Origin of the sequence: Achromobacter sp. MYb9, assembly GCF_002975275.1 — a bacterium.
GTDB lineage: Bacteria > Pseudomonadota > Gammaproteobacteria > Burkholderiales > Burkholderiaceae_B > Achromobacter.
Genome location: NZ_PCOQ01000001.1, coordinates 284,138 through 396,757 on the forward strand (window position 1 = coordinate 284,138; position 112,620 = coordinate 396,757).

At 65.0% G+C, this 112,620-nt stretch carries 107 protein-coding genes (2 of these 107 only partly in view); 46 read left to right on the top strand and 61 right to left on the bottom strand.

Annotated features, from left to right (window positions below):
* The 7 genes from CQ050_RS01300 to CQ050_RS01330 all read left to right on the top strand — a co-directional run.
* Nucleotides 1-133, top strand: partial view of an RDD family protein gene (locus CQ050_RS01300; protein ID WP_105555047.1) — the 3' portion only. 383 nt of this gene lie to the left of the window's left edge; only the last 133 of its 516 coding nucleotides appear in the window; its start codon lies beyond the left edge, outside the window; its stop codon occupies nt 131-133.
* A gap of 132 nt (nt 134-265) precedes the next feature.
* Nucleotides 266-1,174, top strand: coding sequence for a DUF2167 domain-containing protein (locus tag CQ050_RS01305; protein WP_105555048.1), 909 nt, complete (start codon nt 266-268; stop codon nt 1,172-1,174).
* 104 nt (nt 1,175-1,278) lie between these two features.
* Entirely contained in the window at nt 1,279-2,151 is an 873-nt protein-coding gene (locus CQ050_RS01310; RefSeq protein ID WP_105555049.1) for a UDP-2,3-diacylglucosamine diphosphatase, read from the top strand.
* 129 nt (nt 2,152-2,280) lie between these two features.
* Entirely contained in the window at nt 2,281-4,026 is a 1,746-nt protein-coding gene (locus CQ050_RS01315; protein ID WP_105555050.1) for an acyl-CoA synthetase, read from the top strand.
* Nucleotides 4,027-4,030: 4 nt separating this feature from the next.
* Entirely contained in the window at nt 4,031-4,552 is a 522-nt protein-coding gene (locus CQ050_RS01320; RefSeq protein WP_105555051.1) for a gamma carbonic anhydrase family protein, read from the top strand.
* Between the two features lie 73 nt (nt 4,553-4,625).
* Nucleotides 4,626-5,555 (top strand): Hsp33 family molecular chaperone HslO, encoded by a 930-nt coding sequence (gene hslO / locus CQ050_RS01325; RefSeq protein ID WP_105555052.1) that lies wholly within the window; start codon nt 4,626-4,628, stop codon nt 5,553-5,555.
* Nucleotides 5,556-5,644: 89 nt separating this feature from the next.
* On the top strand, nt 5,645-6,385 hold the full coding sequence (locus tag CQ050_RS01330) for a TadE/TadG family type IV pilus assembly protein (protein WP_105555053.1): 741 nt from the start codon (nt 5,645-5,647) through the stop codon (nt 6,383-6,385).
* 8 nt (nt 6,386-6,393) lie between these two features.
* On the opposite strand, the gene ftsB is transcribed toward CQ050_RS01330, so the two are convergent.
* From ftsB to CQ050_RS01355, 4 genes are all read right to left on the bottom strand, one after another.
* Nucleotides 6,394-6,837: a cell division protein FtsB gene (gene ftsB, locus CQ050_RS01335; RefSeq protein WP_105555054.1), complete on the bottom strand. Its 444-nt coding sequence runs from the start codon at nt 6,835-6,837 to the stop codon at nt 6,394-6,396.
* Nucleotides 6,838-6,908: 71 nt separating this feature from the next.
* A complete protein-coding gene (gene eno / locus CQ050_RS01340) occupies nt 6,909-8,195 on the bottom strand; it encodes a phosphopyruvate hydratase (protein WP_006218107.1) in 1,287 nt (428 codons plus the stop codon).
* 4 nt (nt 8,196-8,199) lie between these two features.
* Nucleotides 8,200-8,484 (bottom strand): DUF1330 domain-containing protein, encoded by a 285-nt coding sequence (locus CQ050_RS01345; protein WP_006223888.1) that lies wholly within the window; start codon nt 8,482-8,484, stop codon nt 8,200-8,202.
* 202 nt (nt 8,485-8,686) lie between these two features.
* Nucleotides 8,687-10,339 (bottom strand): CTP synthase, encoded by a 1,653-nt coding sequence (locus CQ050_RS01355; RefSeq protein ID WP_105555055.1) that lies wholly within the window; start codon nt 10,337-10,339, stop codon nt 8,687-8,689.
* 221 nt (nt 10,340-10,560) lie between these two features.
* Here CQ050_RS01355 and CQ050_RS01360 point away from each other — a divergent pair, with 221 nt between their 5' ends.
* Nucleotides 10,561-11,562, top strand: a complete 1,002-nt coding sequence (locus CQ050_RS01360; RefSeq protein WP_105555056.1) for a hypothetical protein — start codon at nt 10,561-10,563, stop codon at nt 11,560-11,562.
* Nucleotides 11,563-11,636: 74 nt separating this feature from the next.
* On the opposite strand, the gene CQ050_RS01365 is transcribed toward CQ050_RS01360, so the two are convergent.
* The 9 genes from CQ050_RS01365 to CQ050_RS01405 form a co-directional block, all read right to left on the bottom strand.
* On the bottom strand, nt 11,637-13,427 hold the full coding sequence (locus CQ050_RS01365; RefSeq protein ID WP_105555057.1) for an aminopeptidase P family protein: 1,791 nt from the start codon (nt 13,425-13,427) through the stop codon (nt 11,637-11,639).
* A gap of 14 nt (nt 13,428-13,441) precedes the next feature.
* Entirely contained in the window at nt 13,442-14,266 is an 825-nt protein-coding gene (locus CQ050_RS01370) for a M55 family metallopeptidase (RefSeq protein ID WP_105555058.1), read from the bottom strand.
* A 20-nt stretch (nt 14,267-14,286) separates the two neighbouring features.
* Nucleotides 14,287-15,381 (bottom strand): P1 family peptidase, encoded by a 1,095-nt coding sequence (locus tag CQ050_RS01375; protein WP_105555059.1) that lies wholly within the window; start codon nt 15,379-15,381, stop codon nt 14,287-14,289.
* A gap of 110 nt (nt 15,382-15,491) precedes the next feature.
* Nucleotides 15,492-16,391: a glutathione ABC transporter permease GsiD gene (gene gsiD / locus CQ050_RS01380; protein ID WP_105555060.1), complete on the bottom strand. Its 900-nt coding sequence runs from the start codon at nt 16,389-16,391 to the stop codon at nt 15,492-15,494.
* Between the two features lie 7 nt (nt 16,392-16,398).
* The gene (gene gsiC / locus CQ050_RS01385; RefSeq protein WP_105555061.1) at nt 16,399-17,319 is read right to left on the bottom strand and encodes a glutathione ABC transporter permease GsiC; all 921 of its coding nucleotides are present in this window, start codon (nt 17,317-17,319) and stop codon (nt 16,399-16,401) included.
* An 89-nt stretch (nt 17,320-17,408) separates the two neighbouring features.
* Entirely contained in the window at nt 17,409-18,962 is a 1,554-nt protein-coding gene (gene gsiB / locus CQ050_RS01390; protein ID WP_105555062.1) for a glutathione ABC transporter substrate-binding protein GsiB, read from the bottom strand.
* A gap of 66 nt (nt 18,963-19,028) precedes the next feature.
* Nucleotides 19,029-20,915 (bottom strand): dipeptide ABC transporter ATP-binding protein, encoded by a 1,887-nt coding sequence (locus tag CQ050_RS01395; RefSeq protein ID WP_105555553.1) that lies wholly within the window; start codon nt 20,913-20,915, stop codon nt 19,029-19,031.
* Nucleotides 20,916-20,954: 39 nt separating this feature from the next.
* Nucleotides 20,955-21,935 carry an isoaspartyl peptidase/L-asparaginase family protein gene (locus CQ050_RS01400; RefSeq protein ID WP_105555063.1) on the bottom strand — a complete coding sequence of 327 codons (981 nt, stop codon included), beginning with the start codon at nt 21,933-21,935 and terminating at the stop codon, nt 20,955-20,957.
* On the bottom strand, nt 21,932-22,807 hold the full coding sequence (locus tag CQ050_RS01405) for a MurR/RpiR family transcriptional regulator (protein WP_105555064.1): 876 nt from the start codon (nt 22,805-22,807) through the stop codon (nt 21,932-21,934). Before CQ050_RS01405 ends, CQ050_RS01400 begins: the two co-directional genes overlap by 4 nt.
* A gap of 199 nt (nt 22,808-23,006) precedes the next feature.
* Between CQ050_RS01405 and CQ050_RS01410 the strand changes: the two genes are divergently transcribed.
* On the top strand, nt 23,007-23,465 hold the full coding sequence (locus CQ050_RS01410; RefSeq protein WP_105555065.1) for a GNAT family N-acetyltransferase: 459 nt from the start codon (nt 23,007-23,009) through the stop codon (nt 23,463-23,465).
* Between the two features lie 80 nt (nt 23,466-23,545).
* Here CQ050_RS01410 and CQ050_RS01415 read toward each other — a convergent pair whose 3' ends face one another.
* The 3 genes from CQ050_RS01415 to CQ050_RS01425 all read right to left on the bottom strand — a co-directional run bounded on the left by CQ050_RS01415 (nt 23,546) and on the right by CQ050_RS01425 (nt 25,647).
* On the bottom strand, nt 23,546-24,199 hold the full coding sequence (locus tag CQ050_RS01415) for a CoA transferase subunit B (protein ID WP_046802634.1): 654 nt from the start codon (nt 24,197-24,199) through the stop codon (nt 23,546-23,548).
* 12 nt (nt 24,200-24,211) lie between these two features.
* Nucleotides 24,212-24,910, bottom strand: a complete 699-nt coding sequence (locus tag CQ050_RS01420; protein ID WP_054423951.1) for a CoA transferase subunit A — start codon at nt 24,908-24,910, stop codon at nt 24,212-24,214.
* Between the two features lie 287 nt (nt 24,911-25,197).
* Nucleotides 25,198-25,647 (bottom strand): thioesterase family protein, encoded by a 450-nt coding sequence (locus tag CQ050_RS01425; protein ID WP_105555066.1) that lies wholly within the window; start codon nt 25,645-25,647, stop codon nt 25,198-25,200.
* 113 nt (nt 25,648-25,760) lie between these two features.
* Between CQ050_RS01425 and CQ050_RS01430 the strand changes: the two genes are divergently transcribed.
* From CQ050_RS01430 to CQ050_RS01455, 6 genes are all read left to right on the top strand, one after another.
* Nucleotides 25,761-27,407: an electron transfer flavoprotein-ubiquinone oxidoreductase gene (locus tag CQ050_RS01430; protein ID WP_199196707.1), complete on the top strand. Its 1,647-nt coding sequence runs from the start codon at nt 25,761-25,763 to the stop codon at nt 27,405-27,407.
* Nucleotides 27,408-27,474: 67 nt separating this feature from the next.
* Nucleotides 27,475-28,341, top strand: coding sequence for an NAD-dependent epimerase/dehydratase family protein (locus tag CQ050_RS01435; RefSeq protein ID WP_105555555.1), 867 nt, complete (start codon nt 27,475-27,477; stop codon nt 28,339-28,341).
* Nucleotides 28,342-28,412: 71 nt separating this feature from the next.
* Entirely contained in the window at nt 28,413-29,576 is a 1,164-nt protein-coding gene (locus tag CQ050_RS01440; RefSeq protein ID WP_199196708.1) for a cytochrome, read from the top strand.
* The gene (locus tag CQ050_RS01445; RefSeq protein WP_105555067.1) at nt 29,573-29,917 is read left to right on the top strand and encodes an antibiotic biosynthesis monooxygenase; all 345 of its coding nucleotides are present in this window, start codon (nt 29,573-29,575) and stop codon (nt 29,915-29,917) included. Before CQ050_RS01440 ends, CQ050_RS01445 begins: the two co-directional genes overlap by 4 nt.
* A 132-nt stretch (nt 29,918-30,049) precedes the next feature.
* A complete protein-coding gene (locus tag CQ050_RS01450; RefSeq protein ID WP_105555068.1) occupies nt 30,050-30,931 on the top strand; it encodes a GntR family transcriptional regulator in 882 nt (293 codons plus the stop codon).
* 138 nt (nt 30,932-31,069) lie between these two features.
* Nucleotides 31,070-32,395 carry an aspartate aminotransferase family protein gene (locus tag CQ050_RS01455; protein ID WP_105555069.1) on the top strand — a complete coding sequence of 442 codons (1,326 nt, stop codon included), beginning with the start codon at nt 31,070-31,072 and terminating at the stop codon, nt 32,393-32,395.
* 17 nt (nt 32,396-32,412) lie between these two features.
* On the opposite strand, the gene ltaE is transcribed toward CQ050_RS01455, so the two are convergent.
* The 6 genes from ltaE to CQ050_RS01485 all read right to left on the bottom strand — a co-directional run bounded on the left by ltaE (nt 32,413) and on the right by CQ050_RS01485 (nt 40,473).
* Nucleotides 32,413-33,423: a low-specificity L-threonine aldolase gene (gene ltaE, locus CQ050_RS01460; RefSeq protein WP_105555070.1), complete on the bottom strand. Its 1,011-nt coding sequence runs from the start codon at nt 33,421-33,423 to the stop codon at nt 32,413-32,415.
* A gap of 66 nt (nt 33,424-33,489) precedes the next feature.
* Nucleotides 33,490-34,377, bottom strand: coding sequence for a DMT family transporter (locus CQ050_RS01465; RefSeq protein WP_105555071.1), 888 nt, complete (start codon nt 34,375-34,377; stop codon nt 33,490-33,492).
* Between the two features lie 143 nt (nt 34,378-34,520).
* The gene (acs, locus tag CQ050_RS01470) at nt 34,521-36,500 is read right to left on the bottom strand and encodes an acetate--CoA ligase (RefSeq protein WP_105555072.1); all 1,980 of its coding nucleotides are present in this window, start codon (nt 36,498-36,500) and stop codon (nt 34,521-34,523) included.
* Nucleotides 36,501-36,839: 339 nt separating this feature from the next.
* On the bottom strand, nt 36,840-38,183 hold the full coding sequence (locus tag CQ050_RS01475; protein WP_105555073.1) for an MFS transporter: 1,344 nt from the start codon (nt 38,181-38,183) through the stop codon (nt 36,840-36,842).
* Nucleotides 38,180-38,587 carry a heme-binding protein gene (locus CQ050_RS01480; protein WP_105555074.1) on the bottom strand — a complete coding sequence of 136 codons (408 nt, stop codon included), beginning with the start codon at nt 38,585-38,587 and terminating at the stop codon, nt 38,180-38,182. Before CQ050_RS01480 ends, CQ050_RS01475 begins: the two co-directional genes overlap by 4 nt.
* Complete coding sequence (locus tag CQ050_RS01485) at nt 38,584-40,473, bottom strand: propionate--CoA ligase (RefSeq protein WP_105555075.1); 1,890 nt, start codon at nt 40,471-40,473, stop codon at nt 38,584-38,586. Before CQ050_RS01485 ends, CQ050_RS01480 begins: the two co-directional genes overlap by 4 nt.
* 285 nt (nt 40,474-40,758) lie before the next feature.
* Here CQ050_RS01485 and CQ050_RS01490 point away from each other — a divergent pair, with 285 nt between their 5' ends.
* Nucleotides 40,759-41,424, top strand: coding sequence for a C40 family peptidase (locus CQ050_RS01490; protein WP_199196709.1), 666 nt, complete (start codon nt 40,759-40,761; stop codon nt 41,422-41,424).
* Between the two features lie 181 nt (nt 41,425-41,605).
* Here CQ050_RS01490 and CQ050_RS01495 read toward each other — a convergent pair whose 3' ends face one another.
* From CQ050_RS01495 to CQ050_RS01510, 4 genes are all read right to left on the bottom strand, one after another.
* A complete protein-coding gene (locus CQ050_RS01495; RefSeq protein ID WP_035212827.1) occupies nt 41,606-41,929 on the bottom strand; it encodes a DUF2325 domain-containing protein in 324 nt (107 codons plus the stop codon).
* A gap of 248 nt (nt 41,930-42,177) precedes the next feature.
* Nucleotides 42,178-43,122 carry a CysB family HTH-type transcriptional regulator gene (locus CQ050_RS01500; protein WP_105555077.1) on the bottom strand — a complete coding sequence of 315 codons (945 nt, stop codon included), beginning with the start codon at nt 43,120-43,122 and terminating at the stop codon, nt 42,178-42,180.
* A gap of 95 nt (nt 43,123-43,217) precedes the next feature.
* Nucleotides 43,218-44,711 carry a CoA-acylating methylmalonate-semialdehyde dehydrogenase gene (locus tag CQ050_RS01505; RefSeq protein WP_105555078.1) on the bottom strand — a complete coding sequence of 498 codons (1,494 nt, stop codon included), beginning with the start codon at nt 44,709-44,711 and terminating at the stop codon, nt 43,218-43,220.
* 98 nt (nt 44,712-44,809) lie between these two features.
* Nucleotides 44,810-46,027: an ABC transporter substrate-binding protein gene (locus CQ050_RS01510; RefSeq protein WP_105555079.1), complete on the bottom strand. Its 1,218-nt coding sequence runs from the start codon at nt 46,025-46,027 to the stop codon at nt 44,810-44,812.
* Between the two features lie 215 nt (nt 46,028-46,242).
* On the opposite strand from CQ050_RS01510, the gene CQ050_RS01515 reads away from it, so the two are divergent.
* Nucleotides 46,243-47,163 (top strand): LysR family transcriptional regulator, encoded by a 921-nt coding sequence (locus tag CQ050_RS01515; protein ID WP_105555080.1) that lies wholly within the window; start codon nt 46,243-46,245, stop codon nt 47,161-47,163.
* A 45-nt stretch (nt 47,164-47,208) separates the two neighbouring features.
* Here CQ050_RS01515 and lptF read toward each other — a convergent pair whose 3' ends face one another.
* Nucleotides 47,209-48,318, bottom strand: coding sequence for an LPS export ABC transporter permease LptF (gene lptF / locus CQ050_RS01520; protein WP_105555081.1), 1,110 nt, complete (start codon nt 48,316-48,318; stop codon nt 47,209-47,211).
* 57 nt (nt 48,319-48,375) lie between these two features.
* Between lptF and CQ050_RS01525 the strand changes: the two genes are divergently transcribed.
* The 9 genes from CQ050_RS01525 to CQ050_RS01565 all read left to right on the top strand — a co-directional run bounded on the left by CQ050_RS01525 (nt 48,376) and on the right by CQ050_RS01565 (nt 57,122).
* The gene (locus CQ050_RS01525) at nt 48,376-49,887 is read left to right on the top strand and encodes a leucyl aminopeptidase (protein ID WP_105555082.1); all 1,512 of its coding nucleotides are present in this window, start codon (nt 48,376-48,378) and stop codon (nt 49,885-49,887) included.
* A 22-nt stretch (nt 49,888-49,909) separates the two neighbouring features.
* Nucleotides 49,910-50,377, top strand: coding sequence for a DNA polymerase III subunit chi (locus CQ050_RS01530; protein WP_105555083.1), 468 nt, complete (start codon nt 49,910-49,912; stop codon nt 50,375-50,377).
* 60 nt (nt 50,378-50,437) lie between these two features.
* Nucleotides 50,438-50,830, top strand: a complete 393-nt coding sequence (locus CQ050_RS01535; RefSeq protein WP_105555084.1) for a hypothetical protein — start codon at nt 50,438-50,440, stop codon at nt 50,828-50,830.
* A gap of 132 nt (nt 50,831-50,962) precedes the next feature.
* Nucleotides 50,963-51,673, top strand: a complete 711-nt coding sequence (locus CQ050_RS01540; RefSeq protein ID WP_105555085.1) for a Bax inhibitor-1/YccA family protein — start codon at nt 50,963-50,965, stop codon at nt 51,671-51,673.
* Nucleotides 51,674-51,747: 74 nt separating this feature from the next.
* Nucleotides 51,748-52,665, top strand: coding sequence for an aldo/keto reductase (locus CQ050_RS01545; protein WP_105555086.1), 918 nt, complete (start codon nt 51,748-51,750; stop codon nt 52,663-52,665).
* 4 nt (nt 52,666-52,669) lie between these two features.
* Nucleotides 52,670-53,959, top strand: coding sequence for an NTP/NDP exchange transporter (locus tag CQ050_RS01550; protein WP_105555087.1), 1,290 nt, complete (start codon nt 52,670-52,672; stop codon nt 53,957-53,959).
* A gap of 90 nt (nt 53,960-54,049) precedes the next feature.
* Nucleotides 54,050-55,006, top strand: coding sequence for a tripartite tricarboxylate transporter substrate binding protein (locus CQ050_RS01555; RefSeq protein WP_105555088.1), 957 nt, complete (start codon nt 54,050-54,052; stop codon nt 55,004-55,006).
* A gap of 31 nt (nt 55,007-55,037) precedes the next feature.
* Nucleotides 55,038-56,018: a succinylglutamate desuccinylase/aspartoacylase family protein gene (locus CQ050_RS01560; RefSeq protein ID WP_105555089.1), complete on the top strand. Its 981-nt coding sequence runs from the start codon at nt 55,038-55,040 to the stop codon at nt 56,016-56,018.
* Between the two features lie 3 nt (nt 56,019-56,021).
* Complete coding sequence (locus tag CQ050_RS01565) at nt 56,022-57,122, top strand: pyridoxal-phosphate dependent enzyme (RefSeq protein WP_105555090.1); 1,101 nt, start codon at nt 56,022-56,024, stop codon at nt 57,120-57,122.
* Between the two features lie 24 nt (nt 57,123-57,146).
* Here CQ050_RS01565 and CQ050_RS01570 read toward each other — a convergent pair whose 3' ends face one another.
* From CQ050_RS01570 to CQ050_RS01660, 19 genes are all read right to left on the bottom strand, one after another.
* Nucleotides 57,147-58,055, bottom strand: coding sequence for a LysR family transcriptional regulator (locus tag CQ050_RS01570; protein WP_105555091.1), 909 nt, complete (start codon nt 58,053-58,055; stop codon nt 57,147-57,149).
* Nucleotides 58,056-58,073: 18 nt separating this feature from the next.
* The gene (gene recO, locus CQ050_RS01575; protein ID WP_105555092.1) at nt 58,074-58,661 is read right to left on the bottom strand and encodes a DNA repair protein RecO; all 588 of its coding nucleotides are present in this window, start codon (nt 58,659-58,661) and stop codon (nt 58,074-58,076) included.
* Entirely contained in the window at nt 58,654-59,544 is an 891-nt protein-coding gene (era, locus tag CQ050_RS01580) for a GTPase Era (protein WP_105555093.1), read from the bottom strand. The genes recO and era overlap by 8 nt, the downstream gene beginning before the upstream one ends.
* Complete coding sequence (rnc, locus tag CQ050_RS01585; RefSeq protein WP_105555094.1) at nt 59,541-60,302, bottom strand: ribonuclease III; 762 nt, start codon at nt 60,300-60,302, stop codon at nt 59,541-59,543. Before rnc ends, era begins: the two co-directional genes overlap by 4 nt.
* 2 nt (nt 60,303-60,304) lie before the next feature.
* Entirely contained in the window at nt 60,305-61,189 is an 885-nt protein-coding gene (gene lepB / locus CQ050_RS01590) for a signal peptidase I (protein WP_105555095.1), read from the bottom strand.
* Nucleotides 61,190-61,212: 23 nt separating this feature from the next.
* Nucleotides 61,213-63,006, bottom strand: coding sequence for a translation elongation factor 4 (lepA, locus tag CQ050_RS01595; RefSeq protein ID WP_057284786.1), 1,794 nt, complete (start codon nt 63,004-63,006; stop codon nt 61,213-61,215).
* Nucleotides 63,007-63,236: 230 nt separating this feature from the next.
* Complete coding sequence (locus CQ050_RS01600; protein WP_105555096.1) at nt 63,237-64,718, bottom strand: DegQ family serine endoprotease; 1,482 nt, start codon at nt 64,716-64,718, stop codon at nt 63,237-63,239.
* A 41-nt stretch (nt 64,719-64,759) separates the two neighbouring features.
* The gene (locus tag CQ050_RS01605; protein WP_105555097.1) at nt 64,760-65,839 is read right to left on the bottom strand and encodes a MucB/RseB C-terminal domain-containing protein; all 1,080 of its coding nucleotides are present in this window, start codon (nt 65,837-65,839) and stop codon (nt 64,760-64,762) included.
* Nucleotides 65,839-66,345 carry a sigma-E factor negative regulatory protein gene (locus tag CQ050_RS01610; protein ID WP_105555098.1) on the bottom strand — a complete coding sequence of 169 codons (507 nt, stop codon included), beginning with the start codon at nt 66,343-66,345 and terminating at the stop codon, nt 65,839-65,841. Before CQ050_RS01610 ends, CQ050_RS01605 begins: the two co-directional genes overlap by 1 nt.
* Before the next feature lie 12 nt (nt 66,346-66,357).
* Nucleotides 66,358-66,957 (bottom strand): RNA polymerase sigma factor RpoE, encoded by a 600-nt coding sequence (gene rpoE, locus CQ050_RS01615; protein WP_006218045.1) that lies wholly within the window; start codon nt 66,955-66,957, stop codon nt 66,358-66,360.
* Nucleotides 66,954-67,448 carry a hypothetical protein gene (locus tag CQ050_RS01620; protein WP_105555099.1) on the bottom strand — a complete coding sequence of 165 codons (495 nt, stop codon included), beginning with the start codon at nt 67,446-67,448 and terminating at the stop codon, nt 66,954-66,956. The genes rpoE and CQ050_RS01620 overlap by 4 nt, the downstream gene beginning before the upstream one ends.
* A 1-nt stretch (nt 67,449) precedes the next feature.
* Nucleotides 67,450-68,679 (bottom strand): beta-ketoacyl-ACP synthase II, encoded by a 1,230-nt coding sequence (gene fabF, locus CQ050_RS01625; RefSeq protein WP_105555100.1) that lies wholly within the window; start codon nt 68,677-68,679, stop codon nt 67,450-67,452.
* A 184-nt stretch (nt 68,680-68,863) separates the two neighbouring features.
* The gene (gene acpP, locus CQ050_RS01630; RefSeq protein WP_003813816.1) at nt 68,864-69,103 is read right to left on the bottom strand and encodes an acyl carrier protein; all 240 of its coding nucleotides are present in this window, start codon (nt 69,101-69,103) and stop codon (nt 68,864-68,866) included.
* A 214-nt stretch (nt 69,104-69,317) separates the two neighbouring features.
* The gene (gene fabG / locus CQ050_RS01635) at nt 69,318-70,067 is read right to left on the bottom strand and encodes a 3-oxoacyl-ACP reductase FabG (RefSeq protein ID WP_105555101.1); all 750 of its coding nucleotides are present in this window, start codon (nt 70,065-70,067) and stop codon (nt 69,318-69,320) included.
* A 4-nt stretch (nt 70,068-70,071) separates the two neighbouring features.
* Nucleotides 70,072-71,007 carry an ACP S-malonyltransferase gene (gene fabD / locus CQ050_RS01640; RefSeq protein WP_105555102.1) on the bottom strand — a complete coding sequence of 312 codons (936 nt, stop codon included), beginning with the start codon at nt 71,005-71,007 and terminating at the stop codon, nt 70,072-70,074.
* Between the two features lie 92 nt (nt 71,008-71,099).
* On the bottom strand, nt 71,100-72,086 hold the full coding sequence (locus CQ050_RS01645) for a beta-ketoacyl-ACP synthase III (protein WP_105555103.1): 987 nt from the start codon (nt 72,084-72,086) through the stop codon (nt 71,100-71,102).
* Nucleotides 72,086-73,153 (bottom strand): phosphate acyltransferase PlsX, encoded by a 1,068-nt coding sequence (gene plsX / locus CQ050_RS01650; protein ID WP_105555104.1) that lies wholly within the window; start codon nt 73,151-73,153, stop codon nt 72,086-72,088. The genes CQ050_RS01645 and plsX overlap by 1 nt, the downstream gene beginning before the upstream one ends.
* A gap of 59 nt (nt 73,154-73,212) precedes the next feature.
* On the bottom strand, nt 73,213-73,395 hold the full coding sequence (gene rpmF, locus CQ050_RS01655) for a 50S ribosomal protein L32 (RefSeq protein ID WP_006218037.1): 183 nt from the start codon (nt 73,393-73,395) through the stop codon (nt 73,213-73,215).
* Between the two features lie 52 nt (nt 73,396-73,447).
* Nucleotides 73,448-74,044, bottom strand: coding sequence for a DUF177 domain-containing protein (locus tag CQ050_RS01660; RefSeq protein WP_105555105.1), 597 nt, complete (start codon nt 74,042-74,044; stop codon nt 73,448-73,450).
* 178 nt (nt 74,045-74,222) lie between these two features.
* Between CQ050_RS01660 and CQ050_RS01665 the strand changes: the two genes are divergently transcribed.
* Genes CQ050_RS01665 through CQ050_RS01675 form a run of 3 tightly spaced genes read left to right on the top strand, consistent with a single transcriptional unit; the run spans nt 74,223 to nt 76,323 of the window.
* Complete coding sequence (locus CQ050_RS01665) at nt 74,223-74,825, top strand: Maf-like protein (protein WP_105555106.1); 603 nt, start codon at nt 74,223-74,225, stop codon at nt 74,823-74,825.
* The gene (locus CQ050_RS01670) at nt 74,822-75,532 is read left to right on the top strand and encodes an SAM-dependent methyltransferase (protein WP_105555107.1); all 711 of its coding nucleotides are present in this window, start codon (nt 74,822-74,824) and stop codon (nt 75,530-75,532) included. The genes CQ050_RS01665 and CQ050_RS01670 overlap by 4 nt, the downstream gene beginning before the upstream one ends.
* Before the next feature lie 5 nt (nt 75,533-75,537).
* Nucleotides 75,538-76,323: an N-acetylmuramoyl-L-alanine amidase gene (locus CQ050_RS01675; RefSeq protein ID WP_105555108.1), complete on the top strand. Its 786-nt coding sequence runs from the start codon at nt 75,538-75,540 to the stop codon at nt 76,321-76,323.
* 78 nt (nt 76,324-76,401) lie between these two features.
* On the opposite strand, the gene msrQ is transcribed toward CQ050_RS01675, so the two are convergent.
* From msrQ to CQ050_RS01695, 4 genes are all read right to left on the bottom strand, one after another.
* The gene (gene msrQ / locus CQ050_RS01680; protein ID WP_105555109.1) at nt 76,402-77,052 is read right to left on the bottom strand and encodes a protein-methionine-sulfoxide reductase heme-binding subunit MsrQ; all 651 of its coding nucleotides are present in this window, start codon (nt 77,050-77,052) and stop codon (nt 76,402-76,404) included.
* Nucleotides 77,053-77,061: 9 nt separating this feature from the next.
* Nucleotides 77,062-78,024: a protein-methionine-sulfoxide reductase catalytic subunit MsrP gene (gene msrP, locus CQ050_RS01685; RefSeq protein ID WP_105555110.1), complete on the bottom strand. Its 963-nt coding sequence runs from the start codon at nt 78,022-78,024 to the stop codon at nt 77,062-77,064.
* Nucleotides 78,025-78,180: 156 nt separating this feature from the next.
* On the bottom strand, nt 78,181-78,846 hold the full coding sequence (locus tag CQ050_RS01690; RefSeq protein ID WP_105555111.1) for an HAD family hydrolase: 666 nt from the start codon (nt 78,844-78,846) through the stop codon (nt 78,181-78,183).
* 2 nt (nt 78,847-78,848) lie between these two features.
* Nucleotides 78,849-79,811 (bottom strand): RluA family pseudouridine synthase, encoded by a 963-nt coding sequence (locus tag CQ050_RS01695; RefSeq protein ID WP_199196710.1) that lies wholly within the window; start codon nt 79,809-79,811, stop codon nt 78,849-78,851.
* Nucleotides 79,812-80,336: 525 nt separating this feature from the next.
* Between CQ050_RS01695 and CQ050_RS01700 the strand changes: the two genes are divergently transcribed.
* Nucleotides 80,337-83,477 (top strand): Rne/Rng family ribonuclease, encoded by a 3,141-nt coding sequence (locus CQ050_RS01700; RefSeq protein ID WP_105555113.1) that lies wholly within the window; start codon nt 80,337-80,339, stop codon nt 83,475-83,477.
* 145 nt (nt 83,478-83,622) lie between these two features.
* Here CQ050_RS01700 and CQ050_RS01705 read toward each other — a convergent pair whose 3' ends face one another.
* The 5 genes from CQ050_RS01705 to argE all read right to left on the bottom strand — a co-directional run bounded on the left by CQ050_RS01705 (nt 83,623) and on the right by argE (nt 88,687).
* Complete coding sequence (locus tag CQ050_RS01705; RefSeq protein WP_105555114.1) at nt 83,623-84,171, bottom strand: acyloxyacyl hydrolase; 549 nt, start codon at nt 84,169-84,171, stop codon at nt 83,623-83,625.
* A gap of 258 nt (nt 84,172-84,429) precedes the next feature.
* Nucleotides 84,430-85,305 carry an acetyl-CoA carboxylase, carboxyltransferase subunit beta gene (gene accD / locus CQ050_RS01710; protein WP_105555115.1) on the bottom strand — a complete coding sequence of 292 codons (876 nt, stop codon included), beginning with the start codon at nt 85,303-85,305 and terminating at the stop codon, nt 84,430-84,432.
* 35 nt (nt 85,306-85,340) lie between these two features.
* On the bottom strand, nt 85,341-86,204 hold the full coding sequence (trpA, locus tag CQ050_RS01715) for a tryptophan synthase subunit alpha (RefSeq protein WP_105555116.1): 864 nt from the start codon (nt 86,202-86,204) through the stop codon (nt 85,341-85,343).
* A 3-nt stretch (nt 86,205-86,207) separates the two neighbouring features.
* A complete protein-coding gene (trpB, locus tag CQ050_RS01720; protein WP_105555557.1) occupies nt 86,208-87,407 on the bottom strand; it encodes a tryptophan synthase subunit beta in 1,200 nt (399 codons plus the stop codon).
* A gap of 128 nt (nt 87,408-87,535) precedes the next feature.
* On the bottom strand, nt 87,536-88,687 hold the full coding sequence (argE, locus tag CQ050_RS01725; protein ID WP_105555117.1) for an acetylornithine deacetylase: 1,152 nt from the start codon (nt 88,685-88,687) through the stop codon (nt 87,536-87,538).
* Nucleotides 88,688-88,820: 133 nt separating this feature from the next.
* Between argE and CQ050_RS01730 the strand changes: the two genes are divergently transcribed.
* Nucleotides 88,821-90,134 carry an MFS transporter gene (locus CQ050_RS01730; protein ID WP_105555118.1) on the top strand — a complete coding sequence of 438 codons (1,314 nt, stop codon included), beginning with the start codon at nt 88,821-88,823 and terminating at the stop codon, nt 90,132-90,134.
* A gap of 50 nt (nt 90,135-90,184) precedes the next feature.
* On the opposite strand, the gene CQ050_RS01735 is transcribed toward CQ050_RS01730, so the two are convergent.
* The gene (locus CQ050_RS01735; protein WP_105555119.1) at nt 90,185-92,479 is read right to left on the bottom strand and encodes a bifunctional (p)ppGpp synthetase/guanosine-3',5'-bis(diphosphate) 3'-pyrophosphohydrolase; all 2,295 of its coding nucleotides are present in this window, start codon (nt 92,477-92,479) and stop codon (nt 90,185-90,187) included.
* Nucleotides 92,480-92,585: 106 nt separating this feature from the next.
* Between CQ050_RS01735 and CQ050_RS01740 the strand changes: the two genes are divergently transcribed.
* Nucleotides 92,586-93,419 carry a zinc-dependent peptidase gene (locus CQ050_RS01740; protein WP_105555120.1) on the top strand — a complete coding sequence of 278 codons (834 nt, stop codon included), beginning with the start codon at nt 92,586-92,588 and terminating at the stop codon, nt 93,417-93,419.
* Nucleotides 93,416-93,925, top strand: coding sequence for a flavodoxin (locus CQ050_RS01745; RefSeq protein ID WP_105555121.1), 510 nt, complete (start codon nt 93,416-93,418; stop codon nt 93,923-93,925). The genes CQ050_RS01740 and CQ050_RS01745 overlap by 4 nt, the downstream gene beginning before the upstream one ends.
* Nucleotides 93,926-94,009: 84 nt before the next feature.
* Here CQ050_RS01745 and CQ050_RS01750 read toward each other — a convergent pair whose 3' ends face one another.
* Both CQ050_RS01750 and pncB read right to left on the bottom strand, forming a co-directional pair.
* A complete protein-coding gene (locus CQ050_RS01750) occupies nt 94,010-94,360 on the bottom strand; it encodes a RidA family protein (RefSeq protein WP_006223803.1) in 351 nt (116 codons plus the stop codon).
* A gap of 72 nt (nt 94,361-94,432) precedes the next feature.
* Complete coding sequence (pncB, locus tag CQ050_RS01755; protein WP_199196711.1) at nt 94,433-95,608, bottom strand: nicotinate phosphoribosyltransferase; 1,176 nt, start codon at nt 95,606-95,608, stop codon at nt 94,433-94,435.
* 156 nt (nt 95,609-95,764) lie between these two features.
* On the opposite strand from pncB, the gene fdxA reads away from it, so the two are divergent.
* The 13 genes from fdxA to CQ050_RS01820 all read left to right on the top strand — a co-directional run bounded on the left by fdxA (nt 95,765) and on the right by CQ050_RS01820 (nt 109,221).
* Complete coding sequence (fdxA, locus tag CQ050_RS01760; protein WP_006218015.1) at nt 95,765-96,088, top strand: ferredoxin FdxA; 324 nt, start codon at nt 95,765-95,767, stop codon at nt 96,086-96,088.
* A 49-nt stretch (nt 96,089-96,137) separates the two neighbouring features.
* Nucleotides 96,138-96,938, top strand: coding sequence for a ferredoxin--NADP reductase (locus CQ050_RS01765; protein ID WP_105555123.1), 801 nt, complete (start codon nt 96,138-96,140; stop codon nt 96,936-96,938).
* A 212-nt stretch (nt 96,939-97,150) separates the two neighbouring features.
* Complete coding sequence (locus CQ050_RS01770) at nt 97,151-98,377, top strand: polyhydroxyalkanoate depolymerase (RefSeq protein ID WP_105555124.1); 1,227 nt, start codon at nt 97,151-97,153, stop codon at nt 98,375-98,377.
* A gap of 194 nt (nt 98,378-98,571) precedes the next feature.
* Nucleotides 98,572-99,213 carry an electron transport complex subunit RsxB gene (rsxB, locus tag CQ050_RS01775; protein ID WP_105555125.1) on the top strand — a complete coding sequence of 214 codons (642 nt, stop codon included), beginning with the start codon at nt 98,572-98,574 and terminating at the stop codon, nt 99,211-99,213.
* Complete coding sequence (nth, locus tag CQ050_RS01780; RefSeq protein ID WP_105555126.1) at nt 99,210-99,845, top strand: endonuclease III; 636 nt, start codon at nt 99,210-99,212, stop codon at nt 99,843-99,845. Before rsxB ends, nth begins: the two co-directional genes overlap by 4 nt.
* Before the next feature lie 353 nt (nt 99,846-100,198).
* On the top strand, nt 100,199-100,972 hold the full coding sequence (locus CQ050_RS01785) for an ABC transporter ATP-binding protein (RefSeq protein WP_105555127.1): 774 nt from the start codon (nt 100,199-100,201) through the stop codon (nt 100,970-100,972).
* Nucleotides 100,969-101,679 carry an ABC transporter ATP-binding protein gene (locus tag CQ050_RS01790; RefSeq protein ID WP_006223796.1) on the top strand — a complete coding sequence of 237 codons (711 nt, stop codon included), beginning with the start codon at nt 100,969-100,971 and terminating at the stop codon, nt 101,677-101,679. Before CQ050_RS01785 ends, CQ050_RS01790 begins: the two co-directional genes overlap by 4 nt.
* Before the next feature lie 61 nt (nt 101,680-101,740).
* On the top strand, nt 101,741-102,955 hold the full coding sequence (locus CQ050_RS01795) for an ABC transporter substrate-binding protein (protein WP_105555128.1): 1,215 nt from the start codon (nt 101,741-101,743) through the stop codon (nt 102,953-102,955).
* Between the two features lie 101 nt (nt 102,956-103,056).
* A complete protein-coding gene (locus CQ050_RS01800) occupies nt 103,057-103,944 on the top strand; it encodes a branched-chain amino acid ABC transporter permease (protein WP_105555129.1) in 888 nt (295 codons plus the stop codon).
* Nucleotides 103,941-104,924, top strand: a complete 984-nt coding sequence (locus tag CQ050_RS01805; protein WP_105555130.1) for a branched-chain amino acid ABC transporter permease — start codon at nt 103,941-103,943, stop codon at nt 104,922-104,924. The genes CQ050_RS01800 and CQ050_RS01805 overlap by 4 nt, the downstream gene beginning before the upstream one ends.
* Nucleotides 104,925-105,035: 111 nt before the next feature.
* A complete protein-coding gene (locus CQ050_RS01810) occupies nt 105,036-106,061 on the top strand; it encodes an ABC transporter substrate-binding protein (RefSeq protein ID WP_105555558.1) in 1,026 nt (341 codons plus the stop codon).
* An 80-nt stretch (nt 106,062-106,141) separates the two neighbouring features.
* On the top strand, nt 106,142-106,987 hold the full coding sequence (locus tag CQ050_RS01815) for a branched-chain amino acid aminotransferase (RefSeq protein ID WP_105555131.1): 846 nt from the start codon (nt 106,142-106,144) through the stop codon (nt 106,985-106,987).
* Between the two features lie 80 nt (nt 106,988-107,067).
* The gene (locus CQ050_RS01820; RefSeq protein ID WP_105555132.1) at nt 107,068-109,221 is read left to right on the top strand and encodes a phosphocholine-specific phospholipase C; all 2,154 of its coding nucleotides are present in this window, start codon (nt 107,068-107,070) and stop codon (nt 109,219-109,221) included.
* Between the two features lie 85 nt (nt 109,222-109,306).
* Here CQ050_RS01820 and CQ050_RS01830 read toward each other — a convergent pair whose 3' ends face one another.
* The 3 genes in view from CQ050_RS01830 to CQ050_RS01840 are tightly spaced (at most 6 nt apart) and all read right to left on the bottom strand, a layout consistent with a single transcriptional unit that may run on beyond the window.
* The gene (locus CQ050_RS01830; RefSeq protein WP_105555133.1) at nt 109,307-110,068 is read right to left on the bottom strand and encodes an ABC transporter ATP-binding protein; all 762 of its coding nucleotides are present in this window, start codon (nt 110,066-110,068) and stop codon (nt 109,307-109,309) included.
* A complete protein-coding gene (locus tag CQ050_RS01835) occupies nt 110,065-111,903 on the bottom strand; it encodes an ATP-binding cassette domain-containing protein (RefSeq protein WP_105555134.1) in 1,839 nt (612 codons plus the stop codon). The genes CQ050_RS01830 and CQ050_RS01835 overlap by 4 nt, the downstream gene beginning before the upstream one ends.
* Nucleotides 111,904-111,909: 6 nt before the next feature.
* A protein-coding gene (locus tag CQ050_RS01840; protein ID WP_105555135.1) for a branched-chain amino acid ABC transporter permease crosses the window boundary here: on the bottom strand, nt 111,910-112,620 show its 3' portion. Its footprint extends 327 nt past the window's final position; 711 of the gene's 1,038 nt are visible here — the last part of the coding sequence; its start codon lies off the right edge, out of view; its stop codon occupies nt 111,910-111,912.

Genomic DNA, 112,620 nt, shown 5'->3' on the forward strand with positions numbered 1-112,620 from the left:
GGACATGTTCATCGTCGCCGCGCCCTTCACCATTTTCATCTGGTCCTGGTTCGACCCCGACGGGCAGTTCCTGCATGACCGCATCCTGGGCACGCGCCTGCGCAACGCGCCGCAGCGTCAGAAATCGCGCTGACGGTCCTTCGGCACACACAAACTATTACAAACAGCAAAAGCATGCGGCGAATTCATCGCGTGCTTTCAGAAAATTGAAAGTCGCTCGCAAAGACAATGAGGCCCCCTTAAACAGACGCCTTCCGGACCTTTCATGCGCGCTTTCCTTTCCCTTTTGTCGCTGGCCGCCGCCAGCGCGCTTTGCTTTCTGCCTGCCGGCGCCCTGGCCCAGAACGCGTCCGCCCAGCAAGAGATCGAATCGGCGACGAAAGCCGCCTTCGCCGCCGCCCAGCAAGGGCCGGCCGATGTGAAGCTGGGCGAGCAGGCGGTCGTGCGCCTGCCACAGAACATGTTCTTCGTTCCCCGCCTGCAGGCCGAGCGCCTGATGCAGGCCTACGGCAACGGCAAGGACCCCTCGCTGCTGGGCGTCGTGATGCCCAAGAGCGATGACGACGACTGGGTGGTCACCGTCAATTTCGACAAGGCGGGCTACATCAAGGACGACGACGCGCGGAACTGGGACGTCAGCGAATTGCTGGATAGCCTGCGCGAAGGCACCGAACAGTCCAACGAAGAACGCAAGAAACGCGGCTTCCCCGAACTGACCGTGGACGGCTGGGTCGAGGCCCCCAAGTACGACAGCAACACGCAACGGCTGGTCTGGTCGGTGGCCGCCAAGCACAAGGGCGCCGACGCTGGCGAAGACCCAACGGTGAACTACAACACCTATGCGCTGGGCCGCGACGGCTACATCACGCTGGACCTGATCACCCAGCAAAGCCTGGTGCCCAAGGACAAGAACGCCGTGCTGGCGTTGCTGGACAATCTGAACTACGTGGACGGCAAGCGCTACGCCGATTTCGATTCCTCGACCGACAAGGTCGCCGAATACGGGCTGGCCGCGCTGGTGGCCGGCGTGGCCGCGAAGAAGCTGGGGCTTTTCGCCGTCATCGCCGCGTTCCTGGCCAAGTTCGCCAAGGTCGGCATCCTGGCGGCCGCCGCGCTGGGCGGTGGGTTGTGGAAGCGCCTGCGAGGCAAAAAGGCCGACGCCCAGCAGCCTTGAGCATTCTCCCGTGACGGCGGCGCCACGCAAGACCGCCCCGCCGTCACAACAGCGTCACGGATTCTTCACACGCCCGTCATCGCCGGATGATCTGATCCTGAGGCATGACGACAGCCCACATGGAAGCGACCGTGAACGAAATCCGACCCGCGCACTGGCGTGCTCTCTGGATTTCCGATATTCACCTGGGCACTGCCGGGTGCAAGGCGGAATTCCTGCTCGATTTCCTGGACCACAACGATTCGGACACGCTGTATCTGGTGGGCGATATCGTGGACGGCTGGCAACTGCGCAAGCATTGGCATTGGCCGCGGGCGCACAACGACGTTATCCAGCGCATCCTGCGCAAAGCGCGCAACGGCACACGGGTGGTCTTCATCCCCGGCAACCATGACGAATTCGCGCGCGAGTTCGCCGGCTATGCGTTCGGCGACATCGAAATCCTGGACGAAGACGTGCACGTCACGGCCAAGGGCCTGCGCCTGCTGGTGCTGCACGGCGACCAGTTCGACGGCGTGATCCAGCACAGCCGCTGGCTGGCCCATCTTGGCGACGGCCTCTACCAGCTGGCGCTCTGGATCAACCACCATTTCAACCGGCTGCGGCACCGCCTGGGCCTGCATTACTGGTCCCTGTCGCAGTACTTGAAGCACAAGGTCAAGAACGCCGTCTCTTTCATTACGGATTTCGAGGAAGCGCTCGCAGGCGAAGCGCGCCGGCGCGGCCTGGACGGTGTCGTCTGCGGCCACATCCACAAGGCCGAGCTGCGCGACGTGGGCGGCATCCTGTACTGCAACGACGGCGATTGGGTCGAAAGCCTGTCTGCCCTGGCGGAAACGCACGACGGCCAACTCCAACTGCTGGACTGGGCCGCCATCCAGGCGGAAAGACAGGCGGAACCGGCCGTGCGCCCCCCGCGTTCGCTATCCCTGCCCGCTTTGCCCTCCGCACTGCGCCGCCAAAGCAAACACCCGTGATAACCCGTATGCGTCCCCATTACGCAACGGGGATATTGCAGTTCACGGCCCTCTAGGTCATGCTTGCATCTGAGGCAACGGGCGAGTTGGCCCGTTCACGCAGCTGCAACATGCTTACAACATAGGGCCATGAACGACCAATATCAGGCGCTCTACCAATCATTCCGCTGGCTGGTACCGACCCAGTTCAACATTGCGGATGCGTGCTGCCACCGCTGGGCATCCAGTAGTCCGGATGCGCGGCGCATTGCCATCTACTACGAAGATGAGTCCGGCAACCGCGAGGTCTGGACCTATGCCCGACTGGCCGAGGCCGTCAATCAACTGGCCAATGGCCTGGTGAAAATGGGCGTGGGCCGCGGTGATCGGGTCGGTGTCGTTTTGGGGCAACGCCCCGAAACCGTCGTCGCCCACATGGCCATCTACACGGTTGGCGGCGTCGTGCTGCCCCTGTCGGCCTTGTTCGGCCCCGAAGCCCTGGAAAGCCGCCTGCGCGACTCGGAAACCCGGGTCGCCATCGTGGACCACGCTTCCAGCGCCAATCTGCTTGCCGTCAGCGACAACTGCCCCAACCTGCAGCAAATCATCGGCATCGGCTTCGCCGACGAGCGTGTGCTGCCTTGGCGCAGCCTGCTGGCCCGCCAGCCCAGCGAATTCAAGGCCATCCCGACGCGGTCGTCCGACCCTGCCATCCTGCTCTACACGTCAGGCACCACCGGCGCGCCGAAGGGCGCTCTGCTGCCGCACAGCGTGCTGATCGGCAACCTGCCGGGCTTCGTGGCCTCGCAGGACTGGTTCCCGAAGCCTGCCGACGTGTTCTGGTCGCCGGCCGACTGGGCCTGGACGGGCGGCATGATGGATGCGCTGCTGCCCACGCTGTACTTCGGACACCCCATCGTGGGCACGCGTGGCCGCTTTTCCGCTGAACGCGCGTTCGAGCTCATGGAGCGCTATCAGGTCACCAACACCTTCCTCTTCCCCACGGCCCTGAAGATGATGATGAAGGCGGTGCCGGACCCCCGCAATCACTACCAGCTGGCCTTGCGCTCCATCATGAGCGCCGGCGAAAGCGTGGGCGAGACCGTCTTTGAATGGTGCCAGTCGGCGCTGGGCGTGACGCCCAACGAGATGTTCGGCCAGACCGAAATGAACTATGTGGTGGGCAACAGCCAGAAACGCTGGCCCGCCCGGCCGGGCAGCATGGGTCGCCCCTACCCCGGCCACCAGGTCGCGGTGCTGGACGATGACGGCAAGCCCGTCGCCGCTGGCGGAACCGGCGAAATCGCGGTCAACCGCCTGGACATCCACGGTTATCCCGACCCCGTGATGTTCCTGGGCTATTGGCGCAACGAAGCCGCCACCCAGGCCAAATACAAAGGCGACTGGTGCCTGACCGGCGATCTCGCCACCGTCGATGCCGACGGCTACCTCTGGTACGCCGGCCGCGCCGACGACGTGTTCAAGTCGTCGGGTTACCGGATCGGCCCGGGCGAAATCGAAAGCTGCCTGATCGGGCATCCCGCGGTGGCCAACGCCGCCGTGGTGCCCAAGCCGGACGCCGAGCGCGGCGCCCTGGTCAAGGCATATGTGGTGTTGACGCCCGAATTCGCCCACCGCGAGCGTGCCGACGTTATCGAGAACCTTCAGGAACACGTGCGCGAGCGCCTGGCGCCCTACGAGTACCCGAAAGAGATCGAATTCGTCGATGAACTGCCCATGACGACGACGGGCAAAATCCAGCGCCGCATCCTGCGCTTGCGCGAAGAAGAGCGCGCCCGGGCCGCCGCCCCGGTCCCCGCCGCCACGCCCCCAGCGGCAACCGCCGTTGACGCCGACGCGGCCCATGGCGCCCCCGAGAAGCAACCCGAGACCTGAAGCCATGCCGATTTACCAGCTTGACGATCTGATCCCCCGCATCGACCCCGCCGCTTACGTGGCCGACAGTGCCGACATCATCGGCAATGTCACCCTGGAGGCGGGCGTCAGCATCTGGTCGAACGTATCGATCCGCGGCGACAACGACGCCATCCTGATCCGCCACGGCACCAATATCCAGGAATCCAGCGTCCTGCACGTGGACAGCGGCTGTCCCATGACGATCGGTCCCAATGTGACGGTGGGCCACCAGGCCATGCTGCACGGATGCACCATCCACGAAGGCGCCCTGGTAGGCATGCAGGCGATCGTCCTGAACAATGCGGTCATCGGGCGCAATTGCCTGATCGGCGCGGGCGCGATCATCCCCGAAGATCGGGTCATTCCCGACAATTCCCTGGTGATCGGCATTGGCAAGATCGTGCGTGAACTCTCGGAAGACGAAATCGCCAATCTGCACAAAAACACCGCCCATTACGTGGCGCGGGGCCAACACTACAAGACCGCGCTGAAACGGCTTGCCTGACCCCCGTGGGGAACCGCCCAACCCCCTGCTGCCAGCAGGGGGAATCGGGCGCCTGATCGGCTAACATTCCGCTATGACCGATCAGCTTAAAAAATACCTTACCGAAGACCGCAGCGTCCGTATCCAGGCCGTGCGCCTGGACACGACCTGGAAGGCCGTTCAAGCCAACCACGATTACCCGCCCGCCATCACCCATCTGCTGGGCGAACTGGTGGCCGCGTCCACCCTGCTTGCCGCCAACATCAAGTTCGAAGGCTCGCTGGTGCTCCAGATCCAGGGCGATGGCCCCATCGCGCTGCTGGTGGTGGAATGCCGTTCCGACCTGAGCCTGCGCGCCACCGTCAAAGTGCGCGAAGGCCACGAGGTTCCCGCCGACGGCACGATGCAAAGCCTGCTGAACCCGGGCGGCAACGGCCGCTTCATCGTGGTGCTGGACCCGCAGCGCAAGCTGCCGGGCCAACAGGCCTACCAGGGCATCGTGCCGCTGGAAGGCGAAACCGTGGCCGAAGCCCTGCAACACTACATGAAGGCTTCCGAGCAACTGGACACCCGCCTGTGGCTGGCGGCCGACGCCGACCATGCCGCCGGCATGCTGATCCAGCGCCTGCCCTATCACGGCGGCTCGGATGCGCCGCTGCTGACCGAACAGGCCGCGGCGGAAACCTGGGACCGCACTAACGCGCTGGCCAGTACCCTCAAGCGCGATGAAGTGCTGGAAGCCGAGATCGACACGCTGATCCATCGCCTGTTCTGGGAAGACACCCTGCTGGCGTTCGATCCCGTGACGGTGCGCTGGCACTGCCCATGCACCCGCGAACGCGTGGCAAGCATGCTGCGTTCGCTGGGCGAAGAGGAAGTCAACAGCGTGCTGGCCGAGCGGGGCCAGGTGGACGTGTCCTGCGACTTCTGCGGCAAGCCCTACAAGTTCGACGCCGTTGACTGCGCCACCTTGTTCGCGCCCCACCAACCGCCGGCCGACGACGCCCCGCCGACCGTGCATTGATTCCCCGCCGGCCCGCGACAAGGGTCGGTTTCGTCCCTTCGGATAGTCCGTATCGACAGGCGGTCATGCCCGCGCCACACTGCGCAGCCATGACCGCCTTTTTCTTTGCCTGCCCTCGTCAACGGGGCGCCGCCGCCATCGAATTCGCCGTGGCCGGCGCGGTCGTGCTGATGCTGGGTCTGCTGGCGATCGACGCCGCCCGTTGGCAGGCGGTGCGGCAGATGGCGCACCTGGCGCTGATTGAAGCGGCCCGTGCCGGCGCGACCGCCCACGGCGACCCCGCCCGCATGCGGCAAGCCTTTCAACACGCGTTGCTGCCGTTGCACGCCGGCGCGGACGACGACGCCCGCAAGACCGGCGCGCGGCGCCGGCAGCAGCGTGCCCAGGGCGGGATCACGGCGCTTGCCGGACTGACGCCCTGGCGCATCGAAATCCTGCAGCCCGGCGCCCGCGCGTTCCGCGAACACGGCCGCGCCGGCCTGGCGGTCGCTGCGGCGCCAGGCATGCGCGCGATCGACAACGACTACCAAGACCTTCAACATGCGCGCAGGCCTCCGCGGCCGGGGGGCATGAGCATCTTCGAGGCCAACACACTGAAGCTGCGCTTGACCTACCTGCATCGCCCCTGGCTGCCGCCCTTGCGCGCGCTGCTCGCCGTCATGGGGCGCGACGACGCCAGCTACGCGGGCGTGGCCCGCGCAAACGGTTTGCTGCCGATCCAGGTAGAACTGGAAATGGAAATGCACTCGCACCCGGTCGATTGGGCGAACAAGACGCCCTGGCCGGTGGGAATGGTGGTGGGTGCGTGCCGCGACACTCGCTGCCGCTGAGGAATGCCTCAGTGCCGGGTCGTGGCGTTATTGGCGGAATTGGCGGGTTTGGGTGCGGCAGGAGCCGCCGCGCGGTTGGCGGGCGGTTTGGCGGCTGCCGGTGCGTTGGCGCGCGTGGCAGCGGCCGGCCGGGCTGCGGGGTCGGCCGTCAACGCGGCGCCGGCAGCGGGAGGTTGCGTGTTTTGCGGCAGGATGTGCACGAAGACCTCGCCCTCGCGCATCATGCCGAGTTCGCCGCGGGCGCGCTCTTCGACGGCGCCGGAGCCGCCTTCAAGATCCCGCACTTCGGCTTCCAGCGCGGCATTGCGCGCGCGCAGGCCTTCATTGGTCTCGCGCTGCTCCGCCACTTGGCGTTGCAGATCCCAGACCTTGAACCAGCCGCCCTTACCCAGCCACAGCGGGTATTGGATCAAGCCTACCAGCACGAACAGCACCAGGAACAACAGGCGCATACGCGAGAACCCTCAGAGCAGTCGTGGCGCGGATGCGGAAGCGGCGCCAGGCGCCGCCACCGCGCTTCCCATCAACGCAGGTTGTAGAAAGCTTCCAGGCCAGGATACGACGCCACTTCGGCCAGCTCTTCCTCAATGCGCAGGAGCTGGTTGTACTTGGCCATGCGATCCGAACGGGACAGCGAACCCGTCTTGATCTGCATCGCGTTGGTCGCCACGGCGATGTCGGCGATGGTGGAATCTTCGGTTTCACCCGAACGATGCGACACGACGGCGGTGTAGCCGGCGCGCTTGGCCATTTCGATGGCGGCGAAGGTCTCGGTCAGCGTGCCGATCTGGTTGATCTTGATCAGGATCGAGTTGGCGACGCCCTTCTGGATGCCTTCGCGCAGGATCTTGGTGTTGGTGACGAACAGGTCGTCGCCCACCAATTGCACCTTCTTGCCCAACTGGTCGGTCAACAGCTTCCAGCCGTCCCAATCGTTTTCGGCCATGCCGTCTTCGATGGAGATGATCGGGTACTTGTCGCACCACGTGGCCAGCAGGTTGGTGAATTCCTGCGAGGACAGCGAAATACCGCCTTCGCCGGCCAGCGTGTACTTGCCGTCGCGGTAGAACTCCGAACTGGCGCAATCCAGGCCCAGGGCGATCTGCGTGCCCGGCTCGTAGCCGGCTTCGGTGATGGCTTTCAGGATGAGCTGGATGGCGGCTTCATGGCTGGGCACGTTGGGGGCAAAACCGCCCTCGTCGCCGACGGCCGTGGACATGCCCTGGCCGTGGATCAGCTTCTTCAGCATGTGGAAGACTTCAGCGCCCCAACGCAGGGCTTCGCGGAAGCTGCCTGCGCCGACCGGCAGAATCATCAGTTCTTGCAGGTCGAGCGTGTTGTTGGCGTGCGCGCCGCCGTTGATGACGTTCATCATCGGCACGGGCATGCTCATGGGGCCGCTGCCGCCGAAATAGCGGTACAGCGACAGGCCGGACTCGTCGGCGGCGGCGCGGGCCACGGCCATGCTGGCGGCCAGGATCGCGTTGGCGCCCAGGCGTTCCTTGGACTCGGTGCCATCCAGCTCGATCAGCGTGCGATCGACGAAGGTCTGTTCCTGGGCGTCCAGGCCCATCAGGGCTTCGGAGATTTCCGTGTTCAGGTTTTCAACGGCGCGCAGCACGCCCTTGCCCAGATAACGGCTTTTGTCGCCGTCGCGCAGCTCGATGGCTTCGCGGGCGCCCGTGGAGGCGCCGGACGGCACGGCCGCGCGGCCCATGGCGCCGGACTCCAGCAGCACATCACATTCCACGGTGGGGTTGCCGCGCGAATCCAGAATTTCGCGGCCGATGATATCGACGATTGCACTCATGACTTTACATTCCCTGAACGATAAACATATTCATGACAGCCGCGCCCTCGCGGGCGTTGCGGGCACGGCGGTACTGCCAGGAGTCGTAGAAGGCCTGGGCGGCCGCCATGGAGGGAAACTCCATGACGACGGTGCGGCCCGGCTCACGGCCCTCAAGGTGCTTGGACTCTCCGCCTCGCACCAGGATCTTGGCATCGTACGCGCGCATGGCGAGCGTGGACAGACGCTTGTAGTCCTCGTATTGCGCGGGCTTGGTCACCGTGACGTCGGCGATGAGGTAAGCACTCATGGGGTTCCTTCAGGGCAGTTGCGTGGGTTGGTATCTGATTTCGGATACGACAACGCCGCCAGTGTGGCCCAAGCCGTCTGGCGACGCATATCCGATGCTAATTGGTTGTATCCGAAAGCAGCGCCGCCGTATAGCGCGGCACTGGGGGACGGGCCCGCGGCCCCGAGGATCCGCTTACGGAACTCGAGACCGCAGGCGCGCATTACGCCCCCTGGCCGCGGCGAGCCTTTTGCTCGATGGCGGCGCGGATATAGCTGGAGAACAACGGGTGGCCGTCGCGCGGCGTCGACGTGAACTCCGGGTGGAACTGGACGCCCACGAACCAGGGGTGGTCGGGCAATTCCATCATTTCCGGCAGGTTCTCGGTCGGCGTGCGGGCGCTGATCACCATGCCGGCCTCTTCCAGGCGCGGCACGTAGACGTTGTTGACCTCGTAGCGGTGACGGTGACGCTCGTTCACTTCGTCGCCGTAGATGGTCTGCGCGCGGGTGCCGGCCTTGATCGGCACGCGTTGCGCGCCCTTGCGCATGGTGCCGCCCAGGTCGGACGAGTTGTCGCGCTTTTCGACCTTGCCTTCGCGGTCCATCCATTCGGTGATCAGGGCCACCACGGGGTGCGGCGCCGACGGATCGAATTCCGTGCTGTTGGCGCCACCCAGACCGGCGACGTGGCGTGCGAACTCGATGACGGCCAGCTGCATGCCCAGGCAGATGCCCAGGTACGGCACGCCGTTTTCACGGGCGTAGCGGATGGCGGCGATCTTGCCCTCGGTGCCGCGCTTGCCGAAGCCGCCCGGAACCAGGATGGCGTCCAGGTGCTTCAGTTGGTCGGTGCCGCGGGTTTCGATGTCTTCCGAGTCGATGTACTCGATGTTGATCTTCGAGCGCGTGTGGATGCCGGCGTGGACCAGGGCTTCCGTCAGCGACTTGTACGATTCGGTCAGGTCGACGTACTTGCCGACCATGCCGATCGTCAGCTGGTGCTGCGGGTGCTCCAGGGCTTCGACCAGGTTGTCCCACATGGACAGATCAGCCGGCGGCGGGGTCAGGCCCAGCGCTTCGCAGACGATGTTGTCCACGCCCTGCTTGTGCAGCATGGCCGGAATCTTGTAGATGGAATCGGCATCCCAGACGGAAATGACGGCGTCCAGCGGCACGTTCGAGAACATCGAGATCTTGGCGCGCTCGTCGTCCGGGATGGGACGGTCGGCACGGCACAAGAGCGCGTTCGGATAGATGCCGATTTCGCGCAGCTTCTGCACCGAGTGCTGGGTGGGCTTGGTCTTCAGTTCGCCGGCGGAGGCGATGAAGGGCACCAGGGTCAGATGCACGAAGGCCGCGTTGTTGCGGCCCATGCGCAGGCTCATCTGGCGCGCGGCTTCCAGGAAAGGCAGGGACTCGATGTCGCCCACGGTGCCGCCGATTTCGACGATGGCGACGTCCGTGTTGCCGTTCCAGCCGGCTTCGGCGCCACGGGCGATGAAGTCCTGGATTTCGTTGGTGATGTGCGGAATCACCTGGACAGTCTTGCCCAGGTAGTCGCCACGACGCTCTTTGCGCAGCACCGATTCGTAGATCTGGCCCGTGGTGAAGTTATTCACCTTGTGCATGCGGGCGGAGATGAAGCGCTCGTAGTGGCCCAGGTCCAGATCGGTTTCGGCGCCGTCTTCCGTGACGAACACTTCACCGTGCTGGAAGGGGCTCATCGTGCCCGGATCGACGTTGATGTACGGGTCGAGCTTCAGCATGGTGACCTGCAAACCACGCGACTCGAGAATGGCGGCAAGCGACGCAGCGGCGATGCCCTTGCCCAGGGAAGACACCACTCCGCCGGTGACAAATACGTATTTGGTCATCGTAATGAGCACCCGGGACGAGCGGGCGCGTGCGGGAAATTTGGATTATAGCCGGGAGGCGGCGGTTATTTGGGTTTTCCCCTAGCGATGACGCGTAACATTTGGCAGCACTCGAAACGCGTTGACGGCAAGCGCGTTGCATGGCGCGGCGCAGCGTCATGCTATGTTCGATCCCTAATTTTTTGACTGCTGTTTTTTCTCAACACTTGCCGCCCTTGCCGATGATCGATTCCGTCCGGTCCCCCTCTTCCCTCGCCTGGCGTCTGGCGCTTACCGCCGTCTTCCTGCGCCTGGCCTACTCGGCCGTGGTCCAGGGATTCATGCTGTTCGGTTTACCCGACACCCGGCAAATGCGGGAACTGCATGCCCAACCCGAGTACCTGGCCCCGCTGCTGGCCCATATCGTCATGGGGGCGGTGATCGCGGGCTTGACGACCTGGGGCGCCATGCGCCGCTGGCTCGCGCGCCACGACACCATGGCGGTGGACGAACCCCGCAAGCTCTTCGGCACTTTCATCGCCCTGCTGCTGGTCTATACCCTGGCCGTGGCCGCCGGCATGGCCTTCCTGCACAACGTGCTGATGCAGTTCGTCATGACCCACCGCGGCACGCTGGAGGAATGGTCCGGCGTCGGCGTGATCGGCCAGTTCCTGACGCTGGGCATCGTCGTGCGCGTCGCGACTATCTTGCTGGAGATCATCGGCGTCTGCCTTGTCGTGCGCATTGCCACCTGGACCGTGCAGCCCGCCGGCCCCGCCGGTGGTCCGCCGTACGACCAGCGGCACGCGGCCTGGATCACCGGGCTGACCGTGCTGATCTGGCAACTGGGCGTCTCCATCACGTTGGGCGGCGTCCTGCAGATGCAGTCCCGCGATGCGGGCTGGACGGCCTTCACGCTGGGCTATCTGGCCCTGCCCGCGATAGTGCTGGCGATGTGCGTGCTGCTCTGCCTGAACCTGCTGCCGCGCGCGATCGGCGCGGCGCGGCTGGGCCGGGCGGTGGCCCACGGCACGCTGGCGTTCTGGCTGGCCCAGGCGCTGGGCGTCGGCCTGGGTTTCCTGGCCGTCCGGGCAATGAGCTGGGACCAACTCATTCGCGCCGCATCCTCCTCGGTGACGGCATGGGTGGCGCTGCTGGCCTACGGGTTGCTGCTGGCCCTGGCCTGCGTCATCGGCCGACAGGCGCTGTACCCGCGCGCGAAGACCGCTGCGCCGCAGGCCTGAGCCACGGGTCGCGACAAAGTAAAAGGCCGCGGGCATGACGCCCGCGGCCTTTTTTCATGCGCCTGCGTGGTGGATCAGATCGCCGCGGTGCGGCGCTCAAGCCAGGCCAGCGCCTCGCCTTCGACCAGCGGCGACAGACGCTCGAATACCGTCTTGTGATAGTCATTCAGCCAGGCGGTCTCGTCGGCGCGCATCAGCGACGGTTCAATGCAGCGGGTGTCGATGGGGCACAGGGTCAGCGTCTCGAAACACAGGAATTCACCCAGTTCGGACGTCAGCCAGCTACGGTTGGCCACCAGGTTCTCGATGCGCACGCCCCAACGGCCCGGACGATAGATGCCCGGTTCGTTCGACGTGATCATGCCCGGCTCCATCGCCGTGTGCGGGCCTGGCATGGCGCGGTACGAAATCACCTGCGGGCCTTCGTGCACGTTCAGGAAGTACCCCACGCCGTGGCCGGTGCCGTGACCGTATTCCGCACCGCCTTCCCAGATGGGCGCGCGGGCAATGGCGTCCAGCATGGGCGACGGCGTGCCGCGTGGGAACGATGCGCGCGACAGCGCGATCATGCCCTTGAGCACAAGCGTGAAATCCACTTTCTGGTCCGCGCTGGGCGTGCCCACCGCGACCACGCGGGTGATGTCGGTGGTGCCGCCCAGATACTGCCCGCCCGAATCGATCAGCAGCAGGCCATCGCCTTCGATCGTCGCGTGCGATTCCGGCGTGGCGCGGTAGTGCGGCATGGCGCCGTTGGCGTTGAAGCCCGCGATGGTGGCGAAGCTGGGGCAAACATAGGCGGGCCGGCGCGCGCGGGCGGCGGTGATCTGCTCGTCGATCGTCAGTTCGGTGATGGTTTCCTTGCCCAGCGCGCCTTCGAACCACGAGAAGAATTCGCAAAGCGCCGCACCGTCCTGCGCCATCGCCTGGCGCACATGCGCCAGCTCGGCATCGGTCTTGCGGGACTTCAGCAACGTGGACGGGTTGATGGCTTCGATGCGCGGCACGGCAGGATCCATCGCGTGGAACACGCCGCAGGTCACGCGCGCCGGATCGATCAGCAGCTTCTGGTCCAGTTCAAGCGAGGCCAGGGCATCGGCGGCTTGGGCGTAACCCGCCACCTCGACGCCATCGGCGGCCAGCGTGGCCCGCAGCGCCTCATCGACTTTGCCGTCGGCCACGAAGAGCGTGGCGTGGTCCAGGCCGATCAGCGCGTGGCCGACGAACACCGGGTTGTAGTCCACGTCGGCGCCGCGCAGGTTCAGCAACCACGCGATATCGTCCACCGTACAGATGAAATGCACATCGGCGCCGTGCGCGCGCATGGCATCGCGCACCTGCGCCAGCTTGTCGGCGCGGGTCACGCAGGCCTCGGGGGCAACGTGCTCATAGATCTTTGCGTCGGGCAGGCCGGCGCGGTCGGTCCAGACCTCGTCCAGCAGGTCCGCCCGGATCTCAAGCATGGCGCCGGCGCTGGCCGCGGCCACCGACAAGGCGCGGAAGGCGCCCAGACCCAGCACCTGGCCGTCCACGCCGATGACGTCGCCCGCCCGCATGTTGGCGGCCAGCCAGTCGACATGGCCCGGCGTGGACGCCAGCGCGATCTTCATCAGTTGCACGCCCGTGCCCGCCAGTTGCGCCTCGGCCTGCACCCAGTAGCGGCTATCCACCCACAGGCCGGCGAAATCGGCCGTGACGACAAGGGTTCCCACCGACCCCGTGAAGCCCGACAGCCAGCGCCGTCCTTGCCAGCGCGCCGGCAGATATTCGGACAGGTGCGGGTCCGAGGACGGAACGATATAGGCGGACAGGCCGCGGCGGCTCATGGCCTGCCGCAATTGGGCAATACGGGCGTCGGTGCTAGACATGGGGGATGGGATCCTTAGCGCAACATGAAAGACATGGCGGCCAGGCTGTTCAACGTGCGGACAGCGGCCTGCATGCTATCCGTGGTGAATCGCAAGGTGACGCCGTCCACGCGTTCCAGCGTGGGCCACATGCAGAACAGGTCGGCCAGCGCCGCGCTCTGCGTCTGCAACCGGCATTCTATAGGGGCGGCAATGCGGAAAGGAACCGGGGCCTGCTTCTTGAGGTTGCGCACGGCGGTTTCGGCCGCGGCGGCAATCGCGCGGCGCGACGCGGCCGGTGACAGCGTGATGCCGCTGCCCTGGCCGTGGGCTACCTTGGTCTGCACCCATTCGGCGCCCGGGAAGGTGTCGCGGGTTTCCGAGATAAATACGTCGTCGCCCGTCCCCAGGATGACGGGCACGCCCATTTCACCGGCCAGCGCGCCATACAGGCCCGCTTCTCCCAGCTCCATGCCGTTGATCAGCACGCGCGCGAAGGCAAAGCTGTTGATCGTGTGGGCCAGGATGCCGCGCCCTTGCGAGCGCGAGTGGTAGCCGATCATGAAAACGGCGTCGCAGTCCTCTTCCAGGCCGCCCATCATGCCCAGGTAGCGCGGCTTGCCCAGCACCAGGCGAGCGCGCTCGTCCAGGCCGTCGGGCAACAGATTGCGAAAGCCGCCGTGCGAATCGTTGACCAGGATTTCTTCGGCCCCGCCCGCAATCGCGCCTTGCACGGCCGCGTTGGCCTCGGCAGTCATCCAGGCGCGGGCGCGCTCGTATTCGCCGTTGCCGGCGCGGACTTGTTCTGCATGGAAGACGCCGGCGACGCCTTCGATATCGGTGGAAATCAGGATCTTCATGGGATCAGCCTTCAAGGAATTCAGAATGCGGTGTCGGACAGCCATTGACGCCACTGCGGCACCGCGTCGCGGATCGCGGCACGGTGATGGCCATCGCGCCCCGTCACGCCGTCGGCGTGCCAGAGCGCGGAAATGATGGCTTGTTCGCAGGCCTCGGCGGCCGCTTCGAACAAGGGATCGATGCGCGTTTCATGCAGCATCGCAATCGAAGGCATCGGCTGCTCGGCCAGTTGCGGAACAGTGTAGGCGGTGGAAAAGGCCAGCGCGATGTCGCCGCTGCCGTGGCCGAACACCGAGCCGGTGCGCGCCAGGCCCGCGCCGGCCCGCAGCGACAGGCGCCGCAACTGGCGCGAATCCAGCGGCGCGTCAGTGGCCAGCAACAGGATGATGGAGCCCTTCTCCGGCACGATCACCGCGTTCTCGCCCTGCTGCGCCAGGCCCCGGTCCAACTGGTCCGCCAGCCGGCGGCCAAACGGGCGGCCTGCCACGGTCAGATTGGGCAAGCGGCCGAAGTTGGCCAGTACCAGCGCGCCGACGGTGTAGCGCAGACCGGGCTGGATGGATGCCACGCGGGATGCCGACCCGATACCGCCCTTGAATGAAAAGCACGACATGCCGCGCCCGGCGCCCACCGCGCCCTGTGCGAACGGCTTGGCTGCGCTGGCGAACGCGTCGGCGTAATGCGCTTCCTCTACGGCAAGCGCCTGGATGTCGTTCAAATAGCCGTCATTGCATTCGAACACCAGCGGGTTCACGGTGGCCATGCCCCGCCCGATCTCGGGGTTGGCCGCGATGGCCTGGCGGATCTGCGCGTTGGCGACGGTGCCCACGCCAAAGGTGTTGGTCAGCGCGATGGGCGTTTCCAGCACGCCAAGCTCTTGCACCTGGACCAGGCCGGTGCTTTTGCCGAAGCCGTTCAGCACGGTCGCAGCGGCAGGAGCCTTGTCCAGAAAAGGGTCGCCGGCATGTGGGCGCACGACAGTGACGCCGGTCTGTTGCGCGCCGTCGGCCAGCGTGCAGTGCCCGACCGTCACGTCGCCCACGTCGCAAATCGAATCCAGGGGCCCCGACGGCAGCACGCCGATGCGGGGAAGGTCCAGCGCTTGTTTGTCCATGGTTTTCGCCAAGGTCCTAAATGCAAAACGCCGCCGCCCTTCGTTCGGCTCACGCGCAACCGATTCGATAGGCGCGTGGAACGAGGGTGGCGGCGAGAAAAAGCGACGCGTTACTTGCGATCGATCTTCGGATCGAGCGCGTCGCGCAGGCCGTCGCCCAGCAGGTTGAACGCCAGCACCGTCAGGAAGATCGCCAGAGCCGGGAAGATGGCCACGTGCGGGGCGATGACCATGTCGGCGCGTGCCTCGTTCAGCATGGCGCCCCACTCCGGCGTCGGAGGCGATGCGCCCATGCCCAGGAACGACAGGCTGGCGGCGGTGATGATCGACGTGCCGATGCGCATCGTGCCGTACACCACGATCGGCGAGATCGTGCCGGGCAGGATGTGGCGCATGATGATCGTCCAGTCGGACGCGCCCACGCTCTTGACGGCTTCGACATACGTCATCTGCTTGATCGACAGCGTGTTGCCGCGCACCAGGCGGGCAAACGCCGGCACGCTGAACACGGCCACGGCCACGATCACGTTGACCATGCTGGAACCTAGGATGGCGACCACGCCGATGGCCAGCAGCATGCCGGGAAACGCCAGCAGCACGTCCGAGATCCGCATCGTGATGCGTTCCCACCAGCCTTCGTAATAGCCGGCCATCAAGCCCATGAAGGTGCCGACGATGGCACCCATGGCCACGGACAGGAAGCCCGCGGCCAGCGAAATCCGCGCGCCCATGACGATGCGGCTGAAGATGTCGCGGCCCAGCGAATCCACGCCCAGCCAGTGGGTCAGGGACGGGCCGGCGTTCAGCGCGTCGTAGTCGAAGAAGTTCTCGGCGTCGAACGGCACGATCCACGGCGCGAAGACCGCGATCACGACAAGCAGCAGCACGAAGATGCCGGCGCCCACGCCCAGCTTCTGCTTCTTGAATTTGCGCCAGAACTCGGTGGCGGGCGTGCGCACGTCGTTCTTGGAAGCGGCGGCGATGGTCGTGGCGGGTGTCGTATTGCTCATGGCCGCCTCACTTGTAACGGATGCTGGGATTGATGACGCCATAGAGCACGTCGACAATCAGGTTGATCAGGATGAATTCCAGCGAGAACAGCAGCACCAGGCCCTGGATCACCGGATAGTCGCGCTGGGTTACGGCGTCGACCAGCAGACGGCCAAGGCCGGGCCAGTTGAACACGGTCTCGACGACGATCGAGCCGCCCAGCAGAAAGCCGAACTGCAAGCCCATCATGGTCACGACGGGAATCAGCGCGTTGCGCAGCGCGTGTTTGATCACGACGCGGCGTTCGGTCAGGCCCTTGGCGCGGGCGGTCCGCACGAAGTCTTCCTGGATGACTTCCACGAACGACGCACGGGTGAAGCGCGCCATCACGGCAGCCACCGCGGCGCCTAGCGTAATTGACGGAAGGATGTAGTGCTTCCAGCTGGAGGCGCCGACGGTCGGCAGCCAGCCCAGGTTCACGGAGAACACCTGCATCAGCATCATGCCCAGCGCGAACGCGGGGAACGAGATGCCCGACACCGCCAGCGTCATGCCAAGGCGGTCGGGCCAGCGGTTGCGCCAGACGGCGGACACGATCCCGATGATCATGCCGAAGGTCACTGACCACACCATGCTGGCCATCGTCAGCCACAAGGTGGGCATGAAGCGGTCGGAAATCTCGGTCGAGACGGGGCGCTTGGTACGCAAGGACGTACCCAGGTCGCCTTGCAGCATATGGCTGAAATAGCGCACGAACTGCTGCGGCAGGGGCAGATCCAGCCCAAGTTCCTTACGCACCAGCTCGACCGTTTGCTGGTCGGCCTCCTGGCCCGCGGCCAGTCGCGCCGGGTCGCCCGGAAGCATGTGCACAAACAGGAACACGACCACGGCTACCAGCAGCAGCGTGGGGATCATGCCCAAAAGACGTTTGACGATGTAGGTCAGCATTGAAATTCCTGCAACATCGGCGGGGACACCGCGCCCCCGCCGTATGTGGCCTTACAAGGGCCCGAAGGCCCCGAGAGTGACTGCTAGGTTTACTGCTTCAGTTCGATGTCGCCGAACCAGAACGAGGTGTCCGGCTCCACGTACACGCCCGACAGGTTCTTCGACTTCACGTACAGATTGTTCTGGGTCACCAGGAAGGCCCACGGGGCGTCCTTCCAGATGGTTTCCTGAACGTTCTTGTAGATTTCGGTCTTCTTGGCGCGGTCGGTCGTGGCCAGCGCCAGCTGGATGCCGTCGTCCACCGACTTGTTCGAGTAGTACGACACGTTGTTCAGCACCGGCGGGAAAGCAGCGGTGGTCAGCAGCGGACGCAGGCCCCAGTCGGCTTCACCGGTCGAGGACGACCAGCCGGCGTAGTACATGCGAACCTTGGCGTCTTCAGGCTTCTGCACCTGTTGAACGCGCTGCACGCGCTGACCCGATTCCAGCACTTCAACCTGCACCTTGATGCCGACTTGCGCCAGCTGCTGTTGCAGGAACTGAACCACCTTCACCGAGGTGCCGTCGTTATAGGCGGACCACAGCTGGCTTTCAAAGCCGTTGGGGTAGCCGGCTTCGGCCAGCAGGGCCTTGGCCTTCTTGATGTCGTACGGCCACGGGCCAGTCTTGTGGGCAAAGTCCACGCCCTTGGGCACGACGCCGTCCACGATGGTGGCGTAACCCGAGAAGGCGACCTTGGCCAGCGCTTCCTTGTTGATGGCGTAGTTGATGGCTTCGCGCACCTTGGGGTTGTCGAACGGCTTTTGCTGCGTGTTCATCGACAGGTAGCGGGCCATGATCGAGTTCTGGTGATCGACCACGTCCAGCTTGTCGTTCTTCTTCAGCACGGCGGCTTGTTCGAACGGCACCGGGAAGGCGAACTGCGCTTCACCCGTCTGCACCACGGCGGCGCGGGTGTTGTTGTCGGTCACGGTACGGAAGGTCAGCGTGTCGACCTTCGGGTAGCCCTTCTTCCAGTAGCCGTCGAACTTCTTGACCTTCAGGTATTCAGCCGGCTTCCATTCGACGAATTCGAACGGGCCGGTGCCCACCGGGTGGAAGCCGATTTCCTTGCCGTACTTGGCCAGGGCGGCGGGCGAGATCATCATGGCGGCCGGGTGGGCCAGCGCGTTGATGAAGGCCGAGAACGGCTTCTTCAGCGTGATCTTGATGGTCATCGGGTCAACCACTTCGGTCTTGTCGATGACGCTGAACTGGATGTAGCGCGACAGGCGGTTTTCCGGGTTGGCCGGACGATCGAAGTTGATCTTGACCGCTTCGGCGTTGAAGTCGGTGCCGTCGTGGAACTTCACGCCGGGACGCAGCTTGAACGTGTAGACCAGGCCGTCTTCGCTGACGGTGTAGTCGGTCGCCAGGACCTTCTGGACCTTCAGGTCCTTGTCGAATTCGAACAGGCCTTCGTAGTAGGCCTTGCCGGCCGCCTGGTTCAGGGTGCTGTTGGTGTTGTACGGGTCAAGCGTTTCCAGTGCGATGGAGACGGCAAACGTCACGTCCTTGGCGGCAAACGCCAACGGCGAAGTGAGCACACCGAAGGCCACCGCGGCGGCGGCCATCAGCTTGGTGGGGCGCAGAACTTTCATCATTGCAACTCCTGGTTCCAAAACGGAATTAGGGGGTTTGTTGGAAGAAAAACAAGTACGACAACGGAATCAATACGCGCCGCCGACCGCATGGCGGGCAACGAAGTGATCGGTTCCAACCTGCACCAGCGGCTGCACCACGGGCTCGTCGCCGAGCTTGCGGATGGGGCTGGGAATTTCATCGGACAACAAGGTGCGCTTCAGATGGCGGCGCGCCGGATCGGCGATCGGCACGGCCGACATCAGCTTCTTGGTGTACGGGTGCTGCGGATTTTCAAAGATGGCGCGGCGCGGGCCGATCTCGACGATCTGGCCCAGGTACATCACCGCCACGCGGTGGCTGACGCGTTCCACCACGGCCATGTCGTGCGAAATGAACAGGAACGAAATACCCATGTCGCGCTGCAGGTCGATCAGCAGGTTCACGATCTGCGCCTGGATGGAGACGTCCAGGGCCGACACCGATTCGTCCGCGATCACGACCTTCGGGTTCAGGGCAAGCGCGCGCGCGATGCAGATGCGCTGGCGCTGGCCGCCCGAGAATTCATGCGGATAGCGCTGCGCCATTTCCGGCGGCAGGCCCACGCGTTCCAGCAGATCGGCCACGCGGCGCTCTGCGTCCCGCCCCTTCGCCACGCCGTGCACCAGCAGCGGTTCCATGATGGAAAAGCCGACGGTGACACGCGGATCCAGCGATGCGAACGGATCCTGGAACACGAACTGGATGTCGCGGCGCAAGGATTGCAGCTCGTTGTTCTTCAGCCGGACGATGTCGCGGCCGCCAAACTTGATCTCGCCGCCCTGGCTTTCCACCAGGCGCAGCAGCGAACGGCCCGTGGTGGATTTGCCGCAACCCGATTCGCCCACCAGCGACAGCGTCTCGCCCGGGTACAGGTCGAAGCTGACCTGTTCCACGGCATGCACGCGGCGCTGCACGCGGCTGAGGATGCCGCCACGCAGGTCAAAGCGGGTTACCAGGTTGCGCACGCTCAGGATGGGCTCGCGCTTCTCGCCGGGCACGACCTGCGTGCTGGCGACGGCGGGCTCGGCCACGGGTTGCGCCTGGCCTTCCACCTGCAGCAGCGGGAAGCGCGCGGGCAGGTCGGTGCCTTCCATGGCGCCCAGCTTCGGCACCGCCGACAGCAACGCCTTGGTGTAGGTGTGCTTGGGCGCCGCGAACACCTGATCCGAGGGGCCTTCTTCGACCTTGTCGCCGCGATACATGACCAGCACGCGATCGGCCACTTCCGCCACCACGCCCATGTCGTGGGTGATGAACACCACGCCCATGTGCATCTCGTCCTGCAGTTGACGGATCAGTTGCAGGATCTGCGCCTGGATGGTGACATCCAGCGCGGTGGTGGGTTCGTCGGCGATCAGCAGCGCCGGCTTGCAGGCCAGCGCCATCGCGATCATCACGCGCTGGCGCATGCCGCCCGACAACTGATGCGGGTAGCGGTCCAGCACCGACTTGGCTTCCGGGATGCGCACCTGCTCCAGCATGCGCAGGGCCTCGGCGCGTGCGGCCGCGGCGTCCTTGCCCTGGTGCTGACGGATCGATTCGGCGATCTGGTCGCCGGCCGTGAACACCGGGTTCAAGGAGGTCATCGGCTCCTGGAAGATCATGGCCATGTCCGCGCCGCGCACATTGCGCATGACGCGCTGGCTGGAATTGGCCAGGTCGATCACCGAACCGTTGCGCCGGCGCAGGGCCATGTTGCCCTGGGCGATGCGGCCGCCGCCATGTTCCACCAGACGCATGAGCGCCAGGGACGTCACCGACTTGCCCGAACCCGATTCGCCCACGATGGCCAGGGTTTCACCCCGGTCCACATGGAACGACAGGTTGCGCACGGCTTCGACCGTGCGCTCCGATCCTACGAAGCGCACCGTCAGGTCGTCGACCTGGACCACGCGGTTTTCCGGCAGCGCCAGGCTGTTTGCGCGATCAACCATCTTCATTAATCCCCAAAATCAAAACAGAACCCGTCACGCTTATCGATAGATCGCGGTGACCGGCTTTTCGCCTACGCGGGCGTAACCCCGATACATGCCTTCCGTGTTGAACGGCAAAGCCACATTGCCCTGGGCGTCAACGGCCACCAGACCGCCCTTGCCGCCAATGGTGGGCAGTTTTTCCATCACGACGCGATCCGCCGCTGCTTCCAGCGACGCACCGCAATACTCCATCTGCGCCGCCACGTCATAGGCCGAGACCATGCGGATGAACATCTCGCCGGTGCCGGTCGTGGAGACCGCGCAGGTCTTGTTGCTGGCATAGGTGCCGGCGCCGATCAAGGGCGCGTCGCCCACGCGGCCGACCTGCTTGTTGGTGATGCCGCCGGTGGAGGTGGCGGCGGCCACGTTGCCTTGCGCGTCGACAGCCACCGCGCCCACCGTGCCGAACTTCTTGTCGGCATCCAGCGGATCGGCGGGTGCGGGCTGGCCGCGCGCGACCATGGCCTGGCCGTCGTGGTCCAGCACGGCGGCGTCAGGCGTTTCGCGCTGCACGCGCAGCAACTGCTCGCGGCGGGCTTCGGTCGAGAAATACGACGGGTCGACGATTTCCAGGCCGGCATCGCGAGCGAAGGTTTCGGCGCCCTCGCCCACGAAAAAGACGTGCTTGCTGGTTTCCATGACGCGGCGCGCGGCGAAGATCGGATTGCGCACGCAATTCACATTGGCGATCGCACCCGAACGCAGCGTGGCGCCGTCCATGATGGCGGCGTCCAGCTCATGGGTGCCGGCGCTGGTGAACACCGCGCCGTGGCCGGCGTTGAACAGCGGACAGTCTTCCAGCAAGCGGACGGCTTCGGTGACGGCGTCCAGGGCGCTGCCGCCGCGGGCCAGCACGGCTTGGCCGGCGGTCAGGATGGACTCCAGGGCGGCCAGGTATTCCTGTTCTTTCTCGGGCGACATGGCCGCGCGGGACATCGCGCCGGCGCCACCGTGAATGGCGATCACGGGTTGAATCATCGTTTACCTACTCCATGGATAAGCCACGGCATCACGGACTGGGTCACCCCAGCGGCGGCCGCGACGGAATTTTTGGCCCGATAGGCCACCGCGGCGGAAAGCGCTTCGATCAGGCCCAGCGCGGCGGTTTCGGAATTGGGAATCAGCTGGCGCGCGGAAAACGCGTAAAGCACGACGGACGCCGTCGGTGCCAGCGGAGACGTGGGTTTGTCGGTCAACACCAGCACCGGCACGCCGGCCTGCTTGGCGGCGGCGGCCAGCGTCACGGTGTCGGCCAGGTAGCGCGGAAAGCCGATGGCGATCACCAGGTCCTTGGCGGTCATGCGCGACATCTGGCGCGCGGCGTGCGACACCCCGCCGGGGCCCGCCAGCGATTCGACCGAATGCAGGTGCATGCACAGGCCGCGTTGCAGCAGGCCAGCCAGGAAGCCGCTGGCGCCGAAACCGATGATGAACACGCGGTCGGCGGCCAGAATGGCTTCCACCGCCTGTTCACAGGCGGCCGAATCCAGCGATTGCAGGTTGCGCTGCGCGTTGCGAATGTCTTCTTCCAGCGTGGCGGCGAAGATCTGCACGGCGCTGGCGGAATGCGCCAGTTCGGTGCGCAGCTTTTCCACCGGTTCCAGCGCGGCTTCGAACCCCCGCGCCAGTTCGGCGCGGAATTGCGGGTAGCCGGGCAGGTCCAGGGCGCGCGCGAAGCGATTCGCCGTGGCGACCGACACCCCCACTGCCGCCGCGAACTCGTCGATGGTCATCGTGGCGGCGCGGAACTGGTGCGCCAACACGTATTCGGCCATCTTGTGCTGCGTCCGGCTCAGCGAGGGCTGGGCCCGGGCGATCCGATCAGCGATCGTAAGTGCGGCCTTGTTCATCGATTCGGGGGAAGGTCTTAGCGGGAGATTGTGTAAATCTGTTTACACACAAATTTTAGATAAGAAAATTCATTTTCATAGTAAGGGTATACCCGTGAATTTATGTAACAGTGCATCAAAAGAAACGGGGCCGGTTTGAGGTACGCTATCCGCGCCTGTTTTTCACCCCGCTTTTGACCTATTGCCTTGGATTGACGCAATGCCCGATTGGATCTGCAAACCCCACCAGGACCTGACCGTGCCGGAGATCTACGCGATCCTCCGCTTGCGCTCGGAAGTCTTCGTCATCGAACAGCAGTGCATCTTCCAGGACATGGATGGCAAGGACCTGAGCGGCCAGACGACGCACCTGATGGCATGGCAAGACGGCCAGCTTGCCGCCTACTGCCGCATCCTGGACCCGTCGCTGAAGGATGGCCAGATCGAGATCGGGCGCGTGATCACCGCGCCCTGGACGCGCGGCCAGGGCCTGGGCCACGAATTGATCCGCCACGCCATGCAGGAAGTGCGCCAGCGCTGGCCAGGCCGCGCCATGTACCTGGGCGCGCAGGCCCGCCTGCGCAACTACTACGGCGGACACGGCTTTGTTCAGGTCACCGAGGAATACATCGAAGACGGCATCCCGCACGTGGGCATGCGCCTGGACGAAGCGGCATAGCGCCCCCGGGGCCGCCCTTTCCTCCGCCCAAAAAAAAACGCCCCTTGCGGGGCGTTTTCGTAAGCGGGACGGCAGCCGGTTTATTTGACCGACGACACGTCCAGCTTGGCCAGCGTCTTGGACTGGATTTCGTCCACCGTCACGCCCGGCGCCGTTTCCAGCAGCTTCAGGCCGTTTTCGGTGACTTCCATCACGCCCAGGTCGGTGATGATCAGGTCGACCACGCCCACGCCAGTCAGCGGCAGATTGCATTCCGGCAGCAGCTTGATGTCTTCCGTGCCGTCTTTCTTCTTGGCCACGTGTTCCATCAGGACCACGACGCGGCCAACGCCGGCCACCAGGTCCATCGCGCCGCCCATGCCCTTGACCATCTTGCCCGGGATCATCCAGTTGGCCAGGTCGCCCTTTTCGGACACCTGCATCGCGCCCAGGATGGCCAGGTTGATCTTGCCGCCGCGGATCATCGCGAACGAGTCAGCGGACGAGAAGATCGACGAGCCCGGCAACGTCGTCACCGTTTGCTTGCCGGCATTGATCAGGTCGGCGTCGACTTCGTCATCGGTGGGGAACGGGCCGATACCCAACAAGCCATTTTCGGATTGCAGCCACACTTCCACGCCCTTGGGCACGTGGTTGGCCACCAGGGTCGGCAAGCCGATGCCCAGGTTCACATAAAAACCGTCTTGCAGTTCGCGCGCGGCGCGAGCCGCCATTTCATCGCGGGACCATGCCATGTCGTCTTCTCCTTAGGCCGGGCGAGTGGTGCGTTGTTCGATGCGCTTTTCCGGCGTCGTGTTCAGCACGATCCGTTGCACATAGATGCCGGGCAGGTGAATCTGGTCGGGATCCAGGCTGCCGGTGTCAACGATCTCTTCGACTTCGACCACCGTGAACTTGCCGGCCATCGCGACGTTCGGGTTGAAGTTGCGGGCCGTCTTGCGGAACACCAGGTTGCCGCTGCGGTCGGCGATGTGCGCCTTGACCAGCGACACGTCCGGCACCAGCGAACGCTCCATCACGTATTGCTGGCCATCGAATTCGCGAATTTCCTTGCCGTCCGCCACGATGGTGCCCACGCCGGTGCGCGTGAAGAACGCGGGGATGCCCGCGCCGCCGGCGCGCAGCTTCTCGGCCAGCGTGCCCTGCGGGGTGAACTCAAGCTCGAGCTCGCCCGACAGGAACTGGCGTTCGAATTCCTTGTTCTCGCCCACGTAAGACGCGATCATCTTGCGGACTTGGCGCGTATTGAGCAACTGGCCCAAGCCGAAACCGTCGACGCCCGCATTGTTGCTGATGCAAGTCAGGTCTTTCACGCCCGAATCGCGCAGCGCGGCGATCAGGGCCTCGGGAATACCGCACAGGCCGAAACCGCCCACGGCGATCATCTGACCGTCCTTGACGATGCCTGCCAGCGCCTCCTGGGCGCTTGCAAAAACCTTGTCCATCGCTCCAACTCCTAGTTAAGGTCGAACTGAAGAGCGCCCGCCCCGCCGCTTGCGCGGCCATCCCGCGAGGGGGTAAAGAAATTCGGGGAGGGCCCTGTCTTTCCGTGGAGCGCGGCTGCCGGCGTCGGCCCCAGGCGGCATCGCGACATTGCCCGATGTCCCTGGGTCGCGGCGCCGAGGGTGGCGCGCCCCTTTATTTCTGTTTTGATTTTGCGCTTGATTTTAACGGCATGACGGTCAATTCCGCGCAGGCTTTCGGTGGATAGCCCCTGCGGGATTGCCCGCCCTCAGGCGGCCGGCTTGAACTGCGTGGCCATCTGCGCCAGCACTTCCTGCGGCCACGGCGCGGACGTATTGGCCACGTAGTCCATCCAGACTAGCACGTTGCGTCCGCGCGCATAGGGGCCCGCCTCGTCGCCGGCTTTCTCGAGCAGCAGCTCGAATTCGGCGCTGGAACGGCCGATGCGGGTGACTTTGTGCGTGACGCGGACGGTGGCCGGATAGGTCAGCGGACGCAGGAAATCGCACGAGGCATGAGCCAGGATCGCGCCGTTGTCGGCGGGCAGTTCGAAGCCCGCGTCGTACAGGATCTGCATCCGGGCCTCTTCCATCAGGCGGAAATACAGCGTGTTGTTCAGATGATTCAAGGCGTCTGAATCGCCCCACCGCAAAGGCAATTCCACCTGATGGGTATCGCCCACCGCCAGAATCCGCGCAGACAGATTGTCCGGGTTCACCAATTACTCCTGAAGGCTAAAAGAAATACGAAGGCGTGCATGGCCTCCGCCTGCAATACAATCGCCGATAATACTTCCAGCCAAATATGGAATACATACGGGGAGCTTTGCAAATGTCTGAACGCGAGTCGATGGAATATGACGTGGTCGTGGTTGGCGGTGGACCCGCCGGCCTGGCCACCGCAATCCGTCTAAAGCAGCTGGCCGCTGAAAAGAATCAGGAGATCGGCGTCTGCGTCCTTGAGAAAGGGGCGGAACTGGGTGCTCACATCCTGTCCGGCGCCGTCATGGACCCGCTGGCACTGACCGAGCTTATCCCCGACTGGAAGGAAAAAGGCGCGCCCCTGAACGTGCCGGTCACGCAGGACAAGTTCCTGTTCCTGTCCCAGACCGGCGCGCGTTCCACGCCGAACTGGCTGCTGCCGCCCTGTTTCCACAACGAAGGCAACTACATCGTCCGCCTGGGCGACGTCGTCAAATGGATGGGCGAACAGGCCGAAGCGCTGGGCGTGGACATTTTCCCCGGCTTTGCCGCCGTTGAAGTGCTGTATGACGAAAACGGCGCCGTGCGCGGCGTGGCCACCGGCGACATGGGCGTGGCCCGCGACGGCTCGCACACCGACCACTACCAGCCCGGCATGGAATTGCATGCCCGCTATACGGTGTTCGGCGAAGGCGCGCGCGGCCAACTGGGCCGCCAGCTGATCGAACGCTTCAAGCTCGACGACGGCCGCGATCCGCAAGCTTATGGCATCGGCATCAAGGAAATGTGGGAAGTCGACCCGGCACAATCCAAGCCGGGCCTGGTGATCCACACCGCGGGCTGGCCGCTGGATTCCGACACCTACGGCGGCTCGTTCCTGTATCACCTGGACAACAACCTGGTGGCCGTGGGCATGATCGTCGGCCTGGACTACGCCAACCCCTGGCTGTCGCCGTTCGACGAATTCCAGCGCTACAAGACGCACCCCGCCATTCGCGGCACGTTCGAAGGCGGCAAACGCATCGCCTACGGCGCCCGCGCCATCACGGCGGGCGGCCTGCTGTCGCTGCCCAAGCTGACGTTCCCCGGCGGCGCGCTGGTCGGCTGCGAAGCCGGCTTCCTGAACGCGTCCCGCATCAAGGGCAGCCACGCCGCCATCAAGTCCGGCAAGCTGGCCGCCGAAGCCGCGTTCGACGCGCTCGTAGCGGACCGCCGCCAGGACGAGCTGACCGCCTACCCGAAGGCGTTCGAGGCTTCCTGGCTGCACGCCGAACTGAACAAGGCGCGCAATTTCAAGCAGTGGTTCAAGAAGGGCCGCACCATCGCCACGGTGATGACCGGTGTCGAACAGCTGCTGCTCAAAGGCAAGATGCCGTGGACCCTGCGCCACAGCAAGCCCGACCACGCCTGTCTGCAACCGGCATCGGAATGCGCGCGCATCGACTATCCCAAGCCCGACGGCAAGCTCACGTTCGACAAGCTCAGCTCGGTGTTCATCTCGAACACCAACCATGAAGAAAACGAGCCCATCCACCTGACCTTGAAAGATCCGTCGGTGCCGGTCAGCGTCAACCTGGCCAAGTACGGCGGGCCGGAATCGCGCTACTGCCCGGCCGGCGTGTACGAATTCATCAAGGACGACCACGGCGACGACCGCTTGCAGATCAACGCGCAGAACTGCGTGCACTGCAAGACGTGCGACATCAAGGATCCGACCCAGAACATCGTCTGGGTGGCGCCGCAGGGCGGCGAAGGGCCGGTGTACAGCGGCATGTGATCCGGCCGGGCTCCGCCCCGCCACAAGGCGCCCCTTGGGGCGCTTTTTCATTTTTCAGGTGACCTGCATGACCGAACGCGTACTTCTCATTGGCTGTGGCGACCTGGGCCAGCGTGTCGCCCGGCGCTTCCTGGCGCGTGGCGACGAAGTCCACGCGCTTCGCCGTCACCCGCCCGCCGACGACGGCAGTGGCATCCGATGGCTGCAAGGCGACATCACGGCGCCCGCCAGCCTGCCTTCGCTGCCTGCAGGCGTCACCCGGCTGATCCACCTGCCCGCCCCCGGCTCGCGCGACGCATCGGTCTACCGGGGCGTTTTCGTCGACGGCCTGCAGGCGGTGCTGGACGCGCTGGACGTCTCAAGACTCAAGCGCGTGGTGTTCGCGTCGTCCAGCGCCGTCTACGGCGAACACCAAGGCGGCTGGGTGAACGAAGACACGCCGCCCGCGCCGCAGGGATTCAACGGCCAGGTGCTGCTGGAAGCCGAAGCGGCGCTGGCCGCGCGCGGCCTGTCATCCACGTCGCTGCGGCTGGCGGGCCTGTACGGGCCGGGCCGGTTGCAACTGATCGAACGTCTGCGCAGCGGCGCGGCAGGCGCTCCCGTACAGCCCGAGCATTGGGCCAACCGCATCCATATCGACGATGCGGCCGCCGCAGTCGTGCATCTGGCGCTGCTGCCCGACGTGGACCCCGTCTACATCGGTTGCGACGACACGCCGCTGCCGCTGCATGCCCTGTACGCCGACCTGGCGGCGATGGTCGGCGCGCCCCCGCCGCGCGTCGCGCCCGCCCCGGCGAACGTGGGTAGCAAGAAGCTCAGCAATGCCAAGTTGCGGGGCAGCGGCTTCACACTGCAGTGGCCGGATTCCCGGCTGGGATACGCCGCGCTGTTGGCGGATGCCGGCGCCGGCCCCTCCGGCACGACGCCGGCATAGTTCGCCCGGCATCGAATCGTTGCGGGCGCGGGCGGCGGATACTGACAACCGTATTCACCCCCCGCCACGCCATGCTTCCCGCCCATCCCCTGCTTGCCGTCACGCACGCCGACCCTTATCCCTATTACGCGACGCTGGCGCGCGAAAAACCGCTGTACCGCGACGATGCGCTAGGCCTTTGGGTCGCCAGCCATCCAGACACCATCGTGGCCGTCATGCGCGACCCGGCGGCACGCGTCCGCCCGCCGTCGGAGCCCGTGCCGCGGGGTCTGTGCCCCGGCCCGGCAGGCGAGCTGTTCGGACGCTTCGTGCGCATGAACGACAGCGCCATGCACACCCGCCTGAAAGGTCTGCTGGCCGCATTCATCCAGGAACAAGGCACGCAGCCCTGTACCCCGCAATGGCCCGCACTGCCGGTCGTGGACGCCGTTGCCATGGACCGCTATCTGACCGCCGCGCCGGTGCATGCGCAGGCGGCCTTCCTGGGGCTGGCCCCCGCGCTGCACGCCGATAGCGCGGCGCAGATCGCGGCGTTCCTGTGTGCCCTGCCCGCCACCGCGGAGGCAGACCAGGTGGCGGCCGGACATGCCGCGGCCGACGCGCTGCAGACACGCCTGGAATCCCTGCTGCTTGCCCACGACGCCCCACCGGCCCTGCGCCAACTGCGCGAAAGGGGCGCCCGCGCGGAGATTCCCGTGGCCGTGCTGGCCGCGAACCTGGCTGGCCTGCTATTCCAGTCTTGCGAAGCCGGGGCCGGGCTGCTGGGCAACGCGCTGATCCATGCCGGCAAGCGCGGCCTGGGTGCCGAGGCAGCCAGCGCCGACGCCGACGCGATCATCGACCATGTCATCCGCCACGATCCGCCGCTGCACAACACGCGCCGGTTCCTGGCGGACACGGTCACGGTCGGCGGCCAGCGGATTGAAGCCGGCCAGACCGTGTTGCTGGTGCTGGCCGCTGCCGCGACGGTCCAGCCCGATGCCGGCTGGACATTCGGTGCGCCCGGCATAGGGGCGGCCGGCACAGGCGCGGCCGGCACAGGGGCGCCCGGCACAGGGGCGCACGGCCACGCCTGTCCCGGCCAGGGCCCGGCGCGCCGCCACGCGGCGGACGCGCTGGTGCATGTGCTGCGGGCGGGCGCCGACCCGGCCGCCCTGGCCTCCCATTTCCGTTATCGGCCGCTACCCAACGCGCGCGTGCCGCAGTTTGCGTTTTCAAAGGAACCCAACCCATGATCGCCGTGATATTTGAAGTCGAACCCGCCCATGGCAACCCGGACCCCTACCTGCAGATCGCGGCCGGCCTGATCGATGAGCTCAAGGCCATTGACGGATTCATCTCCGTCGAGCGCTTCCAAAGCCTGACCCAGCCGGGCAAGCTGCTGTCGCTGTCGTTCTGGCGCGATGAAGACGCGGTAAAGCGCTGGCGTTCGCTGGAATCGCACCGCCGCGCGCAGGAAGCGGGGCGCGGCGGCGTGTTTCAGAACTACCGTCTGCGGGTGGCGCAGGTGCTGCGGGACTACGGCATGGCCGAGCGCGACGAGGCGCCGTCCGATAGCCGCAGCCGGCATGGCTGAAAAACCGTCTCGCGAAGGTTGTATTAATTTTTCATAAAATCCATGCCATGGCGCCGATGCGCTTCTGCAACGGCCGGCGGCTCTCCGGTACCATTCCCCCTTTGCCGCCTTTTTCCGCCACGCCGACGCGCCATGTCCACCGCCGCCCCCGCTCGCCCCACGCCGCTGCAAGTCGATCTGGCGCGCCATGTCGCGGAAGACATCGTGGCGCGGCGCTACCTGCCGGGCGACCACCTGTCCGAAGAAACCCTGGCCGCGGCCTACAAGGTGTCTCGCACGCCGGTGCGCGGCGCGTTGCGCCTGCTGGCCGCCCAGGGCCTGATCACGCATCGCCCCAACAGCGGCTACACCGTCGCCGACAACGCGGCGGCGGGCACGCTCCTGATCGAAAGCGCAGGGCCCACGCAAAACGAACTCTACCGCCGGCTGATCGATGACCGCGCCTCACGCGGCCTGCCCGAAACGTTCACGGAGCGCGAACTGCTTCAACGCTATGGCGCACCGCGCAGCGTGTTGGCCAAGACGCTTCTGCAACTGTCCGCCGACGGGCTGATCGAAAAGCGCAAAGGGCACGGCTGGCAATTCGCCCCCTCGCTTGAAAGCGCCGAAGCGCTCAGCGAAAGCTACCGCTTCCGCATGACCATCGAATGCGCCGGGTTGCTGGAACCCACGTTCCGCCTGGACAGACCGGCGCTGGCGCGCATGCGCGCCGCGCACGAAGCGCTGATCCAACGCGACGATGCCGACATTTCGGCCACCGATTTCTTCGCGCTGAACGCGTCCTTCCATGAATTGCTGGCCCGCTTCTCGGGCAACCGCTACATCCTGCAGGCGGTGCAGCAGCAAAACCAGTTGCGCCGGCTGGAAGAGCACGCCGCCTTCTATCGAGACGCTCGCTTCGTCAACTCCAGCAGCGAACATCTGCAGATCATCGACGCCCTGGAATCGGGCGACCAGGAATGGGCGGCGCAACTGATGCGCCGCCACCTGAAAGCCTCGCTGCAAGCCTCCTGAGGCCGCGCCGGCTCCGGCCGCCGCGCCCAAACGGCGTCCCGTGCCGCCCACGCAGGGTCTGATCATGCTCCGCATTGTATTTATATTTTATTTAATACAAAATAAGCAGACCTAAACTTACCCACAGCCGGATCGCCCATGCCGTCGCTTCCCTCTTCCGTTCCCAATCCCGACGCCTATTGGATGCCCTTTACCGCCAACCGGCGCGTCAAGCGGGATCCGGTGCTGTTCAGCGCCGCCGAAGGCATGCACTACATCCGCCCCGACGGCCGCCGCGTGCTGGACGGTATCGCCGGCCTGTGGTGCGTGAATGCCGGCCACCGCCGACCGGAAATCGTGGAGGCCATCGCACGCACCGCTTACGAGCTGGATTACGCGCCTTCGTTCCAGATGGGGCACCCGCTGGCGTTCGAGCTGGCCGACGCGTTGTGCGCCGAGGCGCCCGCGGGCTTCTCCAGTGTTTTCTTTTCGAACTCGGGATCAGAGGCGGTCGACACCGCTTTGAAGATCGCGCTGGGCTATCACCGGGCACGTGGCCAGGGCCAGCGCGTGCGGCTGATCGGGCGTGAACGGTCTTACCACGGCGTGGGTTTCGGCGGACTGTCGGTATCGGGAATCGGCGGCCATCGCAAACCCTTCGGCAATCTGCTGCCCTTCGTGGACCACCTGCCCCATACCTATGACCGGCAGCAGATGGCCTATACGCGCGGCCAGCCGGATTGGGGCGCCCACCTGGCCGACACGCTGGAGCGCATCGTGGCCCTGCACGACGCTTCCACCATCGCCGCCGTCATCGTCGAACCGGTCGCCGGCTCCACCGGCGTGATCGTGCCGCCCCGCGGATATCTGCAGCGGCTGCGCGAAATCTGCGACGCGCACGGCATTCTGCTGATATTCGATGAAGTGATCTGCGCCTTCGGCCGCATTGACGGCGCTTTCGCATCGTCCTACTTCGGCGTCAAGCCAGACATCATCACCAGCGCCAAGGGACTGACCAACGGCGCGATCCCCATGGGTGCGACGCTGGTGCAGCGGCATGTGTACGACGCATTCATGCAGGGGCCCGAAAACGCCATCGAACTGGCGCACGGCTACACGTATTCGGGCCACCCGGTCGCATGCGCGGCCGGCTTGGCGACGTTGGACATCTGCCGCCGTGAAGGCCTTTTCCAACGCAGCCAGGAATTGGCACGCTATTGGGAAGACGCGGCGCACAGCTTGAAGGGGCTGCCGCATGTGGTCGACATCCGCAATATCGGCCTGCTGGCCGCGATTGAACTGGCGCCGCTTGAAGGCCAGCCGGGCCAGCGTGCCTATGCGGTGCACAACGCGTGCCTGGAACGGGGATGCCTGATCCGTTCGGCGGGCGACACGATGTTGCTGTCGCCCCCTCTCATCATCGAACGCGCCCAGATCGACGAGCTGTTCACCGTGCTGGCGGACGTGCTGCGCGCCAGCGCCTGACCCCCGCCCGCCCCGCTTCAGGCCAGATGGCGCGCCACGGCCTGGACGACTCGCCGCACATCATCCGCGGACACGTCCAGGTGCGTCACCAGCCGCGTCGGGCCGCCATAGACGGCGCGCATCTGGATCTCTTCCCGGGCCAGCGCAGCCGTCAACGCATCGCAGCGCGACGGCTCGAATTCCACGAACAGCATGTTGGTGTCCTGGCTCAAGACCTTGACGCCGGGAATGGCTCGCAAGCCCTCCGCCAGCGCGCGGGCGTTTTCGTGATCGTGCGCCAACCGGTCGACGTTGTGCTCCAACGCGTAAAGGCACGCGGCCGCCAGCACGCCGGCCTGGCGCAAACCCCCGCCCAGCATCTTGCGCCAACGGTGCGCGCGGCCGATCAGTTCCTGGCTGCCCACCAACACGGAGCCGACCGGTGCGCCCAGGCCCTTTGAAAAGCAGATGGACACCGAATCGAACGGCCGGCACATGTCGGCCAGGGGCTTGCCGCTGGCCACGGCGGCGTTGAACACGCGTGCGCCATCCAGGTGAGTGCCCAGGCCCTGCCCGCGCGCCCAGTCCGTCGCGGCCTGAATATAAGCGGCCGGGATCAGCTTGCCATGGAAGGTATTTTCCAACGCCAGCAAGCGGGTGCGCGCAAAGTGCGGATCGCCCAGCGGCTTTACCGCCGCCGCCAGTTTCTCCAGCGGCAGTGAACCGTCTTCCGCGTGCTCGATGGGTTGCGGCTGGATGCTGCCCAGCACCGCCGCGCCGCCGCCTTCGTACTTGTAGGTGTGGGCCAGTTGCCCCACCAGATATTCGTCGCCCCGGTCGCAATGCGCCATCAGCGCGGCCAGATTGCTTTGCGTGCCGGACGGGAAGAACAGGCCCGCCGCCTTGCCCGCGCGCTCGGCCACGGCCGCCTGCAAGCGGATCACGGTCGGATCGTCGCCCATCACGTCATCGCCTAACGGGGCCGAAACCATCGCCTGCAACATGGCCGCCGAAGGCCGAGTGACAGTGTCGCTACGCAGATCGATCATGGGACGTCCTTGGAAAGGGAATGGAACCGGAACGGAAATCGGAGAAGGAATGCAGAGGACTGCGGATCACGAAGCGCGCGCCGCGGGCGCCGCGCGGCTGACGATGAAGATGCCGGCCAGGATCAAGACCATGCCGCCCACTTCACCCAGCGACGGACGCTCGGACAAGATTGCCCACGCCAGCAGCATCGCCACCACGGGCACGCCCAGGCTGGACAAGCCGGCGATCGACGCCGGCACGCGGCGCACAACCTGCAGCCACAGCAACCAACCGGCCGCTGTCGCGATCAGCACGATGTAGGCCATGCCCGTCCATAACGGCCAATCCCACTGCGCGGTCATCTGCGGCACCAGATAGGCCACCGGCACCATGACCAGTCCGCCGAACAGCATCTGCCACGCGGTGAACGTCATGACATCCGGCGCATGGCGTTCAAACATCCGCTTGGACAACACCGTGCCCACGCCCCAGCACAAACCGCTGCCCAACCCCAGCAGCACGGGGCGGATGTCGCCCAGGCCGTTCCACGGCTCCACGAAACAGACCAGGCCCACCGCCGCAAGGCCAATACCCAGCCCGTGCCGGACCGACGGGCGCTCGCCCAACAGCCACCAGGCGAACAACACCACCCAGAACGGCATCGTGTAGGCCATCAACGAGACCTTGCCCACGCCGCCCGACACCAGCGCCGTTTGCACGAAACCCTGGAACCCGGCCGTCTGCGTCAACCCGATCAGCAAAGTCAATTTCCATGGCGGCATGGCCAGCGGCCGCCGCGTGGCGATCGCCAACGCGAACAGCACCAGGCTGCCCGTCACATAGCGCAGCGCCACGAAGTCGAACGGGCCGATGTAAGGCACGATCAGTTTCATCGCGATCCAACTGCCTGCCCACACCACAATGGTGCTGAGCATCAGGGCTAGCCCTGCGCGATCGAAACTGCTGCGGCTCACGTCCGTGGCTCCGTGTAGATAAGGGGGTGAAAAAGCAAGGAACAACAAAGAAAAGACGCCCGGACCGGCAATTACCGGTGCGGGCGTCTGACATTATGCTCCCGTCCTCCCGCAAGCTTGCCGCCGCTTGCGGCGGGCGGGACTTACAGGGGCTTGGCCAACTGTTCCAGAATCGCCGGATTTTCCAGCGTGGAAACGTCTTGCGTGACTTCCTCGCCCTTGGCCACCACGCGCAGCAGACGGCGCATGATCTTGCCCGAACGCGTCTTGGGCAGGTTGTCGCCGAAGCGAATGTCCTTGGGCTTGGCGATGGGACCGATCTCCTTGGCCACCCAGTCGCGCAACAGCTTGGCGATGGCCTGCGCCTCGGCGCCTTCCGGACGCGCCTGCTTCAGCACCACGAACGCCACCACGGCTTCACCCGTCGTATCGTCCGGGCGGCCCACCACGGCGGCTTCCGCCACCAGTTCATGCGCCACCAGCGCCGACTCGACTTCCATCGTGCCCAGGCGGTGGCCCGACACGTTGAGCACGTCGTCGATCCGGCCCATGATCCAGAAGTAGCCGTCCGCGTCCCGCTGCGCACCGTCGCCAGCCAGGTAGTAGCCGCGCAGTTCCGACGGGAAGTAGCTCTTCTTGAAGCGTTCCGGATCGCCCCAGATGTTGCGGATCATCGCGGGCCACGGGCGCTTGATGACCAGGAAGCCGCCGTTGCCCTTTTCGACGTCGCCGCCGGTTTCATCCACGATGGCCGCGGCGATGCCCGGCAGCGGCAGCGTGCATGAACCCGGCTTGGTCGGCGTGGCGCCCGGCAGCGGCGTGATCATGTGGCCGCCGGTTTCGGTCTGCCACCACGTGTCCACGATCGGGCAACGTTCGCGGCCGATGTTCTTGTGATACCAGATCCAGGCTTCGGGGTTGATGGGCTCGCCCACCGTGCCGATGATGCGCAAGCTGTCCAGATCGTAGTTCTTCGGATGCGCGTCGGGCGTTGCCTCGGACGCCTTGATCAGCGAACGGATGGCGGTGGGCGCCGTGTAGAACGTCGTCACCTTGTGGCGCGCGATCATGTCCCAGAAGCGGCCGGCGTTGGGGTAGGTCGGCACGCCTTCGAACACGACTTGCGTCAGGCCGGCGGCCAGCGGGCCGTAGGTGATGTAGGTATGGCCCGTGACCCAGCCCACGTCGGCCGTGCACCAATAGACGTCATCCTTGCGGGCGTCGAACGTCCATTTCACGGTCAGCAGCGCCCACAGCAGGTAGCCCGCCGATGAATGCTGCACACCCTTGGGCTTGCCCGTGGAGCCCGACGTGTACAGGATGAAAAGCGGATGCTCGGCGTTGACCGGCACGGGTTCGCAGGTGTCGGGCTGGCCGGCCTCGACGTCGTGCATCCACAGATCGCGGCCTTCGGTCCATTGCACCTTGCCGCCCGTGCGGCGGTACACGATGACCTTGGAAATAGCTTCGCAACCGCCCATCGCGATGGCATCTTCCACCGCCGGCTTCAGCGGGATGGTCTTGCCGCCACGCACTTGCTCGTCCGCGGTGATGACCAGCGACGCGCCCACATCCACGATGCGCTCTTGCAGGCTCTTGGCCGAGAAGCCGCCAAACACCACCGAATGCGTCACGCCCAGGCGCGCGCAGGCCTGCATGGCCACCACGGCTTCGATCGACATGGGCATGTAGATGATGGCGCGGTCGCCCTTCTTGTAGCCCAGTGCGGTCAGGCCGTTGGCAAAGCGGCACACGCGCGCCAGCAATTCGCGGTAGCTGACCTTGTTCACCGAGCCATCGTCGCCTTCGAAGATGATGGCGGTCTTGTCGGCGTTGCCGTTGGTCAGATGCACGTCCAGGCAATTGGCCGAGACGTTCAGTTCGCCGTCGCCAAACCAGCGGTAGAACGGGGCGTCCGACTCATCCAGCACCTGCGTGAACGGCTTGGTCCACGTCAGGTTGTCGCGGGCCTGTCCGGCCCAGAAGCCGTCGAAATCGTTTTCGACCTGGGCGCACAACGCGTTGTAGGCCTCCATGCTGGGAATCGCCGCGCCCTTGGCCGCACGCTCGGGCGGCGGAAAGACGCGGGTTTCTACCAGTACGGACTCAATGGCATTCGACATGATCTTGTCTCCAATCGGTGATTCTGTTTGTTTGTGCTGCTGTTTTATTACCCACCCGCCACCGTATCGCCGCGCTCTTACGGGCACCTTACGCAAAATGCGGGCCGGAGCCCGCATGCGTGCGTGACCGCAGAGACCTGACAGCGCCGGCTCAGGGCGGGAAACACCGGAACGGCATCGACCCCAACGGCACGAACAAGCTGACAACGCACCGGCATAGCGGTGCAAAGCAATCCGCTTGATGCCTCGCGCGGCGCGCGATGCATCAAAGGCAGTTCATAAGGATAGCAGCCCGGCCGGGGGCGGTGGCCGCGGCAGACCCGCGCGGGCCGCGCAAGATCAGACGGCGGGACGGCGGGCCAGGCCGCGTTTCATGTCCACGCGCGACAACAGGGCCAGGCCGCCCACGAAAAACAGGCCGGTCACCAGGATGGCCAGGCGGTGGTCGCCGTGCGTGACCCAGGTCACCAGACCGTAGGTCAGCGGCCCGATCACCGCCGCCAGCTGCACGGCGAAAGTCCATAGCGAGAAGAACTCGGCCAATCGTCCGGCGGGCGCCAGCGCCCCCGTCATGGCACGGCCGGCGCTTTGGGTCGTGCCCATGCACAGGCCGGCCAGCGTGGCCGCCACCCAGAACACCGGCGCCGTCGTCGCCGCATACGCAACCAGCACCATCACGATCCAGCCGCACAAGGTGATGGCCAACGCCGGCTTGTGGCCGATGCGGTCCTGCACGTAGCCGAACGAAAATGCGCCCAACGCCGCGCCGATGTTCACCGTGAAGACCAGCAGCATGATCTGGGGCGTGGTGAAGCCCATGACCTCGGACGCATACACGGCCGCCAGCGTGATGACCACCGAAATGCCCGCCTGATAGCAGGCGATGCACATCAGCAGCCGGCGGAATTCGGGAAAGTGCAAACCTGTCTCGCGCCAGGCATAGGCCAGGCGCTTGAGCATGTGCAACGCCTTCAGCTTGTCCTGCTGCGGGCGCGTGCGCTCTTTCAGCAAAAAGAAGGACGGCAGCGCCGCCAGCGCGAACACCGCGGCGGTGACAACGATGACCCACGGCACGAAGTGTTCCGCGGTCATGCCGCGCCCTTCGGCCAGCGTCACGACCACCAGCGACAGGCCCAGCGTGAGCATGCCGCCGCAATAACCGAAGCTCCAGCCCCAGCCCGACACGCGGCCCAGCGCTGCCGGCCTGGCCAGTTCCGGCAGGAACGCCGCCACCATGGACTCGCCCACGCAGTAGCAGTAGTTGGACACGACGATGGCGGCCAGCGCCAGCCAGACGTCGCCCGGCCCGGCCTGCGTCAGCACCAGCGTCGCGGCCACGCAGCCGATGGTGCTGGTGTAGAGCAGACGGCGCTTGCTGCCGCTGGCGTCCGCGCGGGCGCCCAGCGTGGGCATGGTCAGCATGATGAGCAGGTAGGACAGCGACAGCGCCGCGGTCCAGGCCAGCGTGGCCCACGGGGCGCGCCCGCCGACCACACCGACGAAATAGGTGCTGAACACCGCCGTGAGGATCACGGTGGTGTAGCCGGAATTCGCGAAGTCGTACATGGCCCAGGCCCAGACTTCGCGTTTGGCCACGCCAGGATTCAGGGGGCTTGCGTCCCCTGCCCCGGCGTTCGGCATGGGACCGTCAGCGGACGGTCCCGGCGGCTGCGGCTGGCTCACAGGCCCAGCGCGGCAATACCAGCTTGTGCGATCAGCACGTCTTCGGTGGACTTCACGCCCGACACGCCCACGGCACCCACCACATGGCCGTCGACGGTGATCGGCACCCCGCCTTCCAGCATGCCGTCGATCAGCGGCGCCGACAGGAACGACACGCGGCCGGTGTTGATCATCTCTTCGTAGATGCGCGATTCGCGGCGGCCCAGCGCGGCGGTCTTGGCCTTCGAGGGCGAGATGTGTGCCGAAATCGGGGCCGCGCCGTCCAGGCGCAGCATGCCAAGCAGATGGCCACCATCATCGACCACGGAAATGGTCACGGCCCATTTGTTCTGCACGGCGTGTGCTTCGGCCGCGGCGAGGATCTTCTTGACGTCTTCGGCGCTCAGCACGGGTTTGGTATTCATTGCAGCGACTCCTTGATCTGTTCCAGGGCGTTGGGATCTTCAATGGTCGTCAGGTCTCCAGGGTCGCGTCCTTCGCAAACCGCGACGATCGCACGGCGCAGCACCTTGCCGGACCGGGTCTTGGGCAAAGCGCCCACGAACCGGATCCGGGCGGGCCTGGCCACCGCTCCCAGCTGATCTTCCACCAGCCGCATGATATCGCCTTCCAGCTGCTTTGCCCCTTCCGGCGTGTCGGCGCTGGCGGGATTCTTCAATACCGCGAAGGCCATCGCCACTTGCCCCTTCAGCGCATCGGCCACGCCGACCACCGCGCATTCCGCGATGCCGCTGTGGCTGTTGACCGATTCCTCGATCTCGCGCGTGCCCAGGCGGTGGCCCGCCACATTGATCACGTCGTCGGTACGGCCCAGGATGAACCAGTAGCCGTCGGCGTCCACCCGCCCCCAGTCAAAGGTCGAATACACCTGGCGGCCGGGAATCGAGGTGAAGTACGTCTGGACGAAACGCGCGTCGTCTCCCCAGATGGTGGACATCGCGCCTGGCGGCAGCGGCGGCACGATGGCCACCACCCCTTTCTCGTCCGGCCCCAGGTCTTCGCCCGTGGATTCGCTGACGATGCGCGCATCGAACCCATACACCGGAAAGGACGGGCTGCCGAAACGTGTCGGCACCCGCTCCACGCCGGGCTGGGCGGACAGGATGGGCCAGCCAGATTCGGTCTGCCAATAGTTGTCGATGATGGGCTTGCCCAGGCCTTCCGATATCCATTGGGCGGTGGGTTCGTCCAGCGGCTCGCCCGCCAGATAGACGGCGCGCAGGCTGGAAAGATCGTGGCGCTTCAGTAGCGCCGGGTCCTGGCGCTTCAGGACGCGCACCGCCGTCGGCGCGGAAAACAGGGTGTTCACGCCGAACTGTTCGACCAGCTTCCAAAGGATCGCGCCATCAGGACGCACGGGCGTGCCTTCGTACAGCACCGTCGCCTGCCCGCCAATCAGGGGGCCGTAGATGATGTAGGAATGCCCCACCACCCAGCCGATGTCGCTGGTGCAGAAAAATGTGTCGCCCGCGCGCCCGTTGAACAGGTATTCCATCGACGACGCAAGCGCCACCGCATAGCCGCCGGTATCGCGCTGCACGCCCTTGGGCTTGCCGGTGGTGCCGGACGTATAAAGGATGTAGCTGGGTTCGGACGATTCCAGCCATTGCACCGGCACGTGCTCGCCGCGATGGCGCTCGCGCAGCGTCGCATAGTCCAGGTCGCGCCCGGCCACGGGTTCGAACGGCGCCAAGCCTCGGTCGAACACCACCACCGAGGCCGGCGGCGTCTTGGCCAGGCTCAGCGCCCGGTCCAGCAGCGGCTTATACGGCACGATCTTGCCGCCGCGCGAGCCGCCGTCGGTGCAGACCACCACTTTCGGCGCCGCGTCGTCGATGCGTTGGGCCAGGTTGACGGACGCAAACCCGCCGAACACCACCGAGTGCACCGCGCCGATCCGGGCGCAGGCCAGCATCGTGAACACCGCTTCCGGCACCATCGGCATGTACAACAGCACGCGGTCGCCGCGCCCCACCCCCAACCCTTTCAGCATGGCGGCCGCCGCGTTGACCTCTTCATAGACGTCCTGGCGGGTGTAGACGCGCTCGCGCTCCACTTCGGTGGACACCCAGATCAGCGCCGGCTTGTCAGCCTGCGTCGGCAACCACCGGTCGACGGCGTTGTAGCAAAGATTGGTCTGCCCGCCTACGAACCACTTGGCGAATGGCGGCCGCGAGAAATCCAGGACAGACTCAAACGGCGTCTCCCAGTGGATGCGACCCGCCTCTTCGCGCCAGAAGCCATCTCGGTCATGCAATGATCTGTAATGGAAATCCCGGGTTTTTTGCATTTATGTCTCCTGTTATCGTTCGTACGCCTTAAGGCGGATTGATTTCTTGCGAATCATTCGGTCATTTTGGTAGGCGAACCTTGCACGAGGCTTGCCACAAGTCAAAATATTCCACCAAATATCCAAGCGTCATGGATAAATAGCCGATCTGTCACCGACCGGTCTTGAAAGTTTGGTAGAATCCCCGCGAAGTTGTAGATAATTGTTGATTTTGCTGACATTTCGGCCCGATCCACGGCTAATCCCGTGGTTTTCGCTGTCATCCAGCAAGTCATCCCCAGGCGAATGCATCGACACTCCATACTCGCGCGATTCAATTCATCCACTGGCCAAACGTACCGGGGTCTGCGTACGCTCGCGTTGATGGCATGTGTGGCGGGTTTGGCAGGTTGTGCTGGCACTGGCCAGAAGTCAACCGCCCAAACGTCCGAGATTGATCCGTACGAAATGGAGTGGGTTGCCACCGCCGATGATCCCATCGGTATGCTGGTCAGCCACAAATTCAAGCGCGATCGCCAACAGAACCGCACCAGCGCGGCCGTGGGCAGCGACAACGCCATGGTCAGCGAAGCCCTGAACTACCTGGGCATCCGTTACCGCTTCGGCGGCAGTTCCCCCGATACCGGATTCGATTGCAGCGGCCTGGTCACTTACTCGGCCGAGCGTTCGCTGGGCCTGAAGCTGCCTCGCAATGCCGCGGAAATGGCCCAGCAAGGCATCTCCGTCGCCAAAAATGAACTCAAGGCCGGTGACCTGGTTTTCTTCAACACGATGGGCCGCCGCTATTCCCACGTGGGCATCTACCTGGGCGACGATCGCTTCGTGCACTCGCCCAGCGCCGGCGGCGTGGTCCGCGTCGAAAGCATGACCATGGCCTACTGGTCCAAGCGCTACAACGGCGCCCGCCGCCTGGACAACAGCCTGATGGCGTCCGCCCGCGCCGCGAATTGAACCTCGCTACCGGCATCGTCGCATAAGTCGGCTGTCGGACACCATCCCCCAAAAGCAAAACGCCGTCAGACTCTTGTCTGACGGCGTTTTTCATTGCTCTTCGCGGGTCAGGGGCCAAAGCCCCACGCCGCAGGCCGTTTCCGGCCTCCCCAGTTCTTGTGTTCCATCGGCAAGTGGAAAATCAGTGCACGGTGCCTGCACGCGGGCACAGGCCGCATTGCTGCAGGGCCTGCTGCATGCTGCAGACCGAACGGCGACAAGCCACGACCCGGATGCCACCGCGCTGCGCGGCGTTACGGAAGGTCTTCATGACGTTGTGCCCCAGGAAATCCGTCAGCAGGATGACCAGCTGCGTGCCCGACGGGAGTTGAAGCGTTTTCTTCTGATGCGAGGGATCGCGGCCACTGATGTGGTGCGTGATCGAAATATTGTGTCCTTTCAGCAGATCCGGGATATTGCCCAGTCGATCTGCGCCAACCACTACTGCACTGAGTCCTGCCGTCATGATGAACCTCACTGGTCGTTGAGCCTGGATGTAATGATAATGATTCCTATTTTTTAGTCAACTTAAATGAGATCGGTTCTTATTTAATAATATTAATGAGCTTACCGAAAGGGATAGCGAGATTTGCTATCAGCCAAGGAACTCGCGGCTTTCCAGGGGGTCGTTGTCGTCGGAGCGCCCAAGAAAAAAGCGCGCCGTCCGAAGACGCCGCGCTTTTTTTGCGGGTGGCCAGCGGCCGATCCGACCGCCTACTTCGGTGCGCCCTGCACCGCTTCCGTCACCACCGCGCGGGTCAGCGACGGGGCCAGCATTTCCAGGAACGTGTAGACGTAGTCGCGCAGGAAGACGCCCGACTTCACGCCGACGCGGGTCGTGTGCGTGCCGAACAGATGGCCGACCGGCAGGCCGACCAGGTTGGAATCGCGCCGCGGGTCGTAGGCCACGCCGGCGATGATGCCAATGCCCAGGCCCACGTCCACATAGGTTTTGATCACGTCCGCGTCGATGGCTTCCAGTACGATGTCCGGATGAATGCCCTGGTTGGCGAAGACTTCATCGATCGTGCTGCGGCCCGTGAACGCGCGGTCATAGGTGACGATGGGGTATTCCGCCAACTGCTGCAACGACAGGCGCTTGGCGGCGCTGGACGTCAGTTCCGCCAACGGGTGGTCGGGCCGGACCACGACGGTGTGCTCCCAGGCGTACACCGGCAAGGTCGCAAGACCCGGCGTCAGCGCCAGGGATTCCGTCGCCAGCGCCAGGTCGGCCTGCTCGTGCAGCACCATCTCGGCCAATTGCGCGGGGCTGCCTTCAGCCAGGGACAAATGCACTTTGGGAAACTGCTTGCGGAACGCGGGGATCACGCGGGGCAGCAGATAGCGCGCCTGCGTGTGCGTGCATGCGATCACCAGGCCGCCTTCGTCGCGGCGCGCGAACTCATCGCTGACTTTCTTCAGATTATCGACTTCGCGCATGATGCGGTCGATCACCTGCGAAACCGCCAGACCGGGTTTGGTCAACCCCTTGATGCGCTTGCCGTGGCGTTCGAAGATCTTGATGCCAAGCTCGTCTTCGAACTCGATGATGGCCTTGGAGACTCCAGGCTGCGAGGTATAGAGCATCCGGGCGGCTTCGGTCAGATTAAAGTCGCGCCGGATGGTTTCACGCACGAAACGAAATTGCTGGAGGTTCATTCAATTGGCCCCTGATAGATGGGCCAATTATAAGTAATAAGGACGCCTCGTTATATGACTTATTTATATAAGCTTAGGAGCAAGGCGTCCCTGTTTCAGCGCATCGAGATCGTGGTGTTCACGGTCTTGGCGTGAGCCGACCAGCGCGCGGTGACCGTCTTGGTCTGCGTCCAGAACTGGACGGCCTGTTTGCCGTTGGGGCCCAGGTCGCCCAGCTTGGAGCCGCGCGAACCCGTGAAGCTGAACCACGCCACCGGCACGGGAATCGGCACGTTGATGCCCACCTGGCCGACGTCGATGTTGTTCTGGAAATAGCGCGCCGCGCCGCCGTCCTGGGTAAACAGCGCCACGCCGTTGCCGTTGGGGTTGCGGTTGATGAACGCCACCGCGTCTTCCAGCGTTTCCACGCCAACGCAGCACAGGACCGGTCCGAAGATCTCTTCGGTGTAGATGGTCATGTCTTCGTTCACGCCGTCGAAAATCGTCGGGCCCACGAAGTTGCCTTGCTCGAAGCCCGACACTTTCAGGTTGCGGCCGTCCAGCAGCAGCTTGGCGCCTTCGTCCACGCCCTTCTGGATCAGGCTTTCCACGCGCTTCTTGGCGTTGGGCGACACCAGCGGGCCCAGGTCGGCTTCGCGGTCGGTGCCGGAATTGACCTTCAGCTTCTTCGAACGCTCGACGAAATCGGGCAGCCAGTTGCGGGCATCGCCCACCAGGACGGCCACCGACGACGCCATGCAGCGCTGGCCTGCCGCGCCGAAGGCGGCGCCGACCAACTGGTTCAGCGCAACTTCCGGATCGGCGTCCGGCAGGATCACGCAGTGGTTCTTGGCGCCCATCATCGACTGGCAGCGCTTGCCCGCCGCCGATGCACGGTTGTAGATCTCGGTGCCCACGCGGGTCGAACCGATGAACGACACCGCCTTGATGTCGGGGTGTTCGCACAGGCCGTTGGCGGTATCCGGGCCACCATGCACGACGTTCAGCACGCCCGGCGGCAGGCCGGCTTCCAGCGCAAGCTGGGCCAGGAACAACGACGAGGTCGGATCCTGCTCAGACGGCTTGAGCACGAAGCTGTTGCCGCAGGCCACGGCAATCGGGAACATGAAGCACGGCAGCATCACCGGGAAGTTGAACGCGGTGATGCCCGCGCACACGCCCAGCGGCTGGATCAGCGTGTAGACGTCGATGCCGGAGGCGGCATTCTCGGCGTACTCGCCCAGTTGCAGGTTGGCGATCGAGCACGCATGCTCGACCACTTCCAGCCCGCGCCCGATTTCGCCCTCGGCGTCCGGCAGGGTCTTGCCGTGTTCGCGGGTGATCATCTCGGCCAGCTTGCCGGTGTTGGCGCGCAGCAGTTCCTGGAACTTCAGCATGACGCGCATCCGTGCGCCCTGCCCGCTGTTGCGCCAGGTCTTGAAGGCCTCCTTGGCGTTGGAGACGGCCAGGTCCAGTTCTTCGCGCGTCGCGAAGGGCACCTTGGCCACGACCTCCTGGGTGGCGGGGTTGATCACGTCTCGCCATTCGGTGGTTTGGGACTGCACAAGCTTGCCGCCGATCAATAGCGGAACGCGGGGGACTTCACTCATTTGATGCTCCTCACACTGCGTAGTCGATGCGGATGGAATCCGCGTTCATGGATCTTGCCGCGCGCCGGCCGGGCAAAGGTCCGGCCGGCGCGCCAGGGTTACTTCTTCACCAGCGAGCAGGTCGAATCGGCCAGGGGCTGGAACGCCTCGGCGGCCGGGATGGTGGCCACCAGCTTGGAATAATCCCAACCGCCCTTGGACTCGGCGGGCTTCTTCACTTCGTACAGGTACATGTCGTGGATCACGCGGCCATCCGGGCGGATGGATGCGTTGCGCATGATCGGGTCCTTGATGGGCAGCTCGCGCATCTTGTCCGCCACCACCTTGCCGTCGGTGCTGCCGGCCGCCGCCGCCGAACGCAGGTAATGCAGCACGCTGGAATACACGCCGGCCTGCGTCATCGTGGGCTTCAGGCCGCGGAAGGCCTTCTCGAAGCGCGACGACCACTGGCGCGACGCATCGTCGTAATCCCAGTAGAAGCCGTCCACATACGACAGGCCCTGGGCGCTTTCCAGCCCCAGGGCGCGCAGGTCCGACAGGAAGATCAACAGCGACACCAGACGCTGGCCGCCCGCCACGATGCCGAACTCGCGGGCCTGCTTGACGGCATTGACGGTGTCCTGCCCGCCGTTGGCCAACGCCACGACCTGCGCCTTGGAGCTTTGCGCCTGCAACAGATAGGACGCGAAATCGGGGGCGTTCAGGGGATGGCGCACATTGCCGGCCACGGTTCCGCCCAAGGCCTTCACTGCCTTGGCCGTGTCCGCTTCCAACGAGTGGCCGAAGGCATAATCCACGGTAATGAAGTACCACGACTTGCCGCCGGCCCGCACGGTCGCCTTGGCGCCGCCGGCGGACTGCGAGTAGGTGTCGAACATCCAGTGGAAACCGACGGGCGAGCATTCCTTGTTGGTCAGCGCCGTCGTGGCCGGGCCGGAGAACATCACGACCTTGTTCTTTTCACGCGCAATGCCTTGCACGGCCAGCGCCACGGCCGAATTGGTCAGATCGGCAATCGCCGTCACGCCGTCGCGGTCGAACCATTCGCGCGCTTTCGCGGCGCCCACATCCGCCTTGTTCTGGTTGTCGGCCGACACCAGTTCGATCTTCATGCCCTTGCATTCCGCAGCCAGGCAGTCGTCGATGGCCAACTGCGCCGCCGCCACCGACCCCGCGCCCCCCATGCCGGCATAGGTGCCGGACATGTCCGTCAGAATGCCGATCTTCACTGGCGGCTTATCCGCCGCTTGCGCTTGGCTCACCAACAATGCGCCCAGACACAAGCCTGCGGCAAGCCCGCGTGCGTGCACTTTCATGGATTTGTCTCCTGAGTGTTATGCGCTGATTTTTAGCGTTGTGCGCCGTCTTTGCGGCTTGCGGCTCCCAGGGCAATGCCCCGAGGCCTGCCAGCCCAGTGTAGATGTGTGAAAATTAACAAGCAACACCAGAAATGCACATTCCTTGTGCATTGATGCACAATAGAATTTTGTGCCCCCCGCCGCCTGATGCCCGGGGCCTCGGAGCGCCAGAAGTGCTTGATTGGGACAGCCTGCGATATTTCCTGGAAGTGGCCCGGACCCAGCGGGTCAGCGCGGCGGCGCGCAAGCTTGGGGTGGAACACACCACGGTGTCGCGCCGCATCCGGGCGCTGGAAACCGAACTGGACACGTTGCTGTTCGAGAAATCGCGCAGCGCGGGCTTCATGCTGACCGACGACGGCCAGCGCCTCTTCGTCCATGCCGAGCAGATGGAAAGCACGGTGCACACCGCCCGCGAAAACCTGTCCGGCATCGGCCAGGCGTTGTCGGGCCACCTACGCATTGGTGCCACGGAAGGTTTCGGCAGCTACGTCCTGACGCCGCTGGCGGCCGACTTCCAGCGCCGCTATCCGCACATCACGCTGGACATCCTGCCAGTGCCACGCTTTGTCAGCCTGTCCAAGCGCGAGGCCGACCTGGCCATCACCATCGAACGCCCCCAGCGCGGGCCGTACGTCTGCAGCAAGCTGTGCGACTACACCCTGCGGCTGTACGGCACGCCCGGCTATCTGGCACGGCACCCGCCGATCGCCAGCCGCGCGGACCTGGCCGACCACACCTTCATCGGCTATGTGGACGAACTGCTGTTCAGCGAACGTTTGCGCTATCTGGAGGACCTGCTGCCGGCCAGCAAGGTGGTGCTGCGCAGCACCAGCGTGGTCGCGCAGTACCACGCGGCCCTGCAGGGCCAGTCGCTGGCGATCCTGCCTTGCTTCATCGCCGCGCAGGATCCGCGATTGAAACCGGTGCTGGAGAACGAGGTGGAGATCACGCGTTCGTTCTGGATGTACTGCCACGAAGACCTGCGCAAGCTCAAGCGCGTGACGGTGCTGTGGGAATTCATCCGCAAGTCGGTGCTGAAGAACGCCGACCTGCTGGCCGGCAAGCGCGGCACGATGAAATACCTGCCCTGACGGGTCAGAATTGAATGGAGGGCCGCAAAGGCCCTCGTTCGGCCGTTACGCCTGGGCGGTGTCCTTGGGCGCCTTCACCCTCAGGCGCCGCATGAGCAGGAACACCGTCAGCAGGGCCACCGCGCCGTGGATCGCCCACACCCCTACCCCGAAGCTGAGCTTGCCGTTGGAAATCCAGGCGCGCGACAGGTTGATCAGATTCATATACAGCAGCCCCACCAGGCCCGCGATCAGCAGGTCGCCCGAACGGCCCAGGCGCGGGTTCACCGCCCCCAGTGGAATGGCCAGCAGCGCCAGGTTCAGCGCGGCCAGGGGCAGCGACACCCGCCACATCACCTGCGACCAGCTGCTGTCGGTGTTGTCCGCCATCAGTTGCATCGTGGTGCGAGCCTTGGCCGAGCGCTCGGCGGCGGCCCGGGCTTCGGCGATGGGGTCGTCGCCAGCCTTGCTTTCCAGGCGCAGGCCGTATTTGTCGAAGTGCACCAGCCGGATCTCGGGCGTGCCGGGCTTCAGGTCATAGCGGTGGCCTTCGCCTAGCACCAGGAAGCGGTCGCCATTGGGCAGCGTTTCGCTGTGCGCGCTGCTTGCCGTCAGCACGCTCAACCATTCAGGCCCGATTTCACGCGCGAACACGTTGCCCAATTCGTCGGAGGGCGTGGCGGGGTCTTCTGAAAAGAAGACACGGTTGCCGCCGGACGATTCCGCGAACTGTCCTGCGGTGACCTTGGACAGGTCGGAGCGCTGCTCGAAGCGTTCGTGGTATTCGCCGATCTGGCGGTACGCCCAGGGCGCGGCCACCAGCGTCAAACCCGCCACCGCCAATGCGATGGGGATGGCCACGCGCAGCACAGGCCGGAGCCAGTCGGCCAGCGACAGGCCGCTGGCAAACCACACCACCATTTCGGATTCGCGGTAGTTGCGCGTAACCGTCGTCAGCACCGCGATGAACACGGAGACGGCAAGAATGGTCGGCAAGGCGGTGATGGTCGACAGCGCGGCCAGCACCAGCACGACGTCCGCTCCGATGTTGCCGCCCGCCGCTTCACCGAGCAGGCGCACGAGAAGCACGCTGAGCCACACGACGAGCAACGTGGAAAAGACAACGCCAGCGTGACTGGTGATCTCGCTGACGACAGAGCGTTTAAATAGAGACATGGGAGAATATGCGGGATAATCGACCGCATCATACACAGACGCACACGGGAAACCCTCATGGAATTTAGCACACAGACCACTGCTTCCCTGCACCAAGTCAAAACCGCCGCCCTGGCTGTCGGCGTCTACGCGGATGGCGTGTTGAGCCCCGCCGCCGACATCATCGACCGCGCCTCCAACGGCGCCGTGCGCGCGGTGGTCAAGACCGAGTTCCGCGGACGCGCCGGTTCCACGCTGACGTTGCGCGCGCTGCCTGGCGTGACCGCGCAGCGCGTGGTGCTGGTGGGTCTGGGCAAACAGGACGAATATTCGGCCCGCGCCCACGCGTCGGCCGAACAGGCATTCGCGTCGGTCTGCGTCGCCGCCCAGCTGGCTGAAGGCGTATCCACCCTGGTCGCCAACCCGCTCGCGGACGTGGCCGTCATCGCCCGCGCCCGCAGCGCCGCCATCGCGGCCGGCAACGCCACCTATCACTACGACGCCAGCTTCGGCAAACCCGACCGCGACGCCCGCCCCAAATTGAAGAAGATCGTCCAGATCGTCGAGCGCGCCGACGCCGCCCAGGCCCAGAAAGGCTTGCGCGAAGGCAGCGCCATCGCCAACGGCATGGACCTGACCCGCACGCTGGGCAACCTGCCCGGCAACATTTGCACCCCGACCTACCTGGGCGACACCGCCAAGCGCCTGGCTCGCGAATTCAAGTCGCTGAAAGTGGAAGTGCTGGACAAGAAGCAGGTCGAGGCATTGGGCATGGGTTCGTTCCTGTCGGTCGCCCGCGGCTCGGCGGAACCCCTGCGATTCATCGTGCTGCGCCACGCAGGCGCCAAGGCCTCGGCCAAGAAGGGCGCCAAGTCCGCCCAGGGCCCGATCGTGCTGGTTGGCAAGGGCATCACGTTCGACGCCGGCGGCATCTCGCTCAAGCCTGCCGCCACCATGGACGAAATGAAGTACGACATGTGCGGCGCCGCCAGCGTGCTGGGTTCGTTCCGCGCGCTGGCCGAACTGGAGCTGCCGCTGGACGTCGTCGGCCTGATTCCGGCTTGCGAGAACCTGCCCAGCGGCACGGCCAACAAGCCGGGCGACGTCGTCACCAGCATGGCCGGCCTGACCATCGAGATCCTGAACACCGACGCCGAGGGCCGCCTGGTCCTGTGCGACGCCCTGACCTACGCCGAACGCTTCAAGCCGTCCGCCGTCATCGACATCGCCACGCTGACCGGCGCTTGCGTCGTGGCGCTGGGCAACGTCAACAGCGGCCTGTTCTCGAAGGACGACGCCCTGGCCGAGGCGCTGGCCGCAGCCGGCCGCCAGTCGCTGGACACCGCTTGGCGCATGCCGATGGACGACGCCTACCAGGAACAGCTGAAGTCCAACTTCGCCGACCTGGCCAACATCGGCGGCCCCCCGGCCGGCGCCGTCACCGCGGCCTGCTTCCTGTCACGGTTCGCCAAGGCCTACCCCTGGGCCCACCTGGACATCGCCGGCACCGCCTGGCGCGGCGGCAAGGACAAGGGCGCCACCGGCCGCCCCGTCCCCCTGCTGATGCAGTACCTGCTGGACCAGGCTTGAAACGACAGCAACGGAACCGGGCATGACGCGGATCGACTTCGCCTTCGGCGCGCCCGACCGCCTGCGCATGGCCTGCCAGGTGGTGCGCAAGCGCTTCCTGGCTGGCCAGCGGCTGGTGGTGTACTGTAGGGATGGCTCTCGCCTGGTGGCGTTCGACCGCATGCTGTGGGCGTTCGACGACACGTCGTTCGTGCCGCATGTGCTGGCCAATGACCCGCTGGCGTCCGAGACGCCGGTGGTGCTGACGGCCGGCGATCCGCAGCAAGCCGCGCAGGCCGCCCAGCCGGCGGGCGGCGACGCCGCGCCGCTGTGGCTGCTGAATCTGGACACCGAGTGCCCGCCGGGCTTCGACACCTTCGAGCGCCTGCTTGAAATCGTGTCGGAAGACCCCGATGACAAGCAGGCCGCGCGCCAACGCTGGCGCGTCTACCAGAATGCCGGCCATACGCCGGTCAGCCACGACCTTAGCCGCCAGCCCTCTGGCGACTGACCGCCCTACCCGCCCCGGCGGGCCTTTGCCGCCCGCCCATCGATATTCGGAAGCCCCCCCATGCCTACTCGCCCCAACGATCCCGGCATCCCCACCCTGACCCAGCGGGCCGAGCCCACGCTCTACCCGCCGGCCGCCGACGAGGCGGATGCGCCCCTGTTGACGGAACGCGCCGACAACGACGGCGTCCAGCCGGCATTTGCCGACGACGCTTTTCCGTTGCTGACGGAGGTTGCCCATGCGCAGGAAGCGGAAGCCGACGCCCAGGCGCAAGCCGAAGCCGCCCAGGCCGCCTTGCCCGACCCCACGGTGCTGACCGCCCGCCTGCAGGCCGAAGTCGAGCAATTGATGCGTCAGGCGCTGGCCGAGGCGATTGCGCACATCCAAACCCGCATGGACGCCGAATTACCGGGTATCGTTACCCGTGTGCTCAAGGATGTTCGGCCGGGTTGAACCGGCCGTTGGCGGGTATCCGGCGACCGGTCTAAATCTTCCAAAAACTGGATTCTTCAGGGAACTGTAAGGTATCCTTCCCATCTAAGCCTTCTAGGCAATCACTATTTTTGCCGTACACAGGAGTTCTCCATGAACGAATATCGTCCGTCCCCTTTTAACCGTTCCGGCGCAGTTGCCGGCGCGCCGGGCGAGGTCGCTCGCAACCAGGTCCTGCGCAACACCTATTGGCTCTTGGCGCTGTCGCTGATCCCCACTGTCCTGGGCGCCGCCGTCGGCCTCTACACCGGCATCAACCGCGTCATGGGCGCCAGCCCCGGCCTGTCCGCCATCGTGTTCCTGGTGGGCGCGTTCGGCCTGATGTTCGCCATCGAGAAGAACAAGAACAACTCGCTGGGCGTCGTGCTGCTGCTGGCCTTCACGTTCTTCATGGGCGTGATGCTGTCGCGCCTGCTCGGCTTCGTCATGGGCTTCAGCAACGGCTCGCAGTTGGTCATGACCGCCTTCGGCGGCACGGCGATCGTGTTCGGCACGATGGCCACGCTGGCCACGACCATCAAGCGCGATCTGTCCGGGATGCAGAAGTTCCTGTTCATCGGCGCCGTGGTCATCCTGGTGGCGGCCCTGGCCAACATCTTCCTGCAGATGCCCGCGCTGATGCTGACCATCTCGGTCATGGCCATCCTGATCTTCTCGGCCTTCATGCTGGTTGACTTGCAACGCGTGGTCAACGGCGGCGAAACCAACTACGTGTCCGCCACGCTGGCCATCTATCTGGACGTCTATAACGTCTTCTCGAACCTGCTGATGCTGCTGGGCATCTTCGGCGGCAACCGCGAGTAAGCACCGGTCGGAAGACCCCTGCAAAAGGCCTACATTCGCGTGTAGGCCTTTTTTCTTTGGAGCGCCCCTTCGCCATGCACGACCGCCGCCGCTTTCTGCAAACCGCCACCTGCGCCGCGTTGCTGGGATCCGCCGGCACGGCGCGCGCGCTCAGCTTCAAACAAGCCATGCTAAGCCGCACCATCCCCGCTTCGGGCGACCTGATCCCCGTCATTGGCCTGGGAACGGCGGACACCTTCAACGTCTCGCCCGGCGACACGGCGGCCATGGAGCCGCTGGCGCAGGTGCTGGACATCTTCAGTAAGGAAGGCGGATTCCTGATCGATACCGCGCCCAGTTACGGCCAGGCGGAAGCCGTTGTCGGCTCGCTGCTGACGCGTGACGGCGGGATGCGTGACCGGTATTTCCTGGCGACCAAGATCGGCGCCCACGGTCGCGAATCCGCCATGGCCCAGGTGCTGCAGTCGCAAAAGCTGTTGGGCAGCGACAAACTGGATCTGATCCAGGTACACAACCTGATCGACACCCGCAACCAGTTGGCACTGCTGCGCGAATTGAAACAACAAGGCGTCACCCGCTACATCGGCATCACGCACTACACCGACCATGCGCACGACGAGCTGACCGAACTGGTCGAACGCGAGAAGCCCGACTTTCTTCAGGTCAATCTGTCCGTTGGCGCGCGCAACGCCGAAAAACGGCTGCTGCCCGCTTGCAGGGCCAACGGCGTCGCCGTGCTGATCAACCGCCCGTTCCAGGACGGGTCCCTGTTCCGCCAGGTCAAGGGCCGCCCGCTACCGGCACTTGCCGCCGACATCGGCTGCACGAGCTGGGCACAGATTTTCCTGAAGTTCATCATCGGCCATCCGGCCGTCACCGCCGTCATCCCCGCCACGTCCAAGCCCGCCAACATGGCCGACAATGCGCTGGCCGGATTCGGGCGGCAGCCGGACGCCGCCTTGCGCGAACGCATTGCCGCCTTGCTGGCGTAGGGCCATGGCCAGCGCCCCTACCTCCCTGCGCGCACGGGCGGCACGGGCGCTGGGCATCCACGACGAGGAAATTGCGCCCGCCGCCTGCGGCTTCGCCTTTTTCTTCTTTCTGTTCTGCGGCTATTTCATGCTGCGCCCGATCCGCGAAACCCTGGGCATCCAGGCAGGCGTGAATCAGCTGCAATGGTTGTTCACCGCCACCTTCGTTGCCACGTTGGCCGTCGTGCCGCTATTCGGCTGGCTATCGGCCCGCGTGCCGCGCGCCACCTTGCTCACCTGGGTCTACAGCCTGTTCGCGTTGACCATGGCGGGATTCGCCGGCCTGCTCCACTTGCGGCCCGACAGCGTCTGGGCCGCCCGCGCCTTCTACGTGTGGCTGTCGGTGTTCAATCTGTTCGTGGTCTCGATCGCCTGGAGCCTGATGGCCGACGTGTTCCGCATGGAGTCGGCCAAGCGCCTGTTTGCGTTGATCGCCGCCGGGGCCAGCGCGGGGGGACTCTGCGGCCCGCTGCTGGGCGCCCTGCTGGCGGGCGCACTGAGTCCTGCCGGGCTGCTTCTGCTGTCGGCCCTGATGCTGACGGCGACGCTGCCGCTCAAGCAGTGGCTGCTGCGATGGCGCGCCGCCACGCGCGCGGACACCGGCCTGGAAGACCTGCAGCGCCCCATCGCGGGCGCCGTCCTGGCCGGCATCTCGCGCATTTTTCGTTCGCGCTACCTGCTGGGCATTTCGCTCCTGGTCGTGCTGCTGGCCACCCTGAACACGTTCCTGTACATGGAGCAGGCGCGCCTGGTGGCCGATACGTTTCCCGACACCGCCCAGCGCATCCGCGTCTTCAGCGCGCTGGATTTCACGGTCCAGACACTGGCGCTGTTGTCGCAGGTTTTCATCACGGGCCGGGTCGCCGCGCGACTGGGCCTGCGCTTCCTGTTGACGGCGGTGCCGCTGGCCGTGGGCGTGTCGTTCCTGGCGCTGGCGGCGTTTCCCGTCTTCGGCGTGCTGGCAGCCGCGATGATCCTGCGGCGGGCCGGCGAATACGCCCTGATCCGGCCGGGGCGCGAGATGCTGTTCACGGCGGTCCCGCCCGAAGACAAGTACAAGACCAAGAGCGTCATCGACACCGTGGTGTACCGGGGCGGCGACGCAGCCAGCGGATGGGTCAAGGCGGGTGTCGACATGCTGGGGCACGGCACCGCCCTCATCGCGCTATTGGGCGCGGCGGTTGCGTTGGGCGCCGCAGCCGTCGGCTACGGCCTGGGGAAACAGGCCGACACGCGCAACATCGAAGAGCGTTAGATTTTTCTGAATATCCATCTGAGCAAGGCAAACGGATTCCGCGGGCCGCCGCCGCACAATGGCGCAGCTCTCACCGCCTCGGGAATCGCCATGAAACGCACTGCCTGCCTTGCCGCCCTGTCGCTTTGCCTTGCCGCGGCCTCCGCGCAAGCCGATTATCCGGCGCGCGCCATCACGTTGATCGTACCCGCCGCCGCCGGCGGCAACGCGGACATCACCGCACGCCTGGTCGGACAGGAAATGAGCCGCCAGCTCGGCCAACCCGTGGTGATCGAAAACCGCGTCGGCGCAGGCGGCCGCATCGGCACACAGGCCGTGGTGCGCGCCCCCGCGGATGGCTACACCATCGGCTATGCCCACGTCGGCACCCTGGTGCTGCATCGATTCCTGTTCAAGCAACAGCTTTATGACCTGGACCGAGACGTGACACCCATCGGCCTGGTCGCGGAAACCCCGAACGTCATCGTGGTCAACACCGCCTCGCCCTATCAAGACCTGAAGAGCTTCATCGAAGCCAGCCGCGCCCAGCCCGACCGCCTGACCATGACGTCGGCGGATCCCGGCACGACCAGCGAAGTCGGCGTGAAGCTCTTCATCGCCCAGACCGGCGCCGCCGTGCGCCAGATTCCCTATAAAGCAACGGCCGCGCAGCTGTCCGATCTGCTGGGCGGCCATGTCGACGCCATGATGGAAAACCTGCCGCCCTTGATCGGCAACCTGAAGGACGGCCGCCTGCGCGCGCTTGCGGTCACGACCAAGTCTCGTGCCGCCTCCAATCCGGACGTGCCCACGGTGGCCGAACAAGGCTATCCCGATTACGAACAGTCGGCCTGGAGCGCATTGATTGCCCCTGCGGGCACGCCACCGGCGGCCGTCGCCCGCCTGAACGCCGCGCTTAACCAGGCGCTGCGTTCGCCGAATGTCGAGAAGGAACTGCGCAGCCGTTCCCAGGAACCCTTGGGTGGGACGCCCCAGGACGTTCAGAGCCAGATTCGCAAGGAGCTGCCCAAATGGGAGAGCATCATCAAGGCCGCCACGCTGGATTGACGCGCGTGCACGCCCATACCGGAGTCACCGCATGGTCCGCGTAACCCGAGAGGATTTCTCCGTTGCCGCCGCAACCAATGAATCCGCTTACCGCCGTATCACCATCCCCGTGCTGCGGATCGATGCGGGGCCTGGCCCCGCCGTTGCCCTGATCGCCGGCGTGCATGGCGACGAATGGGAAGGCCAGGCGGCCATCCTCGACTTATGGCATCACCTGCCGGCCATCCTGGAACGCGGCACCGTTTATCTGCTGCCCGCCGTGAACGCCGAGGCCTCGTTGGCCGGCACACGTCTGTCACCCGCGGACGGCGGCAACTTGAACCGTGCCTTCCTGGGCGCACCGGCGCGCGGCTACACCGAAAGCGTGGCGGCAGCGCTAGAGGTCCGGCTGTTGCCCCGCATCCAGGCGATGGTCGATGTGCACAGCGGCGGCGCGTCCCTGCGCTACCTGCCCTCATCGGTAATCACCCGCTACGGCGACGACGCCTGCGACGAGCGACTTCCCGCATTGGCGCGCGCCTTCGGCCTGCCTCATTGCGTGTTTTTCCGGGGCACTGAAGCCGCCTCCCTGCCCGCTGCGGCCAGCCGCCATGGCGTGCTGCGCCTGAGCGCCGAGATCGGCGGCGGCAGGGAAACCAGTAGCCGCCTTGCGGACCGGTGCCGTGACGGCTTGCTGGGATGCCTGGGTGAACTGGGCCTGCTGTCGGATGTTCCGATGCCCCGTGACCCGGAAGTCCGCCTCTATGATCTGGACGCCCCCGCCGCCACGCTACGTGCCCGCGAAGCCGGCGTGTTCGTGCCTGGCGTTGAATTGGGACAATCGATCACGGCCGGCCAGCGCATCGGCCGCCTGATCGAACCCGCCCGCCCCGATACCCCCCTGCGCAACCTGCAGAGTCCCCAAGCGGGCACGGTCGTCTGCCTGCGCGCCATTGCGCGCAGCGACGATGGCGACTGCCTGCTGCAAGTCGCGCCCGCCCTTCCCCTGAACTCCCTTGCATCGATGTATTGACCCATGCAGATGAATCCTAGATTGTCCGGCCTGCGCTGCATCCGCTGCGCGAGCCTGTGGCCGCCCGGCGACTATCCCGAAGGCTGCCCGAGTTGCCTGGCGGCGGGACACCCCGCCACCCTGGAATGCGACTACGACGCCTGCGACACGGACCGCGCCATTCCTTTGCCGGTGTTGACGCCCATCACGCTGGGCGAAGGGGCCACCCCCCATCTCGAAGCCACGGATCTGGCACTCGCCGAAGGCGTCGGCCAGCTTTGGCTCAAGTGCGAAAGCGCCAACCCCACCGGCAGCCACAAAGACCGCATGGCGGCGCAGTTGGTGTCGCGCGCCCGCCTGGCAGGCGCGACCCGCGTGGCGGCGGCATCCAGCGGCAATGCCGGCGTCTCGCTTGCGGCTTATTGCGCCGCGGCCGGCCTGCAGGCCGACATTGCCATCACCCGCAATTGCCCGCCGCTGCAGCGCGAAGCCATGCAGCGCTTCGGCGCCAAACTCAGCGCCTTCGAAGACAGCCTGGCCCGTTGGCCCTACGTGTCGGATCTGTGCCGCAACCACGGTGCATTCGCCGGCACCAACTACCTGAATCCCCCGGTCGGCACGCATCCCTATGGCGTGGAAGGCTACAAACCCATCGCCCAGGAAATCCTGGATGCCTGCGGCACGCCCACCGACATCATCGTGCCGACTGCGCGCGGCGATCTGTTATGGGGAATTTTCCTGGGCTGGCAGCACCTGCTGCAACGCGGCCGCATCGCGCGTCTGCCGCGCCTGCATGCGGTCGAGCCGTACGCCCGCTTGTCGCGGGCCCGTGCGGCGGGCGACGCGCGCGGCCTGTGGGAGGGCGTCACGGACCAATACTCCATCGCGGGCGGCACCTGCACGCTGCAATCGCTGGAAGCCATGTCGCGCTCGGGCGGGACGCCTGTGGAGGTCTCCGATGCCGCCGCGGCCCAGGCGCAACAGCGGCTCGAGCGCAAGGGAATCAGCACTGAACTGTCTTCCGCCGCAGCCCTGGCGGCCGTGTCCCGGCTCAGGCGTTCCGGCGTGCTGGATGCCGAATCGTCGGTGGTGCTGATCGTGACGTCGGACGGACGCCGAGGCTGATCTCCGCCACGCTGCGGCGGCCTGCTAGACGCCGAATTGGTCCACCAGCGGGGCCAATGCGCCACGCAGGCACGTGGCCCAGAACTTGCCGGCTTCGGACAGCGGCCGGCTCCCATGAAGGATCATGTGGCATTCGAAATGCACGGATGCCGTCAGCGGGCGATAGCACAGGCCCGCTGCCTCCATGCCCACGGCTGTCGCCGGGTTGGCGATACCCACGCCATGCCCGGCCAGCGCCAATTGGCATACGGTGCTGGAGTACGGCGTTTCGATCGCCACCCTCAGGGTCTGTTCCGCCTGGCGCAGCAGCGAATCCAGCCGCTTGCGTGAACCGTCCTCGGCATTCAAGGCGATCACGTCCAGACCCGCCAAATGCGAAAAATCGATGGCCCCCAACCGTGCCAGCGCGTGCCCACCCGGAAAGACGGCCACCGCCCGCAAGCTGGCCAGGCGATGGCCGCGCAACCCTTCCAGCTCTGACTCATCGGCCACCACGGCCAGGTCCAGCTCGCCCGACACCACCATGTCGCGCAACGTATTGGAATCTCGGATCTGCAGATACAGGGGCGTGTCCGGATAGCGCGTGCGAAAACGCGAGATCGCGTCGCTGACCACGGCGCCGCTGTAGGCATGAATGCAGCCGATGCGCAGACGCGGTTGGGCGGCGCCACGAATCGCGCGGATCTTGCGGCCCAGGCTATCCAGTCCGACATTCAAACGGCGGATTTCTTCATACAGCAACGTGGCCTCGGGCGTGCGCTGCATACGCTGGCGCACGCGCTCGAACAACCGCAATTCGATGCTGGCTTCCAGCGCGGCCAGGGTCGCGCTGACCGTCGCGGGCGACACGTCCAGCCGCCGGGCGGCCGCAGTCACGCTTTCCGTCTCATAGACGGTGCGGAAGGTCTCGACCTGTTTGAGCGTGAAGGTCATGGGCGGCGCGCGGCGCGCTTAGATGCGTTGCAGGTCCATCAGCACGCGCCGGGTGGACAACGGACGGCCGGCCAGAATCTCGGCCAGGCGTTCACGCAGGTCGCGGCGCAGCGCCGGTTCGATCACAGGGTCTTCGAAGTCCGGGGCGTCTTCATCCACGCCGTAGCCGGTTTCGCGCAGCAAGGTCCACTCGAAGCGGCGCAGCGCACCGGCGGCACGGGTGCCGTTGGACAGTTGCTGCAGCGCCATGTCGTAGGCGTCGAACAACAAGGGGTGGGCGTCCTCGCGCGGCAACAGGCGCAAGAGCAGTTCGTTCATGTACCAGGCGGACATCAAGGCGGTGCCCGTCAGCGGACGGATGCCGGCGATCTCGGCGCGGGTCAAGGTCTTGACTTCGCCGTTGCCGGTCCAGGACAGCAGCAGGGGCTGAAAGGCCGACAACACGGGACGCAGGATGGAATAAGGGCGCTTGGCGCCCTTGGCGACCATGGCTACGCAGCCATGATCGCGGGAGAACGTCTGAACAATAAGGGAAGTCTCACGCCACGCCGTGGCGTGCAACATAAACCCCGGACGATCCTGGACGCGAGGCGCCCGTCTACTCATAGCCCAAATCGCGGAGCGCACTCTCGCGGTCGGACCAGCCCTTTCGCACCTTGATGTAGACCTCAAGGTGAACCGGCTTGTCCAGCAGCTTGGCGATGTCCTGCCGCGCCTCCGTGGCAATACGCTTCATGTGCATGCCGCCCGTGCCCAACAAGATGGGCTTGTGGCTGTCGCGTTCGACGACGACGCAAGCGTTGATGCTGGCGCCCTTGCTGGTTTCTTCCCATTGCTCGATGACGACGGTACAGCCATAGGGCAGTTCGTCGCCCACCAGGCGGAAGATCTTCTCGCGCACCAGTTCGGCGGCGATGAACCGCATGGGGCGATCAGTCAGCGTATCTTCTTCGAACATCGCCTCGCCTTCCGGCAGGCGCGTTGCGATCTCTTGCAGCAGTTGGTCCAGCTGGTGGTTCTTCGTGGCGCTGACAGGCACCACGGCGCCGAACGGATGCAGCGCCATGATCTTGGCGACGAAGGCGAACAGGTCGTCGCGGTTCTTCAGCGCGTCGATCTTGGACACCACCAGGATCGTGCGCTCGGGGTTGGGCAGCAGCGGCAGCAGCTTGGCGTCGCCTTCCGACCATTTGCCGGCTTCCACCACATGCACCACCACGTCGACGTCGGCCAGTGCCTGCGTCACGACGCGGTTCATCATGCGGTTCATCGCGCCGCCATGACGGGTCTGGAATCCCGGGGTGTCGACAAACACGAATTGCTCGTGCTCGCGCGTCAGCACGCCGTGAATGCGGTGGCGCGTGGTCTGCGCCTTGCGCGACACGATGGAGATCTTGGAACCGATCAGGGCGTTCGTCAGCGTGGACTTACCCACATTGGGGCGGCCAACAATGGCAACGAAGCCAGTACGAAAAGGGGTATCGCTCATTTAGTCTCTTGAGCCACTGCCACGGGCAGCGACAATTGCGCGGTTTTGCGCGCCTTGCCCGACTTGCGGGCAGCCTTGGTCGCCGGGCTGATGGCCAGCGCGGCCTCCAACGCCAGCTTGGCCGCCGATTGCTCGGCGGCGCGGCGGCTGGCGCCGGGCGCCATAACCTTGATCTCGAGCGCCGGGATGGCACACTCGACTTCGAACTGCTGGCTGTGGGCCGCGCCATGTGTGGCCACCACCGTATACAACGGCAGCGCCAGCTTGCGGCCTTGCAGGAATTCCTGCAGCAAGGTCTTGGCGTCCTTGCCCAGCGTTTTGGGGTCGACCGACGCCAGCACCGGTTGGTACTGACGCACGATCACGCGGCGCGCGGCGTCGAAACCCGCGTCCAGGAAGACGGCGCCGAACAGCGCCTCGACCGTATCCGCAAGAATGGACGGCCGGCGGAACCCGCCGCTCTTCAATTCACCTTCGCCCAGGCGCAGGTACTGCGATAGTTCCAGACGCTGCGCGATATCCGCCAGCGACGCCTGTTTGACCAGGTTCGCCCGCAGCCGCGACAGATCGCCTTCGTCGATTTTGGAAAACCGCTCGAACAGCATGGCCGCGACGACGAAATTCAACACGGAATCCCCAAGGAATTCCAAGCGCTCGTTGTGGCGCGCACCGTGACTGCGATGCGTCAGTGCCTGTTCCAACAAGCCTGCATCACCGAAGTGGTGATCCAGGCGATTTTCTAGCGTGGCTAGCGACATAATCAGTTGAACCGGCCGATGCGGCTGAGATCGCTGAAATTCATCCAGATGAAAAACGCGCGTCCGACGATATTGGCTTCAGGTACGAAGCCCCAGTAGCGGCTGTCCGCGCTGTTGTCCCGATTATCGCCCATGGCGAAATAACTGCCGTCAGGTACTTTGCAGCGTACCCCATTGCGGCTGTATTGGCAGTTTCCGCGGTTGGGAAATTGCCACATCGGCGAATAATCTTGCGGCTTGTTCTCATCCAGCAGGATTTTGTGCTCAACGTCGCCCAACTTCTCTTTATATTGTGCAATATATGAGACACGGTCGGGCTCAAAATAGTCGCCGTCGCGTACATGCGGCACCAATTCGCCGTTTATGTACAGTTTTTTGTCCAGGTAGGCGATCTCGTCGCCCGGCAGGCCCACCACGCGCTTGATGTAATCCACGTCCGGATCCACCGGATAGCGGAACACGAACACATCGCCGCGCTTGGGTTTGCCGATCTCGACGACCTTCTTGTCGATCACGGGCAGGCGCAAGCCATAGCTGAACTTGTTCACCAGGATCAGGTCGCCCGACTGCAGCGTGGGCAGCATCGAACCCGACGGGATCCGGAACGGCTCCACCACGAACGAACGCAGCATGAAGACGAACAGGATGACGGGAAAAAAGCTGACGGCGTACTCGATCCACCACGGCACGCGCCGCGCGGCATCGCCAGCCTCGCGGCGAAGGCGCTCGGCTTCCTGAGCGTCTCCGACCAAGGCTGCGTCGTACTGCGCCATTGCCGCTTGGGCGCGGGCTTCGCGACCACGTCGCAGCACCGCAAGATCAAGCACCCAGATAATGCCGGTCAAGACCAGCAGAACAAACAGGATCAGGGCAAAGTTCCAACTCATCAGCTAACCGCCTTCTTTTGGTTCTACTTGTCTTCCACTTGCAGGATGGCCAGGAACGCCTCCTGCGGAATTTCCACGCTACCCACCTGCTTCATGCGCTTCTTACCGGCTTTCTGCTTTTCCAGCAGCTTCTTCTTGCGCGAGATATCGCCGCCGTAGCACTTGGCCAGCACGTTCTTGCGCAGCGCCTTCACGTTTTCGCGCGCGATGATTTCAGCGCCGATGGCGGCCTGGATCACCACGTCGAACATCTGGCGCGGGATCAGGCCGCGCATGCGGGTCACGACGTCGCGGGCGCGATGGCGCGCGTTGCTGCGGTGGACAATCACGGCCAGCGCATCCACGCGGTCGTTGTTGATCAGCAGGTCCACGCGCACCACGTCGGCCGAGCGGTATTCCAGGAATTCGTAGTCCATCGAGGCATAGCCGCGCGATACCGACTTCAGCTTGTCGAAGAAGTCCAGCACGATCTCGGCCAGCGGGATCTCGTACACCAGATGGACCTGGCGGCCGTGATAGCTCATGTTGACCTGCGAGCCGCGCTTGTTATTGCACAGCGTCATGACGGGACCGACGTAGTCCTGCGGCATGAACAGCGTGACCTTCACGATGGGCTCGCGGATGTCCTGGATCTTGCCCACTTCCGGCATGCGCGACGGGCTTTCCACGGTGATCACCGAGCCGTCGCGCTGCTCGACCTCGTACACCACCGACGGCGCGGTGGTGATGATGTCCATGTCGAACTCGCGCTCCAGGCGTTCCTGCACGATCTCCATGTGCAAAAGGCCCAGGAAACCGCAGCGGAAGCCGAAGCCCAGCGCCTGCGAGACTTCCGGTTCGAACATCAGCGCGGCGTCGTTCAGCTTCAGCTTGTCGAGCGAATCGCGCAGCTGGTCGTATTCCGAACTTTCCACCGGGTACAGGCCCGCGAACACCTGCGGCTTGACTTCCTTGAAGCCGGGCAACGCGCTGGCGGCCGGCTTATTGGCCAGGGTGACGGTATCGCCCACCTTGGCGTCTTCCAGCTGCTTGATGCCAGCGATGATGAAGCCCACTTCGCCCGCCGACAGGTGCGGACGCTGCTGCGACTTCGGCGTGAATACGCCGGTCTGCTCGCACAAGTGGGTGGCGCCGGAGGCCATCAGCAGAATCTTGTCCTTGGGCTTGAGCACGCCATTGATGATGCGCACCAGCATCACGACGCCCACGTAGTTGTCGAACCAGGAGTCGATGACCAGCGCCTGCAGCGGCGCGTCGGGATCGCCCTTGGGCGCCGGCACCCGCGCCACGATGGTTTCCAGGATTTCGTCGATGCCCATGCCCGTCTTGGCGCTGGCCAGCACGGCTTCCGAGGCGTCGATGCCGATCACGTCTTCGACTTCCTGGCGCGCGCCTTCGGGATCGGCCTGCGGCAGATCCATCTTGTTCAAAACCGGCACGACTTCCACGCCCAGTTCGATGGCGGTGTAGCAGTTGGCGACCGTCTGCGCTTCCACGCCCTGGGACGCATCCACCACCAGCAGCGCGCCTTCGCACGCCGACAGCGAGCGGCTGACTTCATACGAGAAGTCCACGTGCCCCGGGGTGTCGATCAGGTTCAGGTTGTAGGTCTTGCCGTCCTTCGCCTTGTAATGCAGGGCGGCGGTCTGAGCCTTGATGGTGATGCCGCGCTCGCGTTCGATTTCCATGGAATCGAGCACCTGCGCCGACATTTCGCGATCCGCCAATCCGCCGCAGCGCTGGATCAGGCGATCGGCCAGGGTCGATTTACCGTGATCGATGTGGGCAATGATGGAGAAGTTGCGAATATGCTGCATGCTTGAAATTATAAGGGACGGAACACTCGGCACATGGCCGGAAGACACCGCCGCCGGAGTACGCACGGCTGACGTGAGGGGCGCTGGCGGGCCGCTGGTAGGCAATGCCCGGGCAAAAACGAGGGGGCGCCAGGCGCCCCCTCTTGCGGCAACCAGCCATTTTAGCTGGTCTTGGGGTTTTTTTTCTGCCGCCGGGCCGCGCCGGGGCAAAAAGCGACGCGCTTTAGCCCTTACTTCGAGGCCGGAACCGCCACCCATTGCGTCTGATCGCCCCGGCGCACCAGCAAACCTGCGGCGCGGGACTTGTCCAGCTTGCTCACGAGCGTGGCGAATTGCTTGGCGCCGGTGACGTCAGTGTCGTTCAAGGCCAACACAATGTCGCCTTCCTGCAACCCGGCCTTGGCGGCCGCACCTTCAGCGACCTTCACCTGGACGCCGCCCTTGATGCGCAGCTTCTTCTGCACATCGGCTGGCACATCCACCACCCCCAGGCCCAACGCGTTCGTGACTTCGGGAGCCGGCGCCGGCTTCTTGCCCGCCGCCGCGGCCTTTTCGGTCGGGATTTCGCCCACCTTGACCGACAGCGTCATGCTCTTGCCCTTGCGCCACACTTCCATGTCGGCGCGCGTGCCCGGCTTGGTTTCGCCCACGATGCGCGGCAGATCAGACCAACGCTTGATCGGCTCGTTGTTGAACTTCAGGATCACGTCGCCCGGCTGCACGCCCGCTTCTTCGGCAGGACCTTCGGCCTCCACGCTGCTGACCAGCGCGCCTTCGGCCTTCGGCAGGCCGATGGCTTCGGCCACGTCCTTGCCAACTTCGCCGATCTGCACGCCGACCCGGCCGCGGGTAACCTTGCCCGTGGCGCGCAACTGATCGACCACGCGCATCGCTTCGTCGATCGGGATGGCCAGCGAGATGCCCATGAAACCGCCGCTGCGCGAAATGATCTGGGAATTGATGCCGACGACTTCGCCGTCCAGGTTGATCAGCGGGCCGCCCGAGTTGCCGGGGTTCACGGCCACGTCGGTCTGGATGAACGGCAGATATTCGCCGGTATCGCGACCAATCGCGCTGACGATGCCCGACGTCACGGTGGAGTCCAGGCCGAACGGCGAACCGATGGCCAGCACCCACTGCCCCTTCTTCAGCTTCTTGGGGTCGCCGATGACCAGCGGGATCATGTCCTTGGTTTCGATCTTGATCAGCGCAACGTCGGTGCGCTCATCGGTGCCGATGACCTTGGCTTTGAATTCGCGGCCGTCGGTGAGCGTGACGTAGATGTCCGTCGCGTCGACCACCACATGGTTGTTGGTCAGAATGTAGCCATCTTCGGAAATGAAGAAGCCCGACCCCACGCCACGCGGCACGGTACGCTCTTCAGGTTGCGAAGGCTGGGGCCGCTGACGTGGCGTCGGCGCCTGGCCGCCCGGGCCCGGAGGCTGGAATTCGGGGCCGAAGAACCAGCGGAACAATTCGTAAGGGTCGCCGCCGCCGCCGGGGCCGGGGCCGCGCACGGGCACGGTGGCCGTCGTGCGGATGTTCACGACCGCAGGGTCGGCTTTTTCAACAATGCCCGTAAAGTCGGGCAACGCCACGGTGGGCGTCTGCGCCACCGAAGCCGGGACGTACGCGGCGGACATCGCCACACTTGCCGCCACAACCGCCAGAAAGCGCCGGAAAAAAGCGTTCGACACCGTCATTGCTTTCATAAGTTACTCCGAAATTGCTGCTAGCCGCTCCGGGGCCCGGATCACTTGGACCCGGCGGTCCCGGTTGCCGGTGCTGCCGCCGCAGGCGCGGCGGGCACATACTCTGTCGCTTCCGCCAACTGTTCCAACGTCGCCACGGGCACTTCGCCCACGGCCGTCAGCCAGAAATCCGCAATTCGCGTTCCGTAGACGGTAATCGACCCGCGCTGCGCGGCGCCATGGGGAGGATGATGACCGCGCTGGCTGTCATAGGGTTCGATGAAGACCGATATGGCCGCCAGGCCATCGGACAGCACCATCTGGCTGACGGTTGCGCCGCGCCCCATCGAGCGCGCCACCTGCATGATCACCTTGAAGCCCTTGGGCGCCGGGATGCGCCACCCCTGGGCCGACAGGTCCACAGGCGCCATCGAGGGCTCAAGCACCTTCCAGTCGCGGGTGCTCCAGCGCGACGTCAACAATTGGGGATCGACTTCCGAACCCAGGCGCAATGACGTGAACGACACCTGCTCGACCACGCCGCGCGCGGCATTCAGCGTCTGGGCCTTCAGCAGCAGATTGGTTTCGACGTCGGCGCACAGGCGGTAGCCGTAACGCAGCTTGTCCAGGGGCTCGATCGTGATCAGCCGGCATTCGCGGCCCGCCACCCGATGCAATTTGGGTTCGGTGCTGATTTTGTAGTGTTCAGCCAGATTGGCGGGATCGCCCAGCAACAGGCCGGGAAAGCGGTCGCCGCGCCGGCGCTCGACCAGCACGGTCTTGCGCTCGGGAATCAGGCACTGCACGTTTTCGTTATGCCGCAGGTATTCGCGCGGCTGGCCATCCAGGATTTCCAGGCGTTCTCGTTCGCCGGTGCCGTCCAGCACGTGCACCAGGCGCGAAGACTGGATCATTTCGCCCTGCTGATACATGAAGACGCCAGCGTAGTCCTGCTTGCGCGCGGCCTGCTGAATGCGCGACAGCAACTGGACGACGTCGTCGGCCGCCGGCACGGCGTCGGCGGCGCGCGCGGGTTCATGCGCGGCCAGGAAAGCAGTCAGAAGCGTGGCGGCGAACCAGCCAGCGCGGTGCGCGTGCCAGGAAGCTGCGCGCGGCCAACGTGTGGGTAACACCAGCGCCATCAACGTCCCGCCCCGACGTCGAACGAGACTTGCCGCACCGCGCTGGGACCGGCCATCTGACGATGGGCTTCCAGGTAGTCGCGCAGGCCCGCGTCATCCGCGGAGGCAGGCGTGCCGCTGGCGTCGGCCAGCACGCGCACTTCAGTCGCCGGCGCGCCCGTCAGGTAAGGCTGGGCCACCCAGGCGACGGTCGCCACGGCGGCGGCCACCGCCAGGCCGGACAGGCCATAGCGCAACGGCGAACGGCGCCGGGGCGCCGCGACGATCGGCAATTCGGCGTCCAGCGCCCGTGCCAGCCGGGACTGGAAAGCAGCGCTGGGCGTCAATGCCAGATCGGAATTGCGGAGGGAATCACCGATCAAATGATAGGTGTCCCAGGTCTGACGTCCTTCCTTGGACAACAGGCCGGGAAAAATATCGTCGGAATCTTCTCCGTCCATCCAGGCGGAAACCGATTCCTCCCAGGAGGATTCGGCGATTTCAACGGACTTGGCTGCGGTTTGCATGACTGCCACTCCTTACCAGCGACGCTCGGCATCGGTGCCAAGCAATGGACGCAATTTGGTCGCGATGGCCTCGCGCGCACGAAAAATGCGGGAGCGCACCGTACCGATCGGGCAATCCATGCTCTGGGCGATGTCTTCGTAACTCATACCTTCGATTTCACGCAGGACAATTGCGGTGCGCAACTCTTCGGGCAATTCCTCGATGGCCGCGTTCACCGTCTCGGCGATTTCGCGGCTGGCAACCATGGACTCCGGCGTGCTTATATCGGTTAGGTTGTCGGTTTCGTTAAAAGTTTCACCGTCTTCCGTTTCTATCGCATTTGGCGCGCTGGGCCGCCGGCCTTGCGAGGCCAGCCAATTGCGCGCCGTATTGATGGCGATACGATACAACCAGGTGTAGAACGCGCTGTCGCCCCGGAATTGGGGCAAGGCCCGATAGGCCTTGATGAAGGCTTCCTGGGCCACGTCCTCGATTTCGGAGGGGTCGCGGATCATTCGGGCCAGCAGGCGCAGGATCTTGCGCTGGTACTTCAGCACCAACAGATCGAAGGCCTTCTTGTCGCCCCGCTGAACGCGCGCGACAAGCTCGGCGTCGACTTCGCGCTCGCTCATGACGCCTCCTGCGGGCGTGCCGCCGGCTGCGCGCGCCGCGCCGTGCCCGTCAGCAGGCAAAGGCGCCGCCAGGACTCGGGTCGCAGCGTCCGTTGCCAGACGGTGAGGGTGATTGTGCTATTTGTAAAGGCCGTACTCCCGGTGGGCAAGGGCTGCAGGGTGAGCGTGAGCCAGCGGGGGCCGCGCTGCTGGTTCAGCAGCACCGCGTCTTGCCAGCCTTGCGGCTGGCGTACCTGCCAGCGCCCCGCCCCGGTCGCCGTGCGTATTGCCGATACCGGGGACAGGCTGCTCCGTGGCGAGTGTAACAGCCCGGCCAGCACAAGCAGCAGCGCAATCACCGCGCCTGCCGCCCATGCCATGCCGCCCCAGGAAGCTGCCGTCAGCGCGCAGGCGGCGGCCACGGCGATCGCCAGGCCGCCAAGCGCGCGGACGCCGGGCGGCTGCCCGGCAGGCACCTGAAACGACCAGCGCCCTGCGTCCGAGCCTTCCAAATCAGACCCGGCGAACGGCCATGGAGCCGTTGGTGCCGCCGAAGCCGAATGAATTGGACAGGCCGACCTCGATCTTCATCTGCCGCGCTTCGTTCGCGCAGTAATCCAGATCGCATTCCGGATCTTGATTGAAGATGTTGATCGTGGGAGGCGACACCTGGTTGTACACGGCCAGCGTGGTGAACACTGCCTCGATGCCGCCCGCTGCGCCGAGCAAGTGCCCGGTCATGGACTTGGTCGAGTTGACCACCAGCTTCTTGGCGTGATCGCCGAACGCCAGCTTCAGCGCATCGGTTTCGTTCTTGTCGCCAAGCGGCGTGGACGTACCGTGGGCGTTGACATACTGGATGTCATCCGCATTCAGGCCACCGTTGCGCAGCGCGTTGAGCACGCCGCGGCGCGGGCCGTCCTTGTCCGGAGCCGTGATGTGGTGTGCGTCCGAGCTCATGCCATAGCCCGCGAGCTCGCCATAGATGCGCGCGCCGCGCTTCTTGGCATGCTCGTACTCTTCCAGCACGAGAACGCCAGCGCCCTCGCCCAGCACGAAGCCGTCGCGGTCTCGGTCCCAGGGGCGCGAGGCCGTCTGAGGATCATCGTTACGGGTCGACAGCGCACGCATCGCGGCAAAACCGCCGATGCCCAGCGGGGACACGGTCGATTCGGCGCCGCCCGCCACCATGACGTCCGCATCGCCATATTCGATCAGGCGCGCAGCGTCGCCGATGCAATGCAGACCGGTGGTGCAGGCCGAGACGACGGCGTAGCTCGGACCCTTCATGCCGTAGACAATGGACAAATGACCGGAGATCAGGTTGATCAGCGAACCCGGCACGAAGAACGGCGAGATCCGTCGCGGACCCTTGGCCAGGTACTCGACCTGGGTTTCTTCGATGCGCGGCAAACCGCCGATACCGGAGCCCACGATCACGCCGATGCGCTCGGCATTGGCTTCGGTGACTTCCAGGCCGCAATCGCGCCATGCCTGCATCCCGGCAGCCAGGCCGTAATGGATGAATGTATCCATCTGGCGGGCTTCTTTGGACGAGACATAGGTGCTGATGTCGAAGTCTTTGACTTCGCCAGCAATGTGCGTGGTGATGGCCGAGGGATCGAAACGGGTGATGCGGCTGATGCCAGAACGTCCGTTGACGATATTGTCCCAAGCGGTGGTCAGGTCGTTCCCTACGGGAGAAACGATACCAAGGCCGGTGATGACGACACGTCGCTTCACGGATGACTCCTCAAACAGACAAAAGAAAGGCGGCTTTCGGGATGCGCTGCACGTGTGGCCCACGCGAAAGCGGGTCGGGCATGACTACGCCCTTCCTGCATGTGGACCACACGGCAAATTCCTGAAACCGCCCCGTTTCCCGGTTGAACCCGAAAGTCGGGCAACCGGAAGGTATAGGCTGAGCTTACTGCTTACCGTGCGAATTGATGTAGTCAATCGCTTGTTGCACGGTCGTGATCTTTTCGGCCTCTTCGTCGGGGATCTCGGTCTCGAATTCGTCTTCGAGCGCCATGACCAGTTCGACCATGTCGAGCGAATCGGCACCGAGGTCGTCAAGGAAGGAGGATTCGTTCTTGATCTCGGCTTCGTTCACGCCAAGTTGTTCAGCGACGATCTTCTTGACGCGCTGTTCGATGCTTTCCATGCAGATCTCCAATTGGGAAAAATCCCGCGAATTATAGCCAAGCGTAGAGGAAAGCAACGCCTGGCCGTGACAAAAATAACACCGCGCACTTTTTCTGTCGCCCTGAAGGGCGCAGGAATACCGGTGTGCGGCGTTTCCGGATGAACTGCGCGCGGCCTCGCCGGTTGCCCGGCGGCGGCAAGGCGGCCTGGGCCGCCCGCGCGCAATTCGTGATTTATTGCATGTACATCCCGCCGTTTACGTGCAGGGTGGTGCCGGTAATGTAACCCGCTTGCGGCCCGGACAAAAAGGCCACCGCATGGGCGATGTCCTCGGGCGAGCCCAAACGGCCCAGCGGAATCTGCTGCAACAGCGCCGTCGTCTGGCTTTCAGCCAGCGCGCGCGTCATATCGGTGTCGATGAAGCCGGGCGCAACGCAGTTCACGGTGATGTTGCGGCTGCCCAACTCACGGGCCAGTGCGCGCGACATACCCGACACGCCCGCCTTGGCGGCGGCGTAGTTGGCCTGACCGGCGTTGCCGCTGGAACCCACCACCGACGTAACGTTGATGATGCGTCCCCAGCGAGCCTTCATCATGCTGCGCAACACGGCGCGCGACAGGCGGAACACGGACGTCAGATTCGTGTCCAGCACCGCCGACCAATCGTCGTCCTTCATGCGCATCGCCAGCGTATCGCGCGTGATGCCAGCATTATTGACGAGGATATGCGGACCGCCGCCTTCCTTGCCCAGCGCGTCGATCAATGCGTCGCAGGCTTCGGCATCGGTCACGTTCAGCACCACGCCACGGCCGCCGCACGGCGCCAGGGCTTCGGTAATGGCGGCCGCGCCCGATTCGGACGTCGCGGTGCCCACGACGGTTGCGCCGCGCGCAGCCAGTTCCTGGGCGATGGCGCGGCCGATGCCGCGCGTGGCGCCGGTCACAAGGGCGATCTTGCCCTGCAATTCGATCGAGTTGTCCATGTGTTTAATTTCCGTTAACGGCGGCCAACGCGGCTTCAAGCGAAGCGGGATCGGTAATGGCCATGCCGGTAAGTTCGGGGTCGATGCGCTTGGTCAGGCCGGCCAGCACTTTGCCGGGGCCGCACTCGATGACGTGGGTGACGCCTTGCGCCTTCATCGCGCGCAGGGTTTCAACCCAGCGCACAGGATGCCATGCCTGACGCACCAGCGCATCCCGGATTGCCCCGGGCTCGGTGGGCGAAGCGACATCGACGTTGTTGATGACCGGGATCTGCGGCGCCAGGACCGTGACGCCAGCCAGCGCGCCGGCCAGCACGTCGGCGGCGGGCTTGAGCAGGCTGGAATGGAACGGCGCGGAGACCGGCAGCAGCAGCGCGCGCTTGGCGCCTGCGGCCTTGGCCAGTTCGCAGGCACGCTCGACGGCGGCCTTGTGCCCCGCGATCACGACCTGCGCGGGCGCGTTGAAATTCACGGCTTCGACGATTTCGCCCTGAGCGGCCTGCGCACAGGCGGCGCGCACGGCGTCGTCGTCCAGGCCCAGGATCGCGGCCATTCCGCCCGTGCCGACCGGCACGGCGGCCTGCATTGCATCGGCGCGCACACGCACCAGGCGCACGGCGTCTTCCAGAGACAGGGAATCCGCAGCGGTCAACGCGGCGTACTCGCCCAGGCTATGACCCGCCACGACGTCGGGCTTGCGGCCGCCGGCGGCGCGCCAGGCGGCATAGAACGCCACGCCGGCAGTCAACATCGCCGGCTGGGTGTTGGTGGTGAGGTTGAGCTGTTCCACCGGGCCCTGGGCGATCAGCGCGCCCAGATCCTGGCCCAGGGCTTGCGAAGCCTGCGCCACGGTGTCCGTGACCGCGGCAACGCCCGACCAGGCATCCAGCATGCCGACGGCTTGCGAACCTTGGCCAGGGAAGACAAATGCGATTTTCATGATTGACCGGTTGGAATGATTCAGTGTCTGTGTGGGATGTCAGGCGCGCGCTGAGGGCGACGGCGCATGCGCCGCCCTGCCCGGGCACGCTCTTACATGCGGGCGAGTACCGAACCCCAGGTGAATCCGCCGCCCACGCCTTGCATCAGAATGAGCTGGCCTGGCTTGACGCGGCCGTCTCGGCGCGCGGCGTCCAGTGCCAGCGGCACGCTGGCCGCGGAGGTGTTGGCGTGGCTATCAACGGTAATGACGACTTTTTCGACTGGCACGGCGAGCTTGCGCGCCAGGAAATTCAGGATGCGAACGTTCGCCTGATGCGGGATCAACCAATCGACGTCGGCGACTTCGATGCCGGCTTCCGCGCACGTGTCGCGCGCCGAGCGGTCCAGCACGGTCACGGCCTGCTTGAACACAGCCTGGCCGTCCATGCGCAGGAACGGATCGCCCGTCACGTCGCCATAGGCCACGTTGCCCGCGGCGCTCAGGATCTTCATCTGGCTGCCATCGGCATGCAACTGCGCGGCCATGATGCCGGGCTCGTCGGAGCTCTTGAGCACCACGGCGCCTGCGCCGTCGCCGAACAGCACGCACGTGCTGCGGTCGTTCCAGTCCAGGATGCGCGAAAACACTTCCGCACCGATCACCAGCGCACAGCGGGCGCGGCCCGCGCGGATGAAGCTGTCGGCGGTGGTCAGGGCGTAGACGAAGCCGCTGCACACGGCCTGCACGTCGAACGCCGCCGATCCCTTGGTGCCCAGATTGGCCTGCACCAGGCATGCCGTGCTTGGAAACACGAAATCGGGCGTGGACGTGGCCACGATGATCAGATCGACTTCGGATGCGTCGACGCCGGCATCCGCCAGCGCGCGGCGCGAAGCCTCGGTGGCAAGCTGGCTGGTCGTGACGCCGCGTTCGGCGAGATGGCGCTGACGGATTCCCGTGCGCTCAACAATCCATTCATCGGACGTGGCGATGTCGCGCGTCGCCAGCTCCGCGGCCAATTCGTCATTCGAAACCACGCGTTCCGGCAAGAAGCTGCCGGTGCCCGCGATTGCGGAATATTTCATTGCGGTATCCATCAAGCGGTGTCCCCAGTCACGTTCCGCGAAGGCGTTGCGACGCCCTCGCCCGATTGAACGCGCTTGGTAATCTGTGCGACCGTCTGAGCGGTGCGCTCCAGCAGTTTACTCACTACGGCTTCGCGAGCTCGTTGCAACGCAAAACCGAAGGCGTAGACATCCGCGGAACCATGGCTCTTGATGACCACACCGCGCAAGCCCAGCAACGCGGCGCCGTTATAGCGCCGGTTGTCGACGCGGTTGCGCAGACGATTGAGCACCGGCCTGGCGATGGCGCCGGCCAGCAGGGTGACGATGTTGCGTTTGAACTCTTCGCGAATGATGCTGGACAGCATCTTCGCCAGCCCCTCGACGGACTTGAGCACGACGTTGCCGACGAAACCGTCGCACACGACAACGTCGACCGTACCCTTGAAGATGTCATTGCCTTCCACGTTGCCGTAGAAATTCAACGGGCTGCCGCGCAGGAGCTCTGCAGCTTCCTTGACGACTTCGTTGCCCTTGATGACTTCTTCGCCGATGTTGAGCAAGCCCACGGAGGGGTTCTCACGATGGTCGACCGCCTGCGACAGCGCGGCGCCCATGATGGCGAATTGCAATAGGTGCTCGGCCGAGCAATCCACGTTCGCACCCAGGTCCAGCACCGTGGTGGCGCGGCCCGTCTGGTTGGGAATGGATGTGGCGATCGCGGGGCGGTCAATGCCGTCCAGCGTCTTGAGCACGTAGCGTGAAATGGCCATCCATGCGCCGGTGTTGCCCGCGGAAACGCAGGCGTCAGCGCGCCCGTCCTTGACGGACTGGGCGGCCAGGCGCATGGAGGAGTCTTTTTTGCGGCGCAAGGCGACCTCGACCGGGTCGTCCATGGTGACGACCTCGGATGCCGCCACGATTTCCATGCGATCGCGCGCCACGCCGCGGTGCTCTGAGAGCGCCGCTTCGATAGCGTCGGGAAGCCCGACCAGCAATAGCCGGGTATCCGGAAATTGCCGGGCGAACTCGATCGCAGCCGGAATCGTGACGGGCAGACCGAAGTCTCCGCCCATACAGTCTATGGCGATGCGTATCACGGGTGCCAGGTATCAGCGCGCAGCCGAATTGGTCCGAGTACGAGTTCGGCCCGGGGGCCTTATTCGTCGGCCTTGGTCTTCAGGACCTTGCGGCCACGGTAAAAGCCGTTGGGGCTGATGTGGTGACGCAGGTGCGTTTCGCCGGTGTTCGGCTCGATGGCGGTCGACGGGGCAACCAGAAAATCGTGCGAACGGTGCATACCGCGCTTGGAGGGGGACTTCTTGTTTTGTTGAACGGCCATGATGACTCCTAGAAACGGGGCGCATTGTACGCGATGCGGCCCGATGTTGATCTCAATCTTTGTGCTTCAGTTGTTCCAGCACCGCAAACGGCGACGGACGCTTGACAGCGGGTTCTTCAGGAACTTCGCTGACTTTGGCCTGCGCGCCCGGGCATACATCATGCTTGGGCACATACGGAACGCTCAGAATGAGCTCATCTTCGACCTGGGCCAGCAGATCGAAATGATGCGAACCGACCACCTTTTCAGGTTGGTTGGACACAAAACCATTTCCTTCTTCGTCTTCATCGTCCTCGTGGGCACGACCATCGGAGTAATCGCCGTTGGTATTGCCATCATCGAGATCGGCTTCGGACTTGACCAGCTGCAAGAGGACTTCGCTATCGACCGGATACACGAACGGCGCGTTGCACCGCTGGCACACCAGCACCGGGTTCGCCTGCACGCGAACGTGCAAGAGGGGCCGGCCAAGCAACAGACCAGACTTGCCCACCTCACCGCGCACAGACCACGTCACAAGCCCGGCATCGCCCAGCGGTTGTTCGGGTAACCCTTCAACCGCGCGCGAAAACCGCACAAGAGGTATGGTGCCATGCGCTTCCTTGCCGCTATGGGCAAATGCGAATGCATCGATGCGCTTAATGATCAATCCTTTGCATTCACGGGTCTTTGCGATTGCTCACGCTGATGTCGATTAACCAGGCTGATTACTCAGGCTGCTTGCATGCCGATTACTCACGCTGCTTCGTGCCACCATTGCGTTCGCTGCAAAAATCCCGCAAAACGTTAGATAATACTGCGACTTACGCCTTAACGTCAAATATCGCATGCCTTCCAAGCCTAGCCTGATCCTCGCGTCCAGCTCGCGTTACCGCAAAGAACTGCTGTCGCGCCTGCGCCTGCCCTTTACGGCCATTTCTCCCGATGTAGACGAAACGCCACAGCCGGGTGAAACGCCCGCGGCGCTGGCTCTGCGCCTGTCGGTTGCCAAGGCCATGGCCGTGGCGGACAAGCACCCCGGCAGCCTCGTAATCGGATCGGACCAGGTTGCCACGATCGACGGGCAGCCGATCGGCAAGCCGGGGGATTTTCCGCGCGCCAAAGCCCAATTGCGCGCCCTGTCGGGGCAAATCGTGGAATTCCACAGCGCATTGGCGGTGACGGATGGCAAACGGGTGGAAAAAGCGGACATCATCACGCGATGCCATTTCCGCCAACTGTCGGACCACGCCATCGAGGCCTATTTGCGCGCCGAGGAACCCTACGATACCGCAGGCAGCGCCAAGGCGGAAAGCCTGGGCATCGCCTTGATGGAGAGCATCCAGAGCGACGATCCGACCGCGATTATCGGCCTGCCGTTGATCGAGCTGACGCGCATGCTGACGCGGTTCGGGCTGGATCCGCTGGACGCCCCCGGAGCGCCGGCATGAGCGGCGCGCTGCACCTGATTCCCGTCGGCCTGGGCGAGGCCCCGGCCGAGCGCTGGTTGCCCGCCGACGTCCGCGCGCTGGCCGGACGGCTGGACACCTACATCGCCGAGAACGCCAAGACGGCGCGCGCCTTCCTGAAGCTTATCGGCACCACCCTGCCGCTGCAGGAAATCACCATCCACACCCTGACCGACAAAATCGACGACGGCCAGATCAAGGCATGGCTGGCCCCGATCAAGAAAGGCGCGGAAATTGGACTGGTTTCCGAAGCCGGCTGCCCGGCGGTTGCCGATCCGGGCGCCAAGGTGGTGGACGCGGCCCATCGCCTGGGCCTGACCGTCAAGCCCTGGGTCGGCCCCTCTTCGATCCTGCTGGGCCTGATGGCCAGCGGCCTGGATGGGCAGCGATTCGCCTTCCACGGCTATGCCCCCGTGGACCCCGCCGAGCGCGCCAAACAGCTGCGAGCCTGGGAACAGCATTCGGCCAAGCACAACCAGACCCAGTTGCTGATCGAAACGCCGTATCGCAACGCCGCCATGTTCACCACCCTGCTGGCCTGCCTGAAAGGCGACACCAAGCTGTGCGTGGCCCGCTCGGTCACGACGGCCGACGAATGGATCGCGACGCACACCGTGGCCGACTGGAAAAAACGGCCCGCGCCCCTGTTGGACAAGCTGCCGACATTGTTCCTGTACCTGGCCCGCTGACCCGTATGCCCCGCCTGATTACCTCACTGCTGGCCACGGCAGTCCTGGCCGGCTGCGCCGCGCGCGGCCCCGCCGGACTGGACCTTGACACGTCCATCACCGCCGTCAGCCAGGCCAGCCGCGTCCGCAGCGTCGTCCTGCACTACACGACCGTCGACGATGCCACGTCGATGAAGCTGCTGTCCAAGGGCAAGGTCAGCGCGCACTACCTGATCAACGAGGACGGCCGCGCCTACCGCCTGGTCGACGAAACCCGTGCCGCATGGCACGCCGGCGCCGCCTCTTGGTATGGCAACATCGCGATGAACAGCACCTCCATCGGGGTCGAGATCGTCAACCCCGGCTGGACCGAGGGCGCGGACGGCAAGCCGCTTTGGCACGCCTACAACGACCGCCAGGTGCGCGCATTGACCTTGCTGCTGCGGGACATCATCCAGCGCCACGGCATCGCGCCCGAGAACGTGGTGGGCCACAGCGACATCGCGCCGCAACGCAAAGTGGATCCCGGCCCGCTATTCCCGTGGCAAACGCTGGCTGCGGCGGGCATCGGCCGCTGGTTCGACGAAACCGGCGCAGCCGCGCATCTGGCGCGCCTGCAGGCCGAAGGCGTGCCCGACGTTGCCTGGTTCCAGAAACAATTGCAGCGGCTGGGCTACGCCTGTCCGCAGGACGGCACCCTGGACCGCGCCACGATCAATACGCTGGCGGCATTTCAGATGCACTACCGGCCTGCCCTGCACGATGGCCAGCCGGACGCGGAAACCGCCGCCATCATGCTGGCGATGCCTTGAACGGGCCCACGTTAAGCGGCCTCGGCCTCGGCCCCGGCCCTGGCCCGGGCCTTTGACCGCGTCCAGCGCCCGCCAGCATCACGCCCGGCGCCGCCACCACGCCACGACCCGCCAGCCAAGCAGCACAGCCAGCACGGAGGCATACAGGAGCGGTTGCGCCAGATCGTTCTTGCCGGCTTTGTGCCACCAGTAGTGCAGCACCGCCAGCAGGCCGATCGCATAGACGGCGCGGTGCAATTGCTGCCAGCGCTTGCCCAGCCGGCGCATGGCCCACTGCGTGGAGGTGGCGGCCAGCGCCGTCATCAGCACAAAGGCGGCAAACCCGACGGTGATGAACGGGCGCTCCCCGATATCTTGCAGCATGGCCGCCGGGTCCAGCCCCCGGTCCCACCAGACCCAGGCCATGAAATGCATGGCCCCGTAGAAGAACGCGAATAGCCCGCACATCCGGCGCACCCGAACCAGCGCCGGTTGCCCGGTCAAGCGGCGCAACGGCGTGATCGCCAGTGTCACCAGCAGGCAGACCAACGTCCAGGTGCCGGACGACCGCGTCAGGAATTCGACCGGATTGGCGGTCAGCCCGTTGTTGAAGCCCAGCCAGATCCAGCGCAGGAACGGCGCCAGGCCAAGCAGAAACAGGAAGGGCTTGATCCGCCCCACCGCGCAAGCGGACAGCGGGGGCTTGGGCGGTGAAGCGGCCGCGGCGGGCGGCGAAGTGCCTTCAGGCATCGGTGAACCTCAGTAGTTCGCTTTCAGGTCCATGCCCTGGTAGAGCGACGCCACCTGCTCGCCATATCCGTTGAACATCAAGGTCTTGCGCTTCGGGGTGAACAGGCCGTCCTCGCCGATGCGGCGCTCGGTTGCCTGGCTCCAGCGTGGATGCGGGACAGTGGGGTTCACGTTGGCGTAGAAGCCGTATTCCTGCGGCGCCGCCTTGATCCAGGACGATACCGGCAGCTTTTCCACCAGCCGGATCTTGACCAGCGACTTCGCCGACTTGAAGCCATATTTCCACGGCACCGCCAGGCGCAGCGGGGCGCCATTCTGGTTGGGCAGGACCTTGCCGTACACCCCGAACACCAGCATCGCCAGCGGATTCATGGCCTCGTCGATGCGCAAGCCTTCGACGTAGGGCCACTCGAGGATGGCGGCGCGCACGCCCGGCATGTTCTCGCGCTGCACCGCCGTCACGAATTCCACATATTTGGCGTTGCCCGTGGGTTCAACCTGTTTCAGCAGTTCGGATACCGAGTAACCCACCCACGGAATCACCATGGACCAGCCCTCGACGCAGCGCAGGCGGTACACGCGCTCTTCCATGGGCGCCAGCTTGAGCAATTCCTCGATGGTGAAGGTGCGCGGCTTGGCGACCTCGCCTTCGACGCTGACCGTCCACGGGCGCGTCTGCAACTTGCCGGCATTCGCGGCGGGATCGCCCTTATCCACGCCGAACTCGTAGTAGTTGTTGTAGGACGTGACATCGGCCAGCGAGGTCTGCTTGTCCATGACGCTCAACGACGCATTCGGCTTGCCTGTCAGGGTACCGGCGCCCTGAGCGAAGGCGCTGCGCGCCGCCCAACCCGGCAAGCCGACGGCGGCGGCCGTCAGCCCGGCGCGCAGCATCAGCTCGCGCCGCGAGCGCCAGACGGCCTCGTCGGTGATTTCGGACGGAAGAATATCGGCGGGCTTGCGTATCAGCATCGTGGTCTCCGGTGTGGCGGCCCGTCCCTGACAGGCGCGCCCTGCGCAAGCCATAGACGTTGCGCCATCCCATGATATTCCGCGGCGGCAGCGCCGCGGCCGGGAACTTCCAGATTGACCCGCCGTGAAGCCGGACGTTCCCGTCCGACCGCGGGGTCAGGCGTCCGCGAAGACCCGCGGCAGGAGCCATTCGCGCACCAGGGGCACGCTGTCCAGCACCGCCTGCGGCGCGCAACCCTGCAGTTCCTTCAAGGTATGTGCGCCATAGGTCACGCCAAGGCCGTGGACGCCGGCGTTCGCCGCCATTTGGAGGTCGTGCGAGGTGTCGCCGATCATCACGACTCGCCCGGGATCGACGTCCAGTTCCTGCATCAGCTCCTGCAGCATCGCCGGGTGCGGCTTGCTGAAGGTTTCATCGGCGGTGCGGGTGGCGTCGAACAACGGCCCCAGGCCCGTCGCGGCCAGCGCTCGGGTCAGGCCGACCCGGCTCTTGCCCGTCGCGACAGCCAGGCGGACGTTCTGCCCTGCAAGTTCCGCCAGCAATTCTGGGATGCCGTCGAAAAGCCGCAGCTCGGGGTCGCGCAGCAGGTAATGGGTACGGTAGCGTTCCAGGAAGCGCGGCATCATTGCCTGCGTCAGTTCCGGCACGGCGCGGCGCAAGGCGCTTTCAAGGGACAGACCAATCACCCAACTGGCTTCGGATGCCGACGGCACCGCCAGTTCCAGGTCGCGGCAAGCCCCCTGGATGGCCGCCACGATGCTGTGCGTGGAATCCATCAAGGTGCCATCCCAGTCAAAAACGACCAGCGAATACGACGACATAATCAGACCGACTCCAGTTGTTTCAGTAGTTGCCGGCAGGCGGGAGGCAGCTCGGCGGTAAGGGTCATGGGCTCGCCCGTGGCCGGATGCGCCAAGGTGAGCTGGTGCGCGTGCAGGAACATTCGGCCGAAGCCCTTGCGGGCGAATTCAGCCCGAACGTCATCGTGACCGTATTTGTCGTCGCCCACGATGGGGAAGCCGCTGGCGGCCAGGTGCACCCGGATCTGGTGGGTGCGCCCCGTGCGCAACTCGGCATCGACCAGGCTGTAGCCGCCAAAACGCTGCTTGAGCGTGATGATGGTGTGCGCCGTCTGCCCGTCCGGATCCACCTTGACCCGGCGCTCGCCGGACTGCGTGGTCCATTTGGACAGGCCCAGCTTGATGTGCTGGCGGTCGTTCACCCAATCCCCTTCCACCAGCGCCAGATAGTGCTTATCGCCCTTGCCTTCCCGCAGCATGGCGTGCAGGGCCAGCAGCGCACTGCGCTTCTTGGCCACCATGAGCAGGCCCGAGGTCTCGCGGTCCAGCCGATGCACCAGTTCCAGAAACTTGGCCTCGGGGCGCGCGGCGCGCAGCTGTTCGATGACGCCGAACGACACGCCGCTGCCGCCGTGCACCGCCACGCCGGCGGGCTTGTCTACGACCAGCAGCGCATCGTCTTCGAACACGATCGGGAATTCGGCGCCCGGCACGGGCCGCGGCTTGCCGGGATCCGGCAACCGCAGCGGCGGAATGCGGACGACGTCGCCGGCCACGATGCGATAGTCGACCGAAATGCGTCCCTTATTCACGCGCACTTCGCCGCCACGGATGGCTTTGTAGATGTGGGTTTTGGGGACGCCCTTGCACAGGCGCATCAGGAAGTTGTCCAGACGCTGGCCAGCATGCTCGGCGTCGACCTCCACCATACGGACGGCGGGGGCGGCTTTAGAGGGGGATATGGGGGAGGAAGTTTCTTTGCGCATTGCGGAAAGCGACATATAATCGGGACAGCCTTAAGGGGCTGAACTAGCCGCCTGGCGTAGAGATGCAATTTAAATACGCAACTCCGTCGAGCGCGCGGGCCGCCATTGTACTGCCTGCTTATTCAACCCCTGGGTCTCTTGGTCGCCGGCGCAACCGCGCCCTGCCGGATAGTGGTGTGGCATTCACTTTGCCCGCTGTCCCAGCAGGTCCGTTGCATGCCGCAAGCGGCTCTGAAGCACTGCAAGAATCGTCGCATATTTAAAGCACCAGCTGCGTGTAGGCAACCAATCCGACCGCAACTGCCGTTCACAGCAATTTTTCCGTCAAACCACATTCAGTGAAGCTGACCCTCCTGCTGACAGAACCCCGTGCCCCACGGCACGACGTGCCCGCCTGACCCGCGGCGGATACGCCTGGGCGCCGCCCAGGTACGGTCCGCATTTCTTGCCCGCTTCAGCCGCAGCCCGAGTGACCCGAGGTCACGCGCCGATATCGGCGCGTCATGACAACGGAGAAACCCTCTCATGAAGCGCATGCTGTTCAATGCGACGCATCAGGAAGAATTACGCGTCGCAATCGTTGATGGGCAAAAACTCATCGACCTCGACATCGAGACTGCCGGCCGCGAACAACGCAAAGGCAACATCTACAAAGGTGTCATTACCCGGATCGAACCCGGCCTGGAAGCTTGCTTCGTCAACTACGGTGAAGACCGTCACGGCTTTCTGCCTTTCAAGGAAGTTGCTCGCAGCTTCTTCAAGGAAGGTGTAGATGTCCGTAGCGCCCGCATCCAGGACGCGTTGCGCGAAGGCCAGGAACTGATCGTTCAGGTTGAAAAGGAAGAGCGCGGCAACAAGGGCGCTGCCCTGACCACGTTCATCTCGCTGGCTGGCCGCTACCTGGTCCTGATGCCCAACAACCCCCGTGGCGGTGGCGTTTCGCGCCGCGTCGAGGGCGAAGACCGTCAGGAACTGCGCGACACGATGGAGCAGCTTGAGCTGCCCCAGGGCATGAGCATCATCGCCCGTACCGCCGGCATCGGCCGCAATGTCGAAGAGCTCCAGTGGGACTTGTCCTACCTGTTGCAGCTGTGGACCGCCATCGACGGCGCCGCCCGCGACAACTCCGCGCCGATCCTGATCTACCTGGAATCCAGCCTGGTCATCCGGGCCATCCGCGATTACTTCTCGCCCGAAATCGGCGAGATCCTGATCGATACCGACGAGATCGCCGACCAGGCCACCGCGTTCATGAGCGTGGTGATGCCGGACAACGTCCAGCGCGTCAAGCGCTACCGTGACGACATCCCGCTGTTCTCGCGGTTCCAGATCGAACACCAGATCGAAACGGCGTATTCGCGCACCGTGACGCTGCCCTCCGGCGGCGCCATCGTGATCGACCACACCGAAGCGCTGGTTTCCGTCGACGTGAACTCGGCCCGCTCCACGCGCGGCGCCGACATCGAGGAAACCGCGCTGCGCACGAACTCCGAAGCGGCCGACGAAGTGGCCCGCCAATTGCGCTTGCGCGACTTGGGCGGCCTGATCGTCATCGACTTCATCGACATGGAAGACAGCAAGAACCAGCGCGCCGTTGAACAGCGCCTGCGTGACGCCCTCCATTTCGACCGCGCCCGCGTGCAAATGGGCAAGATCTCGCGCTTCGGCCTGATGGAACTGTCGCGCCAGCGCCTGCGTCCGGCCCTGAACGAAGGCTCGCACATCACTTGCCCGCGTTGCAACGGCACCGGCGTGATCCGCGATGCCGAGTCCAGCGCCCTGCATGTCCTGCGCCTGCTGCAAGAAGAGGCGATGAAGGAAAACACCGCGGCGGTCCACGCCCAGGTGCCGGTCGACGTGGCCACCTACCTTCTGAACGAAAAGCGCGCCGACATCACCAAGATGGAAGCCCGCCTGAAGGTCAATCTGATGCTGATCCCGAACAAGCATCTGGAAACGCCGCACCACCACATCGAGCGCCTGCGTCACGACGATCCGCGCCTGGAAGAACTGAAGACCAGCTTCGAACTGGTTGAAGCCCCGGCCACGGACGCCCCCTGGCAGCCGCGCGAAAGCGAGATCAAGGCCCGTCCGGAAGCGCTGGTCAAGGGCATCACGCCCTCGCAGCCCGCGCCCGTTTCGACGCCTGCAGCACCGGTTGCCGCGCCTGCGGCGCCCGCCGCCGCAGGTGGCTTGGGTGGCCTGTTCAAGCGTTTGGTTGGCTGGCTGACCGGCAATGCCGACACCGCCAAGCCCGCCCCCGCCGCCCAGGAAGACAGCGCCAAGCGCGCCGCGTCCGGACGTGGCGGCAAGGGCCGCAGCGGCCATGACGGCCAGGAACGCCGTGGCGAACGGCACGGTTCGGACCGCAACCGCAACCGCCGTGGCGAATCGCGTGGCGAAGGCGCTGAAGGCAGCGAAGGTGGCCGCCATCACGTCCGTGGCAACCGCCGCCCTGAAGGCGAACGCGGCGAGCGCCAGGAACGTGGCGATCGCGGCAACCGCAACGAGCCGCGTGGCGAGCAGGCTGCGCAAGCGGCCCTGGCCGCCAACCGCCCCGACCAGGCTGACCAGGCCAATGGCGACGACACCGGCGCTGGCCGCAATCGCCGCCGCGGCCGTGGCCGTAACCGCCGCGAAGAAGGCCAGTCCGATACGCCGATGAGCGAACAGGAAAGCATGGTGGCCGCGCTGGCGCAAACCGTTGCGACTGCCCTGCCCGACAACAAGCCGGCTGCTGAAGCGGCACTGGACGCCACCGACGCCGCCGATCAGGGCGCTGATGGCATCCCGACCGCGGAAGGCGCCGAAGGCGCAGCCGATCCGGAACGCAAGCGCCGCCGCCGCCGCAGCCGCCGTGGCCGCCGCAGCCAGGACGAAGCCGGTCTGGCCGGTAGCGACGAGCAACTGGACGACGGTTCGGACGACGACACTGGCGAACAAGCCGAAGGCGTAGCGCCGCAAGCCGCTCCGGCGGCCCCGGTTGCCGCAGACCAGGCTGCTGACACGGCTCCGGCCCAGGCCGCTGAAGTTGCCCAGCCCGCCGCTACCGAAACCGCCCCGGTCCCGACGCAAGCCGTCCAGACCAAGGTGACGGACCAGGCGATCGAAGCCGCGCCGGCACGTGCCCAGGAAGCGATCCCAGTGGCCGCTGACGTGGCTGCTGACGTCGCTCAGGTTGAGGCCCAGCCGGTCGAACCCCAGAAGGCCGAACCGGTGCAAGCCGCCGAACCCGCCGTGGCCACGCCCGTGCAAACGGTCGCCACCCAGGTGACGCAACCCATCGCGGTAGAGCCGGCCAGCCAGGTGTCGGCGCCCGTTGCCCCGACGCAAGAGCCCGTCGAAGCCGCGGTCGTGGAACCCGTCGTGACGGCGCCCGCGCCGGCGGTTGAAGCGGCTCCTGCCGCGCCTGCACCGGCCGCCGCTCCGGCGCCCTCGCAGCAGCCCATCGTGGTGCCGGCAACGGCACCCACGGCCAAGGCCCAAGCCTTGCACGACGTGGTCAATGCCGCAGGCCTGAAGTGGGTGGAAACCGATCCGGACCGCCACGCCCAGACCCAGTTGCGCATCGCCGCCGCGCATACGCCGACCCGCCTGGGCCGCGAACGCAAGCCGGTTGCGACGGTCTCGAACGAACCGCTGGTTCAAGTCGAAACGCGCTCCTAAGCCGCCCGTGCGACGAAAAGCCCCCATCGAATGATGGGGGCTTTTTTTTGCCTGCCGACGTCAACGGCGGGCTTCTCGACACCAGAGGTTTGGACAAAAAAAAGCCCTCGACATCGAGGGCTTTGATCGGTCCGAACGCTTGCGATCAGAACTGGTACGTGTACGTCAGCTGAACCACGTCCAGGCCCGGATTCGGGCGCTTGATGCTGGCGTTGGAAAAGTGCGAATAGCGCACGCCGATACGGTTGTTCGGAGTCAGCAGGAAACCCATGCCGATGTGGTCGCCGAACTGGAAGGCGGTGCTGATGTTCTCGTTGGCGAAGCGCGTGCTGGAGAACACCGTCGCGCCGATACCCGCTTCGAGGTAGAAGCGCTCGCCCGTCCACCAGCGGAACATCGGGATGGCATTCAATTGCCAGACATGGCCCGGCGAACGCGAACCGTCTGCCCACCAGTAGGACGCGCCGATTTCAGGCGTCAGGTCCAGGCGGCCCCAATTGCCACCGAACTGATGCGTCCAGATGGAAGGGGTTTCGTAGTTCAAGGTGATGCGCTGATAGTGGTCGCCAATGCCGTAATGCATGCTGACGCCGCCTTGCGTGCCCTCAGAGGATTGCGCACTGGCCAAGGTAGCTGCTCCGGCAAGAGCCACACCGACAAGGCGCGTAAGCATTTTCTTCTTGATGGACAGCATAGGTAACTCCGTGATTTCTGGTCTAACCGGCAACATAGCAAAATCCGGGCCGCATGGCTTGACGATTGTCGCAATATGGCAACAATTCGCGGTGGAAAACACTGTTCCGAAAAAGACACTCACACTCGATACAAGCACGAGGTCCGCCGTGCAACGATTTCACCTGACAACCCAATGAAAATGCCGTCGAAGGCAGAGCCCTTGACGGCATTTTTCCCGGTTTCGAAAACGCGTCGAAACGCGCCCGAAAGCGGGGGATCAGGCGGTAACGACGTCTGCCGGCTGGTTGGTCAGCAACGCCAAGAGGCGAGCGATTTCCTCGCGCAGCTGGCGACGGTCGATAACCATATCGATGGCACCCTTCTGCAACAGGAACTCGGCGCGCTGAAAGCCTTCGGGGAGCTTCTCGCGAACGGTCTGTTCGATCACGCGCGGGCCGGCAAAGCCGATCAGCGCCTTGGGTTCAGCGATGACCACGTCGCCCATGAAAGCAAAACTGGCCGACACGCCGCCCATGGTGGGGTCGGTCAGGACGCTGATGAACGGCAGGCCCGCCGCCGACAGGCGCGTGAGCATGGCGTTGGTCTTGGCCATCTGCATCAACGACAGCAGGCTTTCCTGCATGCGCGCGCCACCAGAGGCGGCCACGCAGATGAACGCGGTCTTGTTGTCCAGGGCCGCCTGGGCGCCGCGCGCAAAGCGCTCGCCCACCACGGACCCCATCGATCCGCCCATGAATTCGAACTCGAAACACGCCAGGGTGGCCGGCACGCCACGGATCGAGCCGCTCATGACCACCATTGCATCGGTTTCACCGGTTTGCTTGACGGCCTCTTGCAGGCGCTCGGGGTACTTGCGGGTGTCCTTGAACTTCAGCGTGTCCACGGAGCGCGTGGTCTGGCCGATTTCGACGCGGCCTTCCATGTCCAGCAGCGAATCGATGCGGGCGCGGGCGCCGATGCGCATGTGGTGGTCGCACTTCGGGCACACGTGAAGATTGGCCGCCAAGTCTTCGCTATACAGCACCGATTCGCACGACGGGCATTTCACCCAAAGGCCTTCGGGAACGCGGCGCGCGCCGCTGTCGCTGGTTTTATTGATGCGAGGAGGCAGGAGTTTTTCGATCCAGCTCATTGATGTTTCATCCCGTATGAGGTCGCGCCCGCCGTTCAGGCCGACGCGTCTTCTCGTTTTACTTGATCCAGCGCTTGCCGGATGGTGCGCAGCCAACCGCTGGCGGCGGTGACTGCAGCGTCGGTTTTCTGGGCAGCCGGGGCGTCAGCCACCGCCTGCTCCATCGTTTCAATCAGTTTGCTGCCGATGACGACTGCATCGGCCACTCGCGCCACGCGCTGGGCGCTTTCGGCATCGCGGATACCGAACCCGACGCCCACCGGAATGTCGCGCACATGGCGGCGGATGACCGCCACGCGCTCGGCCACGTCGTCGGTGTTCAGCGAGCCCGCGCCCGTGACGCCCTTGAGCGACACGTAGTACACATAGCCGCGCGCGACTTCCGCCACGGCCTGGATGCGCGCCTCGGTGGAGGTGGGAGCCAGCAGGAAGATGGGGGCAATGCCGTGCTCGCCCAAGGTCGCGGCGAACTCGATGACTTCTTCAGGCGGATAGTCCACCACCAGCACGCCGTCCACCCCGGCCTTTTCGGCATTCACGGCAAAAGCGGTCTGGCCCATGCGTTCGATCGGGTTGGCGTAACCCATCAGCACCACGGGGGTGGAGGTGTCGCGCTGGCGGAATTCAGCGACCAATTCCAGCACGCGGGCCAGGCCCACGCCCTGCGCGATGGCGCGGTCGGCGGCGCGTTGGATCACGGGGCCATCGGCCATGGGATCCGAGAACGGCACGCCCAGTTCGATGACGTCGGCACCGGCCTCGACCAAGGCGTGCATCAGGGGAACGGTGGCGGCGGGCGAAGGATCGCCTGCCGCGATGTAGGGGATCAGCGCCGCGGCACGGCCGGATTCGGCGGTGCGCGCAAAGGCGGCAGCGATGCGATCGGTGCGAGTTGTCATGTTTTAGAGTTCGATACCGGCACGTTCGGCGACGGTATGCATGTCTTTGTCGCCACGGCCCGACAAATTGACCAGGATGACCTTGTCGCGCGGCAGCGTGGCGGCCATTTTCGCGGCTTGCGCGATGGCGTGCGAGGACTCAAGCGCCGGCATGATGCCTTCGATGCGGCAGCAGTCGTGGAACGCCTTCAGGGCCTCATCGTCGGTGATTCCGGCGTATTCCGCGCGGCCGGTGTCTTTCAGCCAGGCATGTTCCGGGCCGACGCCGGGGTAGTCCAGGCCGGCGGAGACGGAATGGGTTTCCTGGACCTGGCCATCGGCATCCTGCATGACGTAGGTGCGGTTGCCATGCAGCACGCCCACCTGGCCGGCGGCCAGCGATGCGGCGTGCTTGCCGCTGTCCATGCCCTCGCCCGCCGCTTCAACGCCGATAAGGCGCACGTTTTCGTAGGGGATATAGGGATGGAAGATGCCCATGGCGTTGGAGCCGCCGCCCACGGCCGCCACGACGTAGTCGGGCTGGCGGCCGATGGCTTCGGGCATCTGCGTCAGGCATTCGTTGCCGATGACGGTCTGGAAGTCGCGCACCATGCGGGGATAGGGGTCGGGACCCGCCACCGTGCCGATGATGTAGAAGGTGTTTTCGATGTTGGTGACCCAGTCGCGCATGGCTTCGTTCAGCGCATCTTTCAGGGTGCGCGAACCGGACGTGACCGGGACCACCGTGGCGCCCAGCAGTTTCATGCGGTAGACGTTCGACGCCTGGCGGCGGATATCTTCGCTGCCCATGTAGACCACGCATTCCATGCCGTAGCGGGCTGCCACCGTGGCGGTGGCCACGCCGTGCTGGCCAGCGCCGGTTTCGGCGATGACGCGCGGCTTGCCCATGCGCTTGGCCAACAGGGCCTGACCGATGCAGTTGTTGACCTTGTGCGCGCCGGTGTGGTTCAGGTCTTCGCGCTTGAACCAGATCTGGGCGCCGCCCAGCATTTCAGACCAGCGGCGGGCATGGTAGACCGGGCTGGGCCGGCCCACGAAATGCTTGAGTTCGTAGTTGAACTCTTCCAGGAAGGCCGGGTCGACACGGTAATGGTCATAGGCGGCACGCAGCTCGTCGAGCGCGTGCATCAGCGTTTCTGCCACGAAAACACCGCCATAAGGGCCGAAATGGCCCTTGGCATCCGGAAAGTCGTAAGGTTTCACCAAGCATCTCCCCCGGTATCGCGGCAGGCCACTGCCGGCCGCAAATCCGGTTTGCAACCCGTCATTTTACCTGACCCGGGCGCAGCCGGGGGCGGGAAGCCCCTGCCCCGGCCGCCCCCGCACGGCGCCTAGAGCGATTGGCCCAGGCGGCGCAAGAAGGTCTCGCACGAGGCCATCTGGTCCAGGGCGACATATTCGTCGGGCTTGTGGGCCTGTTCGATATGGCCGGGGCCGCAGACGACGGTGGGAATGCCAATGCCCTGGAACAGGCCGGCTTCGGTGCCGTACGCCACCTTGCGGGTGGTCCGGTCTTCGGTCAACGCGCGCACCAATTGGGTGATGGCGGCCTCTTCCGAGGCTTCCAGGGCAGGCGCCGCGGCACCGGTTTCGATCTCGATACTGGCGCCGTCGAATTCTGCTTTCATGCGCGGCAAGAGCTCATCGCGCACGTATTTTTCAACTTCGGCCTGGATCTCGTCGGGCTGCATGCCCGGCAGATTGCGGAATTCGTAGGTGAATTCGCACAATTCGGGAATGGTGTTGACCGCGATGCCGCCCCGGATCTGGTTGGTGGTCATCGTGGAGAACGGCACATCGTAGAACTGGTCGTAAGGGCCGTTGGCCTTGAAGCTGTCGGCTAGGTCGCGGATGCGGCAGATCAGGCGGGCGGCGTATTCGATGGCGTTGCAGCCGCGCGGGGTCAGGGACGAGTGCGCAGCCTTGCCGTGCACCTTGCAACGGAAAAGGTTGATGCCCTTGTGGGCCACGACCACCTGCATGCCCGTGGGTTCGCCCACCACGCAGCCTTCGGGGCGAATGCCGCGTTCCAGCAGATCGGCCAGCATGTACGGGGCGCCGGCGCAGCCGACTTCCTCGTCATAGGAGAACGCCAGATGGATCGGCTTCTTGCGCGGCATGGCCAGGAATTCCGGCACCAGGGCCAGCGAACCGGCGATGAAGCCCTTCATGTCGCAGGCGCCACGCCCATAGAGAAGCCCGTCTTTTTCGACGAGCTTGAACGGGTCCGTGCTCCAGTCCTGGCCGTCCACCGGCACCACGTCCGTATGGCCGGACAGGACGATACCGCCCTGCTGGTTGCCGTCTTGCGCCGGCAAGGTGGCGAACAGGTTGGCCTTGGTGCGCTCGGGGTTGTGCGCCAGCCATGCGTCCACGCCCTGGCCCTTGAGCCAATCACGGACGGTTTCGATCAGGGCAAGATTGGAATTGCGGCTGGTGGTATCGAAACCCACCAGCGTTTCCAGCCAGGTGCGCGCGTTCATGTCACTTCTCTTTGGGGGGAAAAGGGACAAGTGTAAAGCCAGGAAGCGCCCGCGTCTTGGACGGCACGGCGGACCGTTCACCGGTTAAGCGCCTAGAATGTCGCCGGATCGATTACGCCCCCAAGGAGAAACCGTGCAGCACAAAGCAGTCCCCACACGCAACATCGTGGCCGCAGTCATAGGCAACGCCCTCGAATGGTATGACTTCCTGGTGTTCGCGTTCATGACGCCGATCATCGCCAAGCTGTTCTTCCCTACAGACCCCAACCTGCCCGGCAGCGAACTGAACGCCATCCTGATGACGACGGCGATCTTCGGCGTGGGCTTTTTCATGCGCCCGGTCGGCGGCATCATCCTGGGCATGTACGGCGACAAGAAGGGCCGTAAGGCCGCGATGGTCATGGTGACATCGCTGATGGCCGTGTCCATCGCGCTGATCACGGTGGCCCCGACTTACCACGCCGCCGGCATCCTGGCCCCGATCTTCATCCTGATCGCGCGCCTGCTGCAAGGCTTCTCGGCGGGTGGCGAGTTCGGCACGTCGACGGCCCTGTTGATCGAAATGGCCCCCAACGGCAAACGCGGCTTCTACGGGTCGTGGCAAATGGCCGGCCAGATGCTGGCGCTGCTGATCGGCGCGGCCTGCGGCACGTTGATCACCGAGTTCTTCACGCAAGAGCAGATTGCCGCCTGGGCATGGCGCATTCCGTTTGCCTTCGGCCTGGTGATTGTTCCCATCGCGATCTATATCCGCAAGAACATCGACGAAACCGACGTCTTCAAGAAGATGCAGGAAGAAGACCGCCAGGCCGCCGCGCGCGGTGAAGTGCAGCGCCTGAGCCTGGTTCAGATGGTCAAGACCCACACGCGCGAAACGATGATCGGCGTGGGCCTGGTCGTGACCGCGACGGTGTCCATCTACATCACCTTCACGTACCTGGTGACGTATTCCACGCAGATCCTGAAGCTGCCGATGAAGGACACCTTCATGGTGCAGATGGCCGGCGCGGCGCTGATGGTGCTGATGACCCCGTTCATGGGCGCCTGGTCGGACCGCATCGGCCGCCGCCCGCTGGTGATCGGGTCGCTGATCGGCTACCTGATCGTGCTGTACCCGCTGTACTACTGGCTGTCGGACGCGCCGTCGATCGGCCGCCTGCTGACGGTGCAGATCGTGGTGTGCTTCTTCGTGTCGGCCTTCTTTGGCGTCTTCAGCACGGTGATGGCGGAGCTGTTCCCGGCGCGCGTGCGCTCCGTGGGCCTGTCTCTTGCCTATAACGTGGCCGTGATGATCTTCGGCGGCTTCGCGCAATTCATCGTGACGTGGCTGATCAAGACCACCGGTTCGCCGATGGCGCCGGCCTACTACGTGATGTTCGGCGTGGCGCTGGGCCTGATCGCCTCGTTCTTCATGCGCGAACGCGCACACGAGAACCTGGACCACTGACGCCGGATTCCCCCCGGGCCACCGCCCGGGGGCTGTCCTAACGGGCTGTCCTAACGGCGAGATGCCGAGGACACGCCAGCCACTTCGGCCAGGGCGTCCAGCGCGCGGGCGAGCGATTCGCCCCCGCGCACTTCCACCGTGAACACCATGTGGGCCAGCGACTGCTTGCTCTGCGTATTCACGCCCACCACGTTCAGGCGCAACCGCGCAAAGACTTCGGACAAGTCGCGCAGCAGACCGGGCCGGTCGTGCGCGCGCACGCTGATGTCTACCGGATAGAAGGTGTCGGAGGTCTCGCCCCAGGCCACTTCGATCACGCGCTCGGGTTCGCGAGCGGCCAGCGCCAGGTAGCTGTGGCAATCGCAGCGGTGAATGGACACACCGCGCCCGCGTGTGACGAAGCCCACGATGGCGTCCGGCGGCGCCGGGCGGCAGCAACGGGCCAACTGCGTCAACAGCGACCCCACCCCCACCACCAGCACGCCGCTTTTGCCGCTTTTCTCGGCGCTGCCCGCGCTGGCGTGGCGCAGCGCGGCCGGCTGCGGCTCGACGGCCGGTCCCGGCTGCTGGAACACGCTGTCGATCTGGCGCAGGCTGAACTCTTCCTTGGCGGCCGCCACGTACAGGTCGTCGGCGCGGGCAAAGCCCAGGTTCTGCGCCAGCTGTTCCAGATTGACCGCCGTCTTGCCCAGCCGCTGCAGTTCCTTTTCGACCAGCGCCTGCCCTTGGGTAATGCGCTGCTGCAGCTCGATGGCGTTGAACCACATGCGCACCTTGGCGCGGGCGCGCGGGCTGGCCAGGAACCCCAACTGAGGGTTGAGCCAGTCGCGCGACGGACCGCCTGACTTGGCGGAAATGATCTCGACGGTCTGGCCGGTGGACAGCCGCGTCTGCAGCGGCACCATCTGCCCGTCGACGCGGGCGCCGCGGCAGCGGTGGCCCAGGTCGGTATGCAAGTGATAGGCGAAATCCACCGGCGTGGCGCCGGCGGGCAGTTCGATCACCCGCGCCTGCGGCGTCAGCACGTAGATACGTTCATCGGTATGCGCGGGCGCCGTGACCACATTGCGGTTCTTGCCCGGCCCCGACTTGGTCGGACCCGCCTTGGCGGCGTCCGGCTTGGCGGCATCCCCCCCCGGCTCGGCCCCGCCCTCGACATCGCTGTTCCACGCCAGCAGTTGGCGCATCCAGGCCAGTTGGCGGTCGTATTCGCTGGAGGCCGCTACCTGGCCGCCCTTGGCGCCCGCTTCCTTGTAGCGCCAGTGCGCGGCCATGCCGTACTCGGCAAACTGATGCATCTCGCGCGTGCGGATCTGCACTTCGAATGGCCTGCCGTCATCGTCCGTCACCACCGTATGCAGCGAGCGGTAACCGTTGGGCTTGGGCCGCGAGATGTAATCGTCGAACTCGTCGGACAACGGCGTCCACATTTCGTGCACCAGGCCCAACGCCGTATAGCAGGCGCGCACATCCTCGACAATGATGCGCAAGGCGCGCAAGTCGTACATCTGGGTGAAATCCAGGCGCTTGACCCGCATCTTGTTCCAGATACTGTAGATGTGCTTGGGCCGGCCGCTGACTTCGGCCTCGATACCGGACTTGGACAAGGCGGTCTGCAAGCGGTCGATCGCGCCGGCGATGAACGCTTCGCGTTCGACGCGCTTTTCTTCCAGCAGGCGGGCGATCTGCTTGTAGCGATCGGGTTCCAGGAAGCGGAAGGCCAGATCTTCCATTTCCCATTTGATCTGCCAGATGCCCAGGCGGTTCGCCAGCGGCGCGTACAAGTCCAGCGTTTCACGCGCAAAGGCGGTCGAGCACGGCGCCTTGCTTTCGGCGTGCCAGCGCAAGGTGCGCAGGCGGGAGGCCAGCCGCATCAGCACGATGCGAAGGTCGGCCGCCATGGCGAGCAGCATCTTGCGCTGCATTTCCTTTTGCGAGCCGCTTTCGGCCTCGGCGTCGCTGGCCTGGCGGGCCACCACGCCCAGGCGCAACAGCGCGCGGGTGCCCTGGACCAGCCGCGCGACCTCGGCGCCGAACGCGACGGCCACGGGGTCATTGCGCAGGGCCGGCGCGGGCGCCATCAAGTCGGTCGGCAAGGCGGCCAGCAGCGCCGCGGCGCGCGTGGCGGCGTCGGTGTGCAGCGCCGCCAGGATGCGGACCACGCCAGCGCCGTGACTGGCCAGGGGCTCGCCCGTCAGCGCCTGCTGCCCTTCAAACCGAGGGATGGCCCAGGCCACGGCCTGGTCGATCAGCGCCATGCCGTGGGCGTCCAGGCCCGCCCCTACCTCCTGCCGCCAGGAAGCGTCGAAAGGCGAAGGCGCATCGGGAACTGGCGGGGCGGACATGACGGTTGTCGAGCGGGATCGGGTTGAGATTCCCGACACTCTACACTAGGGCTTGCAACCCCTGAATCCCCTGCCTTATCCCGATATATCGAAGGAACCCAAGCTTATGTTGCGCTGGCTCAAGGGCCGGGGCGCCCGCCCCGCCGAGGTGGCCGAGATGCAGGCCCGCATCTCGCCCGAACTCTGGCGCCAGGTACTGGACGCCCACCCCTTCCTCTCGGTGTTGAACGACGGCGAAACCGCCCAGCTGCTGGCGCGGTCGGCCTGGCTGCTGGCCAGCAAGACCATCAATGGCGCGCAGGGCCTGGAGGTCTCGGATGGGATGCGCCTGTCCATCGCGGCGCAGGCCAGCCTGCCCATCCTGAACCTGGCGCCCGAACTCTATGAGGGCTGGGACGAGATCATCGTCTACCCCGCCAGCTTCCGCATTCCCCGGTCGCGCCAGGACGACGACGGCGTGGTCCACGAGTACATCGAGGACGCCGCCGGCGAAGCGTGGGAAGGCGGCCCGCTGGTGCTTTCCTGGGAAGACACGCAATTGTCGGAAGGCGGCTTCAACGTGGTCATCCACGAATTCGCCCACAAGCTGGACCTGCGCTCGGGCTTCGCGGACGGCATGCCGTCGCTGGCGGCGCATCGGGATCTGAAACCGAAGGTCTGGCGGCAAGTGCTGGACGACAGCCTGGACCGCTTCATCGCCGCGCTGGATGCGGTCGAGGCGGCCATCCCGCCTGACGTGGACCCCGAAAGCGAGGAGGCGGACGCCTGGTACGGCCAGTTGCCGATGGACCCGTACGCGGCCACGGACGAAGCGGAGTTCTTTGCCGTCAGCTCCGAACACTTCTTCGTGGACCCCGTTCCCATGCAGCAGGCGCTACCCGAATGGTATGGCTTGCTGCGGGCGTATTACCGGCAAGACCCCCTGGAACGCTACGCATGAAGCAGTTGCTGATCATCTGGCATTCGCGCACGGGCGCAGCCCGGCAGATGGCCGAGGCCGCGGCCCGCGGCGCGACCGCGGCTGCCGCGCAACTCGAGCAGGCGGATGAATTGCACATCATCCTGCGGCGCGCGGCAGACGCCGCGGCCGATGATTTGCTGGCCAGCCAGGGTTTTTTGTTCTGCGCGCCGGAGAACCTGGCGAGCCTCAGCGGCGAGATGAAAGAGTGCTTTGACCGCAATTACTACGCGGTGCTGGACCGCATCCAGGGCTTGCCCTACGGTTGCGCCATCAGTGCCGGCAGCGACGGCTCGGGCGCGGCGCGGCAGGTTGAACGGATTTGCACGGGCTGGCGGCTGAAACCCGTGGCGCCGCCTTTGATCGTGAACCTGGGCGCGCAGACCGCGGAACAGATTTGGGCCGAGAAGACGGTGCCAGCGCAGGATCTGGCCAGGTGCGAGGAATTGGGCGGACTGTTGGCAGGGGTGGTGCTGATGGGGGGATGATGGGTTGCGCGCAAGAAAGGCCCACGCCCAAAGAAAAAGCCCTTCGGCATGCCGAAGGGCTTTTCACTTGCCGGCGGATATCGCTTAGACGGCAGCCGTCACGACGATCTCGACCTTGAAATCGGGATTGGCCAGGCGGGCTTCGACCGTGGCGCGCGGGGGCGAATTGCCATCGGCGACCCAAGCGTCCCATGCCTTGTTCATGCCATCGAATTCCTTCATGTTGGCCACGTAGATCTGGGCCATCAGGATCTTGGTCTTGTCGGTGCCGGCTTCGGCCAGCAGGCGATCGATCGTCGCCAGCACTTGTTCGGTCTGGCCGGTGATGTCCAGCTTGGCATCGTCAGGCACCTGGCCCGCCAGATACGCGACGCCGTTGTACACGGCCATGTCCGACAGGCGCTTGGCAACGTGGAAGCGCTTGATGCTGCTCATGAATATTCCCCTAGAGTCGAGTGGGTGGATTGGATCAAAACAGGCAAACCAGCAATTTACCCCGAGCCGCGCTCAGGCGGGAGGCAACTGGAACACCTGGCGCAGATACGCCAGGTAAGCGGGATCGTCGCACATGGTCTTTTCGGGCGCATCGGACACCTTGGCCACGGGCTGGCCATTGCAGCGGACCATTTTCATGACGATCTGCAGCGGTTCGTGGCCCAGGTCGTTGGTGAGGTTGGTGCCGATGCCGAACGACACCTTGCAGCGTCCGGCGAACTGGCGAGCCAGTTCGATCGCGCGCGGGAACGTCAGTGAATCGGAGAACACCAGGGTCTTGGCGCGGGGATCCACGCGGTTCTTGCGGTAGTGTTCAAGCAGGCGCTCGCCCCAGACGAAGGGATCGCCGGAATCGTGGCGCGCGCCGTCGAAGAGTTTGCAGAAATACATGTCGAAGTCTCGCAGGAAGGCATCCATGCCATAGACGTCCGACAACGCGATACCCAGATCGCCGCGATATTCCTTGGCCCAGACTTCCAGCGCATACACCTGCGAATCACGCAGGCGCGGGCCCAGCGCCTGGCAGGCCTGCAAGTATTCGTGGCCCATCGTGCCCAGCGGCAGCACTTCGTGCTGCTTGGCCAGCAAGACATTGCTGGTGCCCGCGAAGTGCGGACCCATCTGCGCCTTCATTGTGGACACGACTTCCTGGTGCCAGACCTTCGAGAAGCGGCGGCGCGTGCCGTATTCAGCGACGCGGAAATCGGCCAGCGCCGGGTCGTCCAGCACCAGGTGCATCTTGGACTGCAGGCGCTGACGGCCCTCTTCCCAGTCGGGATTCTTGCGCGTATTGCGGAAATAGACTTCGTTGACGATGGCCAGCACCGGGATCTCGAACAGGATCGTGTGCAGCCACGGGCCCTTGACCTCGATCGAGATCTCGCCGGGCGCGTCGCCCTCGCCGATGTGGATGCAGCGCTCGGGCATATGGAACAACCCAAGGAAATCAACGAAGTCGCTTTTGATGAAACGCAAGCCACCCAGGTAATCCAGTTCGTCCTGGGTGAAGCGCAACTGGCACAATTGATGCACTTCCTCGCGGATTTCGTCCAGATACGGGCGCAGGTCGGCCCCTACGGTGCGGCACTTGTAACGGTACTCGACCTGTGCAGCGGGGAATTGATGCAGCACCACTTGCATCATGCTGAATTTGTACAGATCGGTGTCGAGCAGCGAAGTGATTATCATGATTGCGCGTATCGTTTCGCGACACCATAGCATAGAGGGCCGGGGGTTCAGGGCGATGGGCCACGATGTCAATACGGGTATTACCGGCACATCCGGCCCGCATTGGGTAAAATCCGGCCAACAAGACACAAAAGCCGCCGATCCCGGAGTTCCTGAATGACCCACGTTGTCACCGAAAACTGTATTAAGTGCAAGTACACCGATTGCGTTGATGTGTGCCCGGTGGACTGTTTTCGTGAGGGTCCGAACTTCCTCGTGATCGATCCGGACGAATGCATCGACTGTGCCGTGTGCATCCCCGAATGCCCGGCCAATGCGATCTACGCCGAAGAAGACGTGCCGCAGGACCAACTGAATTTCATCGCGCTGAACGCCGAACTGTCCCCCGAGTTCGCCAGCATCAGCCGCGCCAAGAAGCCCCTGCCGGACGCCGACGACTGGAACGGCAAGCAGGACAAGCTGCAATACCTGGAAAAATAATCCGCGGCCGCTGGCTGCCGCCTGGCGGCCGGCATCGTGCGATGCCCCGATGACCGACGACTCCAAATACACGCGCCAGACCGTAACCCAGATCCATACCTGGGTGCCCGACAAGCTGTTCTCCGTTCGCGTGACCCGCGACGACGCGTATACGTTCCTGCCGGGCCAGTTCGCCCGGGTCGGTTTACCGGGAGCCGACGCCCCCGAAGGCCCGCCCACGCTGTGGCGCGCCTATTCCATGGTGTCGGCCCCGCAAGAGTCCGGGCTGGAGTTCTATTCCATCGTCGTCCCCGACGGCCTGTTCAGCCCGCGCATGGCGCAACTGCGTCCGGGCGACGCCCTGTACGTGGAAAAGACGCCCTACGGCTTCCTGACGCTGGAACGCTTCGCCCCGGGGGGCGACCTCTGGTTGCTGGCCTCTGGCACCGGCCTGTCGGCCTACCTGTCCATCCTTCGCGACCCGGCCACCTGGCGCGCCTACCGCCGCATCATCCTGGTGCATGGCGTGCGCACCGCGGCAGAGCTGGCCTACCGCGAAGAGATCGAATCCTGGGGCCAGCGGCCCGAACTGGCAGACCTGCACGCGGCCGATCCGCGCAAGCTCGTCTACCTGCCGATCGCCACCCGCGAACCCCTGCCGGGCATGCCGCAAGCCCGCCTGACGACGCTGATCGCGGACGGCCGGCTGGAACAGCTGGCCGGGCTGCCGCTGGATCCGGAACATGCCAAGATCATGCTTTGCGGCAACCCCGAGATGCTGACGGATGCCCGCAAGCTGCTGGGTGAACGCGGTTTCAAGCCGGGCCGCCGAGGCATCCCCGGCAACCTGGCGGTTGAGAACTACTGGTGATCCCGCACGGCCCGGCGTAGTGCATATATCCCCCGTTTGGTCTCTGGGCAGGGCAAAAAAACGCCCTAAACTGGTGCTTAATGGGATGACGGGTCTCTTTTTTGCAACAGAATCCCGGTTTCTGCCGCAGTTTCTTTAGGCTGATTGGATATATCTTTAGTCCTCGGCGCAATAATCGGGGCACACGCACGACCCAGAAGGACTTCCCCCAAATGCTGTACCAATTGCACGAAATGCAGCGCGCCTTCCTGACTCCGTTCGCTGCATTCACGGATGCCGGTTCCCAGCTGTTCTCCAGCCCATACAGCCCCCTCGCTTACACCCCGATTTCCCGCCAGATGGCTGCCGGGTACGAGTTGATGACGCGGATCGGCAAGGAATATCAGAAGCCCGCCTGGAATCTTCCCGAGACGCAGATCAACGGCAAGCCCGTGCGCGTTACCGAAACCCTGGCACTGGACAAGCCCTTCTGCCGCCTGGTGCACTTCCACCGCGACGTGCGCGCCGCCGGCCGCGACGACCCCAAGGTGTTGCTGGTGGCGCCGCTGTCGGGCCACCACGCCACGCTGCTGCGCGACACCGTGCGCGCCCTGCTGCCCAACCATGACGTGTACGTCACGGACTGGGTCGACGCCCGCATGGTGCCCCTGGCGGCCGGCCCCTTCCATTTGAACGACTACGTGCGCTATGTGCAGGATTTCATCCGGCACCTGGGCCCGGACGTGCATGTGATCTCGGTCTGCCAGCCCACCGTGCCCGTGCTGGCCGCCGTGTCGCTGATGGCTACCGCCAACGATCCCTGCCAGCCGCGCAGCATGGTGATGATGGGCGGCCCCATCGATCCGCGCCAGTCGCCCACGCAGGTCAACCGCCTGGCCACGACCAAACCGTATTCCTGGTTTGAAAGCCAGGTCATCCATCCGGTGCCGCCCCGCTATCCGGGCGCCGGCCGCAAGGTCTATCCGGGTTTCCTGCAGCATGCCGGGTTCATGGCCATGAACCCGGACCGCCACATGAAGTCGCACTACGAGTTCTACCTGGACCTGCTGCGCGGGGACGACAGCGACGCCGAAGCGCATCGCCGCTTCTACGACGAATACAACGCCGTGCTGGACATGCCGGCCGAGTTCTACCTGGACACGATCCGCATGGTGTTCCAGGACTTCTCGCTGCCCAATGGCACGTGGGAAATGGACGGCCAGACCGTGCGCCCGGCCGACATCAAGCAGGTTGCCCTGTTCACCATCGAAGGCGAACTGGACGATATCTCGGGCCAGGGCCAGACCCGCGCGGCGATCACGCTGTGCAAGAACATCCCGGCCGAACGCAAGACGCACTACACCGCCCCCAACTGCGGCCATTACGGGATTTTCTCGGGCCGCCGCTGGCGCGAAATGATCTGTCCTAAAATTGCCGAATTCATCCGGCAATCGACGTAGGATGGGTCAAGCGCGAGCAAGCCTGAACTAGAACCCGGACGTTAAGCGCGCGCAACCCATCAAGCGGCTTTGGTTGCATGGCAAAAACAGCCATGCAGCCACCGCAGCTTGATGCGTTGCGCGCGTTGCGCTGTTGAGTCCTTGCCCAAGGACTCTCGCGCTTCGCCCCATCCTGCCGTCCCCTGTTCCAAACCATGTCCTGTCGCTCACTTGCCGACCGCATCGACGCCTTGCTGCCCCAGACGCAATGCACTAAATGCGGCTATGACGGTTGCCGGCCCTATGCCGACGCCATTGCCCAGGGGGCAGCCCCGATCAATCGCTGCCCGCCCGGCGGCGACGACGGCATCGCCGCGCTTGCCTCCCTGCTGCAGACCCCTGCCCTGCCGCTGGATCTGGCGCGTGGCGAACCCGGCCCGCTGCTGGTCGCCCGCATCGACGAATCCCATTGCATTGGCTGTACGCTGTGCATCCAGGCCTGTCCCGTGGATGCGATCGTGGGCGCCAACAAGCACATGCATACGGTGCTGGCCGACTGGTGTACCGGCTGCGACCTGTGCGTGGCCCCCTGTCCGGTCGATTGCATCCAGATGGTCCCCGCGGGGCGCGCCTGGAGCGCGCAGGACGCTGCCGTCAGCCGGCAGCGCCATCGCAACCACCAGGCCCGGGTGGAACGCCTGGCGGCCGACAACACGCGCCTGATGGCCCCGGAGGCCCCCGCTCAGGCGCTTCCTGAGGCCGCCGCCGGCGACGCCCACAGCGAAGACCGCAAGCGTTCCGCCATTGAATCCGCATTGGCCCGCGCCCGGGCCCGCCGCAATCCGACGCAGCCATGAACGCAGCCAAACGCAGAGAGATATTCGCCCGCCTGCAGGCGGCCAATCCGCACCCCACCACCGAACTGGAATACGACACGCCGTTCCAACTGCTGATCGCGGTGCTGCTGTCGGCGCAGGCGACCGACAAATCGGTCAACATCGCCACGCGCAAGTTCTTCCCGCAGTACGGCACGCCACAGGCCTTGCTTGCGCTAGGCGAGGAAGGCCTGTCCGACTACATCAAGACGATCGGCCTGTATCGCACCAAGGCCAAGAACACGATCGCGACTTGCCGAATCCTGATCGAGCAGCACGGCGGCGAGGTACCGCAAACGCGCGAGGCGCTGGAATCGCTGCCGGGCGTGGGCCGCAAGACGGCCAACGTCGTGCTGAACACCGCCTTCGGCCAACCCACCATGGCAGTCGACACGCACATCTTCCGTGTCTCCAACCGCACCGGCATCGCCCCGGGCAAGAACGTGCTGGAAGTCGAAGAAAAACTGGTGAAGTTCGTGCCGCGCGAATACATGCAGGATGCGCATCACTGGCTGATCCTGCTGGGCCGCTACGTCTGCGTGGCGCGCAAACCGAAATGCCCGCAATGCGGCATATCGGATCTCTGCGAATTCAAACAGAAAACGCCCGCGTAAATTCCATCGCGCCGGCCATTTCCGAATTATTTCATCGCCTGAAAAACCGGGTTTTCCCTGCCTGCAATTGCACAACGCGTTGATAACAATCAACGCGTATTTGCTGCAACGCATTGGATAAGGAAAAGGGTTTTCCCGCCTTGCCGGCCCGGTATTGTCGGCGTGCCGACAATTCGTCATGCCGCACTGCAAAACCTATGTAAAACCCTCATGGAATTTTGATAAAGAGGTCCGCATACTCGCCGGCAACTCATCGGAAATCAGCGAACAATCGCTGGATTCACGACCCTGCGGGGGCCTGGCGCAATGACGGCAGGTTGAGACCATAAAAAATCAACGCCGGTGCAGCGGACATGGATGACACAATCCTGGAGACAAAAGGCCTCACCAAGGAGTTCCGCGGATTCGTCGCGGTCAATGGGGTCGATTTGCGTATCAAGCGGGGCGAGATTCATGCCTTGATCGGGCCTAACGGCGCGGGCAAGACGACTTGCTTCAACCTGCTTACCAAGTTCTTATCTCCCACTTCGGGAACGATCAAGTTCAACGGCATCGACATCACTGGCGATCGCCCCGCGCAGATCGCGCGGCGCGGCGTGATCCGCTCGTTCCAGATTTCGGCGGTGTTTCCTCACCTGACCGTGCTTGAAAACGTGCGGATCGGCTTGCAGCGCAAGACCGGCCTGTCGTTCCACTTCTGGCAAAGCGACAAGCGGCTGGCGGCCCTGAACGAGCCGGCGCGCGCGTTGCTGGAACAGGTGGACCTGGGCGCCTTCGCGGACGAGACCACGGTGAACCTGCCGTACGGCCGCAAGCGCGCGCTGGAGATCGCGACGACGCTGGCGATGGAACCCGAACTGATGCTGCTGGACGAACCCACGCAGGGCATGGGCCACGAAGACGTGGACCGCGTCACGCAGCTGATCAAGCGCGTCAGCGCCGGGCGCACGATCCTGATGGTGGAGCACAACATGAACGTGGTGTCCTCCATCGCCAACACCATTACCGTGCTGGCGCGCGGATCGGTGCTGGCCGAGGGCACGTACGCCGAAGTCTCGCGCCATCCCGCCGTGATGCAAGCCTACATGGGCACCACCGACGGCGAACTTCAAGGAGCGCACGCATGAGCACCCCGGCATTGGAAATCTCGGGCTTGCAAGCCTGGTACGGGGAATCGCATATCCTGCACGGCGTCGATATGCGTGTGGGGCAAGGCGAAGTCGTCACGCTGCTGGGCCGCAACGGCGCCGGCCGCACGACCACGCTACGGGCCATTCTTGGCCTGACGGGATCGCGCAAGGGCTCGGTACGCATACATGGCACCGAAGCCATCGACCTGCCCACCTACAAGATTGCCCACCTGGGCGTGGGCTATTGCCCCGAAGAGCGCGGCATCTTCGCCAGCCTGTCTTGCGAAGAAAACCTGCTGCTGCCGCCCGTCGTCGGTTCGCTGGGCGGCGGGATGTCGCTGGCTGAAATCTACGACATGTTTCCCAACCTGCAAGAGCGCCGGAATTCGCCGGGCACGCGCTTGTCGGGCGGCGAACAACAGATGCTGGCGGTGGCGCGCATCTTGCGCACCGGCGCCAACCTGCTGCTGCTGGACGAAATCTCCGAAGGCCTCGCGCCCGTCATCGTGCAGGCGCTTGCCCGCATGATCACGACGCTGAAGCAGCGCGGCTACACCATCGTCATGGTGGAGCAGAACTTCCGCTTCGCGGCTCCGCTGGCCGACCGCTTCTATGTGATGGAGCATGGCCAGATCGTCGAGCATTTCGAAGCGGCTGAACTTTCAGAAAAACAGGACACGCTCAACGAACTGCTGGGCGTCTAAAACAACCTGTCATCCGCCGGAACCCCGGCAACACTACACCGTAGGGAAGAGGAGTCATCCCATGAAGCTGCACACCATCACTGCTGCACTGGCCATGGCGGGCCTGGGATTTGCGGGGGTAACCGCCCACGCGCAAGGTATCTCCGACGATGTCATCCGCATCGGCTTCATCACCGACATGTCGGGCGTGTATTCCGACATCGACGGCAAGGCCGGTCTGGACGCGATCCGCATGGCGATCGAAGACGCCGGCGGCTCGATCAACGGCAAGAAGATCGAAGTGGTCTCGGCCGATCACCAGAACAAGGCCGACGTGGCGTCGGCCCGCGTGCGCGAGTGGTTCGACGAACAGAAGGTGGACGTCATCATCGCCGGCACGAACTCGTCGACCAGCCTGGCCATGGCCGGCGTGGCCGCAGCCAAGAAGAAGCCGTTCATGGCAATCGGCGCGGGCGCGTCGGACCTGACCAACGCGCAATGTTCGCCCTACACCGTGCACTACGCCTACGACACCGTGGCCCTGGCGCGCGGCACCGGTTCCGCCGTCGTGAAGGACGGCGGCAAGAGCTGGTTCTTCCTGACCGCCGACTACGCCTTCGGCCATGCGCTGGAACGTGACACCATGGCAGTCGTCAAGGCCGCGGGTGGCGATGTAAGAGGCCAGGTGCGCGCGCCGCTGGGCGCCTCGGACTTCTCGTCCTTCCTGCTGCAGGCGCAAGCCTCCAAGGCGCAGATCCTGGGTCTGGCCAACGCAGGCGGCGACACCATCAACGCGATCAAAGCCGCCAATGAATTCGGCGTGACCAAGACCATGAAGATGGCGGGTCTGCTGGTCTTCATCAACGACGTGCACGCGCTGGGCCTGCAGGCCACGCAGGGCATGTACCTGACCGACGGCTGGTACTGGGACCAATCCGACGCTTCGCGCGCCTGGTCCAAGAAGTTCGAAGCCAAGGTCGGCCGCAAGCCGTCCATGCTGCAGGCGGGCGACTATTCCGCCCTTAGCTTCTATCTGAACGCAGTCAAGGCCACCGGCACGGACGACGGCGATGCCGTGATGAAGTGGATGAAGTCCAACAAGGTCAACGACTTCTTCGCCCAAGGCGGCTACGTCCGCGAAGACGGCCGCATGATCCACGACATGTACCTGATGCAGGTCAAGACCCCGGCCGAATCCAAGGCCCCGTGGGACTACTACAAGGTCGTGGCGACGCTGCCCGGCGACGAGGTCTACACCAAGTTGTCCGAGTCCACCTGCAAGCTGGTCAAAAAGTAATCCACCGGCTTATGTGACCCCGAGGTGCGGTCAGGCGCAAGCCGCCGCGGCCGCACCTTGAATTTGCTCGCTTCCATCCGTACGCGCAGGATTTTCACAAGATGACTGACCTTTTCGGCATCCCTATACAGGCCTTGTTCGGCCAGCTATTACTGGGCCTGGTCAACGGTTCCTTCTATGCCATGTTGTCGCTCGGGCTTGCCGTTATCTTCGGGCTGCTTAACGTCATCAACTTCGCGCACGGCGCGCTTTACATGCTGGGCGCGTTCATCGCCTGGATGGGGCTGTCGTACCTGGGGTTGAACTACTGGATCATGCTGGTCCTGGCGCCGTTGGTCGTCGGGCTATTCGGCATCGTTATCGAGAAGCTGCTGCTCAAGCACCTGTACAAGCTTGACCACTTGTATGGCCTGCTGCTGACCTTCGGGCTGACGCTGCTGATCGAAGGGCTGTTCCGCAGCTTCTATGGCGTGTCGGGCCAACCCTATCCCACGCCCGATGCCTTGCGCGGCGCGACCAACCTGGGCTTCATGATTCTGCCGAACTACCGCGGCTGGGTCGTGGCGGCATCGGTGGTGGTGTGCCTGGCAACCTGGTTCGTGATCGAACGCACCCGCCTGGGCGCCCTGCTGCGCGCCGGCACCGAAAACCCGCGCCTGGTCGAGGCCTTTGGCGTGAACGTGCCTCGCATGATCACGCTGACCTACGGCTTTGGCGTGGCGCTGGCGGGCTTTGCCGGCGTGCTGGCCGCGCCCGTCCTGCAGATTTCCCCGCTGATGGGGTCCAACCTCATCATCGTCGTGTTCGCCGTGGTCGTGATCGGGGGCATGGGGTCCATCATGGGCGCCATCGTCACCGGTCTGGGCCTGGGCGTGATTGAAGGACTGACGAAGGTGTTCTGGCCCGAAGCCTCCAGCACCGTCGTGTTCATCATCATGGCCATCGTTCTGTTGATCCGCCCGGCCGGGCTGTTCGGAAAAGAAAAATGAATCGTCAATTCCTGGGCTATGCGGTCCTGGCCGTCGTGGTGGCCGCTCTACCCTTTCTCGGGGTGTATCCGATCTTCGCCATGAAGATCATGTGCTATGCGCTTTTCGCCTGCGCATTCAACCTGCTGCTGGGCTTTACGGGGCTGCTGTCCTTCGGGCATGCCGCGTTCCTGGGCAGCGCGGCGTATGCCGCCGGCCATGCGATGAAGGTCTGGGGCTTTCCCACCGAAATCGGCCTGTTGTTCGGCGTGGGCGTGGCGGCCCTGCTGGGGCTGGCAATGGGCGCCATCGCCATCCGGCGCAGCGGCATCTACTTTGCGATGATCACGCTGGCGCTGGCGCAGATGGTGTTCTTCTTCTTCCTGCAGGCCAAGTTCACGGGCGGCGAAGACGGCCTGCAAAGCGTGCCGCGCGGCACCTTGCTGGGGCTGGTCGACCTGTCCAAGGACATCAACCTGTATTACGTGGTGATGGCGATCTTCATCATCGGCTACTTCATCATCTGGCGCACGGTGAACTCGCCCTTCGGGCAAGTGCTGCAGGCGCTGCGTGAGAACGAGCCGCGCGCCGTTTCGCTGGGCTACGACGTCGACCGGTTCAAGCTGCTGGCCTTCGTGCTGTCGGCCGCGCTGGCCGGACTGGCGGGCGCCACCAAGACCCTGGTGTTCGTGTCGGCGACCCTGTCGGACGCCACCTGGCAGATGTCCGGCCTGGTCATCCTGATGACGCTGATCGGCGGGCTTGGCACCTTGACGGGGCCGATCCTGGGCGCCTTCATCGTGGTGCTGCTGGAGAACAAGGTGGGCGACTTCGGCCAGATGATGGCCAACCTGACCGGCGTGGAATGGTTCCTGCGCCTGGGTGAATCCGTCACGATCGTGATCGGCCTGATCTTCGTGATCTGCGTGCTGGCCTTCCGCCGCGGCATCGTAGGCGAAGTCGGCGCGTTCATCGACCGCCGGCGCGCCGCCCGCGCCTGACCCGCCAAGGCATGGCATCCGGACGGGGCCGCATCATGCGGCCCCGTTTGCTTTTGCTCGGTCCCAAGCCCCCGTACAATAAAACGCACCCCATCAAACAGGTGCTTGACCATGCGCAACCCGCATCTACTCGCCCCCGTCTGCGGCGCCCTGGCGCTGACCGCGGCCCTCCTGGCCACGCCCGCCCAAGCCGCCTCCCCCACCGCTACCTGCGAAGTCGACCGCCCTGTCCGCTTCAGCGGGCTGAACTGGGAATCCAACCTGGTGCTGGCGGGCATTGAACGCTACGTGCTGGAACACGGCTATGGCTGCAAGACCAGCGTGGAAATCGGCGAAACACTGCCCATGCTGGCGGCGCTGCAACGCGGCGACGTCGACGTGACGCCTGAAGTGTGGCCCGGACAGATCGAAGGCGCGTGGAAAAAGGCGCTGGCCAGCGGCAAAGTACTGGGCGTGGGGCATGTGTACGACGCCGGAGAAGGCTGGTACGTGCCACGCTACACCGCCGAACGCCATCCGGACCTGAAGGCCGCGTCAGACCTGGCGCGCTTCAAGAAGGTGTTCACCGACCCTGAAGATCCCGGCCGCGGCCGCATCTACGGCTGCCCCGCCGGCTGGGCTTGCGGCACCTTGAACGACAACCTGCTGCGCGCGTTGAAACTGGACAAGGACTATTCCCTGTTCGCGCCGGGCTCGGGCGCCGCGCAGAAGGCCGCCATCGTCTCGGCCTACAAGCGCAAGCGAGACATCGTTTTCTACTACTGGACGCCCACCTCGCTGGTCGGCGCGCTGGACCTGGTGAAGCTGGAACTGCCCGCCTTCGACCAAACCGCGTACACCTGCATGACCGATCCCAAATGCGCCACGCCGGTTGCCACCGAGTTCAAGCCGAACCCCGTGGTCACGGGTGTGAATGCGGCGTTCGCCAAAGAGGCGCCCAAGATCACCGACTTCCTCAGCAAGCTGGCCGTGCCCGACGACGCCATCAACGCCACGTTGGGCTGGCTCGAAAACGAAGGCAAGGAACCCGAGGATGCGGCGCGCTATTTCCTGAAGCAGTACGGGCCCGTCTGGCGGCAATGGATGCCGGCGGATGCCGCCGACCGCGTGCAGGCAGCGCTGGCACGCGAGGACTGACCGGACACCAGCGCCGCCTCATGTATCCTGGCGTTTCGGCGCCGAAGAAGTGCCTACCCGATTCAAGAAAGGAAGATGAAATGGATGCCCTGTATTGGTACGACGGCCACTGGACCACCGACAACCCCAAACTGCTCGGCCCCGCCGATCACGCGTTCTGGATGGCCAGCATGGTTTTCGACGGCGCGCGCGCGTTCCGCGGCCTGACGCCTGACCTGGACCTGCACTGCCAGCGGGTCGTGCGCTCGGCCGAAAAGATGCTGATGAAGCCTCAGCTGGATTGGGAAACGATTCAAAAGCTGTGCCTGGAAGCCGTGGCCAAGTTCCCGGCCGGCACCGAGCTCTACATCAAGCCGATGTTCTATTGCGCCGACGGCTTCCTGCTGCCCGATGCGGACAAGACCCAGTTCGTGCTGCACGTGTTCAAGGTGCCGATGCCGGGCGAGCAAGGCTTTTCGGCCTGCTTCTCCAGCTTTGCGCGTTCCTGGCCCAACATGGCGCCCACCGACGCCAAGGCGTCGTGCCTGTACCCCAACGGCCAGCGCGCCATCCGCGAGGCTGCGGAAAAGGGTTTCGACAACGCCATCATGCTGGACGGCGCGGGCAACATTGCCGAATTCGCCACCAGCAACCTGTGGATCGCCAAGAACGGCGTCGTGTCCACCCCCGTGGACAACGGCACCTTCCTGAACGGCATCACCCGCCGCCGGGTCCTGGCGCTGCTGAAGGCAGACGGCGTCGACGTGCAAGAGCGCAGCCTGACGCGCGCCGATGTTGAAGAAGCCGACGAAGTGTTTTCGTCCGGCAACTACGGCAAGGTCGTGCACGTGAACCGCGTGGAAGACCGCGCGCTGGAATACGGCCCGCTGGCGCGCCGTGCCCACAAGCTGTACATGGATTACGCCGAAAGCACCGGCAGCCGCTAAACCGGCGCCGCCGCCCTGCCGCTTCCCCCGACACTGCCCGCCTTTCCGCGGGCAGCGTCGCATTCCAGGATGCCTCACCGATGCAGACCCGACGCGACTTCCTGCGCAACAGCGCAACCCTGGCCGGCGCCGGCAGCGCACTGGCGCTGTTGCCGGCGTCCATCCGCCGCGCGCTGGCCATCCCCGCCAACCACCGCACCGGTACGATCCGCGACGTCGAGCACATCGTGATCTTCATGCAGGAGAACCGCTCGTTCGACCATTATTTCGGCGGACTGGCGGGGGTGCGCGGCTTTGGCGACCGCTTTCCCATCCCGGTGCCGGACAGTCCCGACGCCCGCTACCGCACCGTGTGGGCGCAATACAACGACAAGCCCGATGAAGGCGCGCCGCGCACCGTGCTGCCCTATCACCTGAACACGCGCGAAGCGTTCGAGACCTTGCGCGTCGCCAGCACGCCGCATACCTGGTCCAACGCGCAGGACGCCTGGGAAGCGGGCCGCATGGGCCGCTGGCCCGCTGCCAAGAGAAACCATTCGATGGCGTACTACACCGAGGCCGACATGCCTTTCCAGTACGCCATGGCGCGGGCTTTCACGGTCTGCGATGCCTATCATTGTTCGTTCACCGGCGGCACCAACACCAATCGGCTCTTCGTATGGAGCGGCACGAACGACGGCGCCGGGCGCGGCAATGGCCCCGCGCTGGGCAATGTCTATAACAAGCTCAAAGGCGGCGATCCCGCCCGCGCCTATACCTGGACCACCTATCCGGAACGTCTGGAAGCCGCAGGCGTCAGCTGGCGCATCTACCAGGACATGGCGGACAACTATTCGCTGAACCCCACCGCGGGGTTCAAGGCCTATCGCGATGCGTACCATGGCGTGCCGGGCGCGCTTGCCGCGCTGAAGGACAAGGCCTTGACCACGCGCGGCCTGGACCTGCTGCGCCAGGACGTACTGGACGGCACGTTGCCGCAAGTGTCGTGGATCTGCGCCACCAAGGCCGGCTCCGAGCATCCCAGCCCGTCCAGCCCCGCCCAAGGCGCCGACTACACGGCACGCGTGCTGGACGCGCTGACCGCCAATCCCGAGGTCTGGAGCAAGACCGTCCTGCTGTTGATGTTCGACGAAAACGACGGCTTCTTCGATCACATGCCGCCGCCCGCCCCGCCGTCGCGCGACGCCACCGGCGCACTGGCCGGCGCGTCCACCGTGGACACCCGCGGCGAATACCACGAGCTTGTCACTGGCGTGGAAAAGGACGACACGCCGGCGCATCTACATGGCGTGTACGGGCTCGGGCCGCGCGTGCCCATGTATGTGCTGTCGCCGTGGACCAAGGGCGGCTGGGTCAATTCGCAAGTGTTCGACCACACGTCCGTGCTGCGCTTCGTCGAACAGCGCTTCGGCGTGGCCGAGCCGAACATATCGCCCTGGCGCCGCGCGGTCTGCGGCGACCTGACATCGGTCTTCGATTTTGCCAACCCGGACGAAGCCGACCTGCTGCGCGGCTTTCCGCCAACGGCCGAACGGGCGGCGCAGGCATCCGCCCTGCCCGGCACCGTGACGCCCCCCGCACCGGCGCAACCGGCGCTGGCGCGCCAGCAACCCGGCACGCGCCCCTCCCGCGCGCTCCCTTACGCGCTGCAGACGCACACCCGGGTGGACGGCGGCCGCGTCACGCTGGCGTTTGAAAACACCGGCACGGCCGGCGCGGTGCTGCATGTCTATGACCGGCTGCACCTGGACCGCGGCCCGCGCCGCTATACCGTGGAGGCCGGCAAGCGGCTGGAGGGCGAGTGGCTGACGACGGGCGACGACGGCCGCTACGACCTGTGGGTGCTGGGTCCGAACGGCTTCCATCGCCATTGCGCCGGACGGATTGCAGCCGGGGCGATGCCGCCGCTGGCGGTCACCGCGGCCTATGCAGGGCCGGGCGCGTCCTTGCGGCTGTCGGTGCACAACCCTGGACCGCAGCCGCGCACGTTCCGCATCGAGGCCAATGCCTACGACTATCCGCCGCAGACCCACGCCGCGCTGGCGCCGGGTGAAGCCGTGGAACTGTCCTGGGACATGACCCGCACGGACGGCTGGTACGACGTCACCGTGCAGGTGCCCGACGACCCCGCCTGGACGCGCCGGCTGGCCGGGCGCATCGAGACCGGCGCACCCTCCACGTCCGACCCCGCGATGGGGCAGGCGCTGATGCTGCAATGGACGCCCTTGCCATGACGCCACCCGCCCCTTACGAAGGCGGCGTGACGTTCCAGTTCGGCGATACGCCCAAGCTGGCTCTGCTTGCTACGAGCAAGACCGTTCAGGCCTGCTCCGCGCCCTTGCCCAGGCCCAGATAGCTTTCGATGACCTTCGGGTCGCCGGCCAGCTCGCGCGCCGGACCGTGCAGGATCACCTCGCCGGTTTCCAGCACATAGCCGTAGTCCGCCACTTGCAGGGCGGCTCGGGCGTTCTGCTCGACCAGCAGGATCGCCACGCCGGTTTCGCGCAACCGCGCGATGATGTGGAAGATCTCGCGCACGATGCGCGGCGCAAGCCCCAGGCTGGGCTCGTCCAGCATCAGCAGCGTGGGCTTGGCCATCAACGCGCGGCCCACCGCCAGCATCTGCCGTTCGCCGCCAGACAAGGTGCCGGCCTGTTGCGCACGGCGTTCGCGCAAGCGCGGGAACAGATCGAACACTTCATTCAACGTGTCGCGCCAGCCCGCCTCGCGCGCGCGGTAGCGGCGGAAACCGCCCAGCAACAGATTGTCTTCCACGGACATGGTGCCGAACAGTTCGCGGCGCTCGGGCACCAGCGACATGCCCGCCGCCACGCGGCGTTCCACCTGCCAGGCGGACACGTCGGTGCCCGCGTACTGCACGGTGCCGGCCGAATGGCCGGTCTGCGGCAGCGAACCCATCACGGCATTCAACATGGTGGATTTGCCGGCGCCGTTGGCGCCGATCACGGTCACGATGCTGCCGGCGGGCACGGTCAGGGTGGCGCCCACCAGCGCGCCGACCTTGCCGTAGCGAGCGGACAGGTTGCTGACTTCCAGGACGGGGGATTGGGTGGCGCTCATTGCACACCTCCGGCCGACACGGGCTTGGCCTGATCGGCCTCTGGCAGGTCGTCGTCGATGCCGCCCAGATAGGCTTCCAGCACGGCCGGGTTCTTTTGCACATCGGCCGGCACGCCTTCGGCCAGCTTGGTGCCGAAATCCATCACCACCAGGTGGTTGGTCAGGCGCATCACAAAATCCATATCGTGTTCGACAAGCAGAATGCTCATGCCTTCCGCGCGCAATTGTTCCAGCACGCGCGCCAGGTCCTGCTTTTCCTTGTAGCGCAGGCCGGCGGCGGGTTCGTCCAGCAGCAGCAGCACGGGATCGGACGCCAGGGCGCGCGCGATTTCCAGGATGCGTTGCTGGCCCAGCGCCAGGTTGCCCGCCTGCTCATACAGGTATTCGCCCAGGCCCACCCGCTTGATCTGCTGGGCGGCCTCGTGCAGCAACTGCGCCTCGCGGGCGCGGTCCGAATGCAACGCCCCCGCCAGCACGCCGACATCCGAGCGCAAGTGCGCGCCCAGCGCCACGTTTTCCAGCACGGTCATGCCGGGCAGCAATTGCACGTGCTGGAAGGTGCGTCCGACGCCCAGCTTGGCGATCTCGCGCGCCGAGCGGTTGTCGATGCGCTGGCCCATGAACGTGACCTTGCCGCGCGTCACCGGCAGCACGCCGCTGATCAGGTTGAAGGTCGTGCTCTTGCCGGCGCCGTTGGGGCCGATCAGGCCCATGATTTCGCCCGAACTGACCTTGAAGGTAATGTCATTGACCGCGACCAGACCGCCGAATTCCTTGCGGATGGCGTCCACTTCCAGCACCACCTGCCCCGCCTGCGGACGTTCACGCGTGGGCAAGGCGGGCGCGGGCGCCGGCGGCGCCAGATTGCGGCGCGAGCCGTCCGCGCCGGTGAGGCTGCCCCACCAGCCCGCCAGGATCGGCCACAGGCCGTTGCGGGCGTATTGCAGCATCAGGATCAGCAGCACGCCGAAGACGATCATTTCGAAGTTGGCGTTGGTGTCCAGCAGCTTGGGCAGCCAGTTCTGCAACTGGTCCTTCAGCACCAGGATGACGCTGGAGCCCAGCAATGCGCCCCAGACGTAACCCGCGCCGCCCACGACCGCCATGAACAGGTATTCGATACCGTAGTTCACGCCGAAGGGGCTGGGGCTGACGGCACGCTGCATGTGCGCGTAGAGCCAGCCCGAAATGCAGGCCAGCAACGCCGCCCAGACGAAGATCACGACCTTGTACGCGGCGGTGTTCACGCCCATGGACTCGGCCATGCCGGCACCGCTCTTCAGGGCACGGATGGCGCGGCCGGGCCGCGAATTCAGCAGATTGCGCGTGGCCCACAGCGCCAGCAGCACGAAGACCCAGATCAGGTAATAGATGTGGCGGCCATTGGCCAGCGACATGCCGAAGATGCTGATGGGTTCGATGCCGGCGATGCCGTCGTGCTTGCCCAGCCAGTCGATGTTGCCGAAGAGGAAATACAGCGACAGGCCCCAGGCGATGGTGCCCAGCGGCAGGTAATGGCCAGACAGGCGCAAGGTGATCGCGCCCAGCAGATACGCCACCACGGCGGTCAGCACCAGGCCCGCGGGCAGCGCCAGCCACGGCGACACGTCATATTGCGTGGTCAGGAAAGCGGTGGTGTACGCGCCCAGGCCCACGAACGCGGCCTGGCCGAACGAGGTCAGGCCACCCACCCCGGTCAGCAATACCAGGCCCAGCACGACCAGGCTGGCCAGCCCGATGTAATTGAGTTGCGTCACCCAGAATTCGGGCGTGACCGGCACCAGCGGCAGGCCCACCAGGACGACGAGGAATACGACAAGCAGAATGCGGTTCATGGCGGTTTACTCCTCTTCGTCCACGTGATGGGTGCTGAACGAACGCCAGACCAGAACCGGGATAATCAAGGTGAAGACGATCACTTCCTTGTAGGCGCTGGCCCAGAAGGACGAGAAGGATTCCAGCACGCCCACCAGCAGCGAGCCAGCGGCCGCCACGGGGTAGCTGGCCAGGCCGCCGATGATGGCGCCCACGAAGCCCTTCAGGCCGATCAGGAAACCGGTGTCGTAGTACACCGTGGTGATCGGCGCGATCAGCATGCCGGACATGGCACCGATCGCGGTGGCCAGCGTGAACGTCAGGCTGCCCGACATGGTGGTGCTGATGCCGACCAGGCGCGCGCCGCGGCGGTTGACGGCGGTGGCGCGCAGCGCGCGGCCATACAGCGTCTTGCCGAAGAACAGCCACAAGGCAATGATCAGCAACGCGCAGGTCGCAACCACGAACAGGCTTTGCGCGGACCAGGTCATGAAGCCCAGGTCGACTTGTCCGCTGACGAATGCCGGCGTGCGCCAGCCTTCCGCGCCGAAGAAGACCAGCGCCAGGCCGGTCAGCGCGAAGTGCACCGCGACCGAGACGATCAGCAGGACCAGCACGGTGGCTTCAGCCAGGGGTTGATAGACGATGCGATAGACCATCGGGCCCATCGGGATCACCAGCAACAGCGTCAGCAGCATGTTCAGCCACAACGAGTTCTCGGGTCCGGTGTAGCTCTT

What these genes read in the sequence shown, in the direction of transcription:
- msrQ (WP_105555109.1), bottom strand. Translation starts at nt 77,052, where the DNA reads ATGCCTGAAGGCACTTCGCCGCCCGCCGCGGCCGCTTCACCGCCCAAG.
- rsxB (WP_105555125.1), top strand. Translation starts at nt 98,572, where the DNA reads ATGTCCTGTCGCTCACTTGCCGACCGCATCGACGCCTTGCTGCCCCAG.
- CQ050_RS01550 (WP_105555087.1), top strand. Translation starts at nt 52,670, where the DNA reads ATGGCCAGCGCCCCTACCTCCCTGCGCGCACGGGCGGCACGGGCGCTG.
- era (WP_105555093.1), bottom strand. Translation starts at nt 59,544, where the DNA reads ATGAGCGATACCCCTTTTCGTACTGGCTTCGTTGCCATTGTTGGCCGC.
- acs (WP_105555072.1), bottom strand. Translation starts at nt 36,500, where the DNA reads ATGTCGAATGCCATTGAGTCCGTACTGGTAGAAACCCGCGTCTTTCCG.
- CQ050_RS01605 (WP_105555097.1), bottom strand. Translation starts at nt 65,839, where the DNA reads ATGGCGCTGGTGTTACCCACACGTTGGCCGCGCGCAGCTTCCTGGCAC.
- rpoE (WP_006218045.1), bottom strand. Translation starts at nt 66,957, where the DNA reads ATGAGCGAGCGCGAAGTCGACGCCGAGCTTGTCGCGCGCGTTCAGCGG.
- msrP (WP_105555110.1), bottom strand. Translation starts at nt 78,024, where the DNA reads ATGCTGATACGCAAGCCCGCCGATATTCTTCCGTCCGAAATCACCGAC.
- gsiD (WP_105555060.1), bottom strand. Translation starts at nt 16,391, where the DNA reads ATGAGCAATACGACACCCGCCACGACCATCGCCGCCGCTTCCAAGAAC.
- CQ050_RS01530 (WP_105555083.1), top strand. Translation starts at nt 49,910, where the DNA reads ATGACGCGGATCGACTTCGCCTTCGGCGCGCCCGACCGCCTGCGCATG.
- CQ050_RS01560 (WP_105555089.1), top strand. Translation starts at nt 55,038, where the DNA reads ATGGTCCGCGTAACCCGAGAGGATTTCTCCGTTGCCGCCGCAACCAAT.
- pncB (WP_199196711.1), bottom strand. Translation starts at nt 95,608, where the DNA reads ATGATAATCACTTCGCTGCTCGACACCGATCTGTACAAATTCAGCATG.
- CQ050_RS01770 (WP_105555124.1), top strand. Translation starts at nt 97,151, where the DNA reads ATGCTGTACCAATTGCACGAAATGCAGCGCGCCTTCCTGACTCCGTTC.
- nth (WP_105555126.1), top strand. Translation starts at nt 99,210, where the DNA reads ATGAACGCAGCCAAACGCAGAGAGATATTCGCCCGCCTGCAGGCGGCC.
- CQ050_RS01820 (WP_105555132.1), top strand. Translation starts at nt 107,068, where the DNA reads ATGCAGACCCGACGCGACTTCCTGCGCAACAGCGCAACCCTGGCCGGC.
- rpmF (WP_006218037.1), bottom strand. Translation starts at nt 73,395, where the DNA reads ATGGCCGTTCAACAAAACAAGAAGTCCCCCTCCAAGCGCGGTATGCAC.
- CQ050_RS01735 (WP_105555119.1), bottom strand. Translation starts at nt 92,479, where the DNA reads ATGTCCGCCCCGCCAGTTCCCGATGCGCCTTCGCCTTTCGACGCTTCC.
- CQ050_RS01705 (WP_105555114.1), bottom strand. Translation starts at nt 84,171, where the DNA reads ATGCTGTCCATCAAGAAGAAAATGCTTACGCGCCTTGTCGGTGTGGCT.
- ftsB (WP_105555054.1), bottom strand. Translation starts at nt 6,837, where the DNA reads ATGCGCCTGTTGTTCCTGGTGCTGTTCGTGCTGGTAGGCTTGATCCAA.
- CQ050_RS01740 (WP_105555120.1), top strand. Translation starts at nt 92,586, where the DNA reads ATGTTGCGCTGGCTCAAGGGCCGGGGCGCCCGCCCCGCCGAGGTGGCC.
- hslO (WP_105555052.1), top strand. Translation starts at nt 4,626, where the DNA reads ATGACCGATCAGCTTAAAAAATACCTTACCGAAGACCGCAGCGTCCGT.
- CQ050_RS01415 (WP_046802634.1), bottom strand. Translation starts at nt 24,199, where the DNA reads ATGGCATGGTCCCGCGATGAAATGGCGGCTCGCGCCGCGCGCGAACTG.
- ltaE (WP_105555070.1), bottom strand. Translation starts at nt 33,423, where the DNA reads ATGATCGATCTGCGTAGCGACACTGTCACTCGGCCTTCGGCGGCCATG.
- CQ050_RS01310 (WP_105555049.1), top strand. Translation starts at nt 1,279, where the DNA reads ATGACGACAGCCCACATGGAAGCGACCGTGAACGAAATCCGACCCGCG.
- argE (WP_105555117.1), bottom strand. Translation starts at nt 88,687, where the DNA reads ATGAACGCGCGCACCTGGCTGGAAACGCTGGTGGGTTTCGATACCACC.
- CQ050_RS01700 (WP_105555113.1), top strand. Translation starts at nt 80,337, where the DNA reads ATGAAGCGCATGCTGTTCAATGCGACGCATCAGGAAGAATTACGCGTC.
- CQ050_RS01510 (WP_105555079.1), bottom strand. Translation starts at nt 46,027, where the DNA reads ATGAAAGTGCACGCACGCGGGCTTGCCGCAGGCTTGTGTCTGGGCGCA.
- fabG (WP_105555101.1), bottom strand. Translation starts at nt 70,067, where the DNA reads ATGGACAACTCGATCGAATTGCAGGGCAAGATCGCCCTTGTGACCGGC.
- CQ050_RS01665 (WP_105555106.1), top strand. Translation starts at nt 74,223, where the DNA reads ATGCCTTCCAAGCCTAGCCTGATCCTCGCGTCCAGCTCGCGTTACCGC.
- CQ050_RS01355 (WP_105555055.1), bottom strand. Translation starts at nt 10,339, where the DNA reads ATGACCAAATACGTATTTGTCACCGGCGGAGTGGTGTCTTCCCTGGGC.
- CQ050_RS01610 (WP_105555098.1), bottom strand. Translation starts at nt 66,345, where the DNA reads ATGCAAACCGCAGCCAAGTCCGTTGAAATCGCCGAATCCTCCTGGGAG.
- CQ050_RS01420 (WP_054423951.1), bottom strand. Translation starts at nt 24,910, where the DNA reads ATGGACAAGGTTTTTGCAAGCGCCCAGGAGGCGCTGGCAGGCATCGTC.
- CQ050_RS01830 (WP_105555133.1), bottom strand. Translation starts at nt 110,068, where the DNA reads ATGAGCGCCACCCAATCCCCCGTCCTGGAAGTCAGCAACCTGTCCGCT.
- CQ050_RS01375 (WP_105555059.1), bottom strand. Translation starts at nt 15,381, where the DNA reads ATGGACAAACAAGCGCTGGACCTTCCCCGCATCGGCGTGCTGCCGTCG.
- recO (WP_105555092.1), bottom strand. Translation starts at nt 58,661, where the DNA reads ATGAGTAGACGGGCGCCTCGCGTCCAGGATCGTCCGGGGTTTATGTTG.
- CQ050_RS01450 (WP_105555068.1), top strand. Translation starts at nt 30,050, where the DNA reads ATGTCCACCGCCGCCCCCGCTCGCCCCACGCCGCTGCAAGTCGATCTG.
- eno (WP_006218107.1), bottom strand. Translation starts at nt 8,195, where the DNA reads ATGAGTGCAATCGTCGATATCATCGGCCGCGAAATTCTGGATTCGCGC.
- CQ050_RS01495 (WP_035212827.1), bottom strand. Translation starts at nt 41,929, where the DNA reads ATGACGGCAGGACTCAGTGCAGTAGTGGTTGGCGCAGATCGACTGGGC.
- accD (WP_105555115.1), bottom strand. Translation starts at nt 85,305, where the DNA reads ATGAGCTGGATCGAAAAACTCCTGCCTCCTCGCATCAATAAAACCAGC.
- CQ050_RS01765 (WP_105555123.1), top strand. Translation starts at nt 96,138, where the DNA reads ATGACCGACGACTCCAAATACACGCGCCAGACCGTAACCCAGATCCAT.
- CQ050_RS01675 (WP_105555108.1), top strand. Translation starts at nt 75,538, where the DNA reads ATGCCCCGCCTGATTACCTCACTGCTGGCCACGGCAGTCCTGGCCGGC.
- lepA (WP_057284786.1), bottom strand. Translation starts at nt 63,006, where the DNA reads ATGCAGCATATTCGCAACTTCTCCATCATTGCCCACATCGATCACGGT.
- CQ050_RS01745 (WP_105555121.1), top strand. Translation starts at nt 93,416, where the DNA reads ATGAAGCAGTTGCTGATCATCTGGCATTCGCGCACGGGCGCAGCCCGG.
- CQ050_RS01315 (WP_105555050.1), top strand. Translation starts at nt 2,281, where the DNA reads ATGAACGACCAATATCAGGCGCTCTACCAATCATTCCGCTGGCTGGTA.
- CQ050_RS01535 (WP_105555084.1), top strand. Translation starts at nt 50,438, where the DNA reads ATGCCTACTCGCCCCAACGATCCCGGCATCCCCACCCTGACCCAGCGG.
- CQ050_RS01690 (WP_105555111.1), bottom strand. Translation starts at nt 78,846, where the DNA reads ATGTCGTCGTATTCGCTGGTCGTTTTTGACTGGGATGGCACCTTGATG.
- CQ050_RS01570 (WP_105555091.1), bottom strand. Translation starts at nt 58,055, where the DNA reads ATGACCTTCACGCTCAAACAGGTCGAGACCTTCCGCACCGTCTATGAG.
- CQ050_RS01480 (WP_105555074.1), bottom strand. Translation starts at nt 38,587, where the DNA reads ATGAATACCAAACCCGTGCTGAGCGCCGAAGACGTCAAGAAGATCCTC.
- CQ050_RS01410 (WP_105555065.1), top strand. Translation starts at nt 23,007, where the DNA reads ATGCCCGATTGGATCTGCAAACCCCACCAGGACCTGACCGTGCCGGAG.
- CQ050_RS01525 (WP_105555082.1), top strand. Translation starts at nt 48,376, where the DNA reads ATGGAATTTAGCACACAGACCACTGCTTCCCTGCACCAAGTCAAAACC.
- CQ050_RS01565 (WP_105555090.1), top strand. Translation starts at nt 56,022, where the DNA reads ATGCAGATGAATCCTAGATTGTCCGGCCTGCGCTGCATCCGCTGCGCG.
- CQ050_RS01345 (WP_006223888.1), bottom strand. Translation starts at nt 8,484, where the DNA reads ATGAGTGCTTACCTCATCGCCGACGTCACGGTGACCAAGCCCGCGCAA.
- CQ050_RS01505 (WP_105555078.1), bottom strand. Translation starts at nt 44,711, where the DNA reads ATGAGTGAAGTCCCCCGCGTTCCGCTATTGATCGGCGGCAAGCTTGTG.
- CQ050_RS01395 (WP_105555553.1), bottom strand. Translation starts at nt 20,915, where the DNA reads ATGGTTGATCGCGCAAACAGCCTGGCGCTGCCGGAAAACCGCGTGGTC.
- lptF (WP_105555081.1), bottom strand. Translation starts at nt 48,318, where the DNA reads ATGTCTCTATTTAAACGCTCTGTCGTCAGCGAGATCACCAGTCACGCT.
- CQ050_RS01795 (WP_105555128.1), top strand. Translation starts at nt 101,741, where the DNA reads ATGAAGCTGCACACCATCACTGCTGCACTGGCCATGGCGGGCCTGGGA.
- CQ050_RS01800 (WP_105555129.1), top strand. Translation starts at nt 103,057, where the DNA reads ATGACTGACCTTTTCGGCATCCCTATACAGGCCTTGTTCGGCCAGCTA.
- CQ050_RS01305 (WP_105555048.1), top strand. Translation starts at nt 266, where the DNA reads ATGCGCGCTTTCCTTTCCCTTTTGTCGCTGGCCGCCGCCAGCGCGCTT.
- CQ050_RS01815 (WP_105555131.1), top strand. Translation starts at nt 106,142, where the DNA reads ATGGATGCCCTGTATTGGTACGACGGCCACTGGACCACCGACAACCCC.
- CQ050_RS01750 (WP_006223803.1), bottom strand. Translation starts at nt 94,360, where the DNA reads ATGAGCAGCATCAAGCGCTTCCACGTTGCCAAGCGCCTGTCGGACATG.
- CQ050_RS01645 (WP_105555103.1), bottom strand. Translation starts at nt 72,086, where the DNA reads ATGGATACCGCAATGAAATATTCCGCAATCGCGGGCACCGGCAGCTTC.
- CQ050_RS01695 (WP_199196710.1), bottom strand. Translation starts at nt 79,811, where the DNA reads ATGCGCAAAGAAACTTCCTCCCCCATATCCCCCTCTAAAGCCGCCCCC.
- CQ050_RS01445 (WP_105555067.1), top strand. Translation starts at nt 29,573, where the DNA reads ATGATCGCCGTGATATTTGAAGTCGAACCCGCCCATGGCAACCCGGAC.
- fdxA (WP_006218015.1), top strand. Translation starts at nt 95,765, where the DNA reads ATGACCCACGTTGTCACCGAAAACTGTATTAAGTGCAAGTACACCGAT.
- CQ050_RS01805 (WP_105555130.1), top strand. Translation starts at nt 103,941, where the DNA reads ATGAATCGTCAATTCCTGGGCTATGCGGTCCTGGCCGTCGTGGTGGCC.
- CQ050_RS01545 (WP_105555086.1), top strand. Translation starts at nt 51,748, where the DNA reads ATGCACGACCGCCGCCGCTTTCTGCAAACCGCCACCTGCGCCGCGTTG.
- lepB (WP_105555095.1), bottom strand. Translation starts at nt 61,189, where the DNA reads ATGAGTTGGAACTTTGCCCTGATCCTGTTTGTTCTGCTGGTCTTGACC.
- trpA (WP_105555116.1), bottom strand. Translation starts at nt 86,204, where the DNA reads ATGACAACTCGCACCGATCGCATCGCTGCCGCCTTTGCGCGCACCGCC.
- rnc (WP_105555094.1), bottom strand. Translation starts at nt 60,302, where the DNA reads ATGTCGCTAGCCACGCTAGAAAATCGCCTGGATCACCACTTCGGTGAT.
- CQ050_RS01555 (WP_105555088.1), top strand. Translation starts at nt 54,050, where the DNA reads ATGAAACGCACTGCCTGCCTTGCCGCCCTGTCGCTTTGCCTTGCCGCG.
- CQ050_RS01490 (WP_199196709.1), top strand. Translation starts at nt 40,759, where the DNA reads ATGCATCGACACTCCATACTCGCGCGATTCAATTCATCCACTGGCCAA.
- CQ050_RS01440 (WP_199196708.1), top strand. Translation starts at nt 28,413, where the DNA reads ATGCTTCCCGCCCATCCCCTGCTTGCCGTCACGCACGCCGACCCTTAT.
- CQ050_RS01835 (WP_105555134.1), bottom strand. Translation starts at nt 111,903, where the DNA reads ATGAACCGCATTCTGCTTGTCGTATTCCTCGTCGTCCTGGTGGGCCTG.
- CQ050_RS01430 (WP_199196707.1), top strand. Translation starts at nt 25,761, where the DNA reads ATGTCTGAACGCGAGTCGATGGAATATGACGTGGTCGTGGTTGGCGGT.
- CQ050_RS01790 (WP_006223796.1), top strand. Translation starts at nt 100,969, where the DNA reads ATGAGCACCCCGGCATTGGAAATCTCGGGCTTGCAAGCCTGGTACGGG.
- CQ050_RS01810 (WP_105555558.1), top strand. Translation starts at nt 105,036, where the DNA reads ATGCGCAACCCGCATCTACTCGCCCCCGTCTGCGGCGCCCTGGCGCTG.
- gsiB (WP_105555062.1), bottom strand. Translation starts at nt 18,962, where the DNA reads ATGATGAAAGTTCTGCGCCCCACCAAGCTGATGGCCGCCGCCGCGGTG.
- CQ050_RS01405 (WP_105555064.1), bottom strand. Translation starts at nt 22,807, where the DNA reads ATGAACAAGGCCGCACTTACGATCGCTGATCGGATCGCCCGGGCCCAG.
- CQ050_RS01370 (WP_105555058.1), bottom strand. Translation starts at nt 14,266, where the DNA reads ATGAAGATCCTGATTTCCACCGATATCGAAGGCGTCGCCGGCGTCTTC.
- CQ050_RS01400 (WP_105555063.1), bottom strand. Translation starts at nt 21,935, where the DNA reads ATGATTCAACCCGTGATCGCCATTCACGGTGGCGCCGGCGCGATGTCC.
- CQ050_RS01330 (WP_105555053.1), top strand. Translation starts at nt 5,645, where the DNA reads ATGACCGCCTTTTTCTTTGCCTGCCCTCGTCAACGGGGCGCCGCCGCC.
- CQ050_RS01320 (WP_105555051.1), top strand. Translation starts at nt 4,031, where the DNA reads ATGCCGATTTACCAGCTTGACGATCTGATCCCCCGCATCGACCCCGCC.
- CQ050_RS01365 (WP_105555057.1), bottom strand. Translation starts at nt 13,427, where the DNA reads ATGTCTAGCACCGACGCCCGTATTGCCCAATTGCGGCAGGCCATGAGC.
- CQ050_RS01600 (WP_105555096.1), bottom strand. Translation starts at nt 64,718, where the DNA reads ATGAAAGCAATGACGGTGTCGAACGCTTTTTTCCGGCGCTTTCTGGCG.
- fabD (WP_105555102.1), bottom strand. Translation starts at nt 71,007, where the DNA reads ATGAAAATCGCATTTGTCTTCCCTGGCCAAGGTTCGCAAGCCGTCGGC.
- CQ050_RS01455 (WP_105555069.1), top strand. Translation starts at nt 31,070, where the DNA reads ATGCCGTCGCTTCCCTCTTCCGTTCCCAATCCCGACGCCTATTGGATG.
- acpP (WP_003813816.1), bottom strand. Translation starts at nt 69,103, where the DNA reads ATGGAAAGCATCGAACAGCGCGTCAAGAAGATCGTCGCTGAACAACTT.
- gsiC (WP_105555061.1), bottom strand. Translation starts at nt 17,319, where the DNA reads ATGCTGACCTACATCGTCAAACGTCTTTTGGGCATGATCCCCACGCTG.
- CQ050_RS01435 (WP_105555555.1), top strand. Translation starts at nt 27,475, where the DNA reads ATGACCGAACGCGTACTTCTCATTGGCTGTGGCGACCTGGGCCAGCGT.
- CQ050_RS01360 (WP_105555056.1), top strand. Translation starts at nt 10,561, where the DNA reads ATGATCGATTCCGTCCGGTCCCCCTCTTCCCTCGCCTGGCGTCTGGCG.
- CQ050_RS01485 (WP_105555075.1), bottom strand. Translation starts at nt 40,473, where the DNA reads ATGCAAAAAACCCGGGATTTCCATTACAGATCATTGCATGACCGAGAT.
- CQ050_RS01785 (WP_105555127.1), top strand. Translation starts at nt 100,199, where the DNA reads ATGGATGACACAATCCTGGAGACAAAAGGCCTCACCAAGGAGTTCCGC.
- CQ050_RS01670 (WP_105555107.1), top strand. Translation starts at nt 74,822, where the DNA reads ATGAGCGGCGCGCTGCACCTGATTCCCGTCGGCCTGGGCGAGGCCCCG.
- CQ050_RS01500 (WP_105555077.1), bottom strand. Translation starts at nt 43,122, where the DNA reads ATGAACCTCCAGCAATTTCGTTTCGTGCGTGAAACCATCCGGCGCGAC.
- CQ050_RS01540 (WP_105555085.1), top strand. Translation starts at nt 50,963, where the DNA reads ATGAACGAATATCGTCCGTCCCCTTTTAACCGTTCCGGCGCAGTTGCC.